This is a genomic window from Leisingera sp. SA32 (assembly GCF_056033425.1).
Genome location: NZ_JBVYHB010000007.1, coordinates 1 through 111,827, shown reverse-complemented (window position 1 = coordinate 111,827; position 111,827 = coordinate 1). Strand labels below are relative to the sequence as shown.

Sequence of the window (111,827 nt, the reverse complement as noted above, 5' to 3'; positions counted from 1 at the left end):
GCGAGGCCGAGGCGATGGACCATGTCGCGGGGTATGCGGTCACCAATGATGTGTCCGAGCGCGCCTTTCAGATTGAGCGCGAAGGTCAGTGGACTAAGGGCAAGAGCTGCGACAACTTCGGCCAGATCGGTCCCTGGTTGGTGACACGGGACGAGATTGCGGACCCGCAGAACCTGCCGATGTGGCTGAAGGTCAACGGCGAGACGATGCAGGATGGGTCCACCGCGACGATGGTCTACGGCGTGGCGCATCTGGTGCATTACCTTAGCCAGTTCATGACACTGCACCCCGGCGACGTGATCTCCACCGGGACCCCGCCGGGCGTTGGCCTGGGCCTGAAACCGCCGCGCTATCTGAAGGCGGGCGACGTGGTGGAACTGGGTATCGAGGGCCTGGGAGAGCAGCGACAGGATGTAATCGCGGACTGATCCCACGAGTTGGACATTGGCGCACCGGGGGCCTCTCTCGGTGTGCCGCCCGCAGGGGCCATTGGAACCAGTGCATCCGCTTCGGGAAAAGATCGCGCGCGGAGCGCGGGCGACACTGGCGGCTCAGCGCAGACCGGGCCACATGTAGATACTCATATAACATGGCAGCCGTCCCCCGGCTGGACACATGCTGTCTCAGCTCCATTTTTCAGCCTGAACCTCCCGCACGCTAGACCTCACCACGCCAGACCTCACCACGGCGGGCCAGTGCGCGGTTTTCGCAACCTATGCTTGACTTTTTCCGGCATCGCGCTCCACTTGCTTTCAGGGAGGGACGCGCGGAGGTGGTGGCGAAGGCTCGTCGGTCCAGCCTGCCAGAGTTGTCGGTCAGGGTTTGCCTGCTTCGACCTGCCAGGCATGACCTGCCAGTTTCGATCTTCCAGCTTCGGTCTTCCAGCTTCGGTCTTCCAGCGCGCGGTGCACTGGGCGGCTGGGACAAGTTGCTGCCTCCTGCCTTGAATGGTGAACACTTGCGAGGTCAGAATGGCAACGATTACCTTTTCCCGCGCCTTCGTGATCGACACGGATATTGTTGCCCGGTTCACGGTGGATGAAACCCGCATCCGCTTTACGGGCGATGACGGTTTCCGTGCCGAGTACATCGCCGCTCCCGGCTCCCGTTTTCAGTTCATTCCTGGTGTGGGTGGCGCGTATTCGATCACTGGCACGATTGGGGCCTTTCACCAGTACGAACCAGAAAGCTGGGAAGACCTCATCTACACCATTGAGGGTCTGTCGCTGGATGCTGATACGGTCGTGGCATCGTCCGATGTGACGGCTGAGGATTTCCTGCATTTTTTCTATGGCGGATCGGATCTCTTCAATGGCTCACATCAAGCGGATGTCCTCTCGGGGCTGTCTGGTGATGACCGGTTGCTGGGCAATTCCGGCGCCGATCAGCTGGACGGAAACCGTGGTGCGGACACGCTGGTTGGCGGTGAGGGCGCGGATACACTGTCAGGCGGCAAGGGCGCAGATGTCTTGCGTGGCGGCCTGGGCCAAGACAGTCTTGGCGCCGGTGCGGGCGACGACCTGCTGGAGGGCGGGCGCGGTCAGGACGCGCTGGAAGGCGGCGCGGGCGCGGATTCGATGACTGGCGGTGCGGGCGCAGATCTGCTGTTGGGCGGCGCAGGGGCGGACACTCTGGCTGGCGGCGGCGGCGATGACAGCCTGGCCGGTGGCAGCGCCGGGGATCAACTCGAGGGTGGAAACGGTCGGGATCTGCTGATTGGCGGCGATGGCGCAGACTCGATTTTCGGCGGACGCGGCGGGGATACGCTGCGCGGCCAGGACGGAACGGATGTGCTGTCGGGTGATGGCGGCGCGGATATTCTGCGCGGCGGTGCTGGCGCGGATGTGCTGGAAGGCGGCGCGGGAGGCGACAGTTTGCATGGCAGCGACGGCGCGGATCTGCTGGAGGGCGACGGTGGCCAAGATATTCTGTGCGGCGGCTCCGGCTTGGATACATTGGACGGTGGTGATGGAAACGATCTGCTGGATGGTGGTACCGGCGCGGATATGCTGTGGGGCGGCGTCGGCGCGGACACGCTGAAGGGTGGACAGGGTGCGGACGTGCTGGAAGGCGGGCAGGATGAGGAAGAGGACGTCTTTGTATTCAACAGTTTTGAGCACAGTCGGACCGGTGCGGGGCGACGCGACACGGTCTCGGATTTCGATGCGAGCCTGGATCTGGTCGACCTGAGCAATATCGCGGTGGAGGATGCCTACATCGGACTTGTGCTCAGCGAAGGGTTCTTTGCGCTGACACCGGCTGGGGATGCGTCCTTCTTTGAAATCCTCTTGTTTGTCGAACAGGAACAGGACGGCACGCTGCTCTATGCCGAAAACATCAGCGAGGATCCGGACCGGGCCGGGCTGGATGCTGATTTCGAGGTTCTGTTTCTTGGCGAACTGGATCTGACGTCCGACAATTTCCTGGGCCTGAGTGGCGGCCCGATGGAGGCTTGATGATTATGGCACACAACATGATTATGGCACACAACAAAACCGCGGGAATTGCCACTGTCGTTTCCCACAGGGGTGGCCAAGGCTGGGCGACAGACCGACAGAGGTGCGCGACCCGCAGGGGCGGATCCATAGGCAGGATGCTCATATGTCTGTGCGCCGTCGGCCTGACCGGCCTGCCACAGGATGCCACCGCCGCGGCGCCCCCGAAACGCGTGTTTGCAGCACCGCCTTTCGCGGCAATACTGCAACCGCCCGGCAGCCAGCCGCGGTTGCTGCACCGGGCGCAGGTGCGGGGGGAACCGGATCCCAGCCTGTTCTTTCAGTTTCAAGAAGAAAGACCCGAAGGGCCGAATGACGATTCCGGCTTTACCCCGGCGTCAGAACCGGTGTCGGTCTCGCAGAGACTGACCGATTTGGTGATCGCCCAGATCGGCTATGCAACGGAGGCCTGCGGGGCTGTTGGCAGCATCTACCGCACAGACTGCCTGGCCAAGGAGCTGGGAGCTGTGGCCGAGACGCTGCCCGCGGAGGGGGACTACGCCCCGGCCCGCGACGCGTTGGCGGAAGCCTCCGACCGACTGGCGACGCTATCGCGCCAGGACCGGGACAATAGCCAGCCCCGGCTGCGGGTTACGGTCACGGCGGACAGGCAGGCCGCGCGGCGTCCGGTGGCGGCGGTGAAGCCGGAACTTGCGGTGCAGATCAACGCCCAGGCGCTGTCCATTCTGGAAGACACCACGACAGTTCTGTTGCGCTCGGCGGAGGGCAGCAGCGATGTTGCGGTGCATTATCAGCGGATCGCCCAGGCCGTGAACTCGACTAAAGTGTTGTTGCGGTCCTGACCGCAGGGCGGCGATGCGTGGGGGGCGGAACCGGCCGCCTGTCAGCGGCACCGATCGGGATGCGCCGCTGCAAAGGCGGAGTGCGCGCCGCAGGCGGTCTCCACTGCGCAGATCCTTGGGAGGTCTGAAAAATCCACCTCCCAACGGTGGGCATTGTAGAGTTGCGGCATCAGGCAGATGTCGGCCATCCCCGGCGCAGCGCCGGTGCAATAGGGTGCCTGCTCAAACCCCTCCAGCAACCGTTCAAAGGCTTGCAAACCGGGACGAATGAACTGCTGCATCCAGGATTTTGGCATGTCGTCGGCGCCGCCGCTCAGGACAGTTGCGTGTTTTGCGACCTTCAGATTGCAGACGGGGTGAACATCCACCGCCACCGACTGCGCCAGGGCCCGCGCCAGGGCGCGGCGGCCCGGTTCGGTGGGCAGCAGGCCAAGAGACCGGGTTTCGTCCAGATATTCCAGAATCGCCAACGATTGGGTCAGCCGCAGCCCGTCGATGTCCAGCACCGGCACCAGCCCCTGCGGATTACGGGCAAGGTGCTCTGCTGTCTTGTGATCGCCCTTGACCAGATCCACTGACACCGTCTCATACGCAATGCCCGCAAGGTTGAGCGCGATCCGCAGCCGGTAGCTGGCCGAGGAGCGCCAGTAGTCGAAAAGTACCGTCTTGTGCATCTGTATCTCCTGTGCCGCGGACTGTGTCAGTCAGCCTATGTCGATCAGTTTTGCTGCACGGGGCGGGCAGCCGCCACCAATGCCTGTCTCAGAACATCGCGGTCGCCGATGTGATTGGCCAGAACCAGTACCAGCCGCGCGTTCAGCGCATCGCTTTCCGCCTTGCTTAGCCCGTCGTGGGCGGCCAGCAGCTCGGCGTAGAAATCATCACCACCGTCGATGTTGGGGGTCAGGATCAACTGATTGCTCTGTGTCATGTCTGTTACTCCTTGCCGATGGCGCGGCGAATGGCGTGGCGGAACAGCGCGTCGTCATAGCTGGGGCGACGGGCTGCCACATGCTGGTCGGGGCGGATCAGGTAAACGCCGCTCTTGGCGTTACCGAGATAACGTTCCTTCAGGGCAAACGTCCTGTCGTCGGTGAGGGACAGCGCCAATCGGGTCACTTCAATATCGTCTTCCTTGATCAGATCCGGGGCGTCGGCGTCGATGGTGAGCAGCACAAACCGGTTGCCGAGCTTGTCGAGCAGGAAGCCGTCTTTTAGCGGGACGTCGGGACAGGGCGCGCCGGGGCGGGTGCGCTCCGGGCCGTGTAGTGCATCTGCCGAATTCAGGGGGGAGCCGTCATAGGTGCAGGGCACCGACAGGCGACCCGAGTTCACCAGCGGGCGGGCAAATTCATACTGCTCGGACAAGTCCAGGACTGCATCGCGCAGGATCCTGCTCATGTCGGACTTGGGGGTGATGAAATCAGTGGAGCGCGAGGAGTTAAGAATGTTTTCTTCAGCGCCTTGGACCCGCTCCACGTCATAGCTGTCGAGCAGGCTTTCCGGTGCCTTGCCGTCCATCACCAGCTTCAGTTTCCAGCACAGATTGTCGGCGTCCTGCAGGCCGGAGTTGGCGCCGCGGGCGCCGAACGGCGAGACCTGATGCGCGGCATCGCCAGCAAAGATCACCCGGCCATGCCGGAACTTCTCCATCCGGCGGCACTGGAATGTGTAGATCGAAACCCACTCGAGTTCAAAATTCACGTCCTCGCCCAGCATCGCCTTGAGACGCGGGATCACGTTTTCCGGGCGTTTTTCGCGCTCCTTGTCGATCTCCCAACCCAGTTGCAGGTCAATGCGCCAGACTCCGTCCGGCTGCTTGTGTAATAGCGCCGACTGTCCCTTGTTGAAGGGCGGGTCGAACCAGAACCAACGTTCGGTCGGGAAATCCGCGTCCATCACCACATCGGCAATCAGGAAGTTGTCCTCGAACACCCGGCCCACGAAATCCAGCCCTAGCATTTGCCGGGTGGGCGAGCCGGCGCCATCGCAGGCGATCAACCAGTCGGCTTTCAGGTTGTAGGCACCTTCGGGGGTGTCGATGTCCAGCGTCACATGGTCGGGGTGGGTGCCGATCGCCGACACCCTGCTGCGGCCGCGGATCTCGATCGGCGCGCCCTGCTTTTGTAGATCACGGATCCGTTCTACCAGATGCGCTTCGAAGTAATACTGTTGCAAGTTGATAAAAGCGGGGCGTTTGTGGCCCGCTTCCGGCAACAGGTTGAATTCGTAAACTTGCCGGTCGTCGAAAAATACCTTGCCGACGTTCCACTGTACGCCCTTGTCCACCATCGGCTGGCCACACCCCAACCGGTCAAGGATTTCCAGCGGGCGCTTGGCAAAACAGATCGCGCGGGAGCCAAAACTGACCTTGTCGTTGTCATCCAGCACCACCACTTCGGTGCCCTGCTGTGCCAGGTCTATGGCCATCGCAAGCCCGACCGGGCCCGCTCCGATCACCACCACTTTGCGGCGCACCGGGGCGGGTGCGTCCTGATCCGCATGGCGCGCATAAGGGTACAGCGGGGCGTCAAAGATCTTGTTCATCAGGTCTCCTCCCAAAAACAGGGTGCCGTCTGGCACAGCTTTCCCGTCTCCCTGCGACGGCGCGCCGGAAGGATGGTCAAGCGTCTTATAGGTTGCGCCGGGGCGATACGGTCTGGCTCCAACCGCCCCGGTTGCCAAACTTTGCCGCGTCTCAGCCCTGCAGGGCGTCCCACATGTCCAGATCGCGCTGGGCGGTCCAGATCCGGGGCGTGTCGATACCGCGGGCCTCGTCAAAGGCGCGGGCGACGTTGAAGGGCAAGCAATGTTCGTAGATCGCATAGTCGGCGAACTTCGGGTCGCATTCGGCGCGCACCGCGTCCCAGGCCTCTTTCAACGTGCCGTTGCGGGCAGCCACGCGGGCGGCAGGGCGGTAGGTGCTGTCGACAAAATCCCGGGTATTCTCAATGGCCGCATTGACCATCTCCTTGCCCACCAACGCATCGCCGCGGCCCGGCGCGATGGCATCCACGTCATAGGCCTTGATGTTGTCCAGCGTCTTGCCCCAGTCGCCAAAATGCCCATCGCCGCAATAGCAGGCGGAGTGGTACTCCACGATGTCGCCGGTGAACATCACGTTCTGATCCGGCACATGAATCACCGCATCGCCTGCGGTATGGGCGCGGCCCAGATGCTTGATGTCGACGCGGCGATTGCCCAGATAGACGGTCATCCCGTCGGAGAAGGTCGTGGTCGGCCAGGTCAGGCCGGGGATGCTCTCATGGCCTTCGAATAGGCGCGGGAAGCGTTGGAATTCGCTGTCCCAGTCCTCCTGGCCGCGTTCCACCACCATCGCGCGCGCCTTGTCCGACATGATGATGTTCTGCGCGCCAAAGGCCGAAGCCCCCAGCACCCGCACCGCGTGGTAGTGGGTCAGCACCACATGGGTAATCGGCTTGTCAGTGACCGAGCGCACGCAGTCGATGACCTTGTTTGCCAGCCGCGGCGTGGCCTGCGCCTCGACGATCATCACCGAGTCGTCGCCGATGATGACGCCAGAGTTGGGATCGCCTTCGGCGGTGAAGGCGTACAGCCCCTCGCCCACCTCGGTAAAGGAAATGTTCTTTTCGCTCATGTCGCCTTGCGACGCAAATGCCTTGGCCATGATGTCAGTCCTTCTGTAGAAACTCGAGCCGGTTGCCAAAGGGGTCTTCGGCAAAGAACCGGCGGCGGTTCTTGATGGTGTCTTCCCAGCGCGGTGTCTGGCCCAGGGCCGTGATGCGCGCTGCGATGTCGTCGATGTCCGCCACGGCAAATCCCGGATGGGCCTTGCGGGCAGGGGTGAAGGGGTCTTCTACACCCAGATGCAGCTCTGCCCCGTTCAGGGCCAGCCAAAGGCCACCGCGTGCGCGCAGTGCCTCGGGCTTGGCGATCTCGTGCAGACCCAGCGCGCCGCACCAAAAGGCGCGGGCGGGGGCCTCTTCCCCCTTGGGAATGGCGATCTGGATATGATCGAGCGCAAACACCGGGTCAGCGTTTGAACGGATCGTCCAGGGCGGCCAGAATGGTCCCGGTGCACTCGCCAAATCCGATGGTAAAACCGTCGCCCTTGGCCGCGCCCTTGAGTGTCAGCGTGTCGCCGTCCTCGATGAAAGACCGCTCCTCGCCGCTGTCCAGCGTCAACGGCTCCTTACCTCCCCAGCTCAGCTCCAGCAGGGAGCCGCGGCTGTCCTTGGTGGCGCCGGAAATGGTGCCGGAGCCCAAGAGGTCGCCTGCATTCATCGGGCAGCCAGAGGTGGAATGATGCGCCAGCTGCTGTGCGGCGGAGTAGTACATCTCCTTGTAGTTGGTTCGCGCGATGGTGGTCGCGGGCTTGCCCTCGGGGGCCATGGTGACCTCCAGGTCGATGTCATAGAGCATCGGCCCGCAGTCCTTCAGATGGTCCAACAGCTCAACCTCACGCGCGGGCGTGTCGCAACGGAACGGTTCCAGCGCCGGTCTGGTGACGATCCAGGGGCTGATCGAAGTCGCGGTCGCCTTGGCCTGGAACGGCCCCAGCGGCTGGTATTCCCAGGCCTGGATGTCGCGTGCCGACCAGTCGTTCAGCAGGACGTAGCCAAAGATGTGGTCATCCGCCTCCTGCACCGTGATTGGCCCTTCCGAGGGGGTGCCGACAATGGCGCCCATTTCCAGCTCGATGTCGAAACGGGCGCAAGGCGCCCACCGCGGCGCGTCGTCATTCGGTCCCTTCAGCTGCCCCCAAGGACGGCGCACATCGGTGCCTGACACCACGACGGAGGACGCACGCCCATTGTAACCGATCGGGATGTGCAGCCAGTTCGGCGGCAGCGCGTTTTCCGGGCCCCGGAACATGGTGCCAACATTGAAGGCGTGGTTCTTGCCCGCATAGAAATCGGTGTATTCGCTGACCGCAAAGGGCAGGTGCAATTCGGCATCCGCCTGCGCCACCAGATGCGGCTTGACCTTGTCCTTCTCTGCGGCACCGTCGGCCAGCAGTGCGGTCAACCGTTCGCGCAGGGCTGCCCAGACCGCAGGCCCTTCCTCCATCAGGTCGTTCCAATAGGGCACGTCGAACAGTGGCGCATCGCCCAGCTGGATCAGTCCCGCTTCTTCGGCGGCCTGCATGTCCAGAATCAGGTCGCCGATGGCCACGCCACACCGGGGATCATCGCCACCAACGGAAAACACGCCATAGGGCAGGTTGTTCAGCGGGAACGGGTGGTGCGCGTCATTGGCCGACGCCACCCAGGATTTCAACAGAGGCATAGTGTCTCCAGTTTCCGGGTCCACAGACCCTTTTCATCTTTCCGGAAATACTCCGGGGGTGAATGGACCCGCAGGGTCCAGAGGGGGCAGCGCCCCCGCACAGACATCACTTCACGCCGGGCGTTCCGTCGAATTTCTTTTCGATGTCGCTCCAGCAGTCGATATAGTCATCCTGCAACGGCGCGTCTTTGGCTGCAAACGCTGTCAGGTGCTGCGGGAAGCGGGTCTCGAACATGAACGACATGGTGTTGTCCAGTTTTTCCGGGCCAAGATTCGCGTTTGAGGCACCTTCGAACGCGTTCTTGTCCGGCCCGTGCGGCAGCATCATGTTGTGGAGGCTCATGCCGCCGGGCACGAAGCCTTGCGGTTTCGCGTCATACTGACCGTGGATATTGCCCATCAGCTCGGACATGATGTTCTTGTGGTACCACGGCGGGCGGAAGGTGTTTTCGGCCACCATCCAGCGATCGCGGAACAGGACAAAGTCGATGTTGGCCGTACCCGGAACGCCGGAGGGCGCGGTCAGCACGGTGAAAATCGACGGGTCCGGATGGTCGAACAGGATCGCGCCAACCGGGCAATACGTCCGCAAGTCGTACTTGTAGGGCGCGTAGTTGCCGTGCCAGGCCACAACGTCCAGCGGCGAATGGCCGATCTTGGTTTCATGGAACTGGCCGCACCATTTGATGGTCACGGTAGAAGGCGTTTCGCGGTCCTCGAAGGCCGCCACGGGCGCCTTGAAGTCGCGCGGGTTGGCCAGACAGTTGGCACCAATCGGCCCGCGGCCCGGCAATTCGAACTTCTGACCATAGTTTTCGCAGACAAAACCACGGCACGGCCCGTCCAGAACTTCGACGCGATACACCAGCCCGCGCGGGATAATGGCAATCTCCTGCGGTTCCAGGTCGATGATCCCCAGCTCCGTCGCAAAGCGCAGGCGGCCTTCCTGCGGCACCACCAGCAACTCGGAGTCGGCCGAGAAGAAGTAACTGTCCACCATCGATTCCGTGACAAGATAGATGTGGCTGGCCATACCGACCTGCGTGTTCACATCGCCCGCGGTGGTCATGGTGCGCATGCCGGACAGCCAGGTCAGCCCTTCGTCGGAATGCGGTACCGGATCCCAGCGATACTGCCCCAGCGACACCACATCCGGATCGACGCAGGGTGCCGATTTCCAATGCGGCAGATCGATCTTTTCATAGCGGTGCGAATGCTTGACCGAGGGGCGGATCCGGTAGCTCCAGGTCCGCTCCGGCGGGTCGGCGGTAAAGGCGGTGCCGCTCAGCTGTTCGCCGTAGAGGCCATAGTTGCATTTCTGCGGACTGTTCATACCCTGCGGCAGCGCGCCAGGCAGCGCTTCGGTTTCAAAGTCGTTGCCGAAACCGGGCATATAACCGGCATTTGGCCCTTCCAGTGACGGCGCCTGGGTCATGTCATGGGGATCTGCGGGTCGAGTCATATCGCGTTCCTCCTGTCTCTGCTTGTGGGATATTAGTTGTTTTTGTAACTAACAAGGGAGGGAGACCGAAATGACCAAAAAAGATGACTTCGACCTGCAGGATTTCCTGCCGTTTCTGCTCAATCGCGCGGCAGAGGAAAGTTCGCTTGGGTTTCAGCGCCACTACAAGGACCGTTACGGCATGCTGCGTACCGAATGGCGGGTGCTGTTCCATCTGGGCAATTATGGCCAGATGACCGCCAAGGAGATTGGTGAACGGGCCAAGATCCACAAGACCAAGATCAGCCGCGCGGTGGCCAAGCTGGCGGAAAAACGGTTTGTGACCCGCACCCGCGACGCGGCGGACCGCCGGGCGGAACATCTGACGCTGACGTCGGCGGGGCTGGCGGCCTACCGCGACCTGCGCGAGGTGGCGATGGAATTCGACACCTTGCTGTGCCGTCGGTTCACCGCGGAAGAGGTTGCAATTTTGCGGGATATGCTGCGCAAATTAGCAGACATCGACCCATAGACTTTTTGCGCCGCCGGACCCAAATTGGGAGCCGGTACAAATGGTGAATATATGATTCAGATCGATGTCAATTCCGGGCCGCTGATCGCCTGGTTGATGGAGCAGGGACTACAGGGCACCAGCCAGCACGACCTGCTGGATGGGTATTGTCAGCGCCTGACCGAAGCGGGTGTTCCCCTGATGCGGTTCCAGCTGGCGCAGCGGGCGTATAACCCGGAATTCGGCGGCATCGGCATTCGCTGGCTGCGGGGCGAAAGCATCACCAGTCAGCACTATGAGTACCAGGAAAACCCTGGCGACGATTGGCTCAAGAGCCCGTTCTTCCAGCTTTTGCAGCAAGAGAAACAAGAGTTACGGGTGTCTCTGGACGCAGGGCCACCGTTTGATTTCCCGGTGCTGGAGGAATTTCATGCGGTCGGTGCCACGGATTATTTCGCGGCCGGCCTGCGGTTTCATCCGCCAGAAGAAGCTCCGGCAGACCCGCGCCGTCCGGGCGAGGGGATCCTTGTGTCCTGGACCACGGACCGCGAGGGGGGCTTTTCCAACCGCGAGCTGGACCTAATCCGCACGACCTTGCCGCATCTTGGGCTGGCGTTGAAATCCTCGTCCAACCGGCAGATCGCCAAGGATCTGTTGCAGGTCTATCTGGGGCGCGATGCCGGGCAGCGGGTGTTGTCCGGTGAAATCCGGCGTGGCTCCTCGCAGGAGATCGACGCGGTCATCTGCCTGTTCGATCTCAAGGGCTTTACCCAGCTGGCGGAACGCCTTCCGGGCACCGATCTGATCGACATGCTCAATGGTTATTTCGGCCTGGCGGTAGAGACCATCCAGGCCCATGGCGGCAATATTCTCAAGTTCATGGGCGACGGGATGCTGACCATGTTCAACCTCGGCAGCATCGAGGAAGACGCCCATGCGGCGCTGGCCGCGGCCAATGAGCTTTGCGGCAAGATCCGCGGCTTCAATGCCGGGCGAGAGGCTGAAGGGCTGCCAACGGCCGGCTTCACGCTGGCGTTGCATGCGGGGGACATTCTCTACGGCAACATCGGTGCCAAGAACCGGCTGGATTTCACGGTCATCGGTCAAACCGTGAACCAGACCGCGCGGATTGCCGGGATGCACCGCTCGGTCGGGCAGAACATCATCATGTCCGAGGACGTAAAGCGCGCGGCGCAGGGGACAAACCATGATCTGGTGTCGCTGGGGCGCTACATGCTGCGCGGTGTCGCCGACCCGATCGAGCTTTATACAATCTACCGCGGTGACTGTTCCTGCGAAAGCTGAACCGGCGGCAGTCTGCGACCGTCGGCGCGCAACCTCAGCCGGGCGACGGCACCTGCCGGGACCGGATCAGATGCTGATTTCGACGCCCGGCAGGTTCACCTCTTTCATCATGTCGCGAAGCTCCTGCCGCGCGGCGATGTTGGAAATGTTAAGCTGCTTGACACCGATGTCCTTGAGATCCAGCAGCGTCAGTCCGCGTGGGAACAATTCGCGGAAAATCACCCGCTCGGAAAACCCCGGTGCGACGCGAAAGCCGATCCTTTTGGACAGCATGCCGATGGCGCGTTCCATCTTTTCCTTGTTGACCATGCGTTGGGTGCCGACCCGGTTGCGGATCACGATCCAGTCGATTGGCTTCAGTCCGGCTTGGGCGCGCAGTTGCCGGGCGTTCCAGACCATTTCCGAGTAGACCGACGGGCCGGTGATCTTCTCGCCTTTCTGGTCCACATGCGCCAGCAGGTCGAAATCCACAAAACTGTCGTTCAGCGGGGTGATCAGCGTATCCGCAAGCGAATGCGCCACCTGGCTGAGCCGGGTGTGCGAGCCTGGGCAGTCGATCAGAATGAAATCATGGCCACCTTCCAGCGCGGAAACCGCGGCCGACAGACGGTGGTCGTAAACGTTTTCACCCGGCTGAAGGCTGGCCGCATCGATCTCCGGCAGCTCGTGTATTTCCACCATGGGCAGTTCCAACCCTGCCTTGGCACAGAAATCCTTGCGGTTTTCGAGGTAGCGCCCCATGGAGCGCTGCCGCAGGTCAAGGTCCAGCGCCGCAACCCGGTGGCCCAGACGGGCCAGGGTGGTTGCGACATGCATGGATACGGTGGATTTGCCCGCGCCGCCCTTCTCGTTGCCGACGACAATGATATGCGCCATGTTCCGGTCCCTTCGTTCGTGCTTTCGGCACGTTTTTCATATTGAGCCCCTGTATAGGCTCTGGAATCGGACAAGAAAAGCCGCGGGCGCAGGCTGGTGAATTTAGTGTTTCACCTGTGTTTCGACGGCCCGCTGCCCTTTTGCTTGGGGCGCGCGTCGCCACCTTTGCCCGGTTTGGCCACCGTGGCGCGGGCCTTGTTCTTCTTGCTGTTAGGCTTGCCCGCGGGCGGCTTCGGCCCCTTGGCAGAGAAGGATTTGCCCGCGGGTTTTCCAGCCGATTTGCCTGAGGGCTTGCCTGTCGGTGCGCCGGGGCGGGTCATCCGCTTGGATGGGTCCGAGGCGCCTTTGGGCTTGGCGGTTACTGCGGGCGCAGGTTTGCGCGGCCGCTCTTGGGGGCGCGGCTTCGGGCGTTCGGTGCGTTCGGGACGCTCTTGCTGCTCAGCCCGGTCGTCACGCCGCGGTTTGTCTTTCCAGTCCTTGCGTGGCGGGCGGCTGTCGTCACCGGCGTCGGATTTCCGGTAAGAAGGCTTGGCGCCGTCCGGCTTGCCGCGATGCGGCTTGGGACCGCGGTCGCCTTTGAAGCCGCCCTTGGGGCCGCCGGGGCCACCGGGACCGCGGCGCGGCGGCGGCGGCAGATCGGGCGCTTCTGACAGCCGGGTCAGAACCGCGCCGGGCTCCAGCTCTGTCTTGCCGTCTAGCGCTTTGAGGAAGCCTGCGACAGCTGCTTCGCTGATTTCGGCAAAGGTCTCGTTTTCCTGAATCCGAATGGCGCCAATGGCGTCGCGGTCGATGTCGCCCGCCTTGCACAGCATCGGCAGCACCCGGCGCGGATCCGCACCCGTGGCTCGACCACCGGACAGCGAGAACCAGACCGAAGGCCCAAAGGGCTTGCGTTCCTTGCGCTCTTTGCGCGCCTCTTGTCCGTCGACCGGGCGCAGCTCTTCCGGCGCCGAATGGCGGCTGCGGAACAGGCGCAGATAGGTCGCTGCGATTTGCTCCGGCGTGAAAGTGTCCAGCAGGGTCTGCACGCCAGCCTGTTCACTCTCTGTCACCGGTTCCTGCCAGATCGGATCGGCCAGCATGCGTTCTTCGTCACGGGCGAGGATGTCGTCGGCAGACGGTGCCTCGCAGTGTTCGGCCGTCAGCTTGGCCCATTTCAACAAACGCAAAGCCTTGCTGCGGGCCTTGGGCGGGGTAATCAGCGCGCTGACGCCCTTGCGCCCGGCGCGGCCGGTCCGACCGGAGCGGTGCAGCAGGGTTTCATGGTTCGACGGCAGCTCGGCGTGGACCACCAGTTCCAGCCCCGGCAGGTCAATACCGCGGGCGGCGACATCGGTGGCCACACAGACCCGGGCGCGCCCGTCGCGCATCGCCTGCAGCGCGTGGCTGCGCTCGGCCTGGGACAGCTCACCCGATAGGGTCACCACTGGCAGGCCGCGGTTGGTCAGACGCGCCGCCAGTCGGTTCACGGCCGCGCGGGTGTTGGCGAATACGATGGAGCTGGGCGCCTCGTAGTAGCGCAGTACGTTGATGATCGCGTTTTCGGCATCGGCCTGCGCCACGCTCATCAGCCGGTATTCGATGTCGCTGTGTTGCTTGGTCTCGCCTGCGGTCTTGATCCGCATGGCGTCCTTCTGAAAGGTCTCCGCCAGGCTGGCAATACCGGCCGGAACGGTGGCCGAGAACAGCAGCGTGCGGCGGTCTTCCGGCGCTTCGCCGAGAATGAATTCCAGATCCTCCCGGAAGCCGAGGTCCAGCATCTCATCCGCCTCGTCCAGCACCACGCCGCGCACCTGGCTGAGGTCGATGGAACCGCGCATGATGTGGTCGCGCAGGCGCCCCGGTGTAGCTGCGACGATATGCGCGCCGCGTTCCAGCGCCCGGCGCTCGTCCCGCATGTCCATGCCGCCGACGCAGGACGCGATGCGCGCATCTGCCCCCCGGTAGAGCCAGCTCAGCTCATGCTTGACCTGCAACGCCAGCTCGCGGGTGGGGGCAATCACCAGCGCCAGCGGCGCGGCGGCCGCGCCGAATACCTCGGCCTCGCCCAGCAGTGTGGGGGCCAGCGCCAGGCCAAAGCCCACGGTCTTGCCCGAGCCGGTCTGTGCCGACACCAGAAGGTCGCGACCGGCCGTCTCGGGCTGGGTCACCGCTTCCTGCACTTGGGTCAGGGTTTCATATCCGCGTTCTTGCAGTGCGTCTGCCAGGGCTTGTTTCAAGAGGAGAGCTGTCTTTCCCGCGAGGCGCAACAGGCCTCAGCGATATAAAAAAATGAAAGAAGGCCGCCCGTCCGGGGCAGCCTTCGGGAGTTCGCAAAATACGGCAGGCGGCTTAGAAGCCCAGGCCTTCGTATTTTTTCTTGAACTTCGACACGCGGCCGCCGGCATCCATCAGACGCGAGGTGCCGCCGGTCCAGGCCGGGTGCACGGTCGGGTCGATGTCCAGCGCCAGTTGGTCACCTTCAGAACCCCAGGTGGAGCGCATTTTGAGGATGGTGCCGTCGGTCATTTTGACGTCGATGAAGTGGTAGTCGGGATGGGTGTCTTTTTTCATGATACCACTCCTCAGGCTTTTTTGGGCTTGTAGTTCGCATCTTCTGCGATACGGGCCGATTTACCGCGGCGCGCGCGCAGGTAGTACAGCTTGGCGCGACGGACGCGGCCACGACGCACAACCTCGATCGAATCGATGTTGGTCGAGAACAGCGGGAACACACGTTCCACGCCTTCGCCAAACGAAATCTTGCGGACGGTGAAGGAACCGGAGATGCCCTTACCGTTCTTGCGGCTGATGCACACGCCTTCGTACATCTGCACCCGCGAACGCGAGCCTTCGGTCACTTTGTAGCCGACACGGATGGTGTCACCGGCTTTGAAGTCGGGGATCTCTTTCCCCAGGGCGGCGATCTGTTCCGCCTCCAGCTGTGCGATCAGGTCCATCGCAACTCTCCTAAATCTGCCTGTGGTTTGGTCCACAGAGGTTTCGCCGTCATGAGAGCTCCTGGTCTTCACCGGGTCCGCTAGCCGCGCCCGCCAGAGATCACGTCGTCTGTTCCTTACTGCCGGAGCCGGATCCCACGGCAAACCGAAGAAGATTTGCAGGTTTGATCCAACGGCCGACGGTCCGGGTCCGCAAAAGCGAATCCAGACCGGCGCTGTATACGGCGGGTCGCTTGGCAAAACAAGGGCTCGACGGTACGGCGGGCAAGAGTTTTCGAAAACTCTTGCCAGATCTTCTGTCGTAAGATTTGCGGCCGTAGCCGTTACTGTGGGCCGCCGCTTCAGGCGGTCTGGTCGTCCAGTGCGGCGTCGGGGGCGTTTTTCTTCACGGATTCAATGCCGTTGTCACGGCCCGAGACACTGGCGTAGCTCTGTGAACTGGCGATCACCTGGCCGTTGCTGGCTTTCAGGTTGAACATGAACTTGCCCGTGGTGGTGTCCTTGCGCTCGTACCGCGCATCTTCAACGGCGTTCTTGCGCACCGAGGCGATGCCATTTTCGGCGCTGGCCTTTTGCTTGTAGCCTTCGCTCGCCAGAATGTTCTCGCCATTGCCTGCCTTCAGCCGAAAGCGAAACTCCCCGGCCTTGTCCTGGTACAGTTCGAATTTTCCCGCCACCCTGGTCTCTCCTATATCTCAACGAATATGAGCGAGCATAAACACGGCAGGGGCAATCCTGCAATGATTTGATGCGCTTGGCGTGCGGGGGCGGTCAGCGCTTGGGGGCTTTGCGGGCCTGATGGTCGGCCCACAGGTCCGGGCGGCGCGTTTGGGTAATTTCTTCACTCATCTGCTGGCGCCACTCGGCGATTTTGCCGTGGTGACCCGACATCAGAATGTCCGGTATCTCGCGGCCCTTCCATTCGGCGGGGCGGGTGTACTGCGGATGCTCCAGCAGGCCGGAGGAAAAGCTTTCCTCCTCGGTTGAGGCCTGATTGCCCAGCACGCCGGGGATCAGGCGGACAGTCGCGTCGATCAAGGCCTGTGCCGCAAGCTCGCCACCGGTCATAACAAAATCCCCTAGCGAAACCTCCTGGATGCCGTAGTGTTCCAGCACCCGCTCGTCCACGCCCTCGAACCGACCGCACAGCAGGGTGATGCCGTCACACCGGGCGAAATCCTGCATCATCCGCTGGTCCATCCGGCGGCCGCGTGGGGACAGGTAGACCAACGGCCAGGTGCCGCCGGTGCCCGCCATCGTGTGTTCGATCGCCGCGCCCAGCACATCGGCGCGCAGCACCATCCCGGCGCCGCCGCCTGCGGGGGTGTCATCGACGTTGCGGTGTTTGCCCACGCCGAATTCGCGCAGATCGGTAGTTTCCAGCTGCCACAGCCCCTGCTGTAGCGCCTTGCCGGTCAGGCTTTCGCCCAAGACACCGGGAAAGGCATCGGGAAACAGGGTAATGATCTTGGCCTTCCACACCCCCGCCAGATCCGGCGTCGGCGTCATCAGCTCGCGCGGTTTCAGGGTCGGACGGATGGCCTTGCGACCGTGGGATTTGTTTGCAGCACTCATGGATTGAGTGTTTAGTCCAGTCACAGCCGGACGCAATACCAAGCTTTGGGGGGTGCATGAATTCACAGCCACCGTCACAGGAGCAGTTCGCCGCAATGGTGGAAGTTCAGCAGCGCGCCCAGGCGCCGTGGCCTGAGATCGCCGCCGCGCTGGACCTGCCAGCAGAGGGCGCGCGGTTTCGCAGGATGCAAGTGAACAGCCGCTGTGAGGACGTGCGCTGCGTGCTGCGGATCACCACAGCTGACGGTGCGGAATATGTGCTGCGTGCTGAATTCGGCGGCGTCACGCCAACCCGCCTGGCCCGCCGCCTTGAGCGCCATAACGCAGCCGCGCGGGCGTTGGCCGATGTGGCGGGCGTCTCGGTGCCTGAGATTCTCTGGCAGGATCCGCAGCGCGGTCTGGCACTGATGGAATTCGCGCCAGGCGATACCGGGGCACGGGAATTGGCGATGTCTGGCTACGGGCTGGGCCGACGGGAGGCGGTTCTTCAGCGCGCGGGGCATGCGGTTGCAGCATTGCACCGGGTGTCAGCGCTGCAGGAGCGCCAGTTCTGGCCAAAGCCCTTTTTGGCGGATGTGGCGAAGCAAGCGCAGCGGGTACGGGATGACACGCTTTCGGTGTTGCGCCCCAAGAAATTTCTTGGTCTGTGTGCCTATCTGCATCGGCAGGGGCGGCGTGCGCGCGGGTGCAGGTTCATCGCCGCGGTGGAGCATGGCGACCTGCATCTGCGCAACATGCTGATGTCCGCAGAGCAGGTGACCTTTATCGATTTTTCCAACCACAACGGCAACTTTCCACAGCGCGATCTGGCCAATCTTTGGCTAGCCAATTGTCCGGATCTTCAGGCGCCACAAGGGCAGGTGGTGGGATTTGGTGGCGTGGCAAAGGCGGATTGGCAGGCCTTTGCGCAGGGGTATGGCAGCGATCCTGCGGATGATCCCGTCTTTGGCTTTTTCTACGCACTGCGCCTGTTACGCATCTGGCGGCAGTTGGCAGGCCGCCCACGGCCGCTGGATCATCGCAGTCAGCGCCAGATGGAGGCCGTGGCAGCGGCGTTCGAAACGCTGCGGGCGGCGGAAGCCGGCGAGCCCTAGAACAGCCCTTCCGGCGGGTCTGCGACGATGCGCTTCTGCGCCAGATCCACAGTCGGCACCGCCTCCAGCGTGAAGGGCAGCAGCACGGTGGATTTCAGTCCCGGCCCATGTACCTCCAGCAGATCGGCCGCGCCGTGGTTCTGCACCGAAAGCACTGTGCCCAGCAGGGTGCCGCCGGTGTCATAGACCTCCAGCCCGATCAGGTCGGCGTGGTAATATTCATCGTCCGGCAGGTTCGGCAGCTGGTCGCGGCGGGCAAACAGGCGCAGCCCCTTCAGGGCATCAGCGTCTTCCTTGGTGTCCACCCCGACGATCCGCACCGCAAAGCCGTTCTTGACGGCGCGGGTAATCGCCAGACTGTAGCTCTGGCTGCCGTCCTCATTGCTGAGCGGTGAATAGGTCTCGATTTCGTCGGGGATGGCGCAGAAGCTCTTGAGCCGCACCTCGCCGCGCACGCCAAAGGCGCCGGCCAGCGCCCCCACGCAGATCAGATCGCTCATCGTGTCATTCCTTTGCACAGAACCCTGCCCGCAGCCACTGGCCGCCGGATTGGTCGCAGAGTTCGCTTTGATGGTTGCGTTCAAAAAAGATCCCTGCGGTAAAGGCCACTGCAACAAAAAACACAAGCCGGATCAACCGTCCCATGGCAGCCTCAGCGGGTTTCCAGCGGCAGGTCGGCCATGCGGCTTTCCCAGCCGGCCTCCTGCAGTTCGGGCGTGTCTGACTGGCGCTCGGGATAGCCGATGCAGAAATAGCCGATCAGCTGCCAGCCTTCAGGAACCTTCAGATCGCGGTTCAACTGCTCGGGGTCCAGCACGGAGACCCAGCCCAACCCCAAACCTTCGGCCCGCAGGGCGAGCCAGAACAGGGTAACGGCCGTGACTACCGAATAGCGCCGCATCTCCGGCATCGTAGCGGCGCCTAGCCCGTGGCCCTGCGCCGTTTCATCGTCGCAGTAGATCGCCAGCTGCACCGGTGCGTCGCGCATGCCAGAGAGCTTCAGCTGTGCATATTTGCTTGCCCGGTCACCGGAGTAACCCGTCAGAGCCTGGGCATTGGCCGTTTCGAAATTCTTCAGCGCGGCGGCGCGGGCTGTGTCGCTGTCCACCCGCAGGATGCGCCAGGGCTCGCTGAGCCCAACTGAGGGTGCCAGCGGAATGGCAGAGAGGCAGCGCATCAGCACTGCCTCTTCCACCGGATCGCTGCGGAACCGGCGCACATCGCGCCGGAGCCGCATCAGCAGATCAAGCTGGCTGCGAAACTCCTCGGAAAAGGCCCCCCGCAGCGCCACGGATTTATTCCGCGTCAGCAGAAGCTTCGGCAGCTTCAGCAGCCTTGGCAGCTTTCTCTTCGGCGCGTTCCTGGGCTTTCTTGCCCGGGGTGCCTTTGTTCGGGTTGTTGCGGGCAGCCTTTTCACGGACGCCGGCAGCTTCCAGCATGCGGGCGATACGGTCGGTGGGCTGTGCGCCCTGGTCCAGCCAGTACTGCACGCGCTCCATGTCCATTTTCACGCGCTCTTCCGAATCTTTCGGCAGCAGCGGGTTGTAAATGCCCAGCTTCTCGATGAAACGGCCGTCGCGCGGCATGCGGCTGTCGGCAGCCACGATGCGGTAGAAGGGACGCTTTTTCGAGCCGCCGCGGGCCAGACGAATTTTCATTGCCATGGGTACATCTCCTTTGATGGCGTTGTCCGGGGTATGCCCCGGTTGTCCTGTTGTTGATTGTTATTCTTGGTGTTTCTTATGGTGTCGGATGACTTCACCGATGATGAAGTTCAAAAATGCCTTGGCGAACTCCGGGTCCAGATCGGCCCGCTTCGCCAAGTCTTCGAGCCGTGCGATCTGCGCCGCTTCGCGGGTGGGATCGGACGGGGGAAGGTCGTGTTCGGCCTTGAGCCGACCCACCGCCTGGGTGTGCTTGAACCGCTCGCCCAGGGTATAGACGAGGATCGCATCCAGGCGGTCGATGCTTTCGCGGTGCCCTTTCAGCAGCTCGGCTGCGCGGGCAATGGCGTCTTGGGTGTCGGTCGTCATCAAAAGGATCTCCGCATCGGGGTTGCAGAAACGTCAGGCCGCGCCGCGGTGGCGAGATAGCGGTGAAAATCAGTCAATGGCCCAACCCTCCGGCTTGAACAGCGGATCGGCGTAGTGCCCGATTTCCATTTCGATGCCGTGTGCCATCTGGCTGCCTTTCAGCGTGTCCGGCGCGGGGTGGCGATAGACGGCGTCATTGCCGTCGATGGTTGCGGCGGCGTGGTCCTTGTGCGCGCCAAGCCGTTCGGCCAGCCGGATCGAGTCGAGATTCTTGGGGTCGATATAGCTGACCGCCGTCTCCCAGCCCAGGTTTGAATAAAAATGTCCACGCGCGGCATGGGCCGCCTCCAGGGCATAGCCCTTGCCGGCCGCACCGGGCCAGATGATCCAGGCAATTTCGCGCTCTGGCCAGCCTGCGGGCTGCCAGCCGCCTGCCATGCCGTAGGTCTCGTCCGTCAGCTTGTCGTGAATCATCCACATTCCAAAGCCGCGCACCTCCCAATGGCCGATCTCTGCCGCGTACAGCATCCAGGCCTCGTATGTGTTCAGCGGCCCGCCCATGAAGCGCGAGCGGTAGGAGCTGAAGGTGGCCTTGAAATCGGGATAGTCCTGTGGCTCTGGCCCGCGCAGCACCAGGCGCCGGGTTTCGATGACCGGGATGTCATGCGGCATCAGCGCGCCCTCCCTGTCAGGAAGGCGCGGCAGCGCCGGGATATGATCCCCGGACGGCGCATCAGTGCAGCAGCCCTCGCGCAGCGGGCGCGGTCGTATGAGGATTTCGCGGCGACATGTGCCGCCAGGCGCGGATGTTCGGTGCCGGTTGCAGGCGGAACGATACCGGGTTTTCCGGCCGCGCGCCCACCCGACGGGCCAGCGCCACCGAGGCGTGGTTTTCCTCGGGCACATAAGAGACGATATTGTCCCAACCGGCCTCGGTGAAGAGCCAGTGCAGCACGCATTGCGCCGCTTCGCTGGCGTAGCCCTTGCCACGGCCGGGTTCCATCAGGTGCCAAGACAGCTCCGGCTCCGGCCAGCCCTTGGGGAACCAAGGGCCCACGAGGCCGACGGTCTGCCCGGTGCTGCGTTCGATCACTGCAAACAACCCGTAACCGTGCAGGTGCCAATGGCCAATGATGGTGGCAATCGACCACCACAGCGAATCCGGGTCCGACGCCGCATCAACGAATTTTGGCGCGTCCGCGTCAAGGAAAGCCGCGTTGGCATCAAACGCCGGATCGGCCGGCGACATGAGTACCAGCCGCTTGGAGACCAGCCGCGGGAACGGTTCATGTGAATCAGTCATTCCATACCCCTCTACCCGGGCGGCGGGCCGCCCAGCATAAATTTCACCCATCCGGTGAAGGAGTATTTCGGAAACTGCGTAACTTTCGGTTAAGTGTGGCGCCGGAGCGGCGCACCGTGCCGCATTCTTGTCGCAAATTTGATGAAAGCTCATGCGTTGGCCTCCAGTCCATTTGCGGCCAGAATCCCGGGTGTAACGCGGTGCCAACCTGTCCCAATGTCCTTTTCCACGCCCTCGACAGCCGTATGCTTCGCCGCGTGATGCGCGCGCAGCACCTGAACTCCCGCCGCCAAGGCGCGGGGGATCAGGTCACGGTTTTCCTGAGAGGGGGTGAACACGGTCATCCGTTATTTCTTCTTGCCAAAGCCGCTGAGGCCACCGGGCAGGCCCATACCGCCACCCAGTCCGGGCAGGCCGCCGGGCAGCCCCTTGCCGCCGCCCATTGCCTTGGCGGCCGCTTCCAGCGCCTTGGGATCCATCTGGCTGGGGTCCATGCCGCCTATGCCTTCCATGCCGGGCATGCCGCCACCCTTGCCGAACATGCCCTTCATGGCCTGTTTCAGCATCTTGCCTTTGCCCATCTTGCCCATCTTCTTCATCACATCGGCCATCTGCCGGTGCATTTTCAGAAGCTTGTTGAGGTCGGAAACCTCCATGCCGGAGCCAGCCGCGATGCGTTTCTTGCGGGAGGCCTGCAACAGTGCAGGGTTGGCGCGCTCTTTCTTGGTCATCGACTGGATCATGGCGATCTGGCGCTTCAGCACCTTGTCGTCCATGCCGGAGTCCTGAACCTGTTTGGCCATCTTGCCCATGCCGGGCATCATCTGCATCATGCCCTCCATGCCGCCCATCTGGAGCATCTGTTCAAGCTGCATCTTCAGGTCGTTCATGTTGAACTGACCCTTCATCATGCGCTTCATCATCTTTTCGGCCTGCTCGGCCTCGATGGTTTCCTGCGCCTTTTCGACCAGCGCCACAATGTCGCCCATGCCGAGGATCCGGCCGGCAATCCGCTCCGCCTCGAAGGTTTCCAGGGCGTCCATCTTCTCGCCCAGGCCGACAAAACGGATCGGCTTGCCGGTGACCGCGCGCATCGACAGCGCCGCACCGCCACGGCCGTCGCCGTCCATCCGGGTGAGGACCACGCCACTGATTCCGATCTTGGCGTCGAATTCCTCAGCCACCTCAACCGCGACCTGACCGGTCAGGCCGTCGACCACCAGAAGCGTCTCACGCGGGGACACCACGTTGCGGACGTCCTCGACCTCCTGCATCAGGGTCTCGTCGATGTGCAGACGGCCGGCGGTGTCGAGCATGTAGACGTCATAGCCGCCCAGCGTTGCCTGCTGCTTGGCGCGTTTGGCGATGTCGACGGGTTTCTGGCCGGGCACGATCGGCAGCGTGTCGACGCCGATCTGGGTTCCGAGCACCGCCAGCTGGTCCATCGCCGCGGGACGGTAGACGTCGAGCGAGGCCATCAAGACCTTCTTGCCCTCTTTCTCCTTCAGGCGTTTCGCCAGCTTGCCGGTGGTGGTGGTCTTACCAGAGCCTTGCAGGCCGACCATCAGCACGGGCGCGGGCGGGCTGTCGATTTTCAGGCGACCGGGGTCTTCCTCGCCGGTCAGCACGTCCACGAGTGCGTCATGCACGATCTTGACGACCTGCTGGCCGGGGGTCACCGATTTGGTCACCGCTTGACCGGTCGCCTGGTCCTGCACCCGTTTGACGAAATCGCGGGCCACCGGCAGCGAGACGTCAGCCTCAAGCAGCGCAACGCGGACTTCGCGCAGGGCGGATTTGACGTCTTCCTCGTTCAGAGCGCCCTGTTTTGTCAGCCGGTCAAAGACGCCGGAAAGGCGTTCGGATAGATTTTCAAACATGCCTGCGGCCTCCTGATGCCGGTTTAAACTGTGGCGCCCCCGTATGTAGGGGACAAGCGGACCATGCGCAAATGCCACCGGTCCCTGTATGAGACGTGGGAGCAATCCAAGCAGCTTTGCCCCCACGGGCGTAACACGCTGGTGGAGGGCGATCCCTGGCACGGGCAGGGACCGGAAGATTCAGATCTCCCGGATGCTGGGGCAGGCGATACGCTGAAACAGGCGGCCGAGTCAACCTTTGTCAAGGATTGCCGTGCCGACTGGCGCGGAGGCTTCGGCGCCGACTGTCTACGCCCTCTGCGCGCTTGACACAGGGAGTGGCAGCTGGCCAACATCATCGGGCTACCCGGTGATGCTGTATCCCAGCAGGCGGGGGCGCATCGAGGCGGGCTTCTTTTGGCACAGGCATGGTTCACCGGACCCGACGATGGCGGGGTGCGGGGCCTATGCAGGCAGCTGTATCAGCCAGGGGAGGATCTGGGAACATGCGCGTTTTCACAATAATAGGGCCGTCACAGTCCGGCAAATCGACGCTGGCGACAGCGTTGGCGGGGTTGGACGGCACCGCGGGTAAGCGGCAGGAGGTTGCAGGCGTCGCCGCCTTGCAGCCTTTTTCATTCATGGGTGAGGACTGGGCCGTCATCGATATCGCGGGTGGTGCCGACACCCTGGCGCAGGCGGGGCCTGCACTGGCGGCCAGCGATGCAGCGGTGCTCTGTGTGTCGGCTGACGCCGGGGCTGCGGTCCTCAGCGCGCCGTATTTGCGCAAGCTGGAGGAGGCGGGGATCCCCGCCTTTATTTTTGTCAATCGCATGGATCAGGCGGAAGACCGGGTGGCGGAGATCGTCGCCGCGCTTCAGGCCTATTGCAGCCACAACATCATCCTGCGGCAGGTGCCGATTCGTGAGGACGGACAGGTTGTGGGTGCTGTGGATCTGATCTCGGAGCGGGCCTGGAAATACCGCGAGGGCGAGCTTTCGGCGCTGATCGAACTGCCGGTGGCGATGTATGCCCGCGAGCAGGAGGCCCGTGCCGAGCTGCTGGAGGCGCTGGCCGATTTCGACGACACGCTGCTGGAGGAGTTGATCGAGGATCAGCAGGTGATGGCGGAGGAGGTCTATGACGTGGCCACCAAGGTGCTACAGCACAATGACCTGTTTCCGGCGCTGCTGGGTTCGGCTGAGCATAAGAACGGCATCCTGCGGCTGATGAAATCGCTGCGCCACGAGGCGCCTGACGTGGGGGCCGCGTTAAAGCGGTTGTCATCTGCGGGGGATGTGCTGGCAGTGGGCTGCATGGGGGATCTGGTCAAGCACCTGGGTAAGACTGTGCTGGTGCGCGCAATGGGTGCCGAGGTCGGCAGCGGCCGCCCGGTCGGCGGTGCCGCGCTGGGCAGTCTCAGCAGCATCGGCGGCCAGGTCGGACGGCTGAGCGCGGGCGATGTCGGCCAGGCCGTGAAATCGGATCACCTGAACCTCGGCTATGCCTATGGCGCGGACGGGGCCGCGCCGCTGCCAGACTGGGCGCAGCCGCGGCCTTCGACCTTCCGGCGGGTGATTACCCCGCTGCACGAACGCGATGATGCAAGGCTGTCGGGTGCGCTGGAGCGGCTGGCAGAGGTCGACCCGGCGCTGGTGGTCTCACAGGATGAGGCTAGCGGACATGCGCTGTTGCATGTGCAGGGACCGCTGCACATGCGGCGGGTGAAGCAGATGCTGCACTCGGAATTCGGGGTCGAGGTCGAGGAAGCAACTGTGCCGCCCGCCTTGCGCGAAACCATCAAACGGGCGGTGCAGATCCAGTACCGGCACCGCAAGCAGTCTGGCGGTGCCGGACAGTTTGCCGATGTGGTGATCGAGGTGAAGCCGTTGCCGCGCGGCAGCGGGTTCGTGTTTGAAGAGACGGTCAAGGGCGGTGCGGTGCCCAAGAACTACATCCCCTCGGTCGAGGCGGGCGCGCGCGAGGCCTTGGCGCAGGGGCCGAACGGCCATCCGGTGGTTGATGTCTGCGTCACGCTGAAGGATGGCAAACATCATTCCGTGGACAGCTCCGACTATGCCTTCCGCACCGCAGGCAACCACGCGGTGAAGGAGGCTTTGGCAGAGGCCGGGCTGACCCTGCTGCAACCGATCATGCGGGTGCAGATCCATGTGCCTTCGGTGTTCACGGGTGGGTTGGTGCCGGTGGTCAGCGGCATGAAGGGCCAGATCCTTGGGTTCGAAGCCGAAGATGGCGCGACGGGCTGGGATGTGTTCGAGACCCTGCTGCCGATGGCGGCGCAGGACGAGCTGTGCAACACATTGGCCAGTGCCACCCGCGGCACCGGTTGGTTCAGCACTGATTTCGACCATTACGAGGAAGCGCGGCGCGGCGATTTCGCCGGGGCGTGACCCAGTCGCTGGCAGATAATCTGCGGGGTGTCTGGCCCTTCGGGTTGTCGGTTGTTCGGTTGGGACGCGGGCCGTGATGATACGGCTTGCATTTCCGAGGTATTTTCAGTGATCTGCGCCGCATTCCACACACGGTTTGCGGAGCAGCACCATGGACGCCTCATCTGCCTATCAGGACAGCCTGCCTGTCACATCGGACGCGCTGCTGGCGCAGTTGGACATTTGGGGCATCGCCTATCGACTGCACACCCATGTGCCGCTGCGCACGGTCGGGGACGCCAAGGGTGTCGAGGCCCAGTTCCTGGAGCCGGGTGTGCGGGCCTTGCGGCTGAAGAATCTGTATCTGCGCGACCGCAAGAAACGCAATCACCTGGTCTCGCTGGAGCAGGACCGGGCCATCGACCTCAAGGCGCTAAGCGCAGAGCTGGGCGTGGGTGGGCTGTCGTTCGGCTCGCCCGAGCGGCTGTTGGAGAACCTCGGCATTCGCCCCGGCGCGGTCAGCCCGCTGGCGATGATCACCGGGGCGCAGCAAGGGGTGCGCTTTTATCTGGATGCGCAGGCGCAGGAGGCAGACGTGATCTGCATGCACCCGCTGGTCAACGACCGCACCGTAGTGATGGCGCGGGACGATTTGCTGGCGTTCTTTGAAAAGACCGGGGTTGAGGTGACCTGGATCTAGCCGCCCGGGTCCTCGTCCAGGGCCAGCGTCAGTGCCGCCGCCACATGTGCTGCTGATGGGTTCACGAACAGAAACCCCTCCGCCTCAAAGCTGGCATCATCGAGGTGGTCGGGAAACGCCAGCGGCAATTCGGTGCAGGCCAGCAGGATGGCGCTGCCGGGGGCCGCGTGGGCGCGGCAAAGTCCAAGCAGCCGGTCGCGGGCGGTGGCCGTGGCTCCGCCGTAAAAGTCCTCGTCAATCATCGCTTGCATTTCGGCGACGGCGTCACTTGGCAGCGGATCGTTGGCGGCCACGCCATGCTCGGCCAGCACAGCGGCATAGTTGCGCGCTTGCATGGTGACGGTGGTGCCCAGTACCAGCGCCTGGGCGGCGCCGGTCTGGGCCGTGGCCCGGGCCGCGGCGTCAAAGATGCTGAGGACCGGCATCATCAGGCCCTCCTGGATGGCATGCAGCCGGGTGTGCGGGGTGTTGGAGGCAATCAGGGCAAAATCGCAGCCGGCGCGCTCCAGCGTCAGCATAGCGTCGCGGAAGACAGCGTCGAAAGCGGCCCAGCTGGCGTCATCCCCGGCGCGACCGCGCAGGGCGCGGGTGTCGGCCTGCACGACGCTTTCGATGGTGATCGGCGGTACCGGTAGCGGTGGAGTGGCCCCGCGGGCGGCGTGAAAGCGGGCGGCACCGGTGCAGATGGCGCGATAGTAATCGATTGTGGAGGCCCAGCCGACTCCGCCGAGAATGCCGATCTTTTTCATAATTCTGTCTGCCCTTGCTATATCGCTGAGGGCAGACTGCCACGGCGACAATGGGCTGACAAACGTTGAACAACCGCCAGCCGACGACGCGGCTGGCAGCAAGGGCCATGGGAGCCTTAGGCTGCGAGTGCCTCAATCTGCGATTTTGCTTTGGCCAGAGCGCCCTCTGCGTCGATCGACATGGCGTCGGCGGCCACAACCTCGACATCGGTGATGCCGATGAAGCCCAACATGTGGCGAAGGTAGGTGGTGGCGAAATCAATGTCGGATCCTGCCTGGGTGCCGCCAGAAGCCACGGCGATAACGGCCCGCTTGCCCTGTAGCAGGCCCAACGGGCCGGTCTCCGTGTAGCGGAAGGTAACGCCCACGCGGGCCACCAGGTCGATCCATGCCTTCAACGTGGCGGGCACAGAGAAGTTGTAGATCGGCGCGCCGATCACGATGGTGTCAGCCTGTTCCAACTCGTCGATCAGCCTGTCGGACAGGGCAAGGAGCTCCTTTTGCTGTTCGCTGCGCTGGTCGGCGGGGGTGAAATTTGCTCCGATCCAGGCGCTGTCCAGAAGTGGCAGTGGCACAGCCAGATCGCGGCGGATCACTGTTGCGGCGCCAAGGCGGTTGACGATCTGTGCAGACAGGTCGCGGGTTACTGAGCCTTCGGTGCGGGCGGAGGCGTCGATGTGGAGGGTTGTGCGTGTCATATCGGTGTTCCCGTTCAGTGTTTTTCGAGTTCCGGGATAGATTTGCGTTATTGCAAATTCGAACGCAATCGCCGATATATCACAGCAAATGTGCGAATGCGCGCAGGTCAGCTGCTCGCAGACAAGGAGACCGCCGTGGATAATTGGGACGAGGTTCGCACCGCCTATCAGGTGGCCCGTATGGGCACGGTCAGCGGCGCGGCAGAGGTTCTGGGGGTGCATCATGCCACCGTGATCCGCCACATCGATGCCATTGAGGCACGGCTGGGGGTCAAACTGTTCCAGCGCCACGCGCGCGGCTATACGCCGACGGAATCGGGTCAGGATCTGCTGCGGGTGGCACAGGCGACCGATGACCAGTTCAACCAACTGGTCGGGCGGCTCAAAGGGCAGGGCGACGATGTTTCCGGAGAGCTGGTGGTGACCTCGCTTGCATCGTTTGCGCCGATGATGGTGCCGGCGCTCAAGGTGTTTCAGGACATGCACCCGGAACTGATCATTCGCTATTTGACCGGCGACCGGCTGTTTCGGCTGGAGTACGGTGAGGCGCATGTCGCGGTCCGCGCGGGCAATGCGCCGGATCAGCCGGACAATGTGGTGCAGCCTTTCATGAAACAGCAGATCGGTCTCTATGCGTCCACCGGCTACGTCGAGAAATACGGTATTCTGAAGGGCGTGGAGGACATTCCCAATCACCGGTTTGTCGGCCACGACGACGAGAACAGCCGCGCACCGTTTTCGCGCTGGCTGCGCGCGCACGCACCAAAAGAGACGATAGCCTTTCGCTGCACCAATGGTTTCACCATGCAACAGGCGGTGCATGCCGGGGCCGGGATCGGCTTTATGGCGGCCTGGGAGGGGCGCCAGCAACCCGATCTGGTGGAGATGATGGCGCCATTGCCCGATTGGGAGGGCGCGCTGTGGCTCGTGACCCACGTGGATCTGCACCGCACCACCAAGGTGCAGGCCTTTCTGAAATTTCTGAAGGAACAGGCCAAGGGGTGGCAGCTATGAGCGAGGCGCTGCGCGGGCATTTGGCAATGCTGACATTTTCGGCCCTTGTTGCCGGGTCGTTCTCGCTCGGGGTGATGGTGGCCAATGAGATCGCACCTTCGGCGCTGAATGCTGCGCGGTTTGCCATCGCAGCGGTGGTGATCGGCGTTGCCGCAATAGCCACCCGCGGGCTGCGCCGGACGCATTTTCAGGCACCCTGGCGCTATGTCGTGCTGGGCGGGCTGTTTGGCGGCTATTTCGTACTGATGTTCCACGGGCTGAAAACCGCGGCACCGGTCAGCGCCGCGGCGGTCTTCACCTTGGTGCCGGTAATGAGCGCGGTGTTCGGCTGGGTGCTGTTGCGGCAGGTGACCTCGCGCTGGATGGCGCTGGCGTTGGCGATCGGCGCTGCCGGGGCGGTCTGGGTGATCGTGCGGGGTGACCTGGCGCAGCTGGCGGCGTTTCAGATCGGCGACGGCGAAATGATCTATTTCTGGGGCTGTGTGCTGCACGCAATCTATACCCCGATGGTGCGCAAGCTGAACCGCGGCGAGCCTGCGGTGGTGTTCACCTTTGGCATGCTGATCGCAGGGGCACTGTTGTTGCTGGCATTCGGCTGGCGCGACATTCTGGCGACAGACTGGATGAACCTGCCCGGTATTGTCTGGCTGGGGCTGCTGTATCTCGCGATTTTTGCCAGCTCCGCGACATTTGTGCTGCTGCAATATGCGGCCATGCGGCTGCCCTCGGCCAAGGTGATGGCCTATACCTATCTGACCCCCACTTGGGTCATTCTATGGGAGATCGCGCTGGGCCGCGGGGTGCCGTCGGGCATGGTGCTGATCGGCGTCGCCGCCTCGATCGCGGCGCTGGTGATGCTGCTGGAAGGCGATGCCAAGCCGGTCAAGGCACCGGCCAAGCCACGCGCCGAGGTCTGACCTCGGGCCGGATAGCTTGGGGGCAAGGGCTGCGCTAACCGGTCTCTCCCTCGCCCAGTTCGGCGGCGAGGAAACGTTCAAAGGCGTCCAGATGCACGGGCTCGAACTGGCCAAACCCCTGCATCCAGACCGAGGCGTCCCGCATCGCATCCGGTTGCAGCTTGCACCATTTCACCCGGCCGCGCTTTTCCTGGGCGATCAGACCGGCGCGGGTCAGGATGGTCAGATGTTTGGAAATCGCCGCCAGTGACATCTCGAAGGGCTCTGCCACGTCGGTGACGGCCATGTCGTCCTCCAGCAGCATCGTAAGGATGGCGCGGCGGGTGGGGTCGGCCAGGGCCGCAAAGACGGTGTCGAGGGTGGCGCTCATACCGCTCTTCCTAGCGTTGGCATTGGGGTTTGACAATCTGCGGCGAAGCGCCATTGTGGCCCCTCGAAACCAAGGGAGGAGATTGAGGCCATGGCATTGAAATATTGGCTGGTCATTTTCGTCCTTGGCATCGGTTGGGGCATGTCCTTCATGTTCAACGCCATTTTGCTGCGCGAACTGGGGCCACTGTCGGTCTCCATGGGGCGGGTGGGCTTTGGCGCGCTGGGCTGCTGGATCTACGTCCTGGCGGCACGCAAGCCGGTGACAGCGGATCTGCGGCGCTGGCTGGCGCTGCTGGGCTTCGGGGTGCTGAGCTATGCCGGTCCCTTCGCCTTTTACGCGCTGGGTCAGCAGCATATTGCCAGCGGGGTGGCGGGGATCGTCAATGCGACCACCCCGGCGCTGGCGGTGGTGGTGTCGCATTTCTGGCCCGGCGGCGAGCGGGCGACGCCGCTCAAGTCACTGGGTGTCATGTGCGGCTTCCTGGGCATCGTGCTGCTGTCGCTGCCGCTGTTGGGTGGCGGCCAGAGCACGGCGCTGTGGGCGGTGCTGATTACCCTTTGTGCGCCGCTGTGCTACGCGTTCTCCGTGAATTTTGCGCGGTCATTCCGGGATATGCAGCCGGTGGTCCTGGTGGCGATTGCGCTGACCGGCGCCACCGTGGCGATCGCGCCGATGGCGCTGTGGCAGGAAGGCATTCCGCAGATTTCCCAGCCAGAGACCTGGGCGGCACTGCTGGTGATCGGATTTGTGCTGACATCGGCCGCCTTCATCGCCTTTTACTGGGTGCTGCCCAAGGTGGGGCCGACCAACATAACCCTGCCGACGCTGATTGCGCCGGTGTCGGCGCTGTTTCTGGGCACCTATGTGCTGCAGGAGCCGCTGCTTGCTGAACACCTGTGGGGCATGGCGGCGATCCTGCTGGGGCTGTTGCTGATCGACGGCAGACTTTTGCGTTGGAGACTGCCGAAAGGGACCGTGGGATAAGGTCAACCTTTTGGTTGAATATGGGACCGGACGCCATTTGACGATCCTGTTGGCCGCGGCAGATCGGCGCCCATCGCCGGTTTGGGCGAAAAGTTGCGCAAAAACAGATACATGGTCAGATTCTGAATCTTCAATCCTTGTAATTGACTCCGTCGCCCCTTGGCCTTAGCAACCCAGACAGATTTCGCGTGAGGATGGCGCCCGTGACCGATGACGACCAAAAGCAGCGCTTGGCGCAGCTGGAGGAGAAACTGGCGGCGGCGCGTAAGGCCCAAGAGCCCAAGCCGCGCGTGGATGAACATTATTCGATGGCCAATCTGGCCTGGCGAATGGTGATTGAACTGGTGGCCGGTCTCGCGATCGGTTTTGGCATCGGTTACGGGCTCGACCTGCTGTTTGGCACCCTGCCCGTGTTCATGGTGCTGTTTGTATTGCTGGGGCTTGCGGCCGGGGTAAAGACGATGCTCCGCAGCGCGCAGGAGATCCAAGAGAAGAAACTGGCCGATGAGGCCGACAAGAATGCGCAGGACCGGGACTGATCCAGCGGGATCGGCAGCCGGCGACAGGAGAAGCGGACTGATGGGCAAAATTTTCTTTTACGCAGCGCTGGCGCTGGTGCTGATCTCGGGCCTGGTTTTCGCGCCCGCAGAGTCGAAGCTGGCAATCCACCCGATGGACCAGTTCCAGATCAAGCCGCTGTTCGGAGGTGACCACGTGGCTTGGTACACGCCGACCAACGTGACCCTGTGGATGGCGCTGGCCGTCGCCGCTGTGTTCGCGCTGCTGGTGCTGGGCTCCTCGCGCCGCGCCATCGTGCCCACCCGTACGCAGTCCGTGGCAGAGCTGGCCTATGGCTTTATCTACAAGATGGTCGAAGACGTGACCGGCAAGGACGGCGTCAAGTTCTTCCCCTATATCATGACCCTGTTCATGTTCATCGTGATGGCCAACTTTCTCGGCCTGATCCCGATGTCCTTTACCACCACCTCGCATTTCACCGTGACCGCAGTGCTGGCACTGCTGGTGTTCGTGACCGTGACCGTGACCGGTTTCGTACTGAACGGCGCCAAGTTCCTGGGCCTGTTCTGGGTCAGCTCGGCGCCGCTGGCGCTGCGCCCGGTGCTGGCGATCATCGAGGTGATTTCCTATTTCGTACGTCCGGTCAGCCACTGCATTCGTCTGGCAGGCAACGTCATGGCGGGCCACGCGGTTCTGAAGGTGTTCGCAGGTTTCGCCGGTGCCCTGGGCGCCGGGGCGTTCCTGCCGATCTTTGCCATCAGCGCGGTCTACGCACTCGAAGTTCTCGTGGCCTTTATCCAGGCCTACGTGTTCACCATTCTGACCTGCGTCTATCTGAAAGACGCGCTGCACCCGTCCCACTAAGGGGCGGTCGCAAGGTCCGAACCTCTACAGTCAACTTCCAATCGTAAGGAGATATCACAATGGAAGGCGATCTCGCATACATCGGCGCAGGCCTGGCAGGCATGGGTACCGGCATCGCGGCACTGGGTGTCGGCAACGTTGCTGCCAACTTCCTGGCGGGCGCGCTGCGCAACCCCTCCGCGGCTGCATCCCAGACCGCAACTCTGTTCATCGGCATCGCATTCGCAGAAGCACTGGGCATCTTCTCGTTCCTGGTTGCTCTGCTGCTGATGTTCGCTGTCTAAGAACCTTAGGAACCTTTTTCCTTACGGCCGGGCGGTGCGGAACCCCGTACCGCCCGGTGTAACGGCAAGTTCCCAAGGAGGACGACATGGCATCTAACACGCAGGATGTAGCACACGGCGCTGCCGACGCGGCGCATGGCGGCGCATCGGGCATGCCTCAGCTGACGCCGGATCTGGCCGTTCACTTCAACCAGATCTTTTGGTTGGTGGCCGCTCTGGTCGCTATCTACCTGATCCTGTCGCGCGTCGCGCTGCCCCGCATCGGTGCGGTGCTGGCCGAACGCCAAGGCACGATCACCAATGACATTGCCGCGGCCGAAGAGCTGAAGGCCAAGGCAGGTGAGGCCGAAGCGGCCTATAACCAGGCTCTGGCAGATGCGCGCGCCGAGGCACAGCGGATTGCCGCAGAAACCCGCGCTGAAATCCAGGCTGACCTGGACGAGGCCATCGCCAAGGCCGACGCGCAGATCGCCGCCAAGGTGGGCGAGTCAGAACAGGCCATCGCTGAAATCAAGGCCGGCGCGCTGGAAAGCGTGAAGGTTGTTGCCACCGATACCGCAGAGGCGCTGGTGACGGCGCTGGGTGGTAGCGCAGATGCAGACGCAATCGCAGCTGCGGTCGCCGAGCGGACGAAAGGATAAGGACATGCGCAACATTCTCGCTCTTGCCCTGACCTTTGGCGTCGCCAGCCCGGCGTTGGCGGCAGAAGGTCCGTTCTTTTCGCTGGGCAACACCGACTTTGTCGTCCTGCTGGCGTTCCTGCTGTTCATCGGCATTCTGCTGGCAGCCAAGGTTCCGACCCTGCTGGGCAACCAGCTGGACAATCGGGCAGAGGGCATCCAGAAAGAGCTCGACGAAGCCCGTGCATTGCGCGAAGAGGCCCAGACCATTCTGGCGTCCTATGAGCGCAAGCAGCAGGAAGTTCAGGCCCAGGCCGACCAGATCGTGACAGCCGCCCGTGAGGAGGCTGCCCGCGCGGCCGAACAGGCCAAAGCTGATCTGGAAGTTTCCATTGCGCGCCGTCTGGCCTCCGCTGAGGAGCAGATTGCCTCGGCGGAAGCTTCGGCTGTGAGAGAGGTCCGCGATCAGGCGATCACGATTGCCGTGGCCGCTGCGGATCAGGTGATCTCCAAGCAGATGACCGCAACGGAGGCCAACAAGCTGATCGACGCCGCCATCGCGGATGTGGAAGCGAAGCTGCACTAAATCTGTGCTCAGCCAGTGACATTCAAGGAACCCGGTCCGTGCGGCCGGGTTTTTTGCTGTCTGGACATCAGCTTTTGGCGGTTTCGTGTTCCAGCCGCTGCCGCGCCACCAGGGCGTTTCGCTCGGCGCGCTGATGGTCGCTGAGCGCCTGTTTCACATAATCCAGATGCGCCTCTACCGCCGCACGGGCGGCCTGCGGGTCGCGCGACTGTAGCGCGGTGTTGATGGCGTGGTGCTGCTCCAGCAGCGCGTCATAGGTGGTGTGCTGCTGAAACATGATGCGGCGGTTGTAAAACACCCCTTCGCGCAGCAGATCGAACATCGAGCGCATCATGTGCAGCATGATGACATTGTGGCTGGCATCCATGATCGCGGAGTGAAACTGCGCATCCAGCCCTGCCGCTTCCTCCGACACCGCGGGGTTGCCGGCCGCCTGCATTTTGTCAAAGATCGCCTGGATCACTTGCAGGTCGGCGTCCGAGCCGAAGCGCGCGGCGCGTTCGGCGGCGAGACCTTCCATGTCGCGGCGGAAGGACAGGTAGTCAAACACCGCCTCGTCGTGACTGGCGAACAACTGCACCAGCGCAGGCGAAAAGGCGGACCCTAGCACATCAGCCACAAACACGCCGGCGCCCGCGCGGGACGACAGCAGCCCGCGCGCCTGTAGCTCACCCAGGGCATCTCGCAGCGAGGGGCGGGATACGCCCAGTCTTTCGGCAAGCTCACGCTCTGCGGGCAGCCGTTCTCCTGGCGACAGGATGCCGCGCAGGATCAACAGTTCGATCTGGCGGACGACGGAGGCAGACAGTTTCTCGGGCTGAACTTTTTGAAAGGGCATTTGCGGTCTCTGAGAGATTGGTCAAATCATATGACCACGCCCGGGTCGGCGCTGCAAGGCGGGTTGGACTGGGCGGCTTTATCCCGGCCGATGGTCTCGCGGCTGCTGCCAAACGTGGCAAAAGATCGCCGGAATGGCCGGGTTATCCACAAGATATGGTGGGGATTGGATGGATTTTGCCCCGATTTGGGGGTGCAGAGCGTTGACTCACAGGATATGACCCGCTGAACTTTCTCGACGCGGAATCACGAAGGGGCGGCTTTGCGGTTTTCCAAGCTCAGGCTCAATGGCTTCAAAAGCTTTGTGGATCCTACTGAACTGGTTATTGCCGATGGGCTGACCGGGGTGGTGGGGCCAAATGGCTGTGGCAAATCGAACTTGCTGGAGGCGCTGCGTTGGGTGATGGGCGAGACCCGCGCCAAGGCGATGCGCGGCGGTGGCATGGAAGATGTGATCTTTGCGGGGACCGCCTCACGCCCGGCTCGCAATTTCGCAGAGGTGAGCCTCAGCATCGACAATTCGGAGCGTCTGGCGCCCTCGGGCTTTAACGAGGCCGACGGGCTGGAAATCGTGCGCCGGATCACCCGCGACGTGGGCAGCGCCTATAAATCCAACGGCAAGGATGTGCGGGCCCGCGATGTGCAGATGCTGTTTGCCGATGCTTCCACCGGGGCGCATTCGCCGGCGCTGGTGCGGCAGGGCCAGATCGCCGAGCTTATCAACGCCAAGCCCAAGGCGCGGCGCCGCATTCTGGAAGAGGCGGCGGGGATCTCTGGCCTGTATCAGCGCCGTCACGAAGCAGAACTGAAGCTGAAGAACACCGAAGCCAACCTGCTGCGCGTCGACGATGTGATTGAGCAACTGGCCGGGCAGTTGGGTCAGCTTGCGCGCCAGGCCCGGCAGGCGCAGCGGTATCGCGAGATTGGCGAGAAGCTGCGGCTGGCGGAGGGGATGCTGCTGTACCGCCGCTGGCGCGAGGCGGATGAGACCCGGCTGTCTGCGGAGGATGAGTTGCGGGTGCGGGTCGAACAAGCCGCCAAGGCCGAGGCGCTGGTGCGGGCCGCCGCGGCGCAGCGCGCAACCTTTGAGGAAAAGCTGCCGCCCTTGCGCGAGGAGGAAGCGATCGCCGCCGCCGTGTTGCAGCGGTTGGTGGTGCAGCGGGATTCGCTGGGCGATCAGGAGGCCCAGGCACGCCAGACCATCGAACGCCTCAGCAGCCGCATCGTGCAGCTGGGGAACGACATCGAGCGCGAGTCGGGTCTGAACAAGGACGCCGGCGAGACCATCGCGCGGCTGGAGTGGGAACAGCGGGAGCTGTCCAAAGCGGGTGACGGCCATGACGCCAAGCTGGCCGAGGCGGCGGAGATGGCGCGCGATGCAGGCTCTATCTTGCAGGCGCGGGAGGATCACCTGGCGCAGGTAACGGAGGATGTTGCCCGTCTTGCGGCCCGCCACCAATCTGCACGCCGAGCTGTCGAGGATTGCCAGCGCGCGCTGGCCCGCTCCGAGGGTGAGGCGACCAAGGCCCGCGCCGCCCAGGCTGAGGCACGAGAGGCGCTGGATCAGGCGGCGGAACGGTTCGAGGCGGCGGTGGGCGCCGAGGAAGAGGCGCGCGACGCCGCGGAGATGGCGGACGAGGCGCTGGCCGCGGCGGATGAAGCGCGCACGGAAACGCAGGGGCGCGAGGCCGAGGCTCGGGCGCAGCGCTCGGAAGCCGAGGGAGAGCTGGGCGCGCTGCGGGCCGAAGTTACGACTTTGGCCAAACTGGTGGAGCGCGACACCGCCGAGGGCGGGCAGGTGCTGGATGAGCTGACTGTAGAGCCAGGCTATGAGAAGGCGCTGGGGGCAGCCCTGGCGGATGATTTGCGCGCACCGTTGGCCGATGTGGACGGGCCGACTGGCTGGCTGACGCTGCCCGGCTACGATCAGGGGGCGGCGCTACCAGAGGGCGTGCAGCCGCTGGCGCTGTTTGTCTCTGGCCCGGCGGCCCTGTCCCGTCGGGTGGCGCAGATCGGCCTGGTTGATGGTGACGTGGCAGCGGACCTTCAGGCACAGCTGAAGCCGGGCCAGCGGCTGGTCACGGTCGAGGGGGACCTGTGGCGCTGGGACGGTTACCGCGCTTGGGCTGAAGACGCCCCCAGCGCCGCGGCCCTGCGTCTGGAACAGCTGAACAAGCTGGAAGCGTTGAAGCAGGAAATGGAGCGCGTCAGCGCGCGGGCAGAGGGCGCGCGAGCCGCGCACGAGAGCCTGTTGCAGCAACTGGAAGAGGTCACACGCGCCGATCAGGACGCGCGCCAGGCCCGGCGGGCGGCGGATCAGCGCATGGCCGATGCGGCCCGTGCTCTCAGCCGAGCCGAGGCGGATCGGAACCTGGCTGCCGGCAAGCTGGAAACGCTTGCCATCGCGTTGGCCCGCCACGAGGAAGACGCGCTGAACGCGGGCTTGCAGCTGAAAGAGGCCGAGACGGTGCTGCGCGATCTGGGCGACCTGGATCAGGCGCGCACCGCCGTCGAGGACATCAAGCAGTCGGTCGAGGCGGCGCGGATCACCATGCTGACGCATCGCTCCAGCCATGACGAGCTGCGCCGCGAAGGCGAGGCGCGTACCAAACGCGCGCAGGAAGTCACCAAGGAGCTGTCCGGCTGGCGCCACCGTCTGGAAAGCGCCGAGGCGCGGATCGAGGAGCTGGCCGAACGCCGTGAGGCCTCGCAGGAGGAACTGGAGGAGGCCAGCGCGGTTCCGGCCGAGATTGCTGAGAAACGCGAAGAGCTGAACGCGGCGATCGCCGAGGCCGAGGGGCGCAAATCTGCCGCCACCGAGGCGCTGATCGCCGCCGAGGCGGAGTTGCGCGAGGCGGTCCACAAGGAGCGCGAATGCGAGCGACTGGCCTCCGAGGCGCGTGAGGCGCGGGCGCGCTCCGAAGCGCGCAGCGATGCGGCCAAGGCTGCGGTGACGCAGGCGGCGGGCCGCATCATCGAAGCGCAGCAGATTACCCCGCAGGCCCTGCTGGAAAAACTGGGCGTTTCGCCGGACGATATGCCGCCGTCAGAACAGCTGGAGCACGACGTCGACCGCCACAAGCGTCAGCGCGATGCGCTGGGGGCGGTCAATCTGCGGGCCGAGGAAGACGCGCGCAGCGTGCAGGAAGAGCATGACACCCTGGTGGCAGAAAAGCTGGATCTGGAAGGCGCGGTGAAGACCCTGCGCGACGGGATCGCCAGCTTGAACCGTGAGGGCCGCGAACGTCTGCTGACCGCGTTCGAGCAGGTGAACAACAGCTTTGCGATGCTGTTCACCCACCTGTTCGGCGGCGGTGAGGCCAATCTTGTGATGGTCGAAAGCGACGATCCCCTGGATGCGGGGCTGGAGATCATGTGCCAGCCGCCGGGCAAGAAACTGTCGACGCTGTCGCTGCTCTCTGGTGGCGAGCAGACGCTGACGGCAATGGCGCTGATCTTTGCGGTGTTCCTGTCCAATCCGGCGCCGATCTGTGTGCTGGACGAGGTCGACGCACCGCTGGACGACGCCAATGTCACCCGCTTTTGCGACCTGCTGGACGAAATGTGCCGCCAGACCGACACGCGCTTCCTCATCATCACCCACCATGCGGTGACGATGGCACGGATGGACCGATTGTTCGGCGTTACCATGCAGGAAAAGGGCGTCAGTCAGCTGGTGTCTGTTGACCTGAAGAAGGCCGAGGCAATGGTGGCCTGATTGGAAGACACACCCGGCAGAATTGCGCCGGCTGTGATGATACTTTTTTGGAGAACGTGATGAATATGCTCAAAGCGATTGCCGCAGCCGCGGTGTTCCTGATGCCTGTTGCCGCGGCCGCCCAGACCGTGGTGGCGAAGACCGGCGACAGCGTTGCCGGATTTTTCCGGGACGAGGGGGCCACGGTGGACCTGACCACTGACAGCGTCGGTGATCCCAACCTCAAGGTCGACTACTACGGCAACCAATTCTCAGTCTATTACTACGGCTGCGACAACAACACCAACTGTGATGCGATCCAGTTCTTCTCGGGATATCAAACCGATGGTGGCGTGCGGCTGGCCAAGATCAACCAGTGGAACACCGAGAACCGCTTTGTGCGCGGCTATGTCTCGCAGGAGGGCGCGGCACGCATCGAGATGGACGTGCTGCTGGCGGACGATGGTATGAGTGCTGACGACTTTGCCAAGGCGGTCAGCATCTGGACCCGCGCGATGCAGGATTTCGAAGAGTTCATCGACTGGTGATTGCACCTGATGCGCCAGTTGACGCGCCTGTCACCGCATCGTGACAGTTGTCGGCGCAATCCGCGGTTAGGCTTGGGGCATGAGATGGGTCATGCCCCTTTTTCTTTGCCTGATTGCGGGCGCAGGCGCGGCCGAAAACTGGGCGCTGCGTCCCGGCGACACGCCCCTAGCCGCGGCGGAATTGGCGGCGTTGGCAGGGCGGTCGTTTCACTTTTATGATGGCGGGGTGTCGGCCTATGGCGGCGATGGCGCCTATTCCTATACCTATTCGGCGCAGAACGGCGGTGGCACCGCCTGGGGCAGCTATTACATCGCTGCCGACGGCAGCGTCTGCGTGGATTTCAGCAACGGATTTGACCGTTGCGACCTGTATGTACGCAATGGCCGCCGGGTGATCCTGATCACCGAAGAAGGGGAGCGCTTCCCGGTGCGCTGAGCACGTCGGGTGTCACAGCCTTTGCAACAGATCCGGGGTCGGCCATGCATCGGCGGGCAGGCCGAGGCGCTGTTGTTCCTTTTGCACGGCCACGCGAGTGCGCGCGCCCAGAATGCCATCCACAGCGCCCACATCGTGGCCGCGGGCCTGTAGTTTTTGCTGTAGCTGTTTCATCTGTGTGCCGTCCAGCCCGCCGTCGGGCTGGCCCGCATCATACACTTTGGCGCCTTCCAGACGGTTGGCGAAATAGGCCGCGGTCAGTACATAGGTGAAGCTCTGGTTCCACTCGAAATAGACGTCGAAATTCGGATAGGCGAGGAACGCCGGCCCCTTGTGGCCCTGCGGCAGCAGCAGCGAAGCTTTCAGGTCGCCGTCCGCCAGTTGGCCCTGTCGCGCCCGGACGCCCAGAGCGCGCCACTCGGCCACGCTGTGTTTCACCGCCGTTCCACTGCGGGACAGGTCCAGATCAGCCGGAATGGTGACCTCCTGCAACCAGGGTTGGTTCGGCTGCCAGCCCAGATGCGACAGCATCCGCGCCCCTGACATCAGCGCATCCGCGGGCGAGGTTTTCAGGCTGACCTTGCCGTCGCCATCAGCATCGACGCCGTGATCCAGAATATCGCTGGGCAACATCTGCACCATGCCGATCTCACCCGCCCAAGCGCCGGTGGTGCGCTTGGGGTCGAAATCACCCTTTTGGAACAGCTCTAGCGCGGCAAAGACTTGGGGGCGGAACAGGTCGGGCCGGCGACAGTCATGGGCCAGGGTCACCAGCGCGTCGCGCGTGTTGAAATCCCCCTGATAGCCGCCATAGTCAGTCTCAAACGCCCAGAAGGCCAGTAGCACCCCGCGATTGATGCCATAAGTGCGCTCGATCCGTTGAAAGGTCTTGTCGTGTTTCTGCGCCATCTGCAGGCCACGCCGCAGCCGGTCCTGCGAGATCAGGCGGCGGGAAAATTCAATGAACGGTTTCTGGAACACGCCCTGCGCCCGGTCGGCCTTGAGCACGCGGCTATCCTGTCTGGCGCCGGCAAAAAAGGCGTTGACGGTGCTGCTGTCATAACCCGCCTGCACGGCCTCGCCTTTCATCTGCGAGATGAATTGCGGGAACCCGCCACCGCATTGGGCGACTGCCATCGCAGGCAGCAGGCTGGTCACCAGGGCAAGAGGCAATAGGCGCATGGTTCTGACGCTCCTTGGTCTTTTTGCTCAGACCCGATCCTATGTGCTAGAAAATCAACGCAAAGGCAACCGTCAGGCCCAGTGCAAACGCCCAGGCCCGCCACAACAGCTGCACCGCCCGGGTGATGGTTTCGGCGCTGGCGCTTTTGCTGCCGCGTTCATGGACCCAGGCAAATGCGCGCATCTGCCCGCCGTAGGAACGCGGCCCAGCCAGGGCGCAGTTCAGCGCCCGGGCCATCGCGGCCTCGGGCCAGCCGGCATTGGGCGAACGGTGCTGGCCCGCATCCGCGGCGATGGCGCGCCAGTGGCGCAGCTGACCACCGGCCAGGGCGATCAGCAGCGCCGTCGCGCGGGCCGGCAACAGGTTCAACAAGTCATCCAGCCGCGCCGCGGCCCAGCCAAAGTCGCGGTAGCGGTCATTGCGATAGCCGATCATGCTGTCGGCGGTATTGACCATCTTATAGGCGATCAGCCCCGGCAAGCCGCCCAGCAGAAACCAGAAGGCAGGTGCGATGATCCCGTCGGAGAGGTTCTCGGCGCCGCTCTCGATGGCGGAGCGCGCGACCTGCGGCGCGGTCATTGTTTCCGTGTCGCGGCTGACGATCAGAGCCACCGCGCGGCGCCCCTCGGCCAGACTGCTGCGCAACCCCTGTGCCACTGCGCCCACATGCGCACAAAGCGAGCGCTGCGCAATCAGGATGGCCGCGATCAGGGCTTCCGCCAGTGGCCCGAAGACCGACAGCAGCGCCCCGCTGAGCAGCCCACACAGCACCAGCACCGCTGCTGTCAGCACGCCCTTGGCGCGGCGACCGGACCCGTGGTTCAGCCGACGGTCCAGCGTCGCAACCAGACGCCCCATCAACACCGCCGGATGCGGCAGGCGTCGCCACAGCCAGTCCGGCTCACCCAGAATGGCATCCAACACCAGCGCCAGGGCCAGAAGGGTGGCAGTGTTCATAGTGCTGCCATCAGCCGGTCCCAGCCGTCTTCGGGGGGCAGGCCGAGGCGCAGATAGGTTTTGGAATAGGGGAAGATCCGGCTCCAGATATGGGCGCGGGCCAGACGCTGCTGCCAGGCGGCGGCGTCGTCGACCTGGTACAGGCGGAACAGATCGGTGCCGCCGACAAGCGTGGCACCGCGGGCCAGCGCCAAGGCGTCCAGTCGGGCGGCGTCGTGGGTGAGCCTAGTGCGCGCGGCCGCCGCCCAGTCGCAATCTCGTAGCGCCTGCGTGCCGGTGCGAAGGGCCGGGCCAGAGACCGCCCAGGGCCCCTGCAAGGCGGACAGGCGGTCGATCAGAGCCGGATCGCCAATGGCAAAGCCAAGCCGAAGCCCGGCCAGCCCCCAAAATTTCCCAAAGCTTTTTAGTATTATAGTGCCTGGACGTTCAGCCTGGTTGATCAGGCTCTGTTCTGGGCAGATGTCGCAGAAGCTCTCATCGATGATGGTCAGCGGCGCGGACAGGTCCTCGGCTCGCCAAAGGCGGCCATCGGGATTGTTGGGGTGCACCACCACGCGGGCCTCGGCGGGCCCCTCGGGGCGGAGCTCCCAGCCGTGTGTTTCAAACGCAGCTGCGTGTTCGTTATACGTGGGGGCGGTGATCTGCACCCAGCGAGGGGCGGCAAGGGCGGGGACCGCGGCGATCAGCGCCGAAGCACCCGGCGCCGCCAGCACCCCTGCTCCCTCGGGCACCTGCCAGAAACTGCGCGCCGCCTGCTCCAACCCTGCCAGCGCGTCGGCATCGGGCAGCGCTGCCCAGTCGTGGGCGGTAAACTGCGGCAGCGGATAGGGCTGCGGATTGATGCCGGTGGACAAGTCGATCCAATCGCTGCGGGCACCACCAAATTCGGCCATCGCCGCGCTGAGGTTTCCACCATGATCGCGCCGGGGCGCGGGCGGCTCTGTTGGGGTCTGGGACATCGCAACCGCTTTTGCTGACATGCGCGTGTGCGCGGGTTGGAACCGGTATGAAACACGGCCCGCCAGAAAGCAACGCTGTCCGCTGATCGTGCCAGTTGCGCCGCAACATCTGGCTCGCCCGCCTGTCGGGACGCAAGGGTCAGCCGCGGCGGTGGGGTTCTGTCCAATCGAGGTCCGGTCCGATTGGCACGATGCGGTGCGGATTGATGGTGTCGTGGCTGTAGTGATAGTGCCGGGTGATATGGCGCATGTTCACCGTCTCTGCCACGCCCGGCCACTGGTACAGCTCGCGCGTGTAGGCCCACAGGTTTGGATACTCCCGCAGCATCCGCCGATTGCACTTGAAGTGCCCGTGATAGACCGGGTCGAACCGCAGCAGGGTCGTAAACAGGCGCCAATCGGCTTTGGTCAGCTGGTCGCCCATGAGGTAACGATGCTGCGACAACAGATCCTCCAGCCAGTCCAAACTGTCGAAAAGCGGCTCTATTGCGGCGTCGTAGGCTTCTTGAGAGGTGGCAAACCCGCATTTGTAGACACCGTTGTTGATGGTGTCATAGATGCGGCTGTTGACTGCCTCGATCGGTTCGCGCAGCGGCTCTGGCCAGTAGTCATCGTGGTTGCCGGTGATGTCATCGAAGGCAGAGTTGAACATGCGGATGATCTCGGAACTTTCGTTCGACACGATGGTGCCTTGGGTCTTGTCCCACAGCACCGGCACAGTGACGCGACCGGAGTAATCGGCCTTGGCGCGCGTATAGATCTGGTGCAGGTGGGTAGATCCGTACAGGTCATCCCCGGTGGCGCCATGGCCGTCGGTGTCGAACGTCCAGCCTTCGCCCAGCATATGGGGGTGCACGGCGGATACGGAGATGTGCTCCTCCAGACCCTTCAGCTTGCGGAAGATCAGCGCGCGATGCGCCCAGGGGCAGGCGTAGGAGACGTAGAGATGATAGCGTCCGCTCTCGGCAGCAAATCCGCCCACGCCAGAGGGTCCGGCGCTGCCATCGGCGGTCACCCAGTTGCGAAATTGCGATTCGCTGCGTTTGAAGGCGCCGCCGGTGGCGTCTGTATCGTACCACTGGTCATGCCATACTCCGTCGATCATAAGTCCCATCGCCCGCTCCTTCGCTTCAGCCTGCCAGTAACATAGGTATGACGCTTTGCCCTGTGTATCCTGCCGGGCGCGCACGGCGTCTGCGCCACTGCACATTCGCAACAATGGGATCGCTGCGTCAAATTTCCAAAAATGTTCACTTGATTTTATCCAATTGTGCAGCACCGTTGAGAAGGTGGATGTGAAGGTCCGCCCGCTAACGGAAGGCTGCCAAAGATGAACACCTATGTACCCAAGGCCGTGCAGGATGCATTGGACACCGCCCGTCTGCGCGGGCTGCGGAAGAAAAGCCGCCTGCGGGTGATGGCCGGAGAGGATCTGGTGCCGGTGCTGCGCCTGTGGAAGACCGGTTTTTCGGTGGATGCCGAAACGGCACCCAAGCTGCGCGGTCTGGTCGACGTCTACGAGGGCGCGCGCCACGTGTCCCAGTGCCTGATCGTCGCCAGCGAGGAAGAAGGCGGCGAGATGCGCTATGAGTTCAAACGTGCGACGCCAGCATCGGAAACGGCACCGTTGGATTTCTACAAATCCCCCGATGCACCGGTGGGGCTGATTCCGTTTGACCAGTCGCTGGGCAAGATCTGATCCAAGCACCGACCGGCCACGGTCGGTCGGGCAAGGTCAGGCAGGATCAGGGGCGGATTTCCACCTCTGTCCCGAGCTCGGCCAGCCGCCACAGCGTTTCCATCTGAGCATTGCTGACCGCAATGCAGCCTGCCGTCCAGTCGCCGGGCAGGGTGACCAGGTTGCCCACCGCGTTCGGCTGGCCGTGAATGAAGATATCGCCACCGGGGCTGACACCGGCGGATCTGGCGCGGACGCGGTCGTCCTGCTGCGGGTAATTGATGCCCAGCGACAGGTGATAGGCGCTGTTGGGATTGCGGCGATCAATCACAAAGACGCCCTCCGGCGTTTTGCCATCGCCCTCCTGAACCTTGTCTCCGTCAGGTGCGAAACCCAGCGCGATCGGGAACTCCAGCACGGTTTGGCCTCCGCGGCTGGCTGTCAGGCGGCGGGCGGATTTCTCGATCAGGATGCGGTCGATCCGGTCCACCGCCGGGGATTGCGGCGGCGGCGCCAAGGGGGGCGCAAAAAGATGCCAGCCAAACCACAGGGCACCAACCAGCGCAACCAGCGCCGCGACGCGCAGCGCGCGCGCCGTCACTATTGCAGGTCCGAAAAAGCCTGTGTGAGACGCTGGCAGGCTTCCTCGACCCGCGCCCGCTGCGTTCCGAGATTGAAGCGCAGGAAATTCTCGCCACCGGTGCCAAAAGTGGTGCCGTGATTCACGGCGATCTTGGCGTGTTGCTCGACCCGGGTGGTGAACTCAGACCGGTCCATCCCGGTGCCGGAGAAATCGATCCAAGCCAGGTAGGTGGCTTGCAGCGGCATGGATTTCAGCCCCGGAATGGCGGCGATGGCGGCGTCGAATACCTTGCGGTTGCCCTCGAGATAGGTCAGCAGCCCGTCCACCCATTCCGCGCCCTCCGGCGAGTAGGCGGCGGCGGTGGTGAACTGGCCTATGGAATTGGGGGCCAGAGACAGCGCCTGCATCCGCTTGGCAAAGCGGCCCCGCAGTTCCGGATCGGGGATGATGACCTGGCCTGTGTGCAACCCGGCGATGTTGAAGGTTTTGGAGGGCGCGGTCAGCATCAGCAGCCGGTCGGTGACTTCCGGGACAGCCACCTGCATCGGCACATGGGTGTGGCCGGCGTAAACCAGGTCATGATGAATTTCATCCGACAGCAGCAGCAAATCGTGGCGCTTGGCAAAAGCGGCTACCGCCTGAAGCTCGGCGCGGGTCCAGACGCGTCCACCGGGATTGTGCGGTGAGCACAGGATCACCATCTTTTCGGTGCCAGTCATCTGGGCGTCGTAGGCGTCGAAATCCATCTCGTAGTGGCCGCCGTTGTTGACCAGCGGGCATTCCACCAGCTCGCGTCCGGCGGCGCGGATCACCTTGGCAAAGGCGTGGTAGACCGGGCTGAACACCACGATGCCGTCGCCTGGCTGGGTGAAGGCGTCGAGGCACATGCCCACCCCGTTGACCAGCCCGGTAGTGGTAAAGATCGCCTCTGGCTCCACCGACCAATCATGGCGGGTGCGCATCCACCAGCGGATCGCGTCCTTATAAGGGGTGTCTGCATTCACGTAGCCAAAGATACCGTGGTCCAGCATGTCCTGCATCTTGGCCAGAACCGGCGGTGGCGCGCGAAAGTCGGTGTCGGCCACCCACATGGCCAGCCCGTCATTGGCAGGCACGCCGTAGACCGGCTCCATCATGTCCCATTTTGCACAATGGGTTCCGTGGCGGTCAATGAGGTCATCAAAGCTCATGTGAAAATACTCCCGTTCTCTTTGGCAGCGAGGCTAGCGGCAATCGCGCCGCGCGCAAGGGGGGCGTTGCGATGCTGCGAGTGATCGCATAAATGATGCTCATGAAACGCCCGATCCTGATCCATCCCGATCCCCGCCTGAAAAAGGTCTGCGTGCCTGTTCCCGATCTCAGCGACGATTTGCGCGCGCTGGCGGATGACATGCTGGAAACCATGTACGCCGCGCCGGGCATCGGCCTGGCGGCACCGCAGATCGGTATCCTGCAACGGTTGATCGTGCTGGATTGCGTCAAGGAAGAAGACGGCGAGCCGCGCCCCTTGGTGATGTTCAACCCGCAGGTGGTGACCTCTTCGGACGAGGAAAACGTCTATGAGGAAGGCTGCCTGTCGATCCCGGACCAATACGCCGAGGTGACCCGCCCAAAGGTGGTGGAGGTCGAATGGATGGACCGCGACGGCAGCGCCCGGCGGGAAACCTTTGACGGGCTGTGGGCGACCTGCGTGCAGCATGAGATCGACCATTTGAACGGCAAGCTGTTCATCGACTACCTAAAGCCGCTGAAGCGCCAGATGATCACCCGCAAGATGCAGAAGCTGAAGCGCGAACGCGCGCGCGCCTGAAGGGACAGTAACAGATGACCGTCCGCACCTGCCTGCCCTGGCCCGACAAACGCTTGCGCACCCGCGCCGAGGAGGTGACGGAGATCACCGATGAGATCCGCGCCATCTGGGACGACATGATCGACACGATGGAGGCGATGCCCGGCGTCGGACTCGCGGCACCGCAGATTGGCGTGATGCTGCGGCTGGCGGTGGTCGACGGCTCCTCGGAACGGGGCCGTGCCGTGCGCTTGGCCAATCCGCAGGTGCTGCATGCCTCGGTTGAGTTGCGCGGACATGACGAGGCCAGCCCCAACCTGCCGGGGGTCTCGGCCAAGATCAAACGCCCGCGCGCGGTCACAGTGCAGTTCCTGAATGAGCGGGGCGAGACCGAGACGCGCGATTTCGTCGGCATCGAGGCGACCTCGGTGCAGCACCAGATCGACCATTTGAACGGAAAGCTGTATTTTGACCGGTTGAGCAAGGTGAAACGCGACATGCTGATCCGCAAGGCAAAGAAGCTGAACGGCTGATGGCCTGTACCGCCCGGCAGCATGCCGGGCCGCGCCACCCCGCGGGCCTGCGCAGCCCTTTGTGCTCAACAGCGGGACTTTGACGGAAGCAGGAGCACGAAATGCGCATTATCTTTATGGGAACGCCCGATTTCTCGGTACCGGTGCTGGACGCGCTGGTGGCGGCCGGGCACGACATCGCCGCCGTCTACTGCCAGCCGCCCCGTCCGGCGGGCCGCGGCAAGAAGGACAGGCCCACGCCTGTTCACGCCCGCGCCGTCGCGCAGGGACTGGACGTGCGCCACCCGGTGTCGCTGAAAAGCGCCGAGGCACAGGCGGAGTTTGCGGCGCTGAATGCGGATGTTGCGGTGGTGGTGGCCTATGGGCTGATCTTGCCTCAGGCGATCCTGGATGCGCCTGCGCAGGGGTGTCTGAACATCCACGCGAGTCTTTTGCCACGCTGGCGCGGGGCTGCGCCGATCCACCGGGCGATCATGGCCGGTGATACGGAAACCGGTATCTGTATCATGCAAATGGAGGCAGGTCTGGACACCGGCCCGGTGCTGCTGCGCGCGACCACGGCGATCGGCGACCAGGAAACCACCGCCCAGCTGCATGACCGGTTGTCGCAGATGGGCGCAACACAGATCGTCGAGGCGCTGAACCGCCTGCCAGAGCTGACGCCCGAGGCACAGCCGGAAGGTGGCGTGACCTATGCCACCAAGATCGACAAGGGGGAGGCGCAGATCGACTGGACTCGCCCTGCCGCAGAGGTCGACCGCAAGATCCGCGGGCTGTCACCCTTTCCCGGCGCCTGGTGCGTCATTGATGGCCAGCGGGTCAAACTGCTGGCCTCGCGGCTGGCGCAGGGGCAGGGCGATCCCGGAGAGGTCTTGGATGACGCCCTGACCGTGGCCTGCGGTGAGGGCGCGGTGCAACTGCTGCGCTTGCAAAGAGCGGGCAAAAGCGCGCAGGATCCGGATGTATTCCTGCGCGGCTTCCCGGTGAGCAAGGGTGGCCGCCTCTCGACCTGACAGCGGAGGTTGGCGCGATGTCGATACTGGGACTGTTGATGATTGGCGCAGCGGCCGGGTACAATGCTACGCGGTTGATGCGGTTGCAGACGGATGTCATCACCACCGTCTGCATCGGCATGGCCGGGGCGGTTGTTGGCGGCCTCGTCCTGCGCTTGGTATTGGCAGCCCTTGGCATGCTGGCGGGCATTCTGGGGGCACTCCTCGGGGCGTTGGCGTTGATCTGGATGTGGCAGCGGTACGGGCCGAGATAGGTTGCGGTTTCGTGGCAATGGCAAAAACCGAAGTGCTATATGCACGGTGGTGGCGGTTGGCGGGTGAGCCACAGTCAGGAGCCCTGTCAGATGACTGAGCGCAATCGCCCGCCCGGCGCACCTAGGGTGGTTGTCGTAACCACGATGAAAGACGAGGGCGCCTATATCCTCGATTGGATCAGCCATTACAAAGCGCTGGGCGTCGAGGATTTTGTGATCTTCACCAATGATTGCTCGGATCCCACGGACCACATCCTGCGTTGTCTGCACCGGATGGGTGTGGTGGAGCACCGGTTCAACCGCGTGATGCGACGCGGGCCACACAAAAGTGCGTTGATGTGGGCCGAGTATGAACCCAAGGTGGCCAACGCCGACTGGGTGATGGTGGTCGATGTGGATGAATTCCTGCAAATCAACACCGGCGACGGCTCCCTGCCGGGCCTTCTGGCAGAGCGGGCGGCGGCGGGGGCGGATGCGGTGTCCTTTGTATGGCGGGTGTTTGGCAATGGCGGTATCGAAACCGCCGCCCATGGGCCGGTACCGCTGACCTTCTTGCGGGCGGAGGCCGAGGACGGTGGCGTCACCGATTACCGTGCCTTCAAGACTGCGTTTCGCAACAATGGAAAATTTGCACGTATGGGGGTGCACCGCCCCTTTCTGGCCGTGCCAGCGGCCGAGGTGAACTGGCAACTGGCTGATGGGTCCCGGCTGAGCGAAGAGGGCGCGGCGGAGGCGCTTTATGCGGGGGGCAGCTATGGCTATGCGGTCGCGCAGCTGAACCATTATGCTCTGCGCTCACGCGACGGGTTCTTGTTAAAAAAGGCGCGTGGCCGGGCCAATCATGCCTCCGCCACCATCGGACTGGAGTATTGGCACCAGTTCGACCGAAATGAGGTGGAGGACCGTCGTCTGGCAGATGCCTTTGCCCCCGCGTTGGTGATCAAGGACGCTTTGCTGAACGACGCCAAGCTGCGCGAATACCACGAGGCGGCGCAGCTCTGGCATCGCCGCCGGGGACGCAAGGCGCGGCTCAGCACAGACGGGCAGTCATTCCTGCAAGCACTGGAAATCGCGGCGCGCGACGGCTGACCGGCTGCCCGCCCGGCGGTCTTTAACTGCGCGGTGGGCGGCTTCTGTAGACTGGCAGGTGCCAGCCGAAGAGGATCGACCCCGCCCGCAGGCTCCAGCAGACAGCGGCACAGGCGAGCAGCGCGTGCCGTAGCTCCAACCCCAACCAGATGCCCAGCACCGCCGAGATGGCGCCCGCCATGGCGCAGGTGATGTACAGCTCTCCCTGTTTCAGAACCAGCGGCACCTCGTTGCAGACCACGTCGCGCATCAGCCCACCCAGCGAGCCGGTGGCCATGCCCATCAAAACCACGACAACCGGCTCCTTGCCCAGGGCAATGGCCGCCCCGGTGCCGGCGGGGACGGCAACGGCCAGCGCGAAACTGTCCAGCCAGATCACCCAGCGCATGCGGCTTTCGACCAGATGCGCGGTAAAGAACACGGCCACCGCCGCTGCCGTTGCCAGCAAGATGTAATTGGGATCGCCGACCCAGAACACCGGGTCGCGGTTCAGCAGTAGATCGCGGACGGTGCCGCCGCCGACCGCGGTCAGACAGGCCACAAAGGCAAAACCCACAATGTCCAGCTGCGCCCGGCTGGCGACCAGCGCGCCGGTCAGGGCAAAGACCAACACGGAGGCATAGTCCAGCAGGGTCAGAAAGCTCATGCGCCGGGTCCGCAGCTCATATGGGTCATTTCTTCTTGAACGGCGCCATGCCGGCCCGGGCCAGTTCATCGGCGCGTTCGTTTTCGGGGTGGCCTGCGTGGCCCTTGACCCATTCCCACGTCACCGTGTGGCGGCGCTGTGCCTCGTCCAGGCGCTGCCACAGTTCGACGTTTTTCACCGGCTTCTTGTTGGAGGTCTTCCAGCCGTTCTTCTTCCAGCCGAAGATCCATCCGGTGACGCCGTTTTTGACATAGGCCGAATCCGTGACCACGGTGATCGTCGAGGGCCGCGCCAGGCTTTCCAGCGCGTTGATTGCGGCCAGTAGTTCCATGCGGTTGTTGGTGGTGTCGGCTTCGCCGCCCTGCAATTCCTTTTCCTTGACGATCGCGTCGCCGTCCACCGCGCGCAGCAAGACGCCCCAGCCGCCTGGGCCGGGATTGCCGGAACAGGCACCGTCGGTATAGGCAAACAGCTCAGCCATGGGCCGTCACCAGAATATGGGGCGCGGCGGTGCCATCCAACCCGGTGCTTGTGCCACGACGGCAATCGTCCACGGTAAATCCTGCCTGTTCAAGAAGCTGCACCAATTCGTCCTCGGTATAGTAGGTGTAAAGGCGGCCCAGGGTGTCGCGGGCCTCGCCCTGGCCCAGTTTCAGGCCGATGTGAAAGATCCCGCCGGGCTTCAATGCCGTTTTCAGGGCGGCCAGATGGCTGGGCATATCGCCGCGCGGCGCATGCAGCAAGCTGAAACTGGCCCAGATGCCATCATAGAGCGCAGTGCCCGAAACCTGGTCAAAGCTGGCCTGGCGGGCGCTGACGCCGGGATGGGCGCGGGCCAAGGCCACCATCTCCTCCGAGGCATCCAGCGCGTCCACCTGCAACCCGGCGGCGGCCATCAGCCCCGCGGCGGTGCCGGGTCCACAGCCCAGATCCAGTACCCGCCCGCCCGGTGGGCAGGCGGCGATGAACGCGCGCAAGACTGGGCTGTCGGCTGTGTGGCCCTCTGTCAGCGCGGCGTAATCCGCAGCGCGGCGGTCATAGATGCGGATGGTTTCCGGATCGGTCATCCTGCGCCGCCGGGAAGATCAGGCGGGCACGCGCAAGACGCGCGGGACCTTGAATTCAACGGTTTCCACTGCGGTTTCGACCACTTCAACCGTCACGTCATAGCGGGTGCGGAAGGCGTCGATCACCTCGTTGACCAGCAGTTCCGGGGCCGAGGCGCCGGCGGTGATGGCGATGGAGCGGATGCCCTCCAACGCACGCCAGTCGATGTTTTCGGCCCGCTGCACCAATTGGGCGTAAGCGCAACCGTTCTTGGCGCCGACCTCGACCAGGCGGCGCGAGTTGGAGGAATTGGGCGCACCGACCACCAGAAGCGCGTCTGCCTTGGGGGCTACCGACTTCACCGCCTGCTGGCGGTTGGTGGTGGCATAGCAGATGTCTTCCTTGTGCGGGCCGATGATGTTCGGGAAGCGTGCCTCAAGCGCGGCGACAATGTCCTTGGTGTCATCCACGGACAGGGTGGTCTGGGTGACATAGGCCAACTGGTCGGGGTCGCGCACCGCAACTGTGGCCACGTCGTCCACGGTTTCCACCAGCAGCACCTCGCCCTCGGGCAGCTGGCCCATGGTGCCGATGGTTTCCGGGTGACCCTTGTGGCCGATCATGATCATCTGTAGCCCGGCCTCGGCATGTCGTTGTGCCTCGATATGCACCTTGGAGACCAGCGGACAGGTCGCATCGACAAAGACCATCTGCCGCGCCTCGGCAGCTGCGGGCACCGACTTGGGCACCCCGTGGGCGGAGAAGATCACGGGCCGGTCGTCGGGGCATTCATCCAGCTCCTCGACAAAAACGGCCCCCTTGTCGCGCAGGCTGTCGACGACGAATTTGTTGTGAACGATCTCGTGGCGCACATAGACTGGCGCGCCCCATTTCTCGATCGCCATTTCGACAATCTTGATGGCGCGGTCGACGCCGGCACAAAAGCCGCGCGGCGCAGCAAGATACAGGGTCAGGGCTGGCTTGGTCATAGACGTCTCCTTGCCGCCCAGAGGTAAGGGCTTCTGGCCGCAAGGTCCAGTGGGCGACGGGTAGTCGGGCAAGGAAACAGGCGACGGCGATGTCGCGCCGCAGCCGTGGTTTGCTGATAACCGCCGCTGTCACAGGCGCCGCCCCATCCGGCGCCGGTCCATAGGCGGTTGCAGCCCAGGCGATCAGCCGTGTGCGGCGCTGGCCTGGCGTGGTTCGCTCTGCTCGCGCGGGGGGCGACCGATCACGTCGCGCAGCTCTTCCAGCTCGATGAAATTGTCGGCCTGGCGGCGCAGGTCGTCGGAGATCATCGGCGGCTGGCTGCGGATGGTCGAGACCACGGAAACCCGGACCCCCTGCCGTTGCAGGCTGGCAATCAGCGGACGGAAATCGCCATCGCCGGAAAACAGCACGATGTGATCCACTCGCGGCGCCAGTTCCATCGCGTCGACGGTGAGTTCGATGTCCATGTTGCCCTTGACCTTGCGACGCCCCATGCTGTCGGTGTATTCCTTGGCCGGTTTGGTCACCATGGTGAAACCGTTGTAGTGCAGCCAGTCCACCAGCGGCCGGATCGGGGAGTATTCGTCGTTTTCCAGCAAGGCGGTGTAATAAAAGGCCCGCAGCAGTTTTCCGCGGCGCATGAATTCCTGCCGCAACAGCTTATAGTCGATATCGAACCCGAGCGCCTTCGCCGCGGCGTACAAATTCGAACCGTCTATGAACAGCGCAAGCCGTTCGTCCTTGTAAAACATAAAAAATTCCTCTCAGTGTATCCGCTTCGGCTGAGTGGGTGGGAGTGAGTGAAATTGCCGAAACAGGTAGACTTAATGTAAGTTATTTGTCATGTGCCGCAAGTATAGTGCCATTCTGAATTAGGGTCAAAAGTGGCTGAAAAACGAAAAACTTCGCTGATCGCGCTGGGCGGCAACCTGCCGGTTGATACGGATGCGCCGCAGACCACTTTGACGAAGGCAATCCGGGCTCTTCACGGGGGCAGAGGTGGCGAAATTGCGGTGCGGCGGATCTCGCGTTTCTTTCGCACGCCCTGTTTCCCGGCCGGGGCCGGGCCGGATTACGTGAATGCCGCGGTGGCCGTGGACAGCATTTTGGACGCAGAGGCGCTGCTGCGAAGGCTCCATCAGATCGAGGCGGAGTTTGCGCGGGTGCGGGAGCAGCGCTGGGGGATGCGCTCTCTGGATCTGGACCTGATCGACTGCGACAGTGCGGTGCTGCCGAACGCCGAGGGCTTTGCCCGCTGGCAGGGGTTGCCGCTCGATCAGCAGATGCAGGACGCGCCGGGACAGTTGATACTGCCGCATCCGCGCATCCAGGACCGGACCTTCATGCTGGTGCCGCTGTGCGATATCGCGCCGCACTGGTGCCACCCGGTGCTGGGGAAAACCGCATCGCAGATGCTGGCGGAGCTGCCGCAGCAGGCGCTGGCCGAGGTGCGGCCACTGTAGCTGCCGCATGCGGCGTTTTCCGCCCTTGTCAAGAGAAAGCTTTGGGCGTAAATGTCTGCCCTCTGGACCCGGATTGAGATGGAGAGTCGCTGATGGCCCGCGTGACGGTTGAAGATTGCGTCGACAAAGTACCCAACCGCTTTGAGCTGGTGATGCTGGCAGCGCATCGCGCTCGCGAGATTTCGGCAGGTGCCGCGATCACCGTGGAGCGTGACAACGACAAGAATCCGGTGGTGTCCCTGCGTGAAATCGCAGACGAGACCCAGAGCGCCGACGAGCTCCGTGAGCGCCTGATCGAAAGCAACCAGACCCAGATCGAAGTCGACGAGCCGGAAGACGATTCCATGGCGCTGCTGATGGGGGCCGACAACGACAAGCCCGCCGACGATGACATGTCGGAAGAGAAACTGCTGCGCGCGCTGATGGAGGCCCAGGGCCAGGGCTGAGGCATGCGCCTGCACATTTGAGGCTGCGGACCGGACATGATTTCTTCTGACGACCTGCTTGCTCTGGTCCGCAACTACAATCCCAAGACCAATGTCAGCCGGATTGCTGAGGCCTATGCCTTTGGCGAACAGATGCACGAGGGGCAGTACCGCCATTCCGGCGAGCCCTATTTCACGCATCCCGTAGCGGTGGCTGCAATCCTGACGGAACAGCGGCTGGATGATGCAACGATCATCACCGCGCTCCTGCATGACACCATCGAAGACACCAAGGCCTCTTACGAAGAGGTCGCGCGCCGCTTTGGTGATGAGGTGGCGATGCTGGTCGATGGCGTCACCAAGCTGACCAACCTGCAACTGTCCAGCCGCGAAACCAAGCAGGCAGAGAATTTCCGCAAGCTGTTCATGGCGATGTCCAAGGATCTGCGGGTGATCCTGGTAAAGCTCGCCGACCGTCTGCACAACATGCGCACCATCAAGGCGATGCGCCCGGAAAAGCAGGCGCAGAAGGCGCGAGAGACGATGGATATCTATGCGCCGCTGGCGGGTCGCATGGGCATGCAGTGGATGCGCGAAGAGCTGGAAGACCTGGCCTTCCGGGTGTTGAACCCTGAAGGCCGCCAGTCGATCATCCGCCGCTTTGTCACCTTGCAGCGCGAAACCGGGGATGTGATCCATCGGATCACGGGCGACATGCGGCTGGAGCTGGAAAAGGCGGGCATCGAAGCAGAGGTCTTTGGCCGCGCCAAGAAGCCCTATTCCATCTGGCGCAAGATGCAGGCCAAGGATCAGGGGTTCTCGCGGCTGTCGGACATCTATGGCTTCAGGGTGATCACCGCCTCGGAAGAGGACGCCTACCGGGCGCTCGGCGCGATTCATCAGCGCTGGCGGGCGGTTCCGGGGCGGTTCAAGGATTACATCAGTCAGCCGAAATCGAACGGCTACCGCTCGATCCATACTACCGTGTCGGGCCGCGACGGTAAGCGGGTGGAGGTGCAGATCCGCACCCGGCAGATGCATGACGTGGCCGAAACCGGGGTGGCGGCGCATTGGTCCTACCGCGACGGCGTGCGCTCGGAGAACCCGTTTGCGGTTGATCCGGCCAAGTGGATTGCCTCGCTGACCGAACAATTCGACGCCGAGGACGACCACGACGAGTTCCTCGAAGCGGTGAAGCTCGAGATGTACTCGGACCAGGTGTTCTGCTTCACCCCCAAGGGCGATGTGATCAAGCTGCCCAAGGGGGCGACGCCGATCGACTTTGCTTATGCCATTCACACCCGCATCGGCCATGCCTGCGTCGGCGCCAAGGTGGACGGCATCCGGGTGCCGCTGTGGACCCGGTTGCGCAACGGCCAGTCCGTCGACGTGATCACCGCCGAGGGTCAGATGCCGCAGGTGAGCTGGCTGGAAATCGCCACCACCGGCAAGGCGCGTACTGCCATCCGCCGGGCCCTGCGCGAAGCGGACCGGGCGCGGTTTGTGAAACTGGGGCATGAGCTTGCACGCTCTGCCTTCGAACATGTCGGCAAGAAAGCCACCGACAAGGCACTGGAAACCGCCGCCCGCGCGCTGCGTGTCAGCAGCGTCGATGAACTTCTGGCGCGGCTGGGGGCGGCCGTGCTCACCGCCCATGACGTGGTTCAGTCGGTCTACCCCGAGCTGACCACCGGCGACGGCGACGAAATCTCGCCGCGCCGGGCGGTGATCGGTCTGGAGCCGGGCCAGAGCTTTGAGCGCGGCACCTGTTGCCAGCCGCTGCCGGGCGAGCGCATCATCGGCATCACCTACCGCGGCCGCGGCGTGGTGGTGCATGCCGCCGACTGTGACCGGCTGAGCGAATTTGAAGACCAGCCCGAGCGCTGGATGGACGTGCATTGGCACAGCGGCACCCACCCCGCGGCGTACGGGGTCACGCTGGAGCTGACCATCGGCAATGACGCTGGCGTGCTTGGACGCATTTGCACGTTGATCGGCGAGAAAAAGGCCAATATCTCGGACCTTGAATTTGTTGACAGGAAACCAGACTTTTACCGGCTTATGGTCAACGTGGAGCTGCGGGATGTGGAACAGTTGCACTCGCTGATGCTGACGCTCGAGGCGGAAAGCGATGTTGCCGCGGTGGCGCGGTTCCGGGACAGGCCGGAAGAGCGCCTGATCCCATGAGCAGCCGCTGAAACTCTGAGCCGGAAACCGGGAAGGACGCGCAGCTTTGGTATTCAGGCGCCGGGACAGACGTTCGCCCCTGCGGGCGCTGGCGGATTTTCTCTGGCCGCGCGGCGGCTGGGGGCGGGCGTTCCTGTACGTGAAGCATCGCGTGCGGCGCCTGCCTGACTCTCCCGAACGCATCGCGCGCGGCATCTGGGCCGGGGTATTCACCACCTTTACCCCGTTCTACGGCATTCATTTCGTAATTGCCGCGTTGATCGCGCGGATGATGAACGGCAACATCCTGGCCGCGCTCAGTGGCACGTTCTTTGGCAACCCGCTGACCTATGTGCCGATCGGGGTTGCCTCGTTGCAGACGGGTCACTGGCTGCTGGGCACAGAATTCGACGCCGACGTCGACAAATCGCTGGTGGGCAAGTTCCTGGCTGCCGGCGGTGATCTGAAAGACAACCTGTTTGCGCTGTTTCATGACCAGCCAGCTGACTGGAAGGGGCTGCACCTGTTCTACAACGAGGTGTTTTACCCCTACATGGTTGGTTGCCTCATCCCCGGTATCATCTCCGCGACGGTGTGCTACTACCTGAGCCTGCCGGTGATCCGGGTCTACCAGCAGCGTCGGCGGGCCAAGATCAAGGCGAAGTTCGAGGCCATCAAACAGCGCGCCGATGTGCCCGCCGAACGCTGAGGTGCGCGGCGGATTGTACCATTATCATCTGCGCTCTTGCCCTCGTTCGACCTGCGTCTAATCTTTGCGCAACTGCTTTGACTTCAGACAGATGAGAGACCTCTCATGACACAGATCCCCCTGCGCCTTGGCGTGAATATCGACCACGTGGCCACTGTGCGAAACGCCCGTGGCGGCGCCTACCCGGATCCGATCCGCGCGGCCAAGCTCGCCGAGGACGCTGGCGCCGACGGCATCACCGCACATCTGCGCGAAGACCGCCGCCATATCACCGATGCTGACATTGACGGCCTGATGGCGGCGCTGAGCGTGCCGCTCAACTTTGAGATGGCCGCGACGGATGAGATGCAGAAAATCGCCCTGCGCCACAAGCCGCACGCGGTTTGTATCGTGCCGGAAAAGCGCGAGGAGCGCACAACCGAAGGCGGGCTGGAAGTGGCACGCGAAGAAAACCGCCTGGCCCATTTCATCGCGCCGTTGCGCGATGCGGGCTGTCGGGTGTCGATCTTCATCGCAGCTGACAAAAAACAGATCGAAGCCGCCCATCGCATCGGTGCGGAGGTGATCGAGCTGCACACTGGCGCCTATTGCGACCACCACGCCGAGGGCGATTTCAAGGCGCGCGACCGCGAGCTGGAGGCGCTGCGCGAAATGTCCGCCTTTGCCCACTCGCTGGGGCTGGAGGTGCACGCGGGCCATGGCTTGACCTATGAAACGGTGCAACCGGTCGCGGCCTTCCCCGAGGTGCGCGAGCTGAACATCGGGCACTTCCTGATCGGCGAGGCGATCTTCCGCGGGTTGACCCCGGCGGTGCAGGAGATGCGTCGGCTGATGGATGATGTGCGGGGCTGACATGGCCACGCTTTTTCCTGTCCTGAGCCCCCCTGGAGCGTGAAATGATCCTGGGTGTCGGCACCGATCTTGCCAATATCGAACGGATCCAGCGGACGCTGGACCGGTTTGGCGACCGGTTCCGCAACCGGGTGTTCACTGAGGTCGAGCAGCGCAAGGCCGAGCGCCGCCGCGATGTGGCAGGCACCTATGCCAAGCGTTGGGCCGCCAAGGAGGCCTGTTCCAAGGCGCTTGGCACCGGTTTGCGCATGGGCATCGCCTGGAAGGACATGGCCGTCAGCAACCTGACAACGGGGCAGCCGGTGATGCAGGTGACCGGCTGGGCAGCTGAGCGTCTGGCGGAGATCACGCCGCCGGGTCATGAGGCGGTGATCCATGTCACCCTCACCGACGATCACCCCTGGGCGCAGGCCTTCGTGGTGATCGAGGCGCGCCCGCTGGCCCGCGCTCCAGTGCCTGACACCGCCGAATCGCCCCGCGGAACTTGACTTGCCCCCGCGGGGCGATCATGTAGCCCCGGACCCTGTACCAACCCGGAGAGCCTGATGACGGCAAAGACAAAGGCCAGCAGTTCGATCATTGAGACGGTGAAGACCGTTGTCTACGCGCTGCTGATCGCCGGTATTTTCCGCACCCTGTTTTTCCAGCCGTTCTGGATTCCCTCCGGCTCGATGAAGGAAACTCTGCTGATCGGGGACTTCCTGTTCGTCAACAAGATGGCCTATGGCTATTCCTACGCCTCCTGTCCCAGCGTGCGCATCCCCGCAGTCGGGTTGAATGTCGACGCCAAGGACATCTGCGGTTTTCTGGATGGCGACAACACCCGGTTGTTGGGCGATCAGCCAGAGCGCGGCGATGTGGTGGTGTTCCGCCATCCGGTCAACGGCAATGATTTCATCAAGCGGCTGGTTGGCCTGCCGGGCGACAAGATCCAGATGAAGAACGGCGTGCTGTTCATCAACGGGTCTGCCGTCCAGTTGGCCGATGCCGGACAGTTCGAGGAAGTGATGGAACGCCAGGGTCCGCAAGGCTCCTTGCCGCGTTGCGAAAACGCGCCGGTGGGCCAGGGCGCCATCTGCAAGAAATCACGTCAGGTTGAAACACTGCCTGGCGGCACCGAGCATGTGGTGCTGAACATCACCAATCAGGGCATGGATCACACCGGTGTCTATCAGGTGCCGGAGGGGCATTATTTCTTCATGGGCGACAACCGTGACAACTCTTCGGACAGCCGCCTGCCGCAGTCCGCGGGCGGGGTTGGGTTTGTTCCGTTCGAAAATCTGATCGGTCGGGCGGACCGGATCATGTTCTCCTCTGCCGGGCGTTCCATGCTGTTCTTCTGGACCTGGCGCAGCGACCGTTTCTTCAAGGGGATCCAGTGAAACTCTCTAAGGAACTGCGCGCGTTTGAAGAGCGGATCGGTTACCGCTTCAACCGCCCGGAGCTGCTGCAACGGGCGGTGACCCATGCTTCGGTTTCCTCTTCCACCCGCAAGGACAACCAGCGGCTGGAGTTTCTGGGCGACAGGGTGCTGGGGCTGGTGATGGCCACCGCGCTGCTGGAGGAAGACAGGACCGCCACCGAAGGCCAGCTGGCGCCGCGTTTCAACGCGCTGGTGCGCAAGGAGGCCTGCGCCGATGTCGCCCGCGAGATCGACCTTGGCGCGGTGCTGAAACTGGGCCGTTCAGAAATGATGTCCGGCGGGCGGCGTAAACAAGCCCTGTTGGGGGATGCGATGGAGGCGGTGATCGCTGCCGTCTACAAGGACGCCGGGTTTGATGCGGCGGCAGAGTTGATCCTGCGCCTGTGGGGGCAGAGGGTTGCCCAGGTCGATACGGACGCGCGCGATGCCAAGACATCGTTGCAGGAATGGGCGCAGGCCCGCGGCCAGAAGCCGCCCGCCTATGTCGAGATGTCCCGCAGCGGCCCGGATCATGCGCCGGTCTTCACCATCGCCGCGCGGCTTCAGGACGGCACCGAGGCGCAGGCCACTGCGGGCTCCAAGCGGCAGGCGGAACAGGCCGCGGCCAAGGCGCTGCTGGACCGGTTGGACTGATCCCTCAGGTCACGCGCAGGAAACCGGCAAGCCCGGTTTTCTGATGTTCAATGACATGGCAATGAAACGCCCAGTCGCCGGGATTGTCGGCCACCAGCGCGATCTCGACCACCTCATCCTTGAGCAGCAGCAGTGTGTCTGTCACCAGCGGCGGCAGCTGCCGCCGGTTTGAGCGGATCGGCACAAAGGTCAGCCCGTGCAGGTGGATCGGGTGCAGGTTCGGCGATTCGTTGCGCAGCCGCAGGATGTAGCTCTTGCCCCGCTCCAACTTGGCCAGCGGCCCGGTGCCCTCGGCCGCGTCACCGGCCCAGGGGGTGCGGTTTATCGACCAGAAGCTGTAGCCCAAAGAGCCGCAATAGCCGTCATTCGGTGCGCTACCCTCGGGGGTCCAGCCAAACACAAAATCATGCACCTCGGCCCGGGCCAGATCCGGACGCGAAACAGGATTGGGCGGCAGCGGCTTCAAATCACGCAAATCCCGTGCCATAGGGCCTCCCACGGCGCGCAGCTGCGCCATCACGTGGCCGGGTCGTCCCGGCAGTTCGGCCAGTAGCGCAACGGTCCGGCCCTCGTCGTCGGGCATCCGCAGCGCGAAATCCACCCGCTGGCCAGGACCGACCAGCAGTGGATCGGCCGGGGAGGGAAGCGGCAGCGCCAGCTCGACCGGGTGGCCGTCCCAGGCAATGATGCGGGCCTGTGCGGTGTCGAGGTGCAGCTTGTAGATGCGGGTAGTATCGCTGTTCACCACACGCAGGCGCACCAGCCCGCCTGCTGGCTGGTCATAGACTGGCGCCTGACGCCAGTTGGCGGTCAGTACGTTGCCCAGCGTGCCGCCCCGCGCCGCCCCGCGGGCCGTGTAGTAGGGCAGGAAAGCACCGTCGCCATCCAGCCGGAAGTCGCGCAGGTTCAGGACCTGGTCGCCATCGAAACCGGGGTCTTCAGGCTCGTCGATCACCATGACCCCGGTCAGCCCATGCGCCATCTGGGCCATCGTCATGCAATGGGGGTGGTACCAGTAGGTGCCCGCATCCGGCGGGGTGAAGTGATAGTCGAACGTCTCACCGTCGGCGATCGGCATCTGGGTCAGATAGGGCACCCCGTCCATCGCATTGGCAATCCGCAGCCCATGCCAGTGCATGGCCGTGTAATCCGGGGTCCGGTTGCGGACGCGCAGGTGCATCGGCTGTCCCTGGCAGCCGCGGATCACCGGCGGCGGCGCATCCGGCGACAGGCTGACCATGCCCTGCGTTGGCTGGTCACGAAAAAGGAAGCTGGCGGGCTGGATCGCCAGCTCCGTTGCGGCGGCCGCGGCGGCATCGATCAGGGAGGCGCCCCCCGCCAGCCCGGTCATGGCGGCGCTGCCCAGCAGGAAGTCGCGGCGGTTCATCGGGAATACCTCTCATAAGGGCGGCTGAAGTGAAGGGCCTGGCGGGCGAGGCTGGCGCGGCGCTGTGCTTGTGCCATGGGGTCTGCCACAGGTCTTTGACATAGGGCAAGTTTATGTGACTGTAGGCAGCACCGGAGGCAGAAAACGCCTCTGGCCCCTGTGGGTAAAATCCTGTAGGGGGTCTGCTCTGCAAACAGGACCAGTACCCATGACCACACGCGCCGGATTCGTTGCCCTGATCGGAGAGCCCAACGCGGGCAAGTCGACCCTTCTGAACCGCATGGTCGGGGCCAAGGTGTCCATCGTGACCCACAAGGTGCAGACCACCCGCGCTCGGATTCGCGGCGTGGCGATGGAGGGCGACGCACAGATCGTCTTTGTCGACACCCCCGGCCTGTTCAAACCGCGCCGCCGCCTGGACCGCGCCATGGTCGCCGCCGCCTGGGGCGGCGCTGCCGACGCGGATGTCGTCGTGCTGATGGTCGAAGCCCACCGCGGTATCACTGAAGGCGTGGAGAAGATCCTTGAGGGCCTGGCGGAGATCGGTGCGGGCCGCACCGTGGCCCTGGCGATCAACAAGATTGACCGGGTGCAGTCCGAAAGACTTCTGGGTCTTACGCAAGAGCTGAACAGCCGTTACACCTTCGCCGAAACCTTCATGATTTCGGCAGAACGTGGGCATGGTGTGGATGATCTGCGCCAGTGGCTGGCAAACCGGCTACCCGAAGGTCCATGGCTTTACCCCGAAGATCAGATCGCCGATCTGCCGATGCGGATGATCGCGGCCGAAATGACTCGCGAGAAACTGACCCTGCGCCTACATCAGGAGCTGCCCTACCAGCTGACGGTCGAGACCGAGAAATGGGAAGAGCGCAAGGATGGCTCCGCCCGCATCGACCAGCTGATCTATGTGCAGCGCGACGGTCACAAGGGCATTGTGCTGGGCAAGCGCGGTGAAACGATCAAGGCGGTCTCCCAGGCTGCCCGCATCGAGTTGGAGGAATTCCTGGGCCGCCGCGTGCATCTGTTCTTGCAGGTCAAGGTGCGCCCAAACTGGCTGGAAGAGGCCGAGCGGTATTCCGAGATGGGCCTCGACTTCAAAGATGGAAACTGACGTCAGGATGTCTTTCACCTTTTCGGAAATACTCCCGCCGGAGGCACCCATGCCCGCCGGCACGCGCCAAGGCGCGGCATGACCCGCCTCACCGCCCGCTTCTGGGTGGATGCCTATCTGGCCAGGCTGCGGTTTCAGGACATCCCGGCCTTTGTCACGTCGCATGGCGACGACACCGCCGGCGCGGTTCTGGTGAAGCTGAACACGCTGGACGGGCAGGCCCGTGCGTTTCACCGCACCTATGACCTGATGAATGGCACCCGCACGTGGGGTGAGCTGGCCGCTGGTGCGGAGGGCGACGTCGATGCCTCGATCCGCCGTCAGCGAGATTTCGATCCGGACCTCTGGGTGGTCGAGGTTGAGGACCGGGCAGGGCGGCATCTGCTGGATGAACCGGGCCTGGAGTAAGCGCATCGCTTGCGGGCCGCGCCGCAATCGGCTCTGCTGGGACGGCCAGAAAAAGTGTGATCAACAGGGGGGGCTCCGGTGGAGTGGCGGGATCAGGGAATATTGCTGTCCATGCGCCGCCATGGTGAGCATGCCGCGATCATTGACGTGTTCACCGAAAGCCATGGACGCCACTCCGGCGTGGTGCGCGGTGGCGCCGGGCGCAAGATGGCACCGGTGCTTCAGCCAGGTGCCCAGCTGGATCTCAGCTGGCGCGCGCGGTTGGAGGATCATCTGGGCAGCTACCATGCCGAACCGTTGCGCAGCCGGGCGGCGGCGGCGCTTTCAGGGCGCGTTTCGCTGGCAGGGCTGAATGTCGTGACCGCGCTGTTGGCATTCTGTCTGCCTGAACGCCAACCCTATCCGGATCTGTACCGCCGCAGTGAACAGCTGTTGGACTTGCTTGGGAACGAGGATCTCTGGCCACTGGCCTATTTGCGCTGGGAGATAGCCCTGCTGGAGGACATGGGCTTTGCTCTGGATCTGTCTACCTGTGCAGTCACCGGCGCGCAGACCGGGTTGGCCTACGTGTCGCCCCGCACAGGCCGCGCTGTTTCACGTGAAGGCGCCGGGGAATGGGCCGATCGTCTGCTGCCACTGCCGCCGGTGATGCGCGGCGAGGGCGCAGCGGAGACCGCCGATATCGTGCAGGCGCTGCGCACCACGGGCCATTTCCTTGAGGCGTATTTGGCACCCGCTCTGGGCAACCAGCCGCTGCCGGATGCGCGCGGGCGGTTTATCGATTTGCTCAGCCGTCGGATTTAAACAGCATTTCGCGGCCGTCGTCATTGCTGAGGATGAGCACGCTTCCTGCAACCTCCACCTGGGTCATGTCCTGCAGTGCCCGCACAAACGCGGTTTCTGCCGCGCGACCTGCACAGGCCTCTGGGGTTACGGCCAGCCGTTCGGCGCTGAACCACGGGTAGGGGGCTGTCTGCGCGCCGCGATAGCTGAGGCAGGCGATCTTTCCCGCGAGCGCACCCGGCTTCGGGAAGGTCAGGCTGGCCGCAGTCACATTGTTCTCGCCGTCGATGCTGTGCAGCTGCCAGAGCGTGTCAGCGCCGCCATAGGCCCAGACAGTCTCGTCGCCGGTGCAGGCCGTTGCGAGCAACAGCAGGAGCGAGCGCAGTCGCCTCAGGCGTTTCATTGGTGTCTCCGAGATTGGCAATCTGTCACTCTGCGCAGCGAGAAGCTGAATTGCAACGCCGGTCGCGTGATCGCTGCGGGCGGTCTCGGACAGGAGAAAGAGCTGGGCTCCCGTCCGGCTCGGGCGGCATTGAAATGCCTTGCGCCGGTTGGGCCGGGCGCCGCGCAAGGCGCGGCGCAGTCCTTTGCGCTACCGAACCCGAAGGGGGTCAACCCAACAGGCGACGGGCGATCACTTGGGCCTGGATTTCGGCCGCGCCCTCAAAAATGTTGAGGATCCGCGCATCGCAGAGCACCCGCGAGATCTTGTACTCCATCGCGAAGCCATTGCCGCCATGGATCTGCAACCCGTTGTCCGCTGCCGCCCAGGCAACGCGGGCGCCCAGAAGTTTGGCCATACCAGCCTCCAGATCGCAGCGATGGCCGTGGTCTTTCTCCCACGCCGAGAAATAGGTCAGCTGGCGGGCGATCATGATCTCGACCGCCATCATCGCCAGTTTGCCGGAAACCCGCGGGAAATGGATCAGAGACTTGCCGAACTGCTTACGTTCCTGCGCGTATTGCATGGCGAGATCCAGCGCCGATTGCGCGACGCCAATGGCGCGGGCGGCGGTCTGAATGCGGGCAGATTCGAAGGTTTCCATCAATTGTTTGAAGCCCTTGCCTTCCTCGCCGCCCAGAAGATTCCCCTGTTTTACCTGGAATTTGTCGAAACCCAGCTCGTATTCCTTCATGCCGCGGTAGCCCAGTACCTCGATCTCGCCGCCGGTCATGCCTGCGGTGGGGAACGGGTCCTCGTCCGTTCCGGGAGTCTTTTCCGCGAGGAACATCGACAACCCGCGGTGGTCGGTGCTGTCGGGGTCGGTGCGCGCCAGCAGGGTCATCACATGGGTGCGGGCGGCGTGGGTGATCCACGTCTTGTTGCCGGTAATGCGGTAATCACCCTTGTCATCCTTGACCGCGCGGGTGCGCAAACTGCCCAGGTCAGAGCCGGTATTCGGTTCAGTGAACACGGCGGTGGGGAGGATTTCGGCGCTGGCGAGCCGAGGAAGCCAGCTTGTCTTCTGCTCTTCGGTGCCGCCGCAGAGGATCAACTCCGCTGCGATTTCGGAGCGGGTGCCCAGGCTGCCGACGCCAATGTAGCCGCGCGACAGCTCCTCGGACACAACCACCATCGACGCCTTGGACAAGCCAAAGCCGCCGTACTCTTCCGGGATGGTCAGGCCGAAGACTCCCATGTCGGCTAGCTCTTCGATCACTTCCAACGGAATCAGCTCGTCCCGAAGGTGCCAGTCATGTGCGTAGGGCTCGACCTTTTCCACCGCGTAGCGACGGAACTGGTCGCGGATCATCTCCTGTTCTTCGTCCAGCCCGGATGCGCCGAACATGGTGGTGCCGGCCTGTTGCTCCATTAGCGCCACCAGCCGGGTCCGCGCGGCCTGGGTGTTGCCCTGCTTACACAGCGTCATCACCGCGGGCGCCATCAGCGCGCGCTGGTCGTCCTGGCCCAACCCCAGATCCTGCAGGCGCACGATCTCGCCCTGGTTCATCTGGATGCCGCCATAGACCTGCCACAGGTATTCGCCAAAGCCGATCTGATGGATCAATTGCTCCAGCTCGCCGAACTTGCTTTCGGCCTCCAGCTTCTCGGCCCATTTCTGCATTTGCCGCAAGCTGTAGACATAGGTTGCCAGCCACGACAGCCCATGCGCGGCGGTCTGGTTTTCCTCGATCAGGCGGCCCGAGACACGCCCCCCTTCGCTGACCTGCGCGCGCACCGCGGCGCGGGCGGTCTCCAACAGCTGGTCCAACGGCGCCAGTGCCGCGGCCGTCAGCTCCAGCAGGTCGGGGATGAGTGTCGGTTTCATATGCAAGTCCTGTCCGTCGTGGGCCATGAATCAGATCCTTTTCCGCTTGCTTGGTGGTAAAACACTTTGCAGGTGCAGCGCAACAAAAATGCTCATATACACCTTGCATCAGACCAAAAATTGCGCGTGCATTTTGCGCGTGCAGCACGCGCAGGATATGCTAGAGCACTGGCATGAATGCGTTGTTGTCACTTCTCTCCCCGGCAGAGCTGGCCACGGCCGCGGGGATCGCCCTGCTGGCAGGCACCATCAAGGGCATGGTGGGATTTGCCATGCCGATGATCTTTGTGTCCGGTCTCAGCATGTTTTTGTCGCCGGAGCTGGCGTTGGCGGGGCTGATTCTGCCAACCTTGATCACCAATGGCATGCAGGCACTGCGGCAGGGGCTGTCGGCGGCGCTGGACTCGGTGCGCAAGTTCCGGGTTTTCCTGTTGATTGGTCTGGTCTGCCTGCTGTGCAGCGCCCAGCTGGTTCGGGTGCTGCCCCAGCAGGTGATGCTGCTGATCATCGGTCTGCCGGTCACCGTCTTTGCTGCGATGCAGCTTATGGGGCGGGTGCTGACAATTTCCAATCCCGGCCGCCGCAGCGAGGCTGTGGTGGGCGGAATTGCCGGTCTGATCGGCGGTGTATCCGGGGTTTGGGGGCCGCCGACGGTGGCCTATCTGACGGCGCTGGGAACCGAAAAGACAGAGCAGATCCGGGTCCAGGGTGTGATCTACGGGCTGGGCGCAGTGGCGCTTCTGGTGGCGCATCTGGGGTCTGGCGTGATGCGGGCCGAGACGGCGCCGTTTTCGCTGGCAATGATCGTCCCGGCGGTGGTCGGCATGTGGCTGGGCGGGCGGCTGCATGACCGCATCGACCAGGCCATGTTTCGCCGCGCGACGCTGGTCGTGCTGCTGGTTGCCGGAATCAATCTGCTGCGGCGAGGGCTGATGATGTGACGGGTGTGCCTGTCTCGGGTGGGGGTGCCGGATAGGATACCACGGCGCTGCCGGGCGGGGTGGACCGCCGCCTGCGTTGAAGCATTTGCATTTCGCCGCCGCCTCTCGTTTAACCGCTGCAGGATTTGCATAGGAGCAGGCACATGGCGATGGAGTGGAACAGGCTGCTGAATCCGGGGCGGCTGTGTCGGCCCGACTATCCCGAGGCGCCGGGCCGGGAGGCCTATTTGCAGGATTACGACCGCATCCTGTTTTCCGAGCCGTTTCGACGGTTGGCACAAAAGACCCAGGTGCATCCGCTCTACAGCCATGATCACGTGCATCACCGGATGATCCATAGCATGGAAACCTGCAGTGTTGGCCGCTCGCTGGGGGCCGGTGTCGGCCACGCGTTGCTGGAGGCGGGGCGGATCAGCCCGGATCAGGTCCAGCGCATTGCGGGCCACGTGCAGGCGGCCTGCCTGCTGCATGACATCGGCAACCCGCCATTTGGCCACTCCGGCGAGGACAGCATCGGCGGCTGGTTTGCGGCGCAGTTTCGCGCAGGGGCCGGGCTGGCGGCTGAGGTCCCGGTGGAACGGCAGGCGGAGTTTGCGCATTTCGAGGGCAATGCCCAAGGGTTGCGCATCGCCGGACGGCTGGAAATGGCGCGACGTGCGGGCGGCATGCGGTTGAGCTATGCAACGCTGGGGGGCTTCCTGAAGTATCCCTGTACCCGGCGGACACGCGACATGGTCTGCGCGGATGGCCCCGCTCCCTATGCGGGATTGAAGAAATTCGGCGTGTTCAGTGTCGACACCGCGCTGCTGGAGGAAATCTGCGCCGCCACCGGCATGCTGCGCGAGGCGGCGGGCTGGTACCGCCGTCACCCGCTGGCCTTCCTGGTCGAGGCCGCGGACGACATTTGCTATCGGATCATGGATATCGAAGACGCGGGCGCGGTTGGCGATCTGGACCGCGCCGACGTGGCGGCGGTGCTGGAGGACATCACCGGCAAGCGCAACCGCGAGGAAGACGCCACGATGCCACTGGCGGAGCGGGTCGCCCTGCTGCGGGCTCTGGCCATCGGTGCTGCCACCAGTACCGCGGTGGAGGCATTTCTGGACAATTACGATGCCATCATGTGCGGTGACTTCGACGGCGACCTGATCGGCGCCTCCGTCAAGGCGGACGCTTTTGCCGAATTGCAGCGCCTGTCGGAAGAGCGCATCTTTGCCGCCCGTCGCAAGACGGAACTGGAAGTCGCCGGACGCCAGGTGCTGCACCGTATCCTGGACCACTTCCATGCGCTCTATACAGATCTTGCGGCCTGCGGCTGGGATCAGGCGCGGTTTGGGCGCGCGCATCCGCATTGGGCGCAGCTGGTCCGCGCTGTCGATCTTGACCTGCGCGACGTCACGGATGCCAGCAGCGCGATGCATTCGCTGGCGGATTTCGTGTCGGGCATGACAGACCGCTATGCGGTCAAGGTCCGCGACATGATCAGCGGCGCGCTGTAGGCTTCCCGCGGTCCGGCGAATATGAAAAAAGCCCCGGCGTTGCAGCCGGGGCTTTTTGTTGGTCGTTTTGGCGCGGCGGTTCAGCCGATGGCGGCGGCTTTCACGTCGTCGTCGATATAGGGCAGGTACTGGCCGAAGTTGTCCGAGAACATCTGCACCAGCTTGGCCGCCTGGCGGTCATAGGCCTCCTGATCGTCCCAGGTGCGGCGCGGGTCCAGCAGCACTTCGGCCACGCCGGGAACGGTGACAGGCACGTCAAAGCCAAAGTTGCTGTCCTTGCGGAACTCCGCCTCCGCCAGCGAGCCGTCCAGCGCTGCGGTCAGCAGTGCGCGGGTGGCCTTGATCGGCATCCGGCTGCCGACACCATAGGCGCCGCCGGTCCAGCCGGTGTTGACCAGCCAGCAGGTGGCGCCGTGCTGGGCGATCTTTTCACGCAGCAGATTGCCGTAGACTTCGGGCCGCCGTGGCATGAAGGGGGCGCCAAAACAGGTCGAGAAGGTCGGCTCCGGCTCGGTCACGCCGCGTTCGGTGCCGGCCACCTTGGAGGTGAAGCCAGACAGGAAGTGATACATCGCCTGCGCAGGCGTCAGTCGCGCGATCGGCGGCAGCACGCCGAAGGCATCGCAGGTCAGCATGATGATGTTCTTGGGGTGGCCGCCGCGGGCACTTTCGGACGCGTTCGAGATATAGTGCAGCGGGTAGGCGCAGCGCATGTTGGCGGTCAGGCTGTCGTCGTTGAAATCCAGTTCCTTGGTTTCCGGATCGAAGATCATGTTCTCGATCACGGTGCCGAATTTCGACGTGGTGGCATAGATTTCCGGCTCAGCCTCGGCATTCAGGTTGATGGTCTTGGCGTAGCAGCCACCCTCAAAGTTGAAGGTGCCGTTGTCGGCCCAGCCATGTTCGTCATCGCCGATCAGGACCCGGTCGGGGTCTGCCGACAGGGTGGTCTTGCCGGTGCCCGACAGGCCAAAGAACACGGCGGTATCGACCGGGTTGCCCTTGGCGTGGTTGGCGGAGCAGTGCATCGGCATGATGCCTTTTTCCGGCAGCAGGTAGTTCAGCAGGGTGAACACAGATTTCTTGTTTTCGCCCGCGTATTCGGTGCCGCCGATCAGGATCATCTTCTTGTCGAAGTTCATCGCGATGATGGTTTCGGACCGGCAGTCGTGTTTCTGCGGATCAGCCTGGAAGCTGGGGCAGTTGATGACGGTGAAGTCCGCGATAAAGTCATCCAGATCTTCGCGGTCGGGGCGACGCAGCATGGTGCGGATGAACAGGTTGTGCCAGGCCAGTTCGGTCACCATGCGCACATTGATCGCATGTGCCGGGTCGGCACCGCCGACCAGATCCTGAACATAGTAATCCTTGCCCTTCATGTGTTCCAGCATGTCGGCGTGCAGCGCATCAAAACCCTCGGGGCTCATCGCGGCGTTGTTGTCCCACCAGATGGTGTCGCGAACGCTGTCGGTTTTCACGACATGCTTGTCCTTGGGCGAACGGCCGGTGAACTTGCCGGTGGTCACAAGGAAGGCGCCGCCATTGCCCAGCGTACCTTCGCCGCGCTTCAGCGCAGCTTCGATCAGCGCCGGCTCCATGAAGTTGTAATAGACATTGCCCAGACCCTCGATGCCCTGATCTTCGAGGCGGAATTGCGGGTTAACCCGTCCAGATGTCATGCGTTTTTCTCCTGTGGCGGCGCAGGGTTCACGCGATCAGCGCGGCTGCGCCCTGGGGCAATAGAAAACGGCGAGGATGCCGGTGGCGCGGTCTTAACATGGGCTTTTGGGGGCTGAACAGGGTGGCATCCGGCAGTTAGCGCCACCAAGTTGATGTTTAGCGCAACCATTGTTTGTGCGAGGCAAAACCGCCATTCGGTTCAGCAGATACTAAGGTATTTTTGTCCCAATTGTGTCCAAAGATGGGCCCGATTCGTCGAATTGGATTGATTCGCCGCCACAGAAGGGCGATGAGAGTGCTAAAAACTGAACAGTACAGAGCAGATTAGGGGCAATTCACATGTCGAAGATTGCTTTGGTTGACGATGACAGGAACATCCTGACATCGGTTTCCATGACGCTCGAAGCCGAGGGCTTTGAGGTCGAAACCTATAACGATGGTCAGGCGGCGCTGGACGCTTTCAACAAGAAGCTGCCCGATATGGCGGTGCTGGACATCAAGATGCCGCGCATGGATGGCATGGACCTGTTGCAGCGGCTGCGCCAGAAAACCCAGATGCCGGTGATCTTTCTGACCTCCAAGGACGATGAGATCGACGAGGTCCTGGGCCTGCGCATGGGCGCGGATGACTATGTGAAGAAACCGTTCTCCCAGCGGCTGTTGGTCGAACGCATCCGGGCGCTGCTGCGCCGTCAGGAGGCGCTTGGCGCCGATGAGGCCGGAACGGCCAGCCCGGAGGCCAAGGTCATGGAGCGCGGCAACCTCCGCATGGATCCGCTGCGCCACGCGGTCACCTGGAAGGGCAAGGATGTGTCGCTGACGGTTACCGAATTCCTGCTGTTGCAGGCTTTGGCCCAGCGACCCGGATTTGTGAAAAGCCGCGACCAGCTGATGGATGTGGCCTATGATGACCAGGTCTATGTCGACGACCGCACCATCGACAGCCACATCAAGCGGCTGCGCAAGAAGATGCGCAGCGCGGATTCGGACTTTGCGGCAATCGAAACCCTTTACGGAATCGGTTACCGTTATAATGAAGAGTAGGCAGCACGGTTGCGCAGGCCGGGTGCGCCCGCAGGACGATTGAGCGGGGCAGCTTGCCCCCTGCCGGAGGAGAGGCGCGCATGCGCGATACCAGTTTAACCCATCGCCAGCAGGACGGTGACGTTGTTCTTGGCGAGGACTGGGTCAGCCCTGAGCAGACCGTCACGCAGGAGATGCGGGTCAAACGGGCGCGGCGTGGGTTGCTTTCGCTCAAGGGCTCACCACTGACCCGCAAGATCATCACTTTTAACCTGATCGCGCTAATCATTCTGGTCAGCGGTATTCTGTATCTGAATTCGTCGCGCCAGAGCCTGGTTTTGCAGCGCGCGGGCACCCTGGTGTCAGAGGCGATGCTGGTTGCAGATGTCTTTGAGGCAGAGTTGCCCGCCGCAGGCGCCGTCAGCTTTGCCGCGGGCGACGGCATTCAGGTCGAGGACACCCTGGCGCGGGTCAGCCTGCGCGGCGGGGTTGAGGCCTTTGTATTCGACACCACCGGCAATCTGATCTCCAACATCAAGGGCGTGGACCGCAGCGACGCGCTGAACGTGTTGAACGACAGCGGCCCGCAGCGGACATTTATCAGCGATGCTCTGGCCGCCGTGTGGGGTCTTGCCGAGGGCGGGTCCGCACCGGCACCCGACGCCAGCACACCGGCGCTGGAAACCCGGCTGGCGGGCTTGGTGGACAGGGCGTTGAGCGGCGGTACCGGCGTGGAAACCCTGGCCGACACCAGCGGTGCGCGGGTGATCTCGGCCGCAACCCCGATCGTGCACAACGGCAATCCCGTGGGTGTGATCGCCTTGACCTCCCCCACCGGCGAAGTGGACGCCCTGGTGCGCGCCGAGCAGGAACGGGTGTTGCAGATGTTCATTGTGGCGCTGCTGGTCTCTGTCGGGCTCAGCCTGGTGCTGGCGTCAACCATTGCCAATCCGCTGGCCGATCTGGCCGAAGCCGCGGAGATCGGTCGCGACCGCGGCAGCAAACAGTCGAATCCGGGGCGCATCCGCATCCCCGACCTGTCTGGCCGCCCGGATGAAATCGGCCGCCTGAGCCGCGCGCTGCGCGGCATGGTCAAGGCGCTCTATACCCGCATCGACAGCAACGAACAATTCGCCGCCGATGTTGCACATGAGATCAAGAACCCGCTGGCCAGCCTGCAATCGGCCGTCGGCACCCTGCGCATGGTCAAACGCGATGACCAGCGGCAAAAGTTGATGGATGTGATTGAACATGACGTGCGCCGTCTCGATCGCCTGGTCAGCGACATTTCCAACGCCTCGCGCCTGGATGCCGAACTGGTCAAGGAGGACGAAGAGGAGTTCGACCTGCTGACGATGCTGGGCAACTTGAACCAGTACCTCGGCGAAGACGCCCGGGCCAAGGGGATCGACTATATCACCGATTTGCCGGGGCAGCCTGTTCCGATTCAGGGGCTGGAGGCGCGGCTGGCGCAGGTCTTTGTCAATCTGATCACCAACGCGATCTCCTTTTGTGAGGAGGGCGACGCCATCCGCGTCTGGGCGCGCCGCCGGGCGAACCGGGTGCTGGTGGTTGTCGAGGACACCGGTCCCGGCATCCCGGACCAGGCGCTGTCCAAGATCTTCAAACGCTTTTACTCGCAGCGCCCGGTGGAACATTTTGGCAATAACTCCGGTCTTGGTCTGGCGATCTCCAAGCAGATCGTCGAGGCGCACGGCGGGGTGATCTGGGCCGAAAACATCCGCCCGACGGAAGCGGATGTCACCTCGGAACCGCTGGGAGCGCGGTTTGTGGTCGGTCTGCCGGTGTAAGCCGTGTCCGCTCCCTCCAGTCTCATCCTGCATGCGTCCTGCATCGCGCTGGAGGGGCGGGGGCTGTTGATCACCGGCGCATCTGGCCGGGGCAAATCGGCGCTAGCGCTGCAGCTGATGGCCTATGGCGCGCAGCTGGTGGCGGATGACCGGGTGCTTCTGCAACTATTGGATGGGCAGGTCATCGGCCAGGCGCCGGAGCCGATCCGGGGCCTGATAGAGGCGCGCTATGTCGGCCTGCTAAAGGCCCAGATCCGCAGCCCGGTCCCGATCATGGCTCTGGCCGATCTTGACCAAACAGAGACCGAGCGGCTGCCCCACCGGCACACCACCCGGCTCCTGGGCCAGGTGTTGCCCCTTGTGAAACGTGTTGACGGGCCCCATTTTGCACCTGCGCTGATGCAGTTTCTCAGATGCGGAGCATTGGACCCTGATGCCTGACAATAGCCCCAAGGCGGTGCCTGCCGTTCTGGTGACCGGCCCGTCGGGCGCCGGGCGGACCACGGCGATCAACGTGCTGGAAGACCTTGGCTTCGAGGCGATAGACAACTTGCCGCTGCGGCTGTTGCCGGGGTTGATCGACGTGGCGGCCGAGCCGCGTCCGATGGCACTGGGTCTGGACAGCCGCAACCGCGATTTTTCGCCGCGGGCGCTGCTGGACGTGATCGACATGCTGGCCGCCCGCCGCGAGATTGAGCTGACGGTGCTGTATCTGGACTCCCAGCCAGACGTGTTGCTGCGCCGCTATTCCGAAACTCGCCGTCGTCACCCGCTGGCGCCCGCAGAATCGCCCGCCCAAGGCGTGCGCCGCGAGCTGGACCTGATGGCGCCAATCCGCGACCGGGCCGACATTTTGCTCGATACCTCGGCCATGAACGTCCACCAGCTGAAGGCGGAGATCGAACGCTGGTTTGCCCCGGAAGGACGTGCCCTGGCGCTGTCGGTGCAAAGCTTTTCTTATAAACGCGGGATGCCGCAAGGCATCGACATGGTGTTCGACTGCCGCTTTCTGGTCAACCCCTACTGGCAGCCGCAGCTGCGCCAGCTGAACGGAACCGATGCGGCCGTTCAAGACTATGTCCGCGCAGACGCCCGGTTCCAGCCGTTCTTCTCGCGGGTGCTGGATCTGACCCGGTTGCTGCTGCCTGCCTACCGCGAAGAGGGTAAGTCCCACCTCTCCATCGCCTTTGGGTGTACAGGCGGGCAGCACAGGTCGGTGACGATGGCGGAAACACTGGCGAAGGCCCTTGCGGAGGATGGCCTGCAAGTGTCAATTAGGCACCGCGAGCTGCAAGGCCAGCATAGAAGTGAGAGGCCGGGTTGATCGGGATCGTTATCGTAGCACATGGCGGGTTGGCGAGAGAGTATCTCGCTGCGGTGGAACACGTTGTGGGTCCGCAGCCAAGCCTGTTGGCGGTATCTATCGGTCCGGACGATGACCGGGGCGGCAAGCAGGGCGAGATCTGTGCCGCGGCCAATGAGGTGGATAACGGCGATGGCGTGGTGGTGGTGACCGACCTGTTCGGCGGCTCCCCGTCCAATCTCAGCCTCAAGGCCTGCGCGCCGGCGAACCGTCGCATTCTTTATGGGGCCAACTTGCCGATGCTGATCAAACTGGCAAAATCCCGCCACCTTCCGGTTGCCGATGCGGTCCGCCAGGCCATGGAGGCCGGGCGCAAGTATATTAACGCGCAAAACGTAAATCCTGACGGAGAGCAGGCACATTAAAATGGCTCTGAAGACGCTGAAAATCATCAACGAAAAAGGGCTCCATGCCCGCGCTTCGGCCAAACTGGTGGAGGTCGTCGAAGGATTCGATGCCACCGCTGAGGTCATCAAGGACGGGATGTCCGCCTCTGGCGACAGCATCATGGGCCTTTTGATGTTGGCAGCCTCGAAAGGAACGACTATTGACGTCGAAACCTCGGGGCCCGATGCTGACGCGCTGGCACATGCGCTGGAGGCACTGGTTGCCGACAGGTTCGGCGAGGGCTACTAGGCCCGCCTCGGCAGCGTAACAGGAATAGGCACTTTGGCGGATACCGCACACGACAGGAACACCGGCGCCGCGCCGGAGGCAACTGGACAGACAGGGGAGGTCTACGACCGCCGCACCCTGACCTACGCCAACTCCTTTGACGACCGCTGGACTGCACTGGCGATCAAGACCATCGAGTGGTGTACCGGCAAGCTGTCGATCCTGCGCATGGTCAGCAAATTCGAGAAGCAGAACGCCGAATACCGCGGCCAGAAGTTCTGGCGCGGTGCGCTCGACATCATGGGGATCGAGCTGCAAACCCCGCAGGCTCAGATCGACAGCATCCCCCAGGACGGCCCGGTGGTGATTGTCGCCAACCACCCGCATGGGATGGTCGATGGCATGATCTTTGCCGATCTCATCGGCCGCCGCCGCCTCGATTACCGGATCCTGACCCGGTCTGTTCTGACCGGTTTGGATGAGGCTGCGACCTCCTTCATGATCCCGGTCCCGTTCCCGCATGACCCCGAGGCGCAGCGCAAGATGGTCGAGATGCGTGCCAAGACGATGGCGTTTCTCAAGGAGGGCGGTGCCGTCGCGCTGTTTCCCTCTGGCGTCGTGATGTCCTCGGACAGCTGGTTCGGAGAGCCCGTGGAGCGCGAATGGAACGTCTTTACCGCGCAGCTGATCCGCCGCTCCGGCGCCCGGGTGGTGCCGATCTATTTCCCCGGCCATAACTCGCGCTGGTATCAGATTGCCTGCCGGATCTCGCCGATCTTGCGTCAGGGGCTGCTGCTGCATGAAATCGTGCGCTCCTGCAACAAGCCGCAGGCGCCGATTGTGGGTAAGCCGCTGACCGACGCGCAGATGGAACGGCTGCACAGCGATCCGCGTGGCTTCATGGCCTGGCTGCGCGAGCATACGCTGAGCCTTGGCAAACAAGGCTGATCCGCCTCGTTATATCCTCTGTTCGGACATACCCCGGGGGGTGAATTGGCCGACCGGCCAAGAGGGAGCTGGCCCCCTCCTGCCGTGTCAGATCAGCGCGTCGGCACCGGGGTTTCGCCGCGGTAGTCATAAAAGCCACGCCGGGTCTTGCGGCCCAACCATCCGGCCTCGACGTATTTGGTCAGCAGCGGGCAGGGGCGATATTTGGTGTCCGCCAACCCGTCGTGCAACACGTTCATGATCGCAAGGCAGGTGTCCAAGCCGATAAAATCCGCCAGCTCCAGCGGTCCCATCGGATGATTGGCACCCAGCTTCATCGATTCGTCGATGGATTTGACCGAACCAACACCCTCGTACAGCGTATAGACCGCCTCGTTGATCATCGGCATCAGGATCCGGTTGACGATGAAAGCGGGGAAATCCTCGGCGCTGGCCGAGGTCTTGCCCAACCGCGCAACCACTTCCTGGCAGGCGGCAAAGGTTTCTTCGTCCGTCGCGATACCACGGATCAGCTCAACCAGCTGCATCACCGGCACTGGGTTCATGAAATGGAACCCCATGAAACGCTCGGGGCGGTCGGTCCGGCTGGCCAGTCGCGTGATCGAGATCGACGAGGTGTTTGAAGTCAGGATCGTATGCGGTTTCAGATGCGGCAGCAGGTCTTCAAAGATCGCCTGCTTCACGGTCTCGCGCTCGGTGGCGGCTTCGATCACCAGATCCGTGGCGCCGACATCGGCCAATGACAGCGACGGTGTGATCCGGGCCAGTGCGGCGGTCATGACCTCTTCGGCGATCTTTCCCTTGCTGACCTGGCGGGCCATGTTCTTGTGGATCAGGCTCACCGCGCTGTCCAGCGCCTGCTGGCTGACATCGTTGAGCACAACGTCATATCCGGCCAGCGCCATGACATGCGCAATACCGTTGCCCATCTGTCCGGCGCCGATCACGCCGACCTTCTGAATTTTCATGCCTCAGGCTCCTGAAATATCTGCCGCAACCATACGTGTGGCGCGTGGGGGGGTACAAGCCCGACCGCGGCGGATTTGAGGCAAATTTGCAGTTTAGGGAAATTGCAACTGTTCCGCCCCAAGGTGAGTCTTGGGTGAAAAAGTGGTGGTGAAATGAGCTATGAACTCAAAAGCGCGGGGGCGCTTTCGGGGGAACCGTGCAGATATGGTCAATCTCGGCTGTTGGTTCGGGGGCCTGAACGGACCCTGGACGCGCCGTATGTCGCCATTCTCGGTGGAACCGAAGTCTATGGGCGCTTCGTTGAATTTCCGTTTGTCGATTCGTTGCAAGCGCAACTCGGGGTGAATTGTATCAACCTTGGCAGTGTGAACGCCGGGCTCGACAGTTTCGTCCACGACAAGACGCTGATCGGGATCGCGCAGGAGGCGGAGCTGTGCGTGCTGCAAATGCTGGGCGCGCAGAATATATCCAACCCCTATTACCGGGTGCATCCGCGCCGCAATGATCGTTTCCTGCAGGCGCAGCCCGCCCTGAAGACGCTGTATCCAGAGGTGGATTTCACTGAGTTCCACTTTAACAAGCACCTGCTGTGCAGCCTGCAGGAGGTTTGCGAACAGCGATTTGCACGGGTGCGCGATCAATTGCAGCGCAGCTGGCTGGACCGCATGTCGGAGTTGATCGCGGCGCTGGACGGGCAGGTGGTGCTGTTGTGGCTGCGCTACGAATTGGATGGCGGCACCGGGTTTCGCTCCGAACCGGCGCTGGTCGATCAGCCCATGGTGGATGCGCTGCGGGCCAAGGTACAGTCGGTTCTGGAATTTCGCACCGCCTCCGCCGCGGCCTCGCGGGATATTGCCGGGATGACCTTCGGTCAGTTGGAGCTGCCGACCGCGCGCCACATGATCGGTCCCAAGGAACATCTGCGGATAGCGGACACGCTGGCAGGCAAACTGGGCCCGATGCTGGACCCAAACTAGTCGCTGCGCAGCGCGCATGGAAAAAGGCCCGCCGAATGGCGGGCCTTTTCGTTAGTGCGATTGTTCTGGTTTAGCCCAGTTTTTCGGTCAGCTCGGGCACCGCCTGGAACAGGTCGGCTACCAGGCCAAAGTCGGCAACCTGGAAGATCGGCGCCTCTTCGTCCTTGTTGATTGCCACGATGATCTTGGAGTCCTTCATGCCCGCTAGGTGCTGGATCGCACCGGAGATGCCGACGGCAATGTACAGATCCGGGGCAACGACCTTGCCGGTCTGACCCACCTGCCAGTCGTTCGGCGCATAGCCCGAATCGACCGCCGCGCGGGAGGCGCCGACCGCGGCGCCCAGCTTGTCGGCCAAGGCTTCGATCAGTTTGAAGTCTTCCTCGGAGCCAACGCCGCGGCCGCCAGAGACAACCACACCGGCCGAGGTCAGCTCAGGACGGTCGCTTTCTGCCACCTTGTCCTCAACCCATTCGGACAGGCCGGGGTTTTCAGCGGCGGAGATGGTTTCAACAGAGGCCGAGCCGCCGTCGCCCGCAGCGTCAAAAGACGCGGTGCGGAAGGAGACCACCTTCTTGGCATCGTTGGACTTCACGGTCTGGAGCGCGTTCCCGGCATAGATCGGGCGCTCGAAGGTGTTGCCGTCGACAACGCCGGACACGTCCGAGATCACCATCACGTCCAGCAGCGCGGCCACGCGGGGCAGCACGTTCTTGGCGTCGGTGGTGGCCGGTGCCACGATGTGCTCATAGTCGGACGCGAGGCTGGCCAGCAGTGCCGCGGTCGGCTCCGCCAGGCGGTGGCCCAGCGATGCGTCCTCGGCAACCAGAACCTTAGTTACGCCCGCGATCTTGGCGGCCTCTTCGCCCGCTGCCGCAGCAGAGGCGCCAGCGGCCAGAACGGTGACGTCACCCAGTTTTGCAGCCGCGGACACGGCCTTGGCGGTTGCATCCAGCGCCAGCGCGCCATCAGTCACCTCAGCAAGGAGAAGAACAGCCATTACACAGCCCCCGCTTCTTTGAGTTTCTCAACCAGCTCGTCGACCGAACCCACCTTGATGCCAGCGGCGCGGGCTGCGGGCTCTTTGGTCTCGATGATTTCCAGGCGCGGCGTGACGTCGACGCCGTAGTCGGCGGCGGTTTTCTCGTCCAGCGGCTTTTTCTTCGCCTTCATGATGTTCGGCAGCGAGGCATAGCGCGGCTCGTTCAGGCGCAGGTCCACGGTGACGATGGTCGGCATCTTGACCGAGATGGTCTGCAGGCCGCCGTCGACTTCGCGGGTGATCTTGGCGCTGTCGCCTTCGATGTCCAGCTCGGAGGCAAAGGTGCCCTGGGACCAGCCCAGCAGCGCCGACAGCATTTGGCCGGTGGCGTTCATGTCGTTGTCGATCGCCTGCTTGCCGCAGAGCACGATGCCGGGCTGCTCTTCCTCGACCACTTTGGCCAGGATCTTGGCAACCGCCAGCGGTTCGATGTCGGTGTGAACGTCGTCGGCAGCCACCACCAGAATGGCGCGGTCTGCACCCATCGCCAGCGCGGTGCGCAGGGTTTCCTGGGCCTGCTTGACGCCGATCGAAACCGCGACCACCTCGTCGGCCTTGCCGGCCTCTTTCAGGCGGATCGCCTCTTCGACGGCAATCTCGTCAAAGGGGTTCATCGACATTTTCACGTTGGCGAGATCGACACCGCTGCCGTCCGCTTTGACGCGGACCTTCACGTTGTAGTCAATCACGCGTTTGACAGGCACGAGTACCTTCATAGTGCGTTCTCTCCTTAACAAACGGCAAGCCGCCCGCGGGCGACTCCCCTCCATGCTCTCGCTGTGTTGATACCGGCTGGTGTGGCGCGGCAACAGGGCAAAATCGTCACGTTAGCGCACGGCGACGTCGCGTTCGCTGATTTGAAGCACCAATTTTGCAAGAATGTTTCCGGCAGGAAATATGCGCGTCCGTGCGCGAAATACCGGCGCAATGCCTGCGCGAAACCTGTCGCAAACAGTGCCAGAACAGCCAAGCTACGTCACTTTGACGCAGCCCGGCCTAATCTCTGATAATCGAAGGGAAAGGGCTCAGCGGTTGGCGCCGGGCACCCATAGAACGTCCGCCTTGCCGCCGTCGTTGGCGACGCGTGCGGCCACGAAGAACCAGTCCGACAGCCGGTTGAGGTATTTCACCGCCGCCGGGTTCACGGCTTCGGAGGAGGCAAGATCGGTTGACAGGCGCTCGGCCCGGCGCGCCACCGTCCGGCAGACGTGCAGCTGTGCGGCCAGCCGGGTACCGCCGGGTAGGATAAAGCTGCGCAGTGCCTCCAGATCCTTGTTCATTACGTCGATTTCGGCCTCCAGCCGTTCGACCTGCGCCGGGGCGATCCGCAGCGGCGGGTAGTCCGCCTCGGCGTCCTTCTCCATTTCCGGTCGGCACAGGTCAGCGCCAAGGTCAAAAAGGTCATTTTGAATCCGGGCCAGCGCCGCGTCCATATCGCCTTCGGCCTCCAGCCGGGCCACGCCGACAAAGGCGTTCAGCTCATCCGCGGTGCCATAGGCATTGACCCGCGCGGCATGTTTGGCGACGCGTTCGCCATTGCCGAGCGCGGTGTCGCCCTTGTCGCCGGTGCGGGTGTAGATCTTGTTGAGAACAACCATCGCCAATTACCCTCCCTGGGTGCGCAGATAGACATAGGCCAGCAGCAGCACCACGGCGACAAACTGGAACATGATTCGCAGCCGCATCATCTTGTTGGCGTTCTTGCGGTTAAAATCACCGCCTTTGCCAAAGCCGCCGATGCCAATGACCAGTGCCACAACAACAGCAGCCATGGCTGCCAGCCCCAGATAATACAGCGGATCGCTCATTCTGTCCCCCAAAACGACATTGCTTCTGCCTCTCCCGTCTACCCGTTGGCCCGGCGGTTGGCGACCGGCAAAACGTTATCCCAGCCGCAGCAGGATGCGGTCAATTGCCCGGGTGCTGAGGATCCGGCGGAGCAGGCCCGCCACATGGGTCGGGGTGGTCACGTAGTAGCGCGGACGCGGTCGGCGCGATTCGCAAGCATGGGCCAGTTTGGCGGTGACGGCAGAGGCCGGCAGCTCAAACCGGTCCGGGCCACTGCTGTGATAGAGCCGCTTCAACAGCCGCGATTCGTACAGCTCCCTCAGGGGAGAGGCCTGCCAGTCGATAAATCGTTCGAAATGCGGGATGGATTTTTCGCGGATCTTTGAGGTCACCGGACCAGGTTCGATCAGCACCATGTGGATGCCGGTACCCTGCAACTCCACCCGCAGCGTATCGGTCAGCCCCTCCAGCGCATATTTCGTTGCCACATAGGCGCCGCGCCAGGGCATTGTCACAAATCCGAGGATGGAGGAGTTCTGCACGATCCGCCCGTGTCCCTGCGCCCGCATCACCGGGATTACCTGCCGTGTCAGCTCGTGCCAGCCAAAGAAGTTGGTCTCGAAGATGCTGCGCAGCGCCTCGGTCGGCAGATCCTCCACCGCGCCGGGCAGCCCGTGGGCCCCGTTGTTGAACAGCGCATCCAGCGTGCCGCCGGTGGCCTCTAGCACCTCTGCCAGCCCCGTGCGGATGCTGGCAGAATCGGTGTAGTCTATGCGCGGGCTGTCGAAACCTTCTGCCCGCAGTCGATCACAGTCGCGCTGCTGGCGGCATGAGGCGAAGACCTGCCAGCCACGGTCGCGCATCCCGCGTGCAGCATCCAGGCCGATCCCCGAAGAGCAGCCGGTGATCAGGATCGTTCGTTTCATAGGCGCGCCCTTCTTGCCCGGTTCCGGCCGGGTTCGGCGCGGAAGTCTCTCGTGCCGTTATGGGCGTTTCCGGGTCACCAGGGAAGCAGCAATCCAGCCAACTCTGCCCTGTTCCGGTGCGCGCAGATGCAGCCAGCCGGTGCCGTTGTCTTCGATCACGATCACCTCGTCGCCGCCCATCAGTCGGGTAATGACAGGATACTGCGTGCCCGGCCCCTGTCGCATATTCACGCGGGACGCGCGGATGCTGCGTCGGTCCACGGTTTCCTCGACGCTGGGGGCTTCCGTTTGGGCAACGGCCGGGGCCGCCGCCGGAGAGGCGCTGATCGCGGCGAGCCCGCCGTCCAGCGATGCCAGCTGCAAAGTTCCCCCCTGTGGCGCCTGCGAAAAAGCGGTGTCGGTGGAGGCGAGCAGACCCGACGCGCTGGCCAGATGTTGCGCTGCTACCTGCGCGCGCCGGTTTGGATCGGCGGCGGGGCGGCTCGGCCGGGGCGCCTCTGCGCGGCGGGTCAGAACCGGGCGACTGTCCAGGCTGGCCGCGGTGATTCTCGCGGTGGCGCGGGGCTTTGCTGCCGACTCTGCCTCGGCCACGGGCTTGGGACGTTCGGGCGGCTTGAAATCGGCGCCGCCGCTCAACTCGTAAAAGCCCCAACCGAGGAAGGCGAAAGACAAAACAACAAAACGTGACATATTCCGGTCCCCCCAGACCAACAGGGTAAGCAGCCATGGCGTGTGGCCTGTCAGTGGCCACCGTCCTGGTTGTGAGATTTGGGAAAGTAACGCGGGACGCGGCTGCTTGGTTCCGTACTATCTAGTGCGTGCGGGGGGCTGGGAAACAGGGGAGTGTCTTGCGGCTTCTCCCCCTCCGGACGGAACTGCCGTCGCGGTCGGGCGCGTTTTTCGCACAGGCGTGCTTTACCAAACCGGGCCGCGCAAGTATCACCAAGCCATGACCGACCTGGTAGAAGACCCCGACATGCCCGACGCCCCCGATCAGGGTGAAATCCTGGAACCGTTGCGCCGCGCCATTGGCGAGCGCTACCTCACCTATGCGCTCAGCACCATCATGCACCGCGCCTTGCCCGACGCTCGCGACGGGCTGAAGCCGGTCCACCGGCGCATTCTTTATGCGATGAATCGCCTGCGGCTTAGCTCCACCGGCGGGTTTCTGAAATCGGCCAAGATTTCCGGCGACACCATGGGCGATTTTCACCCGCATGGCGACGCCGCGATCTATGATGCGATGGCGCGCTTGGCGCAAGACTTCAACGTGCGCTACCCGCTGGTCGACGGCCAGGGCAACTTTGGCAATATCGACGGCGACAACCCGGCCGCCTCGCGCTACACCGAGGCGCGGATGACATTTGTCGCCGAGGCGATGCTGGAAGGTTTGAACGAGGACGCGGTTGATTTTCGGGACAATTACGATGGCCGCCTGACCGAACCGGCCGTGCTGCCCGCGACCTTTCCCAACATTCTGGCCAATGGATCGTCGGGCATTGCCGTGGGTATGGCGACGAACATCCCCCCGCATAACATTGCTGAGCTGATCGACGCTTGCGTTCATCTCATCAGAACGCCGGACGCCCGTGACGACACTTTGCTGAACTATGTGCCAGGACCGGATTTTCCGACCGGCGGCATCATCGTCGAACCCAAGGAAAATATCGCCAAAGCCTACAGCACCGGCCGCGGGTCCTTCCGGCTGCGCTGCACCCACGAGGTTGAGGATCTGGGGCGCGGCCAGTGGCAGATCGTTGTTACCGAGATCCCCTATCAGGTCCAGAAATCCAAGCTGATCGAAAAGATCGCGGAGCTGATTCAGACCAAGAAAGTTCCGATTCTGGGCGATGTGCGCGACGAATCGGCGGACGATATCCGCATCATCCTGGAACCCAAGTCCAAGAACGTGGACCCCGAGGTTCTGATGAACATGATGTTCCGCAATTCGGATCTGGAAACCCGCTTCAGCCTCAACATGAATGTGCTGATCGACGGGGTCACCCCCAAGGTCTGCTCGATGAAGGAGGTGCTGCGCGCCTTCCTTGATCACCGCCGCGACGTGTTGCAGCGCCGCTCGCGCCACCGGATGGAAAAGATCGACCATCGGCTAGAGGTGCTCGAAGGCTTCATCATCGCCTTCCTGAACCTCGACCGGGTGATCGACATCATCCGCTATGACGAGGATCCCAAGGCCGCCCTGATCCGCGAGGACTGGAACCGCGACCATCCCCGCGCCTTCACCGAGGCCGAATACATCACCCCGCCCCCGGGCGCGGGCGAGCTGACAGAGGTGCAGGCCGAGGCGATTCTGAACATGCGCCTGCGCAGCTTGCGCAAGCTGGAAGAAATCGAGCTGACCCGTGAGCGCGACGCGCTGCGTGAGGAACGCGCCGGTCTGGTGGAGCTGTTGGGCTCTGATGACTTGCAGTGGTCGCGCATCACCGAGCAGCTGAAAGAGACCAAGAAACAGTTCGGCAAGACCTATGAGGGTGGCGCGCGCCGGACCCGCTTTGCCGAGGCGGGCGAGGTCGAGGAGGTGCCGCTGGAAGCGATGATCGATCGGGAGCCGATCACCGTGGTCTGCAGCCAGATGGGCTGGATCCGGGCGATGACCGGCCACATCGACCTGAACCGCGAGCTCAAGTTCAAGGACGGTGACGGTCCGCGCTTTGTCTTCCATGCGGAAACCACCGACCGGTTGCTGGTGTTCGGCTCCAATGGCCGCTTTTACACGCTGTCGGCGGCCAATCTGCCCGGTGGCCGAGGCATGGGCGAGCCGCTGCGGCTGATGGTGGATCTGCCCAACGAGGTGGAGATTGTCGATCTGTTCATCCACAACCCCGAGGGGCGCCTGCTGGTGGCATCGGATGCGGGCAACGGCTTCATCTGCGCCGAGAAGGACATCGTCGCCCAGACCCGCAGCGGCAAGCAGGTGCTGAACGTAAAGGACGACGACCGCGCCAAGATCTGCATCCCCGTGGAGGGCGATCACGTGGCCATCGTTTCCGAGAACGGCAAATTCCTGGTGTTCTCTGTCGAGGAAATGCCAGAGCTGACCCGCGGCAAGGGGGTTCGGTTGCAGAAATACAACATGGCCCGCGGCAAGCAGGGGGCGCTGGAGCTGGACGGCGGACTCTCCGACATCACCACCTTCAACTGGGATGAAGGGCTGAAATGGGAAATGGGCGGCGGCAAGACACGCCATGAGGCTGACCTCAGCCAATGGTTGGGCAAACGCGCCGGCATCGGCAAGCGTCCGCCGCATGGGTTCCCGCGCGATTACAAGTTCAAATGACCAGACATGCAACGGCTTGCGTTTGCCGCGCGCGGCGTCCAGTCGCGACCGGCGGACCCTGCGCCGCGGCATGCAGATTGAGAGATTGAAGATGACCCGGATAACCGCCCTTTTTGCCGCCTTGTGTTTTTTGGTGGCCTGCGGCGAGACCCGCCTGGATGAGGCCCCCGAAGACCTTGGCGCCTTTCAGGCGCGGGTGGTGCATGTCTATACCGAAAAGGCGTTGCAATGGCCGATGTCGCGCGGTGCGGACCACAGCGAATGGACGGATCCGATCAAATCCGCGCTGGAGACCCGCTTGCGCCGCTACGACGGCGACCAGCCCTATGACGTGGCGGTGACCCTGGAAGGCTTCATGCTGGCGCCACCCGGCGTGCCGGTGCTGTTTTCGCCCAAGAGCGTCGCAGTGGTGAATGTCTTTGTCTATGACGTCGAGCAGAAGACGTTCCTCGCCAAGAAGCACCAGATGGAAATTTTCGAAAGCACCACTGGCGAAAGCGCTCTGGTGGGCTCGGGCCATGCCCGCAGCAAGCAGGAACAGATCCAGGGGCTGGCCGTCAACATTGCCGACAAGGTCGAGGAATGGATGGCGGAACAGCACCGCGAAGAGGGCTGGTTTGCGCCACGCGCCGCCGCTGATGCTGCGGCGGACCCGGTCGCACCGGCCCCGGCGGGCTGAACACGCGGAATTCCGCAGCTGTCAAGCAGGAACGGGTTGATTTTTGGCTGCAAACCAAATAACCCGCCCGCGCAGAGGTAACCGGGTCAGTGCTGACCCCTCATTTCAAAAGGGCGCCTAACGAATGGCTAAGGAAAAGTTTGAGCGTAATAAACCGCACGTCAACATCGGCACCGTCGGCCACGTTGACCACGGTAAGACCACGCTGACCGCAGCGATCACCAAGTACTTCGGTGACTTCAAAGCCTACGACCAGATCGACGGCGCACCGGAAGAAAAAGCCCGCGGCATCACCATCTCCACCGCCCACGTGGAATATGAGACCGAAGCGCGTCACTACGCCCACGTCGACTGCCCCGGCCACGCTGACTATGTGAAGAACATGATCACCGGTGCGGCGCAGATGGACGGCGCGATCCTGGTTGTGAACGCCGCCGACGGCCCGATGCCCCAGACCCGCGAGCACATCCTGCTGGCGCGTCAGGTTGGCGTTCCGGCCCTGGTTGTCTTCATGAACAAGGTTGACCAGGTCGACGACGAAGAGCTGCTGGAGCTGGTGGAAATGGAAATCCGCGAGCTGCTGTCGTCCTACGACTTCCCGGGCGACGACATTCCGATCATCGCAGGCTCCGCGCTGGCGGCGATGGAAGGCCGTGACCCGGAAATCGGCGAAAACAAGATCAAAGAGCTGATGGCGGCCGTGGATGAGTACATCCCGACCCCCGAGCGCGCGGTTGACCAGCCGTTCCTGATGCCGATCGAAGACGTGTTCTCGATCTCTGGCCGCGGCACCGTTGTGACCGGCCGTGTCGAGCGTGGCGTGATCAATGTTGGCGACAGCATTGAAATCGTTGGCATCAAAGACACCACCACCACCACCTGTACCGGTGTGGAAATGTTCCGCAAACTGCTGGACCGTGGTGAAGCAGGCGACAACATCGGCGCCCTGCTGCGCGGCATCGACCGTGAGTCGGTTGAGCGTGGCCAGGTTCTGTGTAAGCCGGGTTCGGTGACTCCGCACACCAAGTTCGAAGCCGAAGCCTACATCCTGACCAAGGAAGAAGGCGGCCGTCACACGCCGTTCTTTGCGAACTACCGTCCGCAGTTCTACTTCCGCACCACCGACGTGACCGGCACCGTGACCCTGCCGGAAGGCACCGAGATGGTGATGCCGGGCGACAACCTGAAGTTCGAAGTTGAACTGATCGCGCCGATCGCGATGGAAGACGGTCTGCGTTTCGCCATCCGCGAAGGCGGCCGCACCGTTGGCGCGGGCGTCGTGTCGAAAATCACCGAGTGATTTTGAAACAGTGGCGGCAGGCGGGTTTCGCTGGAAAACTGCCGAGAGCCACACGGGACTTGTTAAAGAAAGGGCCGCCTTCGGGCGGCCCTTTCTGCATGGCGCCGATCTTTGGTGCAGACGAAAATTCCGGGGTTTCCCGGTTTCAATAGACGCGTTTAGTCGCCACCGGATCCTGTGCGAGGAAGCGGCGAAATGGCAGCAGGTCGGGGGCATGGCCGGATTTTGCGTGTCCGTGGAGGACGGGCTTAGCCGCTTGCAGGGCTGGCAGTCTCGCCGATTGCTGCGTCGGCGGTATCCGTGATGTCGTCCAGCGCGTTTTCCAGGCTTTGACGCAAGGCTTCGGCTTGGGTGTCGCTGGGCTTCTTTGGCACCTCATCCGTCCATTCGCGGCACATCAACACCCCGCGCGAGAACGGCAGCGGCAGCATCTGCTGGTCCCAGGTTGGCAGCTTCAGAACTTTTTTCTCTGCAAAGGCCACGGTGAACACCCGGCAGCCAGTCATGCGCGCCCAGACAACCGGCACGGTCGAGGATACCCGTGCAGGTCCCCGCGGGCCATCGGCAGCGATGCCGATGGAGCAGCCCTCGCGGGTGCGGCGCAGGACTTCGCGCGACAGGGCGACGTGGCGCTTGTGGCTGGACATAGGAATGGTCTCGAACCCGAGCCGTACCAGGATCTGCCCCGCCAGGCGTCCCGCCCGCGCCGAGGACGTCAGCGCACAGATGCGGCCCAATGAGGTGTCGAACAGATACGGGGCCATAATCAGCCGCTGGTGCCACAGCACAAAGATCACCGGCTCGCCGCGACGAACGCAGGCGTCCATCTCCTCAAATCCGCAACGTTCCCAACGCGATGTCCGATAGGCGAATCGCACATATGCAGCGAGCAGCCCCTCGACGGCGCGGTTGAACCGCGGGCTGTCGGCGATCTTCTTTCTCAGGCTCACGGGCGACGGTTCTTTCCTTTGGGGTGCGGACAGGGCGATCTGCCCTGTCTTACTGCATGGCCGGGCCGGGGCAAAGCCCGGCATCGAAAGGGCCTGTGATTGCCCGCAGAAAAACCGCTTTTCCCTCTTGCCTCCGTTGCGCTGCTGCCGTAGGACATGCCGCACCACAGGGGTATAGCTCAGTTGGTAGAGCGACGGTCTCCAAAACCGTAGGTCGCGGGTTCGAACCCTGCTGCCCCTGCCATTTCCCAAGCCGCCATAGTCGACACAGCAGCCACTCTCAGGCTGTGTCTGCTGTGGTGCCGATGCGCAGGTGATCCGCTGGCTGGCCGGTCAAGTGGCGCGCAAAAACGGCATCGAACCCGGCCTCCAGCTGACGACAGTGCTGTGTCGGCGCGAACAGCGGCGCGCTGGCGTGCTGTCCTAGCAGTTTGTTCCGCAACACAGTGCGGGCGTCCGTGTCGGCGGCCAGCAAAGCGGCTTTGGTTTCGTACTCGGCTTTATCGGCCGCGATCAATTCACCCAGATCAGCGGCTTGCAGCAGGCTTGCGCTGGTGCGGGCGGCGTATTGCTGGCCGGGCAGGGTGAGGACCGGCAGCCCGACCGCCAGCGCCGCGCGCACCCCGGCGCCTGCGTTCACCACAAACGTGTCGAGGAACAGATCCGCCAGGGCCAGCCTGTTTGTCTGCGTGCCTGCATCGGCCATGGGGGCAAAGACCAGCCTGTCGGGATCAACCCCGCGCGTCGCTGCGGCGCGACGCAGGTTGGAGGTCGCGTGGTCGTTCGCCTGCAACAGCCACAAACAGCTGTCTGGCGTGGTGGTCAGCAGGCGCATCCAGATGTCGAAGATATCCGGTGTGATGTGACCGGTCGGGCAAAAATTGCAAAAGACAACGCCTGTCTCGGGCAGCCCGTGATCCGCGCGGCTCAGCTCCGCGTGTCGGGTGCGGTCGGCTAGGGGGCTGGGCGCAATCGCGGCCTGAGCGACGGGCAGGCGCAGCAAGTGTTCGCTGTAGTACCGCTCGCTACCGGGTGGGCAAGTCGCCGCATCCCCGATCAGGTAGTCAAAGGCAGCAGTGCCGGAAGTGCCGGGGTAGCCCGGCCAGGCGATGTGCAGCGGTGCCAGACGTTCGGCAAACAAGAGGGCGCGCGCCCCCTCTGCCGCGCCGCTGAGGTCGATGGCAATGTCCAGCTGCCGCAGGCGTGCGGCGCGAGCGATTTGCGCGGTCGCCGCGGTGTCGATTTCATGCAGGGTCAGGCCCAGCTGTTCGAACTGGTCGCGAACGGGCTGGGACACCGGGCCGCCATGGGCGACCAGTTGAATTTCAAACCGGCTCTTGTCATGCGCGGCCAAGACGGCGCCATGGCCATGCAGCACCTGACGGCCCTCCGAAGCCCCAAAGAAATAGCCCAGCCGCAGCCGCGCGGGCCGTTGGGCAGGGCGCGATTGCTCCAGCGGCGGAAGGGACGGTAGGTGATTGCTGGCATGGGCCTGGGCCCGGATGCGCAACAGATCCGGGTTGTCCTCCATCTGCATCAATGCGCTGGGGTCGCAACCGGCCCCGCGCAGGCCCAGCAGGCGCCGATGGCTGTCGTATTCATCGAGCCAACGCCAGTCGTTCAGGGACGCTAGCGCCAGCAGGCGTTGGGTCCGGGCCGGGTCATGGGCGGGGGCCAGCTGAAGGATGCGGTCGAAACAGGGCAGGGCACGGGCCGGTTCGCCCTGCGCCATGTGCAAAAGCCCCAGCTCGAACTGCGCGTCGGTCAGGGTCGGCTCGAGCGCCGCGGCGCGGCTGTAATGCGCTTTGGCATCCTCTGCCTCTCCAAGCCCCAGCACCAGTCCGGCCAACTCGACATGCAGCGCCGCATCGTCGGGCGTCAGCGCCACCGCAGTGCGCAGATGCGCAGCGGCCTCCCTTGGACGGCCCTGAGCGGTCAGCGCCTCGGCGAGGCTGCGCAGCGCAAGCAGGCAGGCAGGATTCAGCGCCAGCGCGTCCTGATAAAGCCGGATGGCACTGTCGGTCTGGCCGCGGGCCATATGCACCCGGCCCATGGCCGCCTGGCTGCCCGCCGCGCGCGGGTCAATGCCAATCGCCTTGTTCAGGCAAGTGGCCGCGTTGTCCAGATGTCCTGCCGCCAGATGGCAGCGCCCCAGAAAATCCCACAGGAAATGCGATTCGCGAAAGGTTCGCAGCAAGGCGCCACAGCTGTCGGCGGCCTCGAAGTGGTGCCCGGCGGCCAGCATGTCCTCCATCTCTGCCCGGGTATCCTCTGAGGGTTCGCGCTGTTCGCGCAGGCGATCACGCAGCGAGGTCAGCGCCTGCGAGGCGCGGGCGTTCTTGGGGTTGCGGGCCAGGATGCCGGAATAGGCAAGGACCGCGGTTTCAAGCTTGGCGTCCCGTTCGAATTGTTCTGCCTGGGAGAGGGAATAAGCTGGTGTCATGGCATCCGATCTCATCAAAAACGCAAGAGGTGGCGACGGGCGCGTCGGCGGGCCGGCGCGGGTCGGGCTACGCCTGTTTTGGCGCAAGTGGATTAAAATTGGATTGACCGCGCGGACGGCGATGCGGTCGGCTGCTGCACGGGGCTTGAATTCACGGCCGTCAGGCGTTAAATCGCCAACACTGCTAGCAGAGAGATCCCCCCAGCATGGCGACTATCAATCCAGTACAGTTTATTCAGCAGGTTCGCGCCGAAGTGTCCAAGGTCGTTTGGCCGACCCGGCGCGAGGTGCTGCTGACCACGGTCATGGTGTTCATCATGGCGGCGCTCACGGCGGTTTTCTTTGCGCTGGTCGATCTCTTGATCCGCTCTGGCCTGCAGGGGCTTTTGGGGATGTTCGGCTGAGCCGGCAGCAGTATGTCGGCTCTGCGCCAACGCCTGCCGCGCGGCACTTGATCTTGGCGGCGTGGGGCGGTAGGTGAGCCGTAACTATTGAGGCGGGCGTGCAGCGATTCGGTTTGCACGCCGCTTTTTGTTGGAGAGCGCAGCATTTGCTGCAACGGATGAACAGGCAGCGGCGCGGCAATGGCCCGCCCGGCAGAACAAGGACGGTGGTTCATGGCGAAACGGTGGTATTCGGTCAGCGTTCTTTCGAACTTCGAAAAGAAAATCGCAGAGCAGATCCGCACCTCGGTCGCTGAACAGGGTCTCGAGGATGAAATCGACGAGGTTCTGGTCCCCACTGAGGAGGTGATCGAGATCCGCCGCGGCAAGAAGGTCTCGACCGAGCGTCGTTTCATGCCCGGCTACGTTCTGGTCCACATGGAAATGTCTGACCGCGGCTACCACCTGATCTCCTCGATCAACCGGGTCACCGGCTTCTTGGGCCCGCAGGGCCGCCCGATGCCGATGCGCGACGCTGAGGTTCAGGGCATCCTGGGCCGCGTCGAGGAAGGCGTCGAAGCACCGCGCACCCTGATCCACTACGAGATCGGCGAGAAGGTCAAAGTCAACGACGGCCCGTTCGAGGATTTCGACGGCATGGTCGAAGAGGTCGACGAGGACAACCAGAAGCTCAAGGTCACCGTGTCGATCTTCGGCCGCGAAACCCCGGTCGAGCTGGACTTTACCCAGGTGACCAAGCAGGGGTGATTAATCCCGGAGTGGAATTTGAGGCGCCGCGTTGCATTTGCACCGCGGCGCTTTTGCTTTTGCGCTGAGACGGTGTCTTGTGATCAGGTGGTTGAGGTTTGTCCATTGGTCCGTGGCATGGTCTGCGAGCTGTGAAGGCGATAAAGCACGTGAAGCCCTTTTAGTCCTTTCAGCCGCTTGGAATGAATTTGTGAAAAGCTGAATGCCGCTTTTGCGCCAACCATCGCGCGGGTTGCGTCCGAGACCAGTATGTCACCAGCTGTGCCAGCTGCTGCGATGCGCGACGCTTTGTTGACAACGGTGCCGAAGAAATCACCACGGGACTGCACGACATCACCCGTGTGAATGCCCACCCGAAGGCCGAGGTGAGGTTCGTCGGGAAGCGCGGCTACGGCTGCCTGCATGTCGACGGCGGCCGCAAGCGCGTCATTCGCGGATGAAAAGACCGATAACGTTCCGTCCCCCAGGGATTTAACGAATTGGCCGCCATGGCACTGAATGATCTGCTCCAGGATTTCAAAGTGGTCGCTTATCATCACTGACCAGCGCTGGTCACCCATAGCTTCGGCCAATGCGGTGCTGCCTTCTATGTCGGTGAATATGACAGATGCCAAACCTTCATTTTGTACCAGCGCCGGCCCGTCATTTCGGGCGGCATCGACCAGGTTCTGGATTGCCAGCTGCTCATTGCCCACCAGCTCCAGGTTGGAGATCGGAACAGAAGCATGCCGGTTAACGATTTTCCAGGCGGCGCCTTGCAGCAAGAAGATCAGCACAGTTCTGTAACTGACGGCCTCATCAAAGCCGACAAACCGGATCTTATGAACAAAGGACGACCAGCCGGTTTCGCCGTTCTCAAAGGCCTCCGCCTCAAGTTCGTCAAACACATCCGGAGCTGGGATTGCCGCGAAAAAACCGCTGACGCCATCACGGACGGCGCGCCCGTTCCAGAATTCCCCATCGCCTGTGCCGATGAACCGCAACTCATTGGCGGTCGACAAGAAATCCCGCAGCTCGCTCGTATCTTTCTTGGTTCGAAGTATCTCGTACCAGCGCCGAGAGACCGCCAGTAGTTCAGGCGGCGGACGGATCATTGCGGTCTGTCCGGGCATCTGTGCCGATTTCTGCCGTGATGTTGTTTCAACCGGCGTCTCCATCCCGCAGCATCTCTGGGTCACTGCTGCGGATCAGCGCAGCTGCGATCTGAGGATTTCTATTGGACCACACTTGGTGTAAGTGCGTGGCGGCGTCAGGCAACTGTTTTGGGTGCGGCACCCGCCCACTTGCCAACCCTTGCGTTCCCCTGTAGATGCCCCCTCTATCGTCTTCGGGCGAGATTCTCTCGTGGGAGATGGACGGGTCGCGATCCTGATATCCAACCACGCAACATGCACCGGATGGGGCGCGCCTCATCCTCGTTGAAAGGACAACCAAATGGCTAAGAAGCTTGTTGGTTCGATGAAGCTGCAGGTTCCTGCAGGTCAGGCAAACCCCTCTCCGCCCGTCGGCCCGGCCCTGGGTCAGCGCGGCATCAACATCATGGAATTCTGCAAGGCGTTCAACGCCAAGACCGCAGACATGGAGCCCGGCGCGCCGTGCCCGACCGTGATCACCTACTATCAGGACAAGTCCTTCACCATGGACATCAAGACGCCGCCCGCGTCTTATTACCTGAAGAAGGCAGCCAAGGTGAAATCCGGCGCGAACAACCCGTCGCGTGAAACCGTCGGCACCGTGACCGCGGCCCAGGTGAAAGAAATCGCCGAAGCCAAGATGAAAGATCTGAACGCCAACGACATCGAAGCGGCAATGCAGATCATCCTGGGCTCCGCCCGCTCCATGGGCATCGAGGTGAAGTAAGATGGCAAAGCTCGGTAAACGTACCCGCGCCGCGCGCGAAGCAGTCGCTGGCAAGGAAAACCTGTCGGTCGAAGAAGCTGTTGCCCTGGTCAAGGCCAACGCCACCTCGAAGTTCGATGAGACCATCGAAATCGCTCTGAACCTGGGCGTTGACACCCGCCACGCAGACCAGATGGTCCGCGGCGTGATCGGCCTGCCCAACGGCACCGGCAAAGACATGCGCGTTGCCGTGTTTGCCCGCGGCGCCAAGGCGGACGAAGCCAAGGAAGCCGGTGCAGACATCGTCGGCGCCGAAGACCTGATGGAAACCATCCAGGGCGGCACCATCGAATTCGATCGCTGCATCGCGACCCCGGACATGATGCCCGTCGTCGGTCGTCTGGGCAAAGTTCTGGGCCCGCGCAACCTGATGCCGAACCCCAAGGTTGGCACCGTGACCATGGACGTGAAAGCGGCCGTGGAAGCAGCCAAGGGCGGCGAAGTCCAGTTCAAGGCCGAAAAGGGCGGTGTCGTACATGCAGGTATCGGCAAAGCCTCCTTTGACGAAGCCAAGCTGGTCGAAAACGTCCGTGCCTTCGTGTCGGCCGTGGCCAAGGCCAAGCCGTCGGGCGCAAAAGGCTCCTACATGAACAAGATCAATCTGTCCTCGACCATGGGTCCGGGCGTCACGGTTGATGTTGACAACGCCGTCAGCGAATAAGCGCGAGACAAGCGTCAGGAATTATGAAGGCGTCCCTTTGGGGGCGCCTTTTTTCATGGACTTGTGGGGCTGCGCAGGGTCTATCTTGGCAACAGAGACAAGCCACTTGCAGGTCGATAGTGAGACACGCCGCGACAGAGAGACTGCTGATCTATGCCCCGGTGCCGTTGTACCGTTCGGGTGGCCAGTTGTTTCTGGAAGATCAGGCGCGGGTGGGGCTGCGGCTGTGGGCGGATAATTTCGAAACCGTTGCGGCGATGATGCCGGTCATAGACGCCGCGCCACCGGTCGGCTGGAGCGCCTATGATCCCGGCAGCCTTGAGCGGGTGGCGTTGCACCCCTTGCCCTGTGCCTATACGCCGCTGCGTTTTGCGCGTTGCTATGCGGCCACGCGCAGGACGATCACCGCGCTGATCGACGAGGCGGATTTCCTGTCCTTTGCGATTGGCGGTTTGTTCGGCGATTGGGGGGCGGTTGCCTGTTTCGCCGCGCACCGCAAGGGGCGTCCGTTTGCGGTCTGGACGGACCGGGTCGAAAGCGCGGTGACGCGGCTGACGGCCGCAACCGGTCCGCTGAAGACCCGCCTGCGCAAACGGCTGACCGCCGGGCCGATGTGGGTGTTGGAAAAGGCAGTTGTGCGCCGCGCCACCGTTGGGTTGTTCCATGGACGCGAGACTTATGAGACCTACGCGCCGTTTTGCCAGAACCCGCAGGTCGTGCACGACATCCTGCTGGACCGCAGTCTGCAAATCTCTGACCGCGGCTTTGGGGAAAAGCAGCGTGCGACAACAGAGGGGCCATTGCAGATCATCTACGCCGGGCGCGCGGATGCCATGAAGGGGCCAAAGGACTGGCTACAGGTGTTGACGCAGTTGCAAGCGGCGGGGGTGGCGTTTCGCGCCAGCTGGCTGGGCGACGGTCCGATGCTGGAGGAGATGCGGCGCGACGTGGCGCAGGCGGGTCTTTCGGACGCGGTGACGCTGATGGGGTTTGTTGCGGACCGGGCGGCGGTGGTTGCCGCCTTGCGACAGGCGCATCTGTTCCTGTTTTGCCACAAGACGCCCGAAAGCCCGCGCTGCCTGATAGAAGCGTTGATGTCCGGGACGCCGATCGTCGGCTATGACGGCGCCTACCCGCGGGAGTTGACCGAAGGTTTCGGCGGCGGCAAATTTGTTCCGACCGGCGAGGTGGCGGCTTTGGCCGATGTGGTGGCCAGGCTGCGGCAGGCGCCAGAGGCCTTGTTGACCTTGCAGCGCGCGGCGCGGCGGGACGGGCAGCGGTTCGATCAGGACAGCGTGTTTGCTGACCGCAGCCGGATCCTGCAGCAAGTGCTTGGTGGCGCGTCAGCCAGGCAGCGGCTGGACCCGCAGCCTGGCTGACGCGAGGTGCGGCGGTTTGTGCCGCTGGTGATTTTGCCCTTGGAAAACCCGCCAAATGGGACTAACTACGGCCTTGAGATAAAGCGTGCGATTCGTCGTGCGCTTTATTTCATTTCGTCCAAGATGGTGGGTGGCCTTTCGATCGGGCCTTAATTTCCCTCCTGAGACGGGTAAGACCATGAAGATCGAGGGTTTTCATTCCCTCGGGCGGATTTGGCTGATCCCGTAAAACGGACCTGAACGCCGGTTCTTCGGAGCCGGCAAACATGAGCCGGGGTGCTTAAGCATCCCTAACTTGGAGAGAACTGTGGATAGAGCCCAGAAAGAGAAAGTGGTCGAGGAACTCGGCCAGATCTTCGAAAGCTCTGGCGTCGTGGTGGTAGCTCACTACGCCGGTCTGACAGTTGCCGAGATGCAGGATCTGCGCGCGCGTGCAAGCGATGCGAACAGCTCCGTGCGTGTTGCCAAAAACAGGCTCGCCAAAATCGCCCTCGAGGGTAAGCCGTGTGAAAGCATGTCTGACCTGCTGACAGGGATGACCGTTCTGACCTATTCCGAAGATCCCGTGTCCGCTGCAAAAGTGGCCGAGGATTTCGCCAAGGAAAACAAGAAGTTTGAGATCCTTGGCGGCGCAATGGGTGAGAATGCTCTGGACCGCGCAGGCGTCGAAGCCGTGTCGAAAATGCCGTCCCGCGACGAGCTTATTGCTCAGATCGCAAGCTGCATTGGCGCACCCGCTTCCAACATCGCCGGCGCAATTGGCGCACCTGCAAGCAACATCGCAAGCATCCTTTCGACCATCGAAGAGAAGGCGGAAGCTGCGTAAGCGGTTGGCACTGAATGACTGGCGTGGGGCATGTCCCGCACGTTGGAACACACATACTGTAAACGGAAAGAGCTGATACAATGGCTGATCTGAAAGCACTCGCAGAAAGCATCGTGGGTCTGACCCTGCTGGAAGCACAAGAACTGAAAACCATCCTGAAGGATGAGTACGGCATCGAGCCCGCAGCTGGCGGCGCGGTTGTCATGGCAGCTGGCGGCGACGCCGGTGGCGCAGCCGAAGAAGAAAAGACCGAATTCGACGTCGTTCTGAAGAACGCCGGCGCTTCCAAGATCAACGTGATCAAGGAAGTCCGCGGCATCACCGGCCTGGGTCTGAAAGAAGCCAAGGAACTGGTCGAAGCTGGCGGCAAGATCAAAGAAGGCGTGGACAAAGCCGAAGCAGAAGACGTCAAAGCCAAGCTGGAAGCAGCTGGCGCAGAAGTCGAGCTGGCCTAAGCCCTGCAACTGGTGCATTTCAGGTGCATCGGACATTTGGCTGGGCCCGGAGTTTTCCGGGTCCAGCCGAACCTGTCTTAGAAAGGGCCCTTGCGGGGGCGCTTTTTCAGGCGAGGTTCAAAGGATCGGGAGGCTGCCTTCGGGACGGTGGCCATGAATTGATCCGAACACGCTGTCTCGTATGGGCAAGGTGCCAGGGCCCGGCGGCATCCTTGACCGGTGAGAACACGGAAAGGTGACATCTGACATGGCTCAATCGTTCCTTGGCCAGAAACGTCTACGTAAATATTACGGCAAGATCCGCGAAGTGCTGGATATGCCGAACCTCATCGAGGTGCAGAAATCGTCCTACGATCTCTTCCTGCGCTCCGGTGACGATGCCGAACCGCTGGACGGCGAAGGCATCAAGGGAGTCTTCCAGTCGGTTTTCCCGATCAAGGACTTCAACGAAACCTCCGTTCTGGAGTTCGTGAAATATTCCTTCGAAAAGCCGAAGTACGACGTCGAAGAATGCATGCAGCGCGACATGACCTATTCGGCGCCACTGAAGGTCACATTGCGTCTGATCGTCTTTGATGTGGACGAAGACACCGGCGCCAAGTCGGTGAAGGACATCAAGGAGCAAGACGTCTTCATGGGCGATATGCCCCTGATGACCCCGAACGGAACCTTTGTCGTCAACGGCACCGAGCGCGTGATCGTGTCCCAGATGCACCGCTCGCCGGGCGTGTTCTTCGATCACGACAAGGGCAAGACCCATTCTTCGGGCAAGTTGCTGTTTGCCTGCCGCATCATCCCGTACCGCGGCTCCTGGCTGGATTTTGAATTCGACGCCAAAGACATCGTCTTTGCCCGGATCGACCGTCGCCGCAAGCTGCCTGTCACCACGCTGCTGTATGCCCTGGGCCTGGACCAGGAAGGCATCATGGATGCCTATTACAACACCGTGCACTTCAAGCTGGAGAAATCCCGCGGCTGGGTCACCCCCTTCTTCCCCGAGCGTGTGCGCGGCACCCGCCCGACCTACGACCTGGTTGATGCCGCCACCGGCGAGATCATCTGCGAAGCCGGCAAGAAGGTCACTCCGCGCGCCGTCAAGAAGATGATCGAGGAAGGCAACATCACCGAGTTGCTGGTGCCCTTCGAACATATTGTCGGCAAATATGTCTCCAAGGACATCATCAACGAAGAAAACGGCGCGATCTACGTCGAAGCCGGTGATGAGCTGACCCTGGAATACGACAAGGACGGCGAGCTGATCGGCGGCTCCCTGAAAGAGCTGCTGGACGCGGGCATTACCGACATTCCGGTTCTGGACATCGACAACGTCAACGTGGGCCCCTACATGCGCAACACCATGGCGCAGGACAAGAACATGTCCCGCGACACCGCGCTGATGGACATCTACCGCGTTATGCGTCCGGGCGAGCCGCCCACCGTCGAGGCGGCCTCGGCGCTGTTCGACACGCTGTTCTTCGATTCCGAGCGTTACGACCTGTCTGCGGTTGGCCGTGTCAAGATGAACATGCGCCTGGCACTGGACGCCGAAGACACCCAGCGCACCCTGCGCAAGGAGGACATCGTCGCCTGTATCAAGGCGCTGGTTGACCTGCGTGATGGCCGCGGTGACATCGACGACATCGACCACTTGGGCAACCGTCGTGTGCGCTCTGTTGGCGAACTGATGGAAAACCAGTACCGCGTCGGACTGCTGCGCATGGAGCGTGCGATCAAGGAGCGCATGTCCTCCGTCGAGATCGACACGGTGATGCCGCAGGATCTGATCAATGCAAAACCGGCTGCGGCTGCTGTGCGTGAATTCTTCGGCTCCTCGCAGCTGTCGCAGTTCATGGACCAGACCAACCCGCTGTCGGAAGTCACCCACAAACGCCGCCTCTCGGCGCTTGGTCCTGGCGGTCTGACGCGTGAGCGCGCGGGCTTTGAGGTCCGCGACGTTCACCCGACCCACTATGGACGGATGTGCCCGATTGAAACGCCGGAAGGCCCGAACATCGGTCTGATCAACTCGCTGGCGACCTTTGCCCGCGTGAACAAATACGGTTTCATCGAAACGCCCTACCGTGTCGTCAACAACGGACAGGTGACCGATGAGGTCCACTATATGTCCGCGACTGAGGAAATGCGTCACACCGTGGCGCAGGCGAACGCCAACCTCGACGAGAACAACCGCTTTGTGAATGACCTCGTGTCCACCCGTCAGTCGGGTGACTACACGCTGGCCCCGAATGAAAGCGTTGACCTCATCGACGTCAGCCCGAAACAGCTGGTGTCCGTTGCGGCCTCGCTGATTCCGTTCCTGGAAAACGACGACGCCAACCGCGCTCTGATGGGCTCGAACATGCAACGTCAGGCGGTTCCGCTGCTGCGGGCCGAGGCACCGCTGGTCGGCACCGGCATCGAGGAAAAGGTCGCGATCGACTCCGGCGCGGCGATCCAGGCCAAGCGGGCTGGTATCATCGACCAGGTCGATGCACAGCGGATCGTGATCCGTGCCACCGAGGATCTGGAGCTGGGCGATGCGGGCGTGGACATCTACCGTCTGCGCAAATTCCAGCGTTCCAACCAGAACACCACCATCAACCAGAAACCTCTGGTCAAGGTGGGCGACACCGTGACCAAGGGCGAAGTGATCGCGGACGGTCCGTCGACCGACATGGGTGAACTGGCGCTGGGTAAAAACGTGGTCGTCGCGTTCATGCCGTGGAACGGTTACAACTACGAAGACTCCATCCTGATCTCCGAGCGCATCGCGCGTGACGACGTCTTCACCTCGGTCCACATCGAGGAATTCGAAGTCGCCGCCCGTGACACCAAGCTGGGCCCGGAAGAGATCACCCGCGACATCCCCAACGTCGGCGAGGAAGCCCTGCGCAACCTCGACGAGGCGGGCATCGTCTACATCGGTGCCGATGTGGAGCCTGGCGACATTCTGGTCGGCAAGATCACGCCCAAGGGTGAAAGCCCGATGACCCCGGAAGAGAAGCTGCTGCGCGCCATCTTTGGCGAGAAGGCTTCCGACGTGCGCGACACCTCGCTGCGCGTGAAGCCGGGCGACTACGGCACCGTCGTGGAAGTGCGCGTCTTTAACCGGCATGGTGTGGAAAAAGACGAGCGTGCGCTGCAGATCGAGCGTGAGGAAGTCGAACGTCTGGCCCGTGACCGGGACGACGAGCTGGCGATCCTGGACCGCAACATCTATGCCCGTCTGCGCGGCATGATCCTGGGCAAAGTGGCCGTCAAAGGTCCGAAAGGCGTCCGTGCCGGCACCGAAATCACCGAAGAGCTGCTGGACACGCTGTCCCGTGGTCAATGGTGGATGCTGGCGCTGGAAGACGAGCAGGACGCACAGGTTGTCGAAGCCCTGAACGAGCAGTACGAGGCGCAGAAGCGCGCCCTGGATGCCCGTTTCGAGGACAAGGTCGAGAAGGTCCGTCGCGGCGACGACCTGCCGCCGGGTGTGATGAAGATGGTCAAAGTCTTCATCGCGGTGAAGCGCAAGCTTCAGCCGGGCGACAAGATGGCCGGTCGTCACGGCAACAAGGGTGTGATCTCGAAAGTGGTGCCAATGGAGGACATGCCGTTCCTCGCCGATGGGACCCCGGTCGATTTCTGTCTGAACCCGCTGGGTGTTCCGTCGCGTATGAACGTCGGTCAGATCCTGGAGACCCACATGGGCTGGGCCGCACGCGGTCTGGGCATCAAGGTGGACGAGGCGCTTCAGGAATATCGCCGCTCCGGCGACCTGACCCCGGTGCGCGAAGCGATGCATCTGGCCTATGGCGATGATGTCTACGACGAAGGCATCGCCAACATGTCCGAGGACGCACTGGTCGAAGCCGCAGGCAATGTGACCCGCGGTGTGCCGATTGCGACTCCGGTCTTTGATGGCGCCAAGGAAGACGACGTGAACGACGCGCTGGTGCGTGCGGGCTTTGACAAGTCCGGTCAGTCGATCCTGTTCGACGGCCGTACTGGTGAGCAGTTCGCGCGGCCCGTGACCGTCGGCATCAAGTACCTGCTGAAACTGCATCACCTGGTCGACGACAAGATCCACGCGCGTTCGACCGGTCCGTACTCCCTCGTTACCCAGCAGCCGCTGGGTGGTAAGGCACAGTTCGGTGGTCAGCGCTTTGGTGAGATGGAAGTCTGGGCGCTGGAAGCCTATGGCGCTGCCTACACCCTGCAGGAGATGCTCACCGTCAAGTCGGATGACGTTGCAGGCCGGACCAAGGTCTATGAATCGATCGTCAAGGGCGAAGACAACTTCGAGGCGGGCGTTCCCGAGAGCTTCAACGTTCTCGTCAAGGAAGTCCGCGGTCTCGGCCTGAACATGGAACTCCTGGATGCGGAAGAAGAGTAAGGGCTGCGGCCCTTACCCTCTCCTCCCTTCCGCACGAATTTGAGGTATCAAAATGAACCAGGAAATCACCAACAACCCGTTCAACCCGCTGACGCCGCCCAAGGTCTTTGATGAAATCAAAGTCTCCCTGGCGTCGCCGGAACGGATCCTGTCTTGGTCCTATGGCGAAATCAAAAAGCCCGAGACCATCAACTACCGCACGTTCAAGCCCGAGCGTGACGGCCTGTTCTGCGCGCGCATCTTCGGCCCGATCAAGGACTACGAATGCCTGTGCGGCAAATATAAGCGGATGAAATACCGCGGCGTCGTCTGCGAAAAATGCGGCGTCGAGGTCACCCTGCAGAAAGTGCGCCGCGAGCGCATGGGCCACATCGAACTGGCCGCACCCGTTGCCCACATCTGGTTCCTGAAGTCGCTGCCGTCCCGCATCGGCCTGATGCTGGACATGACCCTGCGTGACCTGGAACGGGTTCTGTACTTCGAGAACTACGTCGTCATCGAGCCAGGCCTGACGGACCTCTCCTACGGTCAGATGATGACCGAAGAAGAGTACATGGACGCCCAGGATGCCTATGGCATGGACGCCTTCACCGCCAACATCGGCGCCGAAGCCATCCGTGACATGCTGTCCCAGATCGACCTTGAGTCGGAAGCCGAAACGCTGCGTGCCGAACTGGCCGAAGCAACCGGCGAACTGAAGCCCAAGAAGATCATCAAGCGTCTGAAAGTCGTGGAATCCTTCCTGGAATCGGGCAACCGTCCGGAATGGATGATCATGACCGTAATCCCGGTCATCCCGCCGGAACTACGCCCGCTGGTACCGCTGGACGGTGGCCGCTTTGCGACCTCCGACCTGAACGACCTGTACCGCCGTGTGATCAACCGGAACAACCGTCTGAAGCGCCTGATCGAACTGCGCGCGCCGGACATCATCGTCCGCAACGAAAAGCGGATGCTGCAGGAATCCGTAGACGCGCTGTTCGACAACGGCCGCCGTGGCCGCGTCATCACCGGTGCCAACAAACGCCCGCTGAAGTCGCTGTCCGACATGCTGAAAGGCAAGCAGGGCCGCTTCCGTCAGAACCTTCTGGGTAAGCGCGTCGACTTCTCCGGTCGTTCGGTCATTGTGACCGGCCCGGAACTGAAGCTGCACCAGTGCGGCCTGCCCAAGAAGATGGCGCTCGAACTCTTCAAGCCCTTCATCTATTCGCGACTGGAGGCCAAAGGTCTGTCCTCCACCGTGAAACAGGCGAAGAAGCTGGTCGAGAAAGAGCGTCCCGAGGTCTGGGACATCCTGGACGAGGTGATCCGCGAACACCCGGTGATGCTGAACCGCGCACCGACGCTGCACCGTCTCGGCATCCAGGCCTTTGAACCCACGCTGATCGAAGGCAAGGCAATTCAGCTGCACCCGCTGGTCTGCTCGGCGTTCAACGCGGACTTCGACGGCGACCAGATGGCCGTGCACGTGCCCTTGAGCCTTGAGGCCCAGCTGGAAGCGCGCGTCCTGATGATGTCCACGAACAACGTTCTGTCGCCGGCCAACGGCGCGCCGATCATCGTTCCTTCGCAGGATATGATCCTGGGTCTCTACTATGTGACCCTGGAGCGCGAGGGCATGCCGGGTGAAGGCAAGATCTTTGGCACCATCGACGAGGTTCAGCACGCGCTGGACGCCGGCGAAGTGCATCTGCACACCAAGATCACCGCGCGCATCACCCAGATCGACGAAGAAGGCAACGAGGTGCTGAAGCGCTTCGAGACCACGCCGGGCCGTGTCCGTCTGGGCGCGCTGCTGCCCAAGAACGCCAAAGCGCCGTTCGAACTGGTCAACCGTCTGCTGCGGAAGAAAGAAGTGCAGCAGGTCATCGATACCGTCTACCGCTATTGCGGTCAGAAGGAATCGGTCATCTTCTGTGACCAGATCATGACCATGGGTTTCCGCGAAGCGTTCAAGGCCGGCATTTCGTTCGGCAAGGACGACATGGTGATCCCGGACTCCAAATGGACGCTGGTGGATGAAACCCGCGATCAGGTGAAGGACTTTGAACAGCAGTACATGGACGGCCTGATCACCCAGGGCGAAAAGTACAACAAAGTTGTGGATGCCTGGTCCAAGTGTAACGACAAGGTCACGGAAGCGATGATGGGCACCATCTCCGCTGACAAGCGGGACGAGAACGGCGCCGTGATGGAGCCGAACTCGGTCTACATGATGGCCCACTCCGGTGCGCGTGGCTCGGTCACGCAGATGAAGCAGCTGGGCGGCATGCGCGGCCTGATGGCCAAGCCGAACGGCGACATCATCGAGACCCCGATCATCTCGAACTTTAAAGAAGGCCTGACCGTTCTGGAGTACTTCAACTCCACCCACGGTGCCCGTAAGGGTCTGTCGGATACCGCGCTTAAGACGGCGAACTCGGGTTACCTGACCCGCCGTCTGGTGGACGTCGCACAGGACTGCATCGTGCGCGAGCACGACTGTGGCACTGAGCGTGCGATCACTGCTGAGGCCGCGGTCAACGATGGTGAAGTTGTGGCAACCTTGGGTGAGCGTCTGCTGGGTCGAGTGGCGGCAGATGACATCCTGCGCCCCGGCACTGAGGAAGTCATCATTGCTGCTGGTCAGCTGATCGACGAACGCATGGCCGACGCGGTTGAGGAAGCGGGCGTTCAGTCGACCCGCATCCGCAGCCCGCTGACCTGTGAAAGCGAAGAGGGCGTCTGCGCCATGTGCTACGGCCGTGACCTGGCCCGTGGTACGCAGGTGAACGAAGGCGAAGCTGTCGGCATCATCGCGGCCCAGTCGATTGGTGAACCCGGCACCCAGCTGACGATGCGGACCTTCCACATCGGCGGCGTTGCGCAGGGTGGCCAGCAGTCGTTCCAGGAAGCGTCTCAGGAAGGCAAGATCGTCTTCGAGATGCCGCAGACCCTGGAAAACGCCAACGGCGAGACTCTGGTTGTTGGCCGGAACATGAAGCTGATCATCCAGGACGAACACGGCGAGGAACGTGCCAGCCACAAGCTTGGCTACGGCTCCAAGCTGTTCGTCAAGGAAGGCCAGACGATTGCCCGCGGCGACAAGCTGTTCGAGTGGGATCCCTACACTCTGCCGATCATCGCAGAGAAGCCGGGTACCGCGAAATATGTCGACCTGGTGTCGGGCCTCGCCGTTCGCGACGAGACCGACGAAGCCACCGGCATGACCCAGAAGATCGTGATCGACTGGCGTGCGGCGCCCAAGGGCTCGGATCTCAAGCCGGAAATCATCCTGGTCGACAGCGCGGGCGAGCCTGTGCGCAACGATGCGGGCAACCCGCTGACCTATCCGATGTCCGTCGATGCCATCCTGTCGGTCGAAGACGGCCAGCAGATCCTGGCGGGTGACGTTGTCGCGCGGATCCCGCGTGAAGGCGCCAAGACCAAGGACATTACCGGTGGTCTGCCGCGGGTTGCGGAACTGTTCGAGGCTCGTCGCCCCAAGGATCACGCGATCATCGCAGAAATCGATGGTTACGTGCGCTTTGGCCGCGACTACAAGAACAAGCGTCGCATCTCGATCGAGCCGTCGGATGACTCGCTGGAGCCCGTCGAATACATGGTGCCCAAGGGCAAGCACATTCCTGTTCAGGAAGGTGACTTCGTCCAGAAGGGTGACTACATCATGGACGGCAACCCGGCTCCGCATGACATCCTGTCCATCATGGGTGTCGAGGCACTGGCGAACTACATGATCGACGAGGTTCAGGACGTCTATCGCCTGCAAGGTGTGAAGATCAACGACAAGCACATCGAGGTGATCGTTCGCCAGATGCTGCAAAAGTGGGAGATCTCCGACTCCGGCGACACCACCCTGCTCAAGGGTGAACATGTCGACAAGCAGGAGTTCGACGCCGCCAACGAGAAAGCGCTGGCCCGTGGCAAGCGTCCGGCGCAGGGCGAACCGATCCTGCTCGGCATCACCAAGGCGTCGCTGCAGACCCGTTCGTTCATCTCGGCGGCCTCCTTCCAGGAGACCACCCGTGTTCTCACCGAAGCCTCGGTGCAGGGCAAGAAGGACAAGCTGGTCGGTCTCAAGGAGAACGTGATTGTGGGTCGTCTGATCCCGGCCGGGACCGGTGGCGCAACCCAGGCTGTGCGTAGCATTGCCCAGGGTCGCGACAACGTGGTGCTGGAGGCCCGTCGCGAGGAAGCCGAAGCCGCCGCAGCCCTGGCTGCGCCGGTGATGGACGACGACGCGATGGACGGCGGTGATCTGGACAATCTGGTGGAGACACCGGAAAGCCGCGATTGATCCGCGCCTGACACAAGTTTGAAAAGCCCCCGCATGGCATCATGCGGGGGCTTTTTTCTTGCGGTCGCAGAAAATTGGCGGTTCTCTTGCATCCTGTGCGCGGGCGGCCTTTGATGGCGCGCCGCGCGCCGCGCGACGCGCAAGCCGGGCCAGCAGGGAACGCCGCCATGACAGTTCGTCAGACATGACCGCCAACCAGACCGGCGCGCTGCTGATGTGCGGCAGCATGGCCGCCTTCACCTTCAACGACACGTTGGTCAAGCTGGTGGGCGGCGCCCTGCCGCTGCCACAGATCCTGACCATTCGCGGTCTTGCAGCCAGCTTTCTGATCTACCTGCTGGCGCGGCGCCTTGGCAGCCTGCGGATGGATCTATCGCGACGGGCCTGGTCGATGATCGGGCTGCGCTGCCTGTGCGAGGTCGGTGCGACCTATCTGTTCCTGACCGCGCTGATGCGGATGCCGATTGCCAATATCACGGCGGTGCTTCAGGTCCTGCCGCTGTCGGTCACTCTCGGCGCGGCGCTGATTTTCCAGGAGCCGGTAGGCTGGCGGCGACTGGCGGCGATCGCGGTGGGGTTTTGCGGCATGCTGCTGATCGTGCGGCCCGGCCCGACGGGGTTCAGCGACGGTGCGCTGTTTGCGCTGGCGGCGGTGGTCTTTGTCACCGGACGGGATCTGGTGACCCGCCGGATGCCGCCGGAGGTGCCCTCGATGACCGTGACCTTCTGTGCCTCGCTGGCGGTGCTGGCCTTTGGGGCAGTCAGCTCGCTCACGGTGGCGTGGCAGCCGGTCAGCAGCGGCCAGCTGCTGGCGCTGATGGGCGCGGCCGTGTTCATTTTTGGCGGCTATCTGTTTTCGGTGATGACCATGCGGGTCGGTGAAATCGCGGTGATCGCACCTTTGCGCTACAGCGGTCTGCTGTGGGCGCTGCTGCTCGGTTGGGCGGTGTTTGGCGAATGGCCGGACGGGCTGACGCTGGTCGGCGCGGCCATCGTTGCGGGGGCAGGGGTGTTCACGCTCTACCGGGATCGACGCAGGGCGCGTCGGCGCGTGGTCTAGGTCGCGCCAAAGGCGGCGCGCACGTGGTCGTTGCGAATGCCGAATATGGTGGCGAACTCCTGTTCTTCCTTGGCGGACAGCGGGGCGACCTCGACCGGTTTGGCGCCGCTTTGGCGTGAATCGTTGTAACCATTGTGGCTGCGCACCCACATCGGCACGTCGCTGAACGTGATCGTCGGCATGTGATGGTGGATGCGGTGGTGGGCAAAGTTCATGATCGTCCGGCGGGTGCCGCCCGCCGCATACATTCCCAGCGCGGCCGTTGCATAGGGGCTGATGGTCGCGGCGGCGCGGATACCCTCGGCGCCAAATTCGGCGATATAGCCGCGGTTGAAATCAATCGCCGCCATCGGTGTTTTCTCAAGCAGCGTCGCGCAGTCCTTGGCGGTGTCGCGCAGCCGTTCCACAAATTCCGTCGCCACCGCGTCGTCGTCGTCCAGGCGAAATTGCAGGCAGGCCTGATCCCGGTCCCGCCGCGCCGCATTCAGCAGATCTTTCATCACCTCGCGGTGCCGTCGCGGCGGTTCCGCATGGATCCGAACCTGCGGCAGGTCGGCTGTCAGATCGTGCAGACGGTCGCGGTGTTGCTTGGGCAGGCTGTCACCGATCACCAGCAGCATGTCAAATTCCGGATCGCTCTGGCGGCGCAGGCAGGGTAGGGTGACCGTCTCGAACAGGCGAAACCGTTCCTCCATGCGGGCGTCGGCATAGAGATAGGCGATGCGCTCCTCGGTGGTTTCATGCACCACCTGAAACCCGCCCAGGGCCGGGTAGGAAAACCGGCACAATCCGATGACCTGCATCTTGAAATCCATTTCTTGTCAAAGACTGCCGCCGCGACTATGCCGGTGCGGCCCGACGCTGGCAACCGTGCTGGCCCCCACCTGACCCGGCTGTTGCGCGGTGCCGCGCCACCTGCTGTTGACAAGCTGCGCGACTCCCCATATACGCCCGCATATCCGGCACCCGGAGTGCATCTCCAACAGCCGAATTCAAAATTGCAGTGGCTCAAGAACCGGGCACTTTTATCCCCTGGTTCCTCTGTAAACACACCGCGTCGTCTCACCTCGGAATGGGAGCGATTGCGGTTTTTGCGCTTGTGGACGCATAAGTGCAACAGAATAACCCGCACGCGCCGGCGTGCATGACATGTTGCGAAACGGGGAATACCTGAATGCCAACGATCCAGCAGCTGATCCGCAAGCCGCGTCAGCCGAAACGCAAAGTTTCGAAGTCCCAGCACCTCGAGCAGTGCCCGCAGAAACGCGGCGTCTGCACCCGCGTGTACACCACCACACCGAAGAAACCGAACTCCGCTATGCGGAAAGTTGCGAAGGTTCGCCTGACCAACGGTTACGAAGTGATCTCCTACATCCCCGGTGAAAGCCACAACCTTCAGGAGCACTCCGTGGTCCTGATCCGCGGCGGCCGGGTGAAAGACCTTCCGGGTGTCCGTTACCACATCCTGCGCGGTGTTCTGGATACCCAGGGCGTCAAAGACCGTAAGCAGCGCCGCTCGAAATACGGCGCGAAGCGTCCTAAGTAAGAAGGAGAGAGCGAGATGTCCCGTCGTCACGCCGCAGAAAAACGCGAAGTCCTGCCCGACGCCAAGTTCGGCGACCGCGTTCTGACCAAATTCATGAACAACCTGATGATCGATGGCAAGAAATCGGTCGCAGAGCGTATCGTGTACAACGCCTTTGATCGCGTTGAAGCCAAGATCAAGCGCGCCCCCGTGGAAGTGTTCCACGAAGCGCTGGACAACGTGAAACCCTCCGTTGAGGTCCGCTCCCGCCGTGTTGGTGGTGCGACCTATCAGGTGCCGGTTGAAGTTCGCCCCGAGCGCCGTGAAGCGCTGGCGATCCGCTGGCTGATCACCGCCGCGCGCGGCCGCAATGAGAACACCATGGAAGAGCGCCTTGCCGGCGAGCTGCTGGACGCCGTCCAATCCCGTGGTACCGCGGTCAAGAAGCGCGAAGACACCCACAAGATGGCCGAGGCGAACAAAGCCTTCAGCCATTACCGCTGGTAAGCTAGGGGGCCCATACCTATGGCACGCGATTATCCGCTCGAACGTTACCGTAACTTCGGTATCATGGCGCACATCGATGCAGGTAAGACCACCTGCTCGGAGCGTATCCTGTTTTACACTGGCAAATCCCACAACATCGGTGAGGTGCACGACGGTGCAGCCACCATGGACTGGATGGAGCAGGAACAGGAACGCGGCATCACCATCACCTCGGCTGCGACCACCACCTTCTGGGAACGCACCGAAGACGGCCAGACGCCCGATTCCGAAAAGCACCGCCTGAACATCATCGACACCCCCGGCCACGTTGACTTCACCATCGAAGTTGAACGCTCGCTGGCGGTTCTCGACGGTGCCGTCTGTGTGCTGGACGCCAACGCTGGTGTTGAACCCCAGACCGAAACCGTGTGGCGTCAGGCTGACCGCTACAAGGTTCCGCGCATGGTGTTCGTCAACAAGATGGACAAGATCGGCGCAGACTTCTTCAACTGCGTTGCAATGATCGAAGACCGCACCGGCGCGCGCGCTGTTCCCGTCGGTATTCCGATTGGTGCAGAAAACGAGCTGGAAGGCCTGATCGACCTGGTCACCATGGAAGAATGGCTGTGGCAGGGTGAAGACCTTGGTGCAAGCTGGATCAAGGCACCGATCCGCGACAGCCTGAAAGACATGGCTGACGAATGGCGTGCCAAGATGATCGAAGCGGCCGTCGAAATGGACGACGACGCGATGGAAAACTACCTGATGGACGGCGCTGAGCCCGACGTCGCGACGCTGCGCTCGCTGCTTCGCAAAGGGTGCCTGTCGCTGTCCTTCGTTCCGGTTTTGGGTGGCTCGGCCTTCAAGAACAAAGGCGTGCAGCCGCTGCTGAACGCCGTCATCGACTATCTGCCCAGCCCGCTGGACGTTGTCGATTACATGGGCTTCAAACCCGGTGACGAAACCGAGACCCGTGACATTGCCCGCCGCGCGGATGATGACATGGCGTTCTCCGGTCTGGCGTTCAAAATCATGAACGACCCCTTTGTCGGCTCGCTGACCTTCACCCGGATCTACTCCGGTGTGCTGAACAAGGGTGACACGCTGCTGAACTCGACCAAAGGTCGTAAAGAGCGCGTTGGCCGGATGATGATGATGCACTCGAACAACCGTGAGGAAATCACGGAAGCGTTCGCGGGCGACATCATCGCGCTGGCAGGTCTGAAAGACACCACCACCGGTGACACGCTTTGCGCGGTCAACGACCCGGTTGTGCTGGAAACCATGACCTTCCCGGATCCGGTGATCGAAATCGCGGTTGAGCCCAAGACCAAGGCCGACCAGGAGAAAATGTCCCAGGGTCTGGCCCGTCTGGCCGCTGAAGACCCCTCCTTCCGTGTGGAAACCGACCTGGAATCGGGTCAGACCATCATGAAGGGCATGGGCGAACTTCACCTGGACATCCTGGTTGACCGTCTGAAGCGCGAATTCAAGGTTGAGGCGAACATCGGTGCGCCGCAGGTGGCCTACCGCGAGACCATCTCCAAAGAGGTCGAGCACACCTACACCCACAAGAAACAGTCGGGTGGTTCGGGCCAGTTTGCTGAGGTGAAGCTGATCATCACCCCCACCGAGCCGGGCGAAGGCTACTCCTTCGAATCCCGTATCGTCGGCGGTGCGGTGCCCAAGGAATACATCCCGGGCGTCGAAAAGGGCATCCAGTCGGTCATGGATTCCGGTCCGCTGGCAGGCTTCCCGGTGATCGACTTCAAGGTTGCGCTGATCGACGGTAAGTTCCACGACGTTGACTCCTCGGTTCTGGCCTTTGAAATCGCGGCCCGCATGGGCATGCGCGAAGGCATGAAGAAAGCGGGCGCCAAGCTGCTGGAGCCGGTGATGAAAGTCGAAGTGATCACCCCGGAAGAATACACCGGTGGTATCATTGGCGATCTGACCTCGCGTCGTGGCCAGGTGTCCGGCCAGGAGAACCGCGGCAACGCAATCGCGATCGACGCGTTTGTGCCGCTGGCGAACATGTTCGGCTACATCAACACCCTGCGTTCGATGAGCTCGGGCCGTGCCCAGTTCACCATGCAGTTCGATCACTACGATCCGGTGCCGCAGAACATCTCGGAAGAGATCCAGGCGAAATTCGCGTAAGCGACAAGTGATTGAGGGGTTCGCGGCATCCGCGGGCTCCTCTCGAAACAAAAGGAGGCCATCATGGCTAAGGAAAAGTTTGAACGTAATAAACCGCACGTCAACATCGGCACCGTCGGCCACGTTGACCACGGCAAGACCACGCTGACCGCAGCGATCACCAAGTACTTCGGTGACTTCAAAGCCTACGACCAGATCGACGGCGCACCGGAAGAAAAAGCCCGCGGCATCACCATCTCCACCGCCCACGTGGAATATGAGACCGAAGCGCGTCACTACGCCCACGTCGACTGCCCCGGCCACGCTGACTATGTGAAGAACATGATCACCGGTGCGGCGCAGATGGACGGCGCGATCCTGGTTGTGAACGCCGCCGACGGCCCGATGCCCCAGACCCGCGAGCACATCCTGCTGGCGCGTCAGGTTGGCGTTCCGGCCCTGGTTGTCTTCATGAACAAGGTTGACCAGGTCGACGACGAAGAGCTGCTGGAGCTGGTGGAAATGGAAATCCGCGAGCTGCTGTCGTCCTACGACTTCCCGGGCGACGACATTCCGATCATCGCAGGCTCCGCGCTGGCGGCGATGGAAGGCCGTGACCCGGAAATCGGCGAAAACAAGATCAAAGAGCTGATGGCGGCCGTGGATGAGTACATCCCGACCCCCGAGCGCGCGGTTGACCAGCCGTTCCTGATGCCGATCGAAGACGTGTTCTCGATCTCTGGCCGCGGCACCGTTGTGACCGGCCGTGTCGAGCGTGGCGTGATCAATGTTGGCGACAGCATTGAAATCGTTGGCATCAAAGACACCACCACCACCACCTGTACCGGTGTGGAAATGTTCCGCAAACTGCTGGACCGTGGTGAAGCAGGCGACAACATCGGCGCCCTGCTGCGCGGCATCGACCGTGAGTCGGTTGAGCGTGGCCAGGTTCTGTGTAAGCCGGGTTCGGTGACTCCGCACACCAAGTTCGAAGCCGAAGCCTACATCCTGACCAAGGAAGAAGGCGGCCGTCACACGCCGTTCTTTGCGAACTACCGTCCGCAGTTCTACTTCCGCACCACCGACGTGACCGGCACCGTGACCCTGCCGGAAGGCACCGAGATGGTGATGCCGGGCGACAACCTGAAGTTCGAAGTTGAACTGATCGCGCCGATCGCGATGGAAGACGGTCTGCGTTTCGCCATCCGCGAAGGCGGCCGCACCGTTGGCGCGGGCGTCGT

At 62.9% G+C, this 111,827-nt stretch carries 114 protein-coding genes and 1 tRNA gene (1 of these 115 running past the window's edge); 64 read left to right on the top strand and 51 right to left on the bottom strand.

Annotated features, from left to right (window positions below; genetic code table 11):
• The 3 genes from AC0IPL_RS12155 to AC0IPL_RS12145 all read left to right on the top strand — a co-directional run.
• Positions 1-428, top strand: partial view of a fumarylacetoacetate hydrolase family protein gene (locus AC0IPL_RS12155; RefSeq protein WP_474274791.1) — the 3' portion only. It extends 415 nt beyond the left edge of the window; the window shows 428 of its 843 coding nt (coding positions 416-843); the start codon falls outside the window, past its left edge; its stop codon occupies positions 426-428.
• Positions 429-971: 543 nt separating this feature from the next.
• A complete protein-coding gene (locus AC0IPL_RS12150; RefSeq protein WP_474274790.1) occupies positions 972-2,456 on the top strand; it encodes a calcium-binding protein in 1,485 nt (494 codons plus the stop codon).
• A gap of 137 nt (positions 2,457-2,593) precedes the next feature.
• A complete protein-coding gene (locus tag AC0IPL_RS12145; RefSeq protein WP_474274789.1) occupies positions 2,594-3,298 on the top strand; it encodes a hypothetical protein in 705 nt (234 codons plus the stop codon).
• Between the two features lie 41 nt (positions 3,299-3,339).
• On the opposite strand, the gene maiA is transcribed toward AC0IPL_RS12145, so the two are convergent.
• The 7 genes from maiA to hmgA form a co-directional block, all read right to left on the bottom strand.
• The gene (maiA, locus tag AC0IPL_RS12140; protein WP_474274788.1) at positions 3,340-3,972 is read right to left on the bottom strand and encodes a maleylacetoacetate isomerase; all 633 of its coding nucleotides are present in this window, start codon (positions 3,970-3,972) and stop codon (positions 3,340-3,342) included.
• A gap of 44 nt (positions 3,973-4,016) precedes the next feature.
• Positions 4,017-4,229, bottom strand: coding sequence for a DUF2783 domain-containing protein (locus tag AC0IPL_RS12135; RefSeq protein WP_474274787.1), 213 nt, complete (start codon positions 4,227-4,229; stop codon positions 4,017-4,019).
• Positions 4,230-4,234: 5 nt separating this feature from the next.
• Positions 4,235-5,845, bottom strand: coding sequence for an FAD-dependent oxidoreductase (locus tag AC0IPL_RS12130; protein WP_474274786.1), 1,611 nt, complete (start codon positions 5,843-5,845; stop codon positions 4,235-4,237).
• Between the two features lie 151 nt (positions 5,846-5,996).
• Positions 5,997-6,947 carry an MBL fold metallo-hydrolase gene (locus tag AC0IPL_RS12125; RefSeq protein ID WP_474274785.1) on the bottom strand — a complete coding sequence of 317 codons (951 nt, stop codon included), beginning with the start codon at positions 6,945-6,947 and terminating at the stop codon, positions 5,997-5,999.
• 4 nt (positions 6,948-6,951) lie between these two features.
• Positions 6,952-7,308 carry a VOC family protein gene (locus tag AC0IPL_RS12120; RefSeq protein ID WP_474274784.1) on the bottom strand — a complete coding sequence of 119 codons (357 nt, stop codon included), beginning with the start codon at positions 7,306-7,308 and terminating at the stop codon, positions 6,952-6,954.
• Between the two features lie 4 nt (positions 7,309-7,312).
• Entirely contained in the window at positions 7,313-8,569 is a 1,257-nt protein-coding gene (gene fahA, locus AC0IPL_RS12115; RefSeq protein ID WP_474274783.1) for a fumarylacetoacetase, read from the bottom strand.
• 106 nt (positions 8,570-8,675) lie between these two features.
• On the bottom strand, positions 8,676-10,031 hold the full coding sequence (hmgA, locus tag AC0IPL_RS12110) for a homogentisate 1,2-dioxygenase (RefSeq protein WP_474274782.1): 1,356 nt from the start codon (positions 10,029-10,031) through the stop codon (positions 8,676-8,678).
• A 70-nt stretch (positions 10,032-10,101) separates the two neighbouring features.
• Between hmgA and AC0IPL_RS12105 the strand changes: the two genes are divergently transcribed.
• Complete coding sequence (locus AC0IPL_RS12105) at positions 10,102-10,542, top strand: MarR family winged helix-turn-helix transcriptional regulator (protein ID WP_474274781.1); 441 nt, start codon at positions 10,102-10,104, stop codon at positions 10,540-10,542.
• Positions 10,543-10,593: 51 nt separating this feature from the next.
• Positions 10,594-11,826, top strand: a complete 1,233-nt coding sequence (locus tag AC0IPL_RS12100) for an adenylate/guanylate cyclase domain-containing protein (RefSeq protein WP_474274780.1) — start codon at positions 10,594-10,596, stop codon at positions 11,824-11,826.
• A 66-nt stretch (positions 11,827-11,892) separates the two neighbouring features.
• On the opposite strand, the gene AC0IPL_RS12095 is transcribed toward AC0IPL_RS12100, so the two are convergent.
• From AC0IPL_RS12095 to trmD, 6 genes are all read right to left on the bottom strand, one after another.
• Positions 11,893-12,702 (bottom strand): division plane positioning ATPase MipZ, encoded by an 810-nt coding sequence (locus AC0IPL_RS12095; RefSeq protein WP_474274779.1) that lies wholly within the window; start codon positions 12,700-12,702, stop codon positions 11,893-11,895.
• Positions 12,703-12,812: 110 nt separating this feature from the next.
• Positions 12,813-14,921, bottom strand: a complete 2,109-nt coding sequence (locus AC0IPL_RS12090; protein ID WP_474274778.1) for a DEAD/DEAH box helicase — start codon at positions 14,919-14,921, stop codon at positions 12,813-12,815.
• A gap of 112 nt (positions 14,922-15,033) precedes the next feature.
• Positions 15,034-15,255, bottom strand: coding sequence for a 50S ribosomal protein L31 (gene rpmE, locus AC0IPL_RS12085; protein ID WP_474274777.1), 222 nt, complete (start codon positions 15,253-15,255; stop codon positions 15,034-15,036).
• An 11-nt stretch (positions 15,256-15,266) separates the two neighbouring features.
• Positions 15,267-15,641, bottom strand: a complete 375-nt coding sequence (gene rplS / locus AC0IPL_RS12080; RefSeq protein ID WP_474274776.1) for a 50S ribosomal protein L19 — start codon at positions 15,639-15,641, stop codon at positions 15,267-15,269.
• A gap of 341 nt (positions 15,642-15,982) precedes the next feature.
• Positions 15,983-16,318 carry a YegP family protein gene (locus tag AC0IPL_RS12075; RefSeq protein WP_474274775.1) on the bottom strand — a complete coding sequence of 112 codons (336 nt, stop codon included), beginning with the start codon at positions 16,316-16,318 and terminating at the stop codon, positions 15,983-15,985.
• Positions 16,319-16,412: 94 nt separating this feature from the next.
• The gene (gene trmD / locus AC0IPL_RS12070; protein WP_474274774.1) at positions 16,413-17,216 is read right to left on the bottom strand and encodes a tRNA (guanosine(37)-N1)-methyltransferase TrmD; all 804 of its coding nucleotides are present in this window, start codon (positions 17,214-17,216) and stop codon (positions 16,413-16,415) included.
• Positions 17,217-17,272: 56 nt separating this feature from the next.
• Here trmD and AC0IPL_RS12065 point away from each other — a divergent pair, with 56 nt between their 5' ends.
• Positions 17,273-18,310 (top strand): phosphotransferase, encoded by a 1,038-nt coding sequence (locus AC0IPL_RS12065; RefSeq protein ID WP_474274773.1) that lies wholly within the window; start codon positions 17,273-17,275, stop codon positions 18,308-18,310.
• Here the strand turns inward: AC0IPL_RS12065 and rimM are convergent.
• The 8 genes from rimM to ffh all read right to left on the bottom strand — a co-directional run bounded on the left by rimM (position 18,307) and on the right by ffh (position 23,526).
• A complete protein-coding gene (gene rimM / locus AC0IPL_RS12060) occupies positions 18,307-18,810 on the bottom strand; it encodes a ribosome maturation factor RimM (RefSeq protein ID WP_474274772.1) in 504 nt (167 codons plus the stop codon). The genes AC0IPL_RS12065 and rimM overlap by 4 nt on opposite strands.
• Positions 18,811-18,962: 152 nt before the next feature.
• The gene (gene bluB / locus AC0IPL_RS12055) at positions 18,963-19,601 is read right to left on the bottom strand and encodes a 5,6-dimethylbenzimidazole synthase (protein ID WP_474274771.1); all 639 of its coding nucleotides are present in this window, start codon (positions 19,599-19,601) and stop codon (positions 18,963-18,965) included.
• A 4-nt stretch (positions 19,602-19,605) separates the two neighbouring features.
• The gene (rpsP, locus tag AC0IPL_RS12050; protein WP_474274770.1) at positions 19,606-19,974 is read right to left on the bottom strand and encodes a 30S ribosomal protein S16; all 369 of its coding nucleotides are present in this window, start codon (positions 19,972-19,974) and stop codon (positions 19,606-19,608) included.
• A 60-nt stretch (positions 19,975-20,034) separates the two neighbouring features.
• The gene (locus tag AC0IPL_RS12045; protein ID WP_474274769.1) at positions 20,035-20,343 is read right to left on the bottom strand and encodes a chorismate mutase; all 309 of its coding nucleotides are present in this window, start codon (positions 20,341-20,343) and stop codon (positions 20,035-20,037) included.
• A gap of 69 nt (positions 20,344-20,412) precedes the next feature.
• Positions 20,413-21,015, bottom strand: a complete 603-nt coding sequence (locus AC0IPL_RS12040; protein ID WP_474274768.1) for a GNAT family N-acetyltransferase — start codon at positions 21,013-21,015, stop codon at positions 20,413-20,415.
• 61 nt (positions 21,016-21,076) lie between these two features.
• A complete protein-coding gene (locus AC0IPL_RS12035; RefSeq protein WP_474274767.1) occupies positions 21,077-21,646 on the bottom strand; it encodes a GNAT family N-acetyltransferase in 570 nt (189 codons plus the stop codon).
• Between the two features lie 149 nt (positions 21,647-21,795).
• Entirely contained in the window at positions 21,796-21,990 is a 195-nt protein-coding gene (locus tag AC0IPL_RS12030; protein WP_474274766.1) for a hypothetical protein, read from the bottom strand.
• Between the two features lie 3 nt (positions 21,991-21,993).
• Positions 21,994-23,526 carry a signal recognition particle protein gene (gene ffh / locus AC0IPL_RS12025; RefSeq protein WP_474274765.1) on the bottom strand — a complete coding sequence of 511 codons (1,533 nt, stop codon included), beginning with the start codon at positions 23,524-23,526 and terminating at the stop codon, positions 21,994-21,996.
• A gap of 485 nt (positions 23,527-24,011) precedes the next feature.
• Here ffh and AC0IPL_RS12020 point away from each other — a divergent pair, with 485 nt between their 5' ends.
• Both AC0IPL_RS12020 and AC0IPL_RS12015 read left to right on the top strand, forming a co-directional pair.
• Positions 24,012-25,916 carry an elongation factor G gene (locus AC0IPL_RS12020; RefSeq protein WP_474274764.1) on the top strand — a complete coding sequence of 635 codons (1,905 nt, stop codon included), beginning with the start codon at positions 24,012-24,014 and terminating at the stop codon, positions 25,914-25,916.
• A gap of 151 nt (positions 25,917-26,067) precedes the next feature.
• Entirely contained in the window at positions 26,068-26,595 is a 528-nt protein-coding gene (locus AC0IPL_RS12015) for a prolyl-tRNA synthetase associated domain-containing protein (protein ID WP_474274763.1), read from the top strand.
• Here AC0IPL_RS12015 and AC0IPL_RS12010 read toward each other — a convergent pair.
• Both AC0IPL_RS12010 and AC0IPL_RS12005 read right to left on the bottom strand, forming a co-directional pair.
• Positions 26,592-27,344 (bottom strand): aspartate/glutamate racemase family protein, encoded by a 753-nt coding sequence (locus tag AC0IPL_RS12010; protein ID WP_474274762.1) that lies wholly within the window; start codon positions 27,342-27,344, stop codon positions 26,592-26,594. The genes AC0IPL_RS12015 and AC0IPL_RS12010 overlap by 4 nt on opposite strands.
• A gap of 116 nt (positions 27,345-27,460) precedes the next feature.
• Positions 27,461-28,042 carry an FMN-dependent NADH-azoreductase gene (locus AC0IPL_RS12005; protein WP_474274761.1) on the bottom strand — a complete coding sequence of 194 codons (582 nt, stop codon included), beginning with the start codon at positions 28,040-28,042 and terminating at the stop codon, positions 27,461-27,463.
• A gap of 135 nt (positions 28,043-28,177) precedes the next feature.
• On the opposite strand from AC0IPL_RS12005, the gene AC0IPL_RS12000 reads away from it, so the two are divergent.
• Both AC0IPL_RS12000 and AC0IPL_RS11995 read left to right on the top strand, forming a co-directional pair.
• The gene (locus AC0IPL_RS12000) at positions 28,178-29,056 is read left to right on the top strand and encodes a LysR family transcriptional regulator (protein WP_474274760.1); all 879 of its coding nucleotides are present in this window, start codon (positions 28,178-28,180) and stop codon (positions 29,054-29,056) included.
• Entirely contained in the window at positions 29,053-29,973 is a 921-nt protein-coding gene (locus AC0IPL_RS11995; RefSeq protein ID WP_474274759.1) for a DMT family transporter, read from the top strand. The genes AC0IPL_RS12000 and AC0IPL_RS11995 overlap by 4 nt, the downstream gene beginning before the upstream one ends.
• 34 nt (positions 29,974-30,007) lie before the next feature.
• Here the strand turns inward: AC0IPL_RS11995 and AC0IPL_RS11990 are convergent, their stop codons facing one another.
• Entirely contained in the window at positions 30,008-30,343 is a 336-nt protein-coding gene (locus AC0IPL_RS11990) for an ArsR/SmtB family transcription factor (RefSeq protein ID WP_474274758.1), read from the bottom strand.
• A gap of 90 nt (positions 30,344-30,433) precedes the next feature.
• Between AC0IPL_RS11990 and AC0IPL_RS11985 the strand changes: the two genes are divergently transcribed.
• The 6 genes from AC0IPL_RS11985 (at position 30,434) to AC0IPL_RS11960 (ending at position 34,203) form a co-directional block, all read left to right on the top strand.
• Positions 30,434-31,330, top strand: a complete 897-nt coding sequence (locus AC0IPL_RS11985; protein WP_474274757.1) for a DMT family transporter — start codon at positions 30,434-30,436, stop codon at positions 31,328-31,330.
• A gap of 194 nt (positions 31,331-31,524) precedes the next feature.
• The gene (locus AC0IPL_RS11980; RefSeq protein ID WP_474274874.1) at positions 31,525-31,869 is read left to right on the top strand and encodes an AtpZ/AtpI family protein; all 345 of its coding nucleotides are present in this window, start codon (positions 31,525-31,527) and stop codon (positions 31,867-31,869) included.
• A 40-nt stretch (positions 31,870-31,909) separates the two neighbouring features.
• Positions 31,910-32,713, top strand: a complete 804-nt coding sequence (locus AC0IPL_RS11975) for a F0F1 ATP synthase subunit A (RefSeq protein WP_474274756.1) — start codon at positions 31,910-31,912, stop codon at positions 32,711-32,713.
• 59 nt (positions 32,714-32,772) lie between these two features.
• Positions 32,773-32,997 (top strand): F0F1 ATP synthase subunit C, encoded by a 225-nt coding sequence (locus AC0IPL_RS11970; RefSeq protein WP_005636439.1) that lies wholly within the window; start codon positions 32,773-32,775, stop codon positions 32,995-32,997.
• Positions 32,998-33,083: 86 nt separating this feature from the next.
• Positions 33,084-33,638 carry a F0F1 ATP synthase subunit B' gene (locus AC0IPL_RS11965; protein ID WP_474274755.1) on the top strand — a complete coding sequence of 185 codons (555 nt, stop codon included), beginning with the start codon at positions 33,084-33,086 and terminating at the stop codon, positions 33,636-33,638.
• Between the two features lie 4 nt (positions 33,639-33,642).
• A complete protein-coding gene (locus AC0IPL_RS11960; protein WP_474274754.1) occupies positions 33,643-34,203 on the top strand; it encodes a F0F1 ATP synthase subunit B in 561 nt (186 codons plus the stop codon).
• Between the two features lie 67 nt (positions 34,204-34,270).
• Here AC0IPL_RS11960 and AC0IPL_RS11955 read toward each other — a convergent pair whose 3' ends face one another.
• On the bottom strand, positions 34,271-35,041 hold the full coding sequence (locus tag AC0IPL_RS11955; RefSeq protein WP_474274753.1) for a FadR/GntR family transcriptional regulator: 771 nt from the start codon (positions 35,039-35,041) through the stop codon (positions 34,271-34,273).
• A gap of 261 nt (positions 35,042-35,302) precedes the next feature.
• Between AC0IPL_RS11955 and AC0IPL_RS11950 the strand changes: the two genes are divergently transcribed.
• The 3 genes from AC0IPL_RS11950 to AC0IPL_RS11940 all read left to right on the top strand — a co-directional run bounded on the left by AC0IPL_RS11950 (position 35,303) and on the right by AC0IPL_RS11940 (position 39,721).
• Complete coding sequence (locus AC0IPL_RS11950; protein ID WP_474274752.1) at positions 35,303-38,758, top strand: chromosome segregation SMC family protein; 3,456 nt, start codon at positions 35,303-35,305, stop codon at positions 38,756-38,758.
• A gap of 59 nt (positions 38,759-38,817) precedes the next feature.
• Positions 38,818-39,285: a YbjN domain-containing protein gene (locus tag AC0IPL_RS11945; protein ID WP_474274751.1), complete on the top strand. Its 468-nt coding sequence runs from the start codon at positions 38,818-38,820 to the stop codon at positions 39,283-39,285.
• A 91-nt stretch (positions 39,286-39,376) separates the two neighbouring features.
• Positions 39,377-39,721 (top strand): hypothetical protein, encoded by a 345-nt coding sequence (locus AC0IPL_RS11940; RefSeq protein WP_474274750.1) that lies wholly within the window; start codon positions 39,377-39,379, stop codon positions 39,719-39,721.
• Between the two features lie 12 nt (positions 39,722-39,733).
• Here AC0IPL_RS11940 and AC0IPL_RS11935 read toward each other — a convergent pair whose 3' ends face one another.
• The 4 genes from AC0IPL_RS11935 to AC0IPL_RS11920 all read right to left on the bottom strand — a co-directional run bounded on the left by AC0IPL_RS11935 (position 39,734) and on the right by AC0IPL_RS11920 (position 43,934).
• Complete coding sequence (locus AC0IPL_RS11935; protein ID WP_474274749.1) at positions 39,734-40,903, bottom strand: lytic murein transglycosylase; 1,170 nt, start codon at positions 40,901-40,903, stop codon at positions 39,734-39,736.
• A 46-nt stretch (positions 40,904-40,949) separates the two neighbouring features.
• The gene (gene cbiB / locus AC0IPL_RS11930; RefSeq protein ID WP_474274748.1) at positions 40,950-41,861 is read right to left on the bottom strand and encodes an adenosylcobinamide-phosphate synthase CbiB; all 912 of its coding nucleotides are present in this window, start codon (positions 41,859-41,861) and stop codon (positions 40,950-40,952) included.
• Entirely contained in the window at positions 41,858-42,820 is a 963-nt protein-coding gene (cobD, locus tag AC0IPL_RS11925; protein ID WP_474274747.1) for a threonine-phosphate decarboxylase CobD, read from the bottom strand. Before cobD ends, cbiB begins: the two co-directional genes overlap by 4 nt.
• 139 nt (positions 42,821-42,959) lie before the next feature.
• Positions 42,960-43,934, bottom strand: coding sequence for a glutathione S-transferase family protein (locus AC0IPL_RS11920; protein ID WP_474274746.1), 975 nt, complete (start codon positions 43,932-43,934; stop codon positions 42,960-42,962).
• 216 nt (positions 43,935-44,150) lie between these two features.
• Between AC0IPL_RS11920 and AC0IPL_RS11915 the strand changes: the two genes are divergently transcribed.
• Positions 44,151-44,519: a hypothetical protein gene (locus AC0IPL_RS11915; protein WP_474274745.1), complete on the top strand. Its 369-nt coding sequence runs from the start codon at positions 44,151-44,153 to the stop codon at positions 44,517-44,519.
• A gap of 46 nt (positions 44,520-44,565) precedes the next feature.
• On the opposite strand, the gene AC0IPL_RS11910 is transcribed toward AC0IPL_RS11915, so the two are convergent.
• Both AC0IPL_RS11910 and AC0IPL_RS11905 read right to left on the bottom strand, forming a co-directional pair.
• On the bottom strand, positions 44,566-45,099 hold the full coding sequence (locus tag AC0IPL_RS11910; RefSeq protein ID WP_474274744.1) for a L,D-transpeptidase family protein: 534 nt from the start codon (positions 45,097-45,099) through the stop codon (positions 44,566-44,568).
• Entirely contained in the window at positions 45,099-46,271 is a 1,173-nt protein-coding gene (locus tag AC0IPL_RS11905; RefSeq protein ID WP_474274743.1) for a MalY/PatB family protein, read from the bottom strand. The genes AC0IPL_RS11910 and AC0IPL_RS11905 overlap by 1 nt, the downstream gene beginning before the upstream one ends.
• A 101-nt stretch (positions 46,272-46,372) precedes the next feature.
• On the opposite strand from AC0IPL_RS11905, the gene def (AC0IPL_RS11900) reads away from it, so the two are divergent.
• The 5 genes from def (AC0IPL_RS11900) to AC0IPL_RS11880 all read left to right on the top strand — a co-directional run bounded on the left by def (AC0IPL_RS11900) (position 46,373) and on the right by AC0IPL_RS11880 (position 49,759).
• Positions 46,373-46,891 carry a peptide deformylase gene (gene def, locus AC0IPL_RS11900; protein WP_474274873.1) on the top strand — a complete coding sequence of 173 codons (519 nt, stop codon included), beginning with the start codon at positions 46,373-46,375 and terminating at the stop codon, positions 46,889-46,891.
• A gap of 14 nt (positions 46,892-46,905) precedes the next feature.
• The gene (gene def / locus AC0IPL_RS11895) at positions 46,906-47,403 is read left to right on the top strand and encodes a peptide deformylase (protein WP_474274742.1); all 498 of its coding nucleotides are present in this window, start codon (positions 46,906-46,908) and stop codon (positions 47,401-47,403) included.
• Between the two features lie 101 nt (positions 47,404-47,504).
• Positions 47,505-48,416 carry a methionyl-tRNA formyltransferase gene (fmt, locus tag AC0IPL_RS11890; RefSeq protein ID WP_474274741.1) on the top strand — a complete coding sequence of 304 codons (912 nt, stop codon included), beginning with the start codon at positions 47,505-47,507 and terminating at the stop codon, positions 48,414-48,416.
• A gap of 17 nt (positions 48,417-48,433) precedes the next feature.
• Entirely contained in the window at positions 48,434-48,670 is a 237-nt protein-coding gene (locus AC0IPL_RS11885; protein WP_474274740.1) for a GlsB/YeaQ/YmgE family stress response membrane protein, read from the top strand.
• Between the two features lie 90 nt (positions 48,671-48,760).
• Complete coding sequence (locus AC0IPL_RS11880) at positions 48,761-49,759, top strand: glycosyltransferase family 2 protein (RefSeq protein ID WP_474274739.1); 999 nt, start codon at positions 48,761-48,763, stop codon at positions 49,757-49,759.
• A 22-nt stretch (positions 49,760-49,781) separates the two neighbouring features.
• Here AC0IPL_RS11880 and AC0IPL_RS11875 read toward each other — a convergent pair whose 3' ends face one another.
• From AC0IPL_RS11875 to AC0IPL_RS11855, 5 genes are all read right to left on the bottom strand, one after another.
• Complete coding sequence (locus AC0IPL_RS11875) at positions 49,782-50,405, bottom strand: trimeric intracellular cation channel family protein (protein WP_474274738.1); 624 nt, start codon at positions 50,403-50,405, stop codon at positions 49,782-49,784.
• A 25-nt stretch (positions 50,406-50,430) separates the two neighbouring features.
• Positions 50,431-50,886 carry a ribonuclease HI gene (gene rnhA, locus AC0IPL_RS11870; protein ID WP_474274737.1) on the bottom strand — a complete coding sequence of 152 codons (456 nt, stop codon included), beginning with the start codon at positions 50,884-50,886 and terminating at the stop codon, positions 50,431-50,433.
• Positions 50,879-51,472 carry a class I SAM-dependent DNA methyltransferase gene (locus AC0IPL_RS11865; RefSeq protein ID WP_474274736.1) on the bottom strand — a complete coding sequence of 198 codons (594 nt, stop codon included), beginning with the start codon at positions 51,470-51,472 and terminating at the stop codon, positions 50,879-50,881. The genes rnhA and AC0IPL_RS11865 overlap by 8 nt, the downstream gene beginning before the upstream one ends.
• 18 nt (positions 51,473-51,490) lie before the next feature.
• Positions 51,491-52,441 carry a 4-hydroxy-3-methylbut-2-enyl diphosphate reductase gene (gene ispH / locus AC0IPL_RS11860; RefSeq protein WP_474274735.1) on the bottom strand — a complete coding sequence of 317 codons (951 nt, stop codon included), beginning with the start codon at positions 52,439-52,441 and terminating at the stop codon, positions 51,491-51,493.
• A 183-nt stretch (positions 52,442-52,624) separates the two neighbouring features.
• Positions 52,625-53,194 (bottom strand): LabA-like NYN domain-containing protein, encoded by a 570-nt coding sequence (locus AC0IPL_RS11855; protein WP_474274734.1) that lies wholly within the window; start codon positions 53,192-53,194, stop codon positions 52,625-52,627.
• Between the two features lie 132 nt (positions 53,195-53,326).
• Between AC0IPL_RS11855 and folK the strand changes: the two genes are divergently transcribed.
• From folK to rnc, 8 genes are all read left to right on the top strand, one after another.
• Positions 53,327-53,905: a 2-amino-4-hydroxy-6-hydroxymethyldihydropteridine diphosphokinase gene (gene folK, locus AC0IPL_RS11850; protein WP_474274733.1), complete on the top strand. Its 579-nt coding sequence runs from the start codon at positions 53,327-53,329 to the stop codon at positions 53,903-53,905.
• Between the two features lie 92 nt (positions 53,906-53,997).
• On the top strand, positions 53,998-54,351 hold the full coding sequence (gene rpoZ, locus AC0IPL_RS11845; protein WP_474274732.1) for a DNA-directed RNA polymerase subunit omega: 354 nt from the start codon (positions 53,998-54,000) through the stop codon (positions 54,349-54,351).
• 36 nt (positions 54,352-54,387) lie between these two features.
• The gene (locus tag AC0IPL_RS11840; RefSeq protein WP_474274731.1) at positions 54,388-56,517 is read left to right on the top strand and encodes a RelA/SpoT family protein; all 2,130 of its coding nucleotides are present in this window, start codon (positions 54,388-54,390) and stop codon (positions 56,515-56,517) included.
• A gap of 46 nt (positions 56,518-56,563) precedes the next feature.
• Positions 56,564-57,205 carry a DUF2062 domain-containing protein gene (locus AC0IPL_RS11835; protein ID WP_474274730.1) on the top strand — a complete coding sequence of 214 codons (642 nt, stop codon included), beginning with the start codon at positions 56,564-56,566 and terminating at the stop codon, positions 57,203-57,205.
• 105 nt (positions 57,206-57,310) lie between these two features.
• Positions 57,311-58,057: a pyridoxine 5'-phosphate synthase gene (locus AC0IPL_RS11830; protein WP_474274729.1), complete on the top strand. Its 747-nt coding sequence runs from the start codon at positions 57,311-57,313 to the stop codon at positions 58,055-58,057.
• Positions 58,058-58,101: 44 nt separating this feature from the next.
• Positions 58,102-58,545, top strand: coding sequence for a holo-ACP synthase (acpS, locus tag AC0IPL_RS11825; RefSeq protein ID WP_474274728.1), 444 nt, complete (start codon positions 58,102-58,104; stop codon positions 58,543-58,545).
• A 57-nt stretch (positions 58,546-58,602) separates the two neighbouring features.
• Positions 58,603-59,439: a signal peptidase I gene (gene lepB / locus AC0IPL_RS11820; protein ID WP_474274727.1), complete on the top strand. Its 837-nt coding sequence runs from the start codon at positions 58,603-58,605 to the stop codon at positions 59,437-59,439.
• A complete protein-coding gene (gene rnc, locus AC0IPL_RS11815; RefSeq protein WP_474274726.1) occupies positions 59,436-60,113 on the top strand; it encodes a ribonuclease III in 678 nt (225 codons plus the stop codon). Before lepB ends, rnc begins: the two co-directional genes overlap by 4 nt.
• Before the next feature lie 4 nt (positions 60,114-60,117).
• On the opposite strand, the gene AC0IPL_RS11810 is transcribed toward rnc, so the two are convergent.
• Positions 60,118-61,500, bottom strand: coding sequence for a multicopper oxidase family protein (locus tag AC0IPL_RS11810; protein WP_474274725.1), 1,383 nt, complete (start codon positions 61,498-61,500; stop codon positions 60,118-60,120).
• A 208-nt stretch (positions 61,501-61,708) separates the two neighbouring features.
• Here AC0IPL_RS11810 and era point away from each other — a divergent pair, with 208 nt between their 5' ends.
• The 3 genes from era to recO all read left to right on the top strand — a co-directional run bounded on the left by era (position 61,709) and on the right by recO (position 63,826).
• Positions 61,709-62,614 carry a GTPase Era gene (era, locus tag AC0IPL_RS11805; protein ID WP_474274724.1) on the top strand — a complete coding sequence of 302 codons (906 nt, stop codon included), beginning with the start codon at positions 61,709-61,711 and terminating at the stop codon, positions 62,612-62,614.
• 78 nt (positions 62,615-62,692) lie between these two features.
• The gene (locus tag AC0IPL_RS11800) at positions 62,693-63,022 is read left to right on the top strand and encodes a DUF1491 family protein (RefSeq protein WP_474274723.1); all 330 of its coding nucleotides are present in this window, start codon (positions 62,693-62,695) and stop codon (positions 63,020-63,022) included.
• A 78-nt stretch (positions 63,023-63,100) separates the two neighbouring features.
• Complete coding sequence (gene recO / locus AC0IPL_RS11795; RefSeq protein ID WP_474274722.1) at positions 63,101-63,826, top strand: DNA repair protein RecO; 726 nt, start codon at positions 63,101-63,103, stop codon at positions 63,824-63,826.
• Here the strand turns inward: recO and AC0IPL_RS11790 are convergent.
• On the bottom strand, positions 63,810-64,208 hold the full coding sequence (locus AC0IPL_RS11790; RefSeq protein ID WP_474274721.1) for an META domain-containing protein: 399 nt from the start codon (positions 64,206-64,208) through the stop codon (positions 63,810-63,812). The two genes, recO and AC0IPL_RS11790, sit on opposite strands and share 17 nt — an antisense overlap.
• 208 nt (positions 64,209-64,416) lie before the next feature.
• Positions 64,417-66,102, bottom strand: a complete 1,686-nt coding sequence (locus AC0IPL_RS11785) for an acyl-CoA dehydrogenase family protein (RefSeq protein WP_474274720.1) — start codon at positions 66,100-66,102, stop codon at positions 64,417-64,419.
• Positions 66,103-66,248: 146 nt separating this feature from the next.
• Between AC0IPL_RS11785 and AC0IPL_RS11780 the strand changes: the two genes are divergently transcribed.
• Positions 66,249-67,016: a sulfite exporter TauE/SafE family protein gene (locus AC0IPL_RS11780; RefSeq protein WP_474274719.1), complete on the top strand. Its 768-nt coding sequence runs from the start codon at positions 66,249-66,251 to the stop codon at positions 67,014-67,016.
• Between the two features lie 143 nt (positions 67,017-67,159).
• Complete coding sequence (gene dgt / locus AC0IPL_RS11775) at positions 67,160-68,515, top strand: dGTP triphosphohydrolase (RefSeq protein WP_474274718.1); 1,356 nt, start codon at positions 67,160-67,162, stop codon at positions 68,513-68,515.
• 80 nt (positions 68,516-68,595) lie between these two features.
• Here the strand turns inward: dgt and AC0IPL_RS11770 are convergent, their stop codons facing one another.
• Positions 68,596-70,194 carry a phosphoenolpyruvate carboxykinase gene (locus tag AC0IPL_RS11770; RefSeq protein ID WP_474274717.1) on the bottom strand — a complete coding sequence of 533 codons (1,599 nt, stop codon included), beginning with the start codon at positions 70,192-70,194 and terminating at the stop codon, positions 68,596-68,598.
• 340 nt (positions 70,195-70,534) lie between these two features.
• On the opposite strand from AC0IPL_RS11770, the gene AC0IPL_RS11765 reads away from it, so the two are divergent.
• The 7 genes from AC0IPL_RS11765 to AC0IPL_RS11735 all read left to right on the top strand — a co-directional run bounded on the left by AC0IPL_RS11765 (position 70,535) and on the right by AC0IPL_RS11735 (position 75,955).
• Positions 70,535-71,239, top strand: coding sequence for a response regulator transcription factor (locus AC0IPL_RS11765; RefSeq protein WP_474274716.1), 705 nt, complete (start codon positions 70,535-70,537; stop codon positions 71,237-71,239).
• Positions 71,240-71,319: 80 nt separating this feature from the next.
• Entirely contained in the window at positions 71,320-73,029 is a 1,710-nt protein-coding gene (locus tag AC0IPL_RS11760) for a sensor histidine kinase (protein WP_474274715.1), read from the top strand.
• Positions 73,030-73,032: 3 nt separating this feature from the next.
• Positions 73,033-73,470, top strand: a complete 438-nt coding sequence (locus AC0IPL_RS11755) for an HPr kinase/phosphorylase (protein WP_474274714.1) — start codon at positions 73,033-73,035, stop codon at positions 73,468-73,470.
• Positions 73,463-74,353 (top strand): RNase adapter RapZ, encoded by an 891-nt coding sequence (rapZ, locus tag AC0IPL_RS11750; RefSeq protein WP_474274713.1) that lies wholly within the window; start codon positions 73,463-73,465, stop codon positions 74,351-74,353. Before AC0IPL_RS11755 ends, rapZ begins: the two co-directional genes overlap by 8 nt.
• Positions 74,350-74,757, top strand: coding sequence for a PTS sugar transporter subunit IIA (locus AC0IPL_RS11745; RefSeq protein ID WP_474274712.1), 408 nt, complete (start codon positions 74,350-74,352; stop codon positions 74,755-74,757). The genes rapZ and AC0IPL_RS11745 overlap by 4 nt, the downstream gene beginning before the upstream one ends.
• 1 nt (position 74,758) lies before the next feature.
• Positions 74,759-75,028 (top strand): HPr family phosphocarrier protein, encoded by a 270-nt coding sequence (locus AC0IPL_RS11740; protein WP_474274710.1) that lies wholly within the window; start codon positions 74,759-74,761, stop codon positions 75,026-75,028.
• 33 nt (positions 75,029-75,061) lie between these two features.
• A complete protein-coding gene (locus tag AC0IPL_RS11735; RefSeq protein WP_474274709.1) occupies positions 75,062-75,955 on the top strand; it encodes a lysophospholipid acyltransferase family protein in 894 nt (297 codons plus the stop codon).
• Between the two features lie 92 nt (positions 75,956-76,047).
• Here AC0IPL_RS11735 and AC0IPL_RS11730 read toward each other — a convergent pair whose 3' ends face one another.
• Positions 76,048-76,923, bottom strand: coding sequence for a 3-hydroxybutyryl-CoA dehydrogenase (locus AC0IPL_RS11730; protein WP_474274707.1), 876 nt, complete (start codon positions 76,921-76,923; stop codon positions 76,048-76,050).
• 153 nt (positions 76,924-77,076) lie between these two features.
• On the opposite strand from AC0IPL_RS11730, the gene AC0IPL_RS11725 reads away from it, so the two are divergent.
• A complete protein-coding gene (locus AC0IPL_RS11725) occupies positions 77,077-77,901 on the top strand; it encodes a DUF6473 family protein (protein ID WP_474274705.1) in 825 nt (274 codons plus the stop codon).
• A 70-nt stretch (positions 77,902-77,971) separates the two neighbouring features.
• Here AC0IPL_RS11725 and AC0IPL_RS11720 read toward each other — a convergent pair whose 3' ends face one another.
• From AC0IPL_RS11720 to AC0IPL_RS11695, 6 genes are all read right to left on the bottom strand, one after another.
• Entirely contained in the window at positions 77,972-78,901 is a 930-nt protein-coding gene (locus tag AC0IPL_RS11720) for an electron transfer flavoprotein subunit alpha/FixB family protein (RefSeq protein WP_474274703.1), read from the bottom strand.
• Positions 78,901-79,659, bottom strand: coding sequence for an electron transfer flavoprotein subunit beta/FixA family protein (locus tag AC0IPL_RS11715; RefSeq protein ID WP_222456147.1), 759 nt, complete (start codon positions 79,657-79,659; stop codon positions 78,901-78,903). The genes AC0IPL_RS11720 and AC0IPL_RS11715 overlap by 1 nt, the downstream gene beginning before the upstream one ends.
• Before the next feature lie 309 nt (positions 79,660-79,968).
• A complete protein-coding gene (locus AC0IPL_RS11710; protein ID WP_474274701.1) occupies positions 79,969-80,541 on the bottom strand; it encodes a cob(I)yrinic acid a,c-diamide adenosyltransferase in 573 nt (190 codons plus the stop codon).
• A gap of 6 nt (positions 80,542-80,547) precedes the next feature.
• On the bottom strand, positions 80,548-80,751 hold the full coding sequence (locus AC0IPL_RS11705; RefSeq protein WP_474274699.1) for a twin transmembrane helix small protein: 204 nt from the start codon (positions 80,749-80,751) through the stop codon (positions 80,548-80,550).
• A gap of 75 nt (positions 80,752-80,826) precedes the next feature.
• Positions 80,827-81,657: an SDR family NAD(P)-dependent oxidoreductase gene (locus tag AC0IPL_RS11700; RefSeq protein WP_474274697.1), complete on the bottom strand. Its 831-nt coding sequence runs from the start codon at positions 81,655-81,657 to the stop codon at positions 80,827-80,829.
• Between the two features lie 57 nt (positions 81,658-81,714).
• A complete protein-coding gene (locus tag AC0IPL_RS11695) occupies positions 81,715-82,347 on the bottom strand; it encodes an SH3 domain-containing protein (protein ID WP_474274695.1) in 633 nt (210 codons plus the stop codon).
• Between the two features lie 259 nt (positions 82,348-82,606).
• Between AC0IPL_RS11695 and AC0IPL_RS11690 the strand changes: the two genes are divergently transcribed.
• From AC0IPL_RS11690 to tuf (AC0IPL_RS11680), 3 genes are all read left to right on the top strand, one after another.
• Positions 82,607-84,955 carry a DNA topoisomerase IV subunit A gene (locus AC0IPL_RS11690; RefSeq protein WP_474274693.1) on the top strand — a complete coding sequence of 783 codons (2,349 nt, stop codon included), beginning with the start codon at positions 82,607-82,609 and terminating at the stop codon, positions 84,953-84,955.
• A gap of 91 nt (positions 84,956-85,046) precedes the next feature.
• Entirely contained in the window at positions 85,047-85,634 is a 588-nt protein-coding gene (locus AC0IPL_RS11685; RefSeq protein WP_474274691.1) for a hypothetical protein, read from the top strand.
• Positions 85,635-85,758: 124 nt separating this feature from the next.
• Positions 85,759-86,934, top strand: coding sequence for an elongation factor Tu (tuf, locus tag AC0IPL_RS11680; RefSeq protein ID WP_474274689.1), 1,176 nt, complete (start codon positions 85,759-85,761; stop codon positions 86,932-86,934).
• 248 nt (positions 86,935-87,182) lie between these two features.
• Here tuf (AC0IPL_RS11680) and AC0IPL_RS11675 read toward each other — a convergent pair whose 3' ends face one another.
• Positions 87,183-87,884: a lysophospholipid acyltransferase family protein gene (locus tag AC0IPL_RS11675; RefSeq protein ID WP_474274687.1), complete on the bottom strand. Its 702-nt coding sequence runs from the start codon at positions 87,882-87,884 to the stop codon at positions 87,183-87,185.
• 168 nt (positions 87,885-88,052) lie between these two features.
• Here AC0IPL_RS11675 and AC0IPL_RS11670 point away from each other — a divergent pair.
• Positions 88,053-88,128, top strand: a tRNA-Trp gene (locus tag AC0IPL_RS11670).
• A 36-nt stretch (positions 88,129-88,164) separates the two neighbouring features.
• On the opposite strand, the gene AC0IPL_RS11665 is transcribed toward AC0IPL_RS11670, so the two are convergent.
• Positions 88,165-90,327: an O-linked N-acetylglucosamine transferase, SPINDLY family protein gene (locus AC0IPL_RS11665; protein WP_474274685.1), complete on the bottom strand. Its 2,163-nt coding sequence runs from the start codon at positions 90,325-90,327 to the stop codon at positions 88,165-88,167.
• 206 nt (positions 90,328-90,533) lie between these two features.
• Here AC0IPL_RS11665 and secE point away from each other — a divergent pair, with 206 nt between their 5' ends.
• On the top strand, positions 90,534-90,731 hold the full coding sequence (secE, locus tag AC0IPL_RS11660; RefSeq protein WP_474274683.1) for a preprotein translocase subunit SecE: 198 nt from the start codon (positions 90,534-90,536) through the stop codon (positions 90,729-90,731).
• 213 nt (positions 90,732-90,944) lie between these two features.
• Complete coding sequence (nusG, locus tag AC0IPL_RS11655; RefSeq protein WP_260016263.1) at positions 90,945-91,478, top strand: transcription termination/antitermination protein NusG; 534 nt, start codon at positions 90,945-90,947, stop codon at positions 91,476-91,478.
• Positions 91,479-91,561: 83 nt separating this feature from the next.
• Here the strand turns inward: nusG and AC0IPL_RS11650 are convergent, their stop codons facing one another.
• A complete protein-coding gene (locus AC0IPL_RS11650; protein ID WP_474274681.1) occupies positions 91,562-92,635 on the bottom strand; it encodes an adenylate/guanylate cyclase domain-containing protein in 1,074 nt (357 codons plus the stop codon).
• A gap of 277 nt (positions 92,636-92,912) precedes the next feature.
• On the opposite strand from AC0IPL_RS11650, the gene rplK reads away from it, so the two are divergent.
• The 8 genes from rplK (at position 92,913) to AC0IPL_RS11610 (ending at position 106,436) form a co-directional block, all read left to right on the top strand.
• Entirely contained in the window at positions 92,913-93,338 is a 426-nt protein-coding gene (gene rplK, locus AC0IPL_RS11645) for a 50S ribosomal protein L11 (protein ID WP_474274679.1), read from the top strand.
• A 1-nt stretch (position 93,339) separates the two neighbouring features.
• Positions 93,340-94,038, top strand: a complete 699-nt coding sequence (gene rplA / locus AC0IPL_RS11640; protein ID WP_474274677.1) for a 50S ribosomal protein L1 — start codon at positions 93,340-93,342, stop codon at positions 94,036-94,038.
• A 119-nt stretch (positions 94,039-94,157) separates the two neighbouring features.
• Entirely contained in the window at positions 94,158-95,417 is a 1,260-nt protein-coding gene (locus tag AC0IPL_RS11635; RefSeq protein ID WP_474274675.1) for a glycosyltransferase, read from the top strand.
• A gap of 307 nt (positions 95,418-95,724) precedes the next feature.
• Complete coding sequence (rplJ, locus tag AC0IPL_RS11630) at positions 95,725-96,243, top strand: 50S ribosomal protein L10 (protein ID WP_264212166.1); 519 nt, start codon at positions 95,725-95,727, stop codon at positions 96,241-96,243.
• A gap of 80 nt (positions 96,244-96,323) precedes the next feature.
• A complete protein-coding gene (gene rplL / locus AC0IPL_RS11625) occupies positions 96,324-96,698 on the top strand; it encodes a 50S ribosomal protein L7/L12 (protein ID WP_008204003.1) in 375 nt (124 codons plus the stop codon).
• 247 nt (positions 96,699-96,945) lie between these two features.
• Entirely contained in the window at positions 96,946-101,079 is a 4,134-nt protein-coding gene (gene rpoB / locus AC0IPL_RS11620) for a DNA-directed RNA polymerase subunit beta (RefSeq protein ID WP_474274673.1), read from the top strand.
• A 52-nt stretch (positions 101,080-101,131) separates the two neighbouring features.
• A complete protein-coding gene (rpoC, locus tag AC0IPL_RS11615) occupies positions 101,132-105,376 on the top strand; it encodes a DNA-directed RNA polymerase subunit beta' (protein ID WP_474274671.1) in 4,245 nt (1,414 codons plus the stop codon).
• 184 nt (positions 105,377-105,560) lie between these two features.
• Positions 105,561-106,436 carry a DMT family transporter gene (locus tag AC0IPL_RS11610; RefSeq protein ID WP_474274669.1) on the top strand — a complete coding sequence of 292 codons (876 nt, stop codon included), beginning with the start codon at positions 105,561-105,563 and terminating at the stop codon, positions 106,434-106,436.
• Here the strand turns inward: AC0IPL_RS11610 and AC0IPL_RS11605 are convergent.
• Positions 106,433-107,239: a putative rhamnosyl transferase gene (locus AC0IPL_RS11605; protein ID WP_474274667.1), complete on the bottom strand. Its 807-nt coding sequence runs from the start codon at positions 107,237-107,239 to the stop codon at positions 106,433-106,435. The genes AC0IPL_RS11610 and AC0IPL_RS11605 overlap by 4 nt on opposite strands.
• Positions 107,240-107,610: 371 nt before the next feature.
• Here AC0IPL_RS11605 and rpsL point away from each other — a divergent pair, with 371 nt between their 5' ends.
• From rpsL to tuf (AC0IPL_RS11585), 4 genes are all read left to right on the top strand, one after another.
• Positions 107,611-107,982 (top strand): 30S ribosomal protein S12, encoded by a 372-nt coding sequence (gene rpsL / locus AC0IPL_RS11600; RefSeq protein ID WP_019298617.1) that lies wholly within the window; start codon positions 107,611-107,613, stop codon positions 107,980-107,982.
• Positions 107,983-107,997: 15 nt separating this feature from the next.
• Positions 107,998-108,468, top strand: coding sequence for a 30S ribosomal protein S7 (gene rpsG / locus AC0IPL_RS11595; protein WP_039134851.1), 471 nt, complete (start codon positions 107,998-108,000; stop codon positions 108,466-108,468).
• An 18-nt stretch (positions 108,469-108,486) separates the two neighbouring features.
• Entirely contained in the window at positions 108,487-110,607 is a 2,121-nt protein-coding gene (gene fusA, locus AC0IPL_RS11590; protein WP_474274665.1) for an elongation factor G, read from the top strand.
• Positions 110,608-110,670: 63 nt separating this feature from the next.
• Positions 110,671-111,827, top strand: a 1,157-nt coding sequence (gene tuf, locus AC0IPL_RS11585; protein ID WP_474274663.1) for an elongation factor Tu, incomplete at its 3' end; no start/stop codon positions are given.

Coding starts and splice junctions, on each gene's coding strand:
- AC0IPL_RS12020 (WP_474274764.1), top strand. CDS start 24,012: ATGCGCGTTTTCACAATAATAGGGCCGTCACAGTCCGGCAAATCGACG.
- AC0IPL_RS11810 (WP_474274725.1), bottom strand. CDS start 61,500: ATGAACCGCCGCGACTTCCTGCTGGGCAGCGCCGCCATGACCGGGCTG.
- AC0IPL_RS11605 (WP_474274667.1), bottom strand. CDS start 107,239: ATGCAGGTCATCGGATTGTGCCGGTTTTCCTACCCGGCCCTGGGCGGG.
- AC0IPL_RS11960 (WP_474274754.1), top strand. CDS start 33,643: ATGCGCAACATTCTCGCTCTTGCCCTGACCTTTGGCGTCGCCAGCCCG.
- AC0IPL_RS11650 (WP_474274681.1), bottom strand. CDS start 92,635: ATGGAGACGCCGGTTGAAACAACATCACGGCAGAAATCGGCACAGATG.
- AC0IPL_RS12005 (WP_474274761.1), bottom strand. CDS start 28,042: ATGACACGCACAACCCTCCACATCGACGCCTCCGCCCGCACCGAAGGC.
- AC0IPL_RS11830 (WP_474274729.1), top strand. CDS start 57,311: ATGACACAGATCCCCCTGCGCCTTGGCGTGAATATCGACCACGTGGCC.
- AC0IPL_RS12030 (WP_474274766.1), bottom strand. CDS start 21,990: ATGACCGTGTTCACCCCCTCTCAGGAAAACCGTGACCTGATCCCCCGC.
- ffh (WP_474274765.1), bottom strand. CDS start 23,526: ATGTTTGAAAATCTATCCGAACGCCTTTCCGGCGTCTTTGACCGGCTG.
- hmgA (WP_474274782.1), bottom strand. CDS start 10,031: ATGACTCGACCCGCAGATCCCCATGACATGACCCAGGCGCCGTCACTG.
- AC0IPL_RS11700 (WP_474274697.1), bottom strand. CDS start 81,657: ATGAAACGAACGATCCTGATCACCGGCTGCTCTTCGGGGATCGGCCTG.
- AC0IPL_RS11725 (WP_474274705.1), top strand. CDS start 77,077: ATGAGCTATGAACTCAAAAGCGCGGGGGCGCTTTCGGGGGAACCGTGC.
- AC0IPL_RS11690 (WP_474274693.1), top strand. CDS start 82,607: ATGACCGACCTGGTAGAAGACCCCGACATGCCCGACGCCCCCGATCAG.
- AC0IPL_RS11915 (WP_474274745.1), top strand. CDS start 44,151: ATGAACACCTATGTACCCAAGGCCGTGCAGGATGCATTGGACACCGCC.
- AC0IPL_RS11985 (WP_474274757.1), top strand. CDS start 30,434: ATGGCATTGAAATATTGGCTGGTCATTTTCGTCCTTGGCATCGGTTGG.
- AC0IPL_RS11945 (WP_474274751.1), top strand. CDS start 38,818: ATGAATATGCTCAAAGCGATTGCCGCAGCCGCGGTGTTCCTGATGCCT.
- def (WP_474274873.1), top strand. CDS start 46,373: ATGAAACGCCCGATCCTGATCCATCCCGATCCCCGCCTGAAAAAGGTC.
- AC0IPL_RS11885 (WP_474274740.1), top strand. CDS start 48,434: ATGTCGATACTGGGACTGTTGATGATTGGCGCAGCGGCCGGGTACAAT.
- AC0IPL_RS12150 (WP_474274790.1), top strand. CDS start 972: ATGGCAACGATTACCTTTTCCCGCGCCTTCGTGATCGACACGGATATT.
- AC0IPL_RS11800 (WP_474274723.1), top strand. CDS start 62,693: ATGACCCGCCTCACCGCCCGCTTCTGGGTGGATGCCTATCTGGCCAGG.
- rpsP (WP_474274770.1), bottom strand. CDS start 19,974: ATGGCAATGAAAATTCGTCTGGCCCGCGGCGGCTCGAAAAAGCGTCCC.
- AC0IPL_RS11955 (WP_474274753.1), bottom strand. CDS start 35,041: ATGCCCTTTCAAAAAGTTCAGCCCGAGAAACTGTCTGCCTCCGTCGTC.
- AC0IPL_RS11940 (WP_474274750.1), top strand. CDS start 39,377: ATGCCCCTTTTTCTTTGCCTGATTGCGGGCGCAGGCGCGGCCGAAAAC.
- def (WP_474274742.1), top strand. CDS start 46,906: ATGACCGTCCGCACCTGCCTGCCCTGGCCCGACAAACGCTTGCGCACC.
- tuf (WP_474274689.1), top strand. CDS start 85,759: ATGGCTAAGGAAAAGTTTGAGCGTAATAAACCGCACGTCAACATCGGC.
- AC0IPL_RS11770 (WP_474274717.1), bottom strand. CDS start 70,194: ATGACATCTGGACGGGTTAACCCGCAATTCCGCCTCGAAGATCAGGGC.
- AC0IPL_RS12130 (WP_474274786.1), bottom strand. CDS start 5,845: ATGAACAAGATCTTTGACGCCCCGCTGTACCCTTATGCGCGCCATGCG.
- AC0IPL_RS11855 (WP_474274734.1), bottom strand. CDS start 53,194: ATGTTTTACAAGGACGAACGGCTTGCGCTGTTCATAGACGGTTCGAAT.
- AC0IPL_RS11965 (WP_474274755.1), top strand. CDS start 33,084: ATGGCATCTAACACGCAGGATGTAGCACACGGCGCTGCCGACGCGGCG.
- AC0IPL_RS11720 (WP_474274703.1), bottom strand. CDS start 78,901: ATGGCTGTTCTTCTCCTTGCTGAGGTGACTGATGGCGCGCTGGCGCTG.
- AC0IPL_RS11780 (WP_474274719.1), top strand. CDS start 66,249: ATGAATGCGTTGTTGTCACTTCTCTCCCCGGCAGAGCTGGCCACGGCC.
- rpsG (WP_039134851.1), top strand. CDS start 107,998: ATGTCCCGTCGTCACGCCGCAGAAAAACGCGAAGTCCTGCCCGACGCC.
- rplS (WP_474274776.1), bottom strand. CDS start 15,641: ATGGACCTGATCGCACAGCTGGAGGCGGAACAGATCGCCGCCCTGGGG.
- acpS (WP_474274728.1), top strand. CDS start 58,102: ATGATCCTGGGTGTCGGCACCGATCTTGCCAATATCGAACGGATCCAG.
- AC0IPL_RS11975 (WP_474274756.1), top strand. CDS start 31,910: ATGGGCAAAATTTTCTTTTACGCAGCGCTGGCGCTGGTGCTGATCTCG.
- rplL (WP_008204003.1), top strand. CDS start 96,324: ATGGCTGATCTGAAAGCACTCGCAGAAAGCATCGTGGGTCTGACCCTG.
- ispH (WP_474274735.1), bottom strand. CDS start 52,441: ATGACCAAGCCAGCCCTGACCCTGTATCTTGCTGCGCCGCGCGGCTTT.
- AC0IPL_RS12105 (WP_474274781.1), top strand. CDS start 10,102: ATGACCAAAAAAGATGACTTCGACCTGCAGGATTTCCTGCCGTTTCTG.
- rplK (WP_474274679.1), top strand. CDS start 92,913: ATGGCTAAGAAGCTTGTTGGTTCGATGAAGCTGCAGGTTCCTGCAGGT.
- rpsL (WP_019298617.1), top strand. CDS start 107,611: ATGCCAACGATCCAGCAGCTGATCCGCAAGCCGCGTCAGCCGAAACGC.
- AC0IPL_RS11710 (WP_474274701.1), bottom strand. CDS start 80,541: ATGGTTGTTCTCAACAAGATCTACACCCGCACCGGCGACAAGGGCGAC.
- AC0IPL_RS12145 (WP_474274789.1), top strand. CDS start 2,594: ATGCTCATATGTCTGTGCGCCGTCGGCCTGACCGGCCTGCCACAGGAT.
- AC0IPL_RS11740 (WP_474274710.1), top strand. CDS start 74,759: ATGGCTCTGAAGACGCTGAAAATCATCAACGAAAAAGGGCTCCATGCC.
- secE (WP_474274683.1), top strand. CDS start 90,534: ATGGCGACTATCAATCCAGTACAGTTTATTCAGCAGGTTCGCGCCGAA.
- AC0IPL_RS12095 (WP_474274779.1), bottom strand. CDS start 12,702: ATGGCGCATATCATTGTCGTCGGCAACGAGAAGGGCGGCGCGGGCAAA.
- AC0IPL_RS11840 (WP_474274731.1), top strand. CDS start 54,388: ATGATTTCTTCTGACGACCTGCTTGCTCTGGTCCGCAACTACAATCCC.
- AC0IPL_RS12135 (WP_474274787.1), bottom strand. CDS start 4,229: ATGACACAGAGCAATCAGTTGATCCTGACCCCCAACATCGACGGTGGT.
- AC0IPL_RS11980 (WP_474274874.1), top strand. CDS start 31,525: ATGGCGCCCGTGACCGATGACGACCAAAAGCAGCGCTTGGCGCAGCTG.
- AC0IPL_RS11610 (WP_474274669.1), top strand. CDS start 105,561: ATGACCGCCAACCAGACCGGCGCGCTGCTGATGTGCGGCAGCATGGCC.
- fusA (WP_474274665.1), top strand. CDS start 108,487: ATGGCACGCGATTATCCGCTCGAACGTTACCGTAACTTCGGTATCATG.
- rapZ (WP_474274713.1), top strand. CDS start 73,463: ATGCCTGACAATAGCCCCAAGGCGGTGCCTGCCGTTCTGGTGACCGGC.
- AC0IPL_RS11765 (WP_474274716.1), top strand. CDS start 70,535: ATGTCGAAGATTGCTTTGGTTGACGATGACAGGAACATCCTGACATCG.
- AC0IPL_RS11905 (WP_474274743.1), bottom strand. CDS start 46,271: ATGAGCTTTGATGACCTCATTGACCGCCACGGAACCCATTGTGCAAAA.
- AC0IPL_RS12065 (WP_474274773.1), top strand. CDS start 17,273: ATGAATTCACAGCCACCGTCACAGGAGCAGTTCGCCGCAATGGTGGAA.
- rplA (WP_474274677.1), top strand. CDS start 93,340: ATGGCAAAGCTCGGTAAACGTACCCGCGCCGCGCGCGAAGCAGTCGCT.
- AC0IPL_RS11685 (WP_474274691.1), top strand. CDS start 85,047: ATGACCCGGATAACCGCCCTTTTTGCCGCCTTGTGTTTTTTGGTGGCC.
- AC0IPL_RS12040 (WP_474274768.1), bottom strand. CDS start 21,015: ATGCCGCATGACATCCCGGTCATCGAAACCCGGCGCCTGGTGCTGCGC.
- AC0IPL_RS11760 (WP_474274715.1), top strand. CDS start 71,320: ATGCGCGATACCAGTTTAACCCATCGCCAGCAGGACGGTGACGTTGTT.
- AC0IPL_RS11935 (WP_474274749.1), bottom strand. CDS start 40,903: ATGCGCCTATTGCCTCTTGCCCTGGTGACCAGCCTGCTGCCTGCGATG.
- rpoZ (WP_474274732.1), top strand. CDS start 53,998: ATGGCCCGCGTGACGGTTGAAGATTGCGTCGACAAAGTACCCAACCGC.
- rnhA (WP_474274737.1), bottom strand. CDS start 50,886: ATGGCTGAGCTGTTTGCCTATACCGACGGTGCCTGTTCCGGCAATCCC.
- era (WP_474274724.1), top strand. CDS start 61,709: ATGACCACACGCGCCGGATTCGTTGCCCTGATCGGAGAGCCCAACGCG.
- AC0IPL_RS11880 (WP_474274739.1), top strand. CDS start 48,761: ATGACTGAGCGCAATCGCCCGCCCGGCGCACCTAGGGTGGTTGTCGTA.
- maiA (WP_474274788.1), bottom strand. CDS start 3,972: ATGCACAAGACGGTACTTTTCGACTACTGGCGCTCCTCGGCCAGCTAC.
- rpoB (WP_474274673.1), top strand. CDS start 96,946: ATGGCTCAATCGTTCCTTGGCCAGAAACGTCTACGTAAATATTACGGC.
- cbiB (WP_474274748.1), bottom strand. CDS start 41,861: ATGAACACTGCCACCCTTCTGGCCCTGGCGCTGGTGTTGGATGCCATT.
- fmt (WP_474274741.1), top strand. CDS start 47,505: ATGCGCATTATCTTTATGGGAACGCCCGATTTCTCGGTACCGGTGCTG.
- AC0IPL_RS11970 (WP_005636439.1), top strand. CDS start 32,773: ATGGAAGGCGATCTCGCATACATCGGCGCAGGCCTGGCAGGCATGGGT.
- rpoC (WP_474274671.1), top strand. CDS start 101,132: ATGAACCAGGAAATCACCAACAACCCGTTCAACCCGCTGACGCCGCCC.
- AC0IPL_RS12045 (WP_474274769.1), bottom strand. CDS start 20,343: ATGACGACCGACACCCAAGACGCCATTGCCCGCGCAGCCGAGCTGCTG.
- AC0IPL_RS11715 (WP_222456147.1), bottom strand. CDS start 79,659: ATGAAGGTACTCGTGCCTGTCAAACGCGTGATTGACTACAACGTGAAG.
- rimM (WP_474274772.1), bottom strand. CDS start 18,810: ATGAGCGATCTGATCTGCGTGGGGGCGCTGGCCGGCGCCTTTGGCGTG.
- AC0IPL_RS11665 (WP_474274685.1), bottom strand. CDS start 90,327: ATGACACCAGCTTATTCCCTCTCCCAGGCAGAACAATTCGAACGGGAC.
- AC0IPL_RS11785 (WP_474274720.1), bottom strand. CDS start 66,102: ATGGCCCACGACGGACAGGACTTGCATATGAAACCGACACTCATCCCC.
- AC0IPL_RS11730 (WP_474274707.1), bottom strand. CDS start 76,923: ATGAAAATTCAGAAGGTCGGCGTGATCGGCGCCGGACAGATGGGCAAC.
- lepB (WP_474274727.1), top strand. CDS start 58,603: ATGACGGCAAAGACAAAGGCCAGCAGTTCGATCATTGAGACGGTGAAG.
- AC0IPL_RS11695 (WP_474274695.1), bottom strand. CDS start 82,347: ATGTCACGTTTTGTTGTTTTGTCTTTCGCCTTCCTCGGTTGGGGCTTT.
- AC0IPL_RS11865 (WP_474274736.1), bottom strand. CDS start 51,472: ATGACCGATCCGGAAACCATCCGCATCTATGACCGCCGCGCTGCGGAT.
- AC0IPL_RS12015 (WP_474274763.1), top strand. CDS start 26,068: ATGGACGCCTCATCTGCCTATCAGGACAGCCTGCCTGTCACATCGGAC.
- nusG (WP_260016263.1), top strand. CDS start 90,945: ATGGCGAAACGGTGGTATTCGGTCAGCGTTCTTTCGAACTTCGAAAAG.
- AC0IPL_RS12100 (WP_474274780.1), top strand. CDS start 10,594: ATGATTCAGATCGATGTCAATTCCGGGCCGCTGATCGCCTGGTTGATG.
- AC0IPL_RS12125 (WP_474274785.1), bottom strand. CDS start 6,947: ATGGCCAAGGCATTTGCGTCGCAAGGCGACATGAGCGAAAAGAACATT.
- AC0IPL_RS11875 (WP_474274738.1), bottom strand. CDS start 50,405: ATGAGCTTTCTGACCCTGCTGGACTATGCCTCCGTGTTGGTCTTTGCC.
- AC0IPL_RS11990 (WP_474274758.1), bottom strand. CDS start 30,343: ATGAGCGCCACCCTCGACACCGTCTTTGCGGCCCTGGCCGACCCCACC.
- dgt (WP_474274718.1), top strand. CDS start 67,160: ATGGCGATGGAGTGGAACAGGCTGCTGAATCCGGGGCGGCTGTGTCGG.
- trmD (WP_474274774.1), bottom strand. CDS start 17,216: ATGAGTGCTGCAAACAAATCCCACGGTCGCAAGGCCATCCGTCCGACC.
- AC0IPL_RS11705 (WP_474274699.1), bottom strand. CDS start 80,751: ATGAGCGATCCGCTGTATTATCTGGGGCTGGCAGCCATGGCTGCTGTT.
- AC0IPL_RS11995 (WP_474274759.1), top strand. CDS start 29,053: ATGAGCGAGGCGCTGCGCGGGCATTTGGCAATGCTGACATTTTCGGCC.
- rpmE (WP_474274777.1), bottom strand. CDS start 15,255: ATGAAAAAAGACACCCATCCCGACTACCACTTCATCGACGTCAAAATG.
- fahA (WP_474274783.1), bottom strand. CDS start 8,569: ATGCCTCTGTTGAAATCCTGGGTGGCGTCGGCCAATGACGCGCACCAC.
- AC0IPL_RS12035 (WP_474274767.1), bottom strand. CDS start 21,646: ATGACTGATTCACATGAACCGTTCCCGCGGCTGGTCTCCAAGCGGCTG.
- AC0IPL_RS12010 (WP_474274762.1), bottom strand. CDS start 27,344: ATGAAAAAGATCGGCATTCTCGGCGGAGTCGGCTGGGCCTCCACAATC.
- AC0IPL_RS11920 (WP_474274746.1), bottom strand. CDS start 43,934: ATGGGACTTATGATCGACGGAGTATGGCATGACCAGTGGTACGATACA.
- cobD (WP_474274747.1), bottom strand. CDS start 42,820: ATGTCCCAGACCCCAACAGAGCCGCCCGCGCCCCGGCGCGATCATGGT.
- AC0IPL_RS11790 (WP_474274721.1), bottom strand. CDS start 64,208: ATGAAACGCCTGAGGCGACTGCGCTCGCTCCTGCTGTTGCTCGCAACG.